Source organism: Nitratireductor kimnyeongensis, from assembly GCF_019891395.1.
In the GTDB taxonomy this organism is placed as follows: Bacteria; Pseudomonadota; Alphaproteobacteria; order Rhizobiales; family Rhizobiaceae; genus Nitratireductor; species Nitratireductor kimnyeongensis.
Window position 1 is genome coordinate 2,389,371 of record NZ_CP078143.1, and the last position, 115,343, is coordinate 2,504,713.

The 115,343-nt window shown below is 60.7% G+C and carries 94 protein-coding genes and 1 tRNA gene (1 of these 95 only partly in view); 52 read left to right on the plus strand and 43 right to left on the minus strand.

Annotated elements, in window-relative coordinates; translation table 11 throughout:
• Nucleotides 1-198: the 3' end of a large conductance mechanosensitive channel protein MscL gene (mscL, locus tag KW403_RS11360; RefSeq protein ID WP_223019595.1), read on the plus strand. 219 nt of this gene lie to the left of the window's left edge; only the last 198 of its 417 coding nucleotides appear in the window; its start codon lies off the left edge, out of view; the stop codon is at nt 196-198.
• Between the two features lie 100 nt (nt 199-298).
• Here mscL and hemA read toward each other — a convergent pair whose 3' ends face one another.
• The gene (gene hemA, locus KW403_RS11365; protein WP_223022534.1) at nt 299-1,576 is read right to left on the minus strand and encodes a 5-aminolevulinate synthase; all 1,278 of its coding nucleotides are present in this window, start codon (nt 1,574-1,576) and stop codon (nt 299-301) included.
• Between the two features lie 134 nt (nt 1,577-1,710).
• Nucleotides 1,711-2,211: a MarR family winged helix-turn-helix transcriptional regulator gene (locus tag KW403_RS11370; RefSeq protein WP_223019596.1), complete on the minus strand. Its 501-nt coding sequence runs from the start codon at nt 2,209-2,211 to the stop codon at nt 1,711-1,713.
• Nucleotides 2,212-2,301: 90 nt separating this feature from the next.
• Here KW403_RS11370 and KW403_RS11375 point away from each other — a divergent pair, with 90 nt between their 5' ends.
• The 4 genes from KW403_RS11375 (at nt 2,302) to KW403_RS11390 (ending at nt 8,263) form a co-directional block, all read left to right on the plus strand.
• A complete protein-coding gene (locus KW403_RS11375; protein ID WP_223019597.1) occupies nt 2,302-4,077 on the plus strand; it encodes an N-acetylglutaminylglutamine amidotransferase in 1,776 nt (591 codons plus the stop codon).
• A 3-nt stretch (nt 4,078-4,080) separates the two neighbouring features.
• Nucleotides 4,081-5,895 carry an N-acetylglutaminylglutamine synthetase gene (ngg, locus tag KW403_RS11380; protein ID WP_223019598.1) on the plus strand — a complete coding sequence of 605 codons (1,815 nt, stop codon included), beginning with the start codon at nt 4,081-4,083 and terminating at the stop codon, nt 5,893-5,895.
• Between the two features lie 96 nt (nt 5,896-5,991).
• Nucleotides 5,992-7,149 (plus strand): osmoprotectant NAGGN system M42 family peptidase, encoded by a 1,158-nt coding sequence (locus KW403_RS11385; protein WP_223019599.1) that lies wholly within the window; start codon nt 5,992-5,994, stop codon nt 7,147-7,149.
• Between the two features lie 325 nt (nt 7,150-7,474).
• The gene (locus KW403_RS11390) at nt 7,475-8,263 is read left to right on the plus strand and encodes an ABC transporter substrate-binding protein (protein WP_223019600.1); all 789 of its coding nucleotides are present in this window, start codon (nt 7,475-7,477) and stop codon (nt 8,261-8,263) included.
• 174 nt (nt 8,264-8,437) lie between these two features.
• Here the strand turns inward: KW403_RS11390 and KW403_RS11395 are convergent, their stop codons facing one another.
• The gene (locus KW403_RS11395) at nt 8,438-9,895 is read right to left on the minus strand and encodes an aminotransferase class V-fold PLP-dependent enzyme (RefSeq protein WP_223019601.1); all 1,458 of its coding nucleotides are present in this window, start codon (nt 9,893-9,895) and stop codon (nt 8,438-8,440) included.
• 107 nt (nt 9,896-10,002) lie between these two features.
• Here KW403_RS11395 and KW403_RS11400 point away from each other — a divergent pair, with 107 nt between their 5' ends.
• Together KW403_RS11400 and KW403_RS11405 are read left to right on the plus strand one after the other, a co-directional pair.
• The gene (locus tag KW403_RS11400; RefSeq protein WP_223019602.1) at nt 10,003-10,464 is read left to right on the plus strand and encodes an Lrp/AsnC family transcriptional regulator; all 462 of its coding nucleotides are present in this window, start codon (nt 10,003-10,005) and stop codon (nt 10,462-10,464) included.
• Nucleotides 10,465-10,480: 16 nt separating this feature from the next.
• Nucleotides 10,481-11,704: an MFS transporter gene (locus KW403_RS11405; RefSeq protein ID WP_223019603.1), complete on the plus strand. Its 1,224-nt coding sequence runs from the start codon at nt 10,481-10,483 to the stop codon at nt 11,702-11,704.
• Here the strand turns inward: KW403_RS11405 and KW403_RS11410 are convergent, their stop codons facing one another.
• The 8 genes from KW403_RS11410 to KW403_RS11445 all read right to left on the minus strand — a co-directional run bounded on the left by KW403_RS11410 (nt 11,705) and on the right by KW403_RS11445 (nt 20,242).
• Nucleotides 11,705-12,055 (minus strand): RidA family protein, encoded by a 351-nt coding sequence (locus tag KW403_RS11410; RefSeq protein ID WP_223019604.1) that lies wholly within the window; start codon nt 12,053-12,055, stop codon nt 11,705-11,707.
• An 11-nt stretch (nt 12,056-12,066) separates the two neighbouring features.
• Nucleotides 12,067-13,173, minus strand: a complete 1,107-nt coding sequence (locus tag KW403_RS11415; protein ID WP_223019605.1) for an NAD(P)/FAD-dependent oxidoreductase — start codon at nt 13,171-13,173, stop codon at nt 12,067-12,069.
• A gap of 269 nt (nt 13,174-13,442) precedes the next feature.
• Nucleotides 13,443-14,681 (minus strand): Gfo/Idh/MocA family protein, encoded by a 1,239-nt coding sequence (locus tag KW403_RS11420; RefSeq protein ID WP_223019606.1) that lies wholly within the window; start codon nt 14,679-14,681, stop codon nt 13,443-13,445.
• A 14-nt stretch (nt 14,682-14,695) separates the two neighbouring features.
• Nucleotides 14,696-15,715 carry a LacI family DNA-binding transcriptional regulator gene (locus tag KW403_RS11425; protein ID WP_223019607.1) on the minus strand — a complete coding sequence of 340 codons (1,020 nt, stop codon included), beginning with the start codon at nt 15,713-15,715 and terminating at the stop codon, nt 14,696-14,698.
• Nucleotides 15,712-16,668 (minus strand): ABC transporter permease, encoded by a 957-nt coding sequence (locus tag KW403_RS11430; protein ID WP_223019608.1) that lies wholly within the window; start codon nt 16,666-16,668, stop codon nt 15,712-15,714. Before KW403_RS11430 ends, KW403_RS11425 begins: the two co-directional genes overlap by 4 nt.
• Nucleotides 16,665-17,654: an ABC transporter permease gene (locus KW403_RS11435; RefSeq protein WP_223022535.1), complete on the minus strand. Its 990-nt coding sequence runs from the start codon at nt 17,652-17,654 to the stop codon at nt 16,665-16,667. Before KW403_RS11435 ends, KW403_RS11430 begins: the two co-directional genes overlap by 4 nt.
• 2 nt (nt 17,655-17,656) lie before the next feature.
• The gene (locus KW403_RS11440) at nt 17,657-19,159 is read right to left on the minus strand and encodes a sugar ABC transporter ATP-binding protein (protein WP_223019609.1); all 1,503 of its coding nucleotides are present in this window, start codon (nt 19,157-19,159) and stop codon (nt 17,657-17,659) included.
• A 60-nt stretch (nt 19,160-19,219) separates the two neighbouring features.
• A complete protein-coding gene (locus KW403_RS11445) occupies nt 19,220-20,242 on the minus strand; it encodes an ABC transporter substrate-binding protein (RefSeq protein ID WP_223019610.1) in 1,023 nt (340 codons plus the stop codon).
• Nucleotides 20,243-20,611: 369 nt separating this feature from the next.
• On the opposite strand from KW403_RS11445, the gene KW403_RS11450 reads away from it, so the two are divergent.
• Nucleotides 20,612-20,935 carry a hypothetical protein gene (locus tag KW403_RS11450; protein ID WP_246637757.1) on the plus strand — a complete coding sequence of 108 codons (324 nt, stop codon included), beginning with the start codon at nt 20,612-20,614 and terminating at the stop codon, nt 20,933-20,935.
• A gap of 54 nt (nt 20,936-20,989) precedes the next feature.
• On the opposite strand, the gene KW403_RS11455 is transcribed toward KW403_RS11450, so the two are convergent.
• Complete coding sequence (locus tag KW403_RS11455; protein WP_223019611.1) at nt 20,990-21,208, minus strand: hypothetical protein; 219 nt, start codon at nt 21,206-21,208, stop codon at nt 20,990-20,992.
• Between the two features lie 560 nt (nt 21,209-21,768).
• On the opposite strand from KW403_RS11455, the gene KW403_RS11460 reads away from it, so the two are divergent.
• From KW403_RS11460 to KW403_RS11470, 3 genes are read left to right on the plus strand one after another with little or no spacing between them, the layout of a single operon-like run.
• Nucleotides 21,769-22,248, plus strand: a complete 480-nt coding sequence (locus KW403_RS11460) for a (2Fe-2S)-binding protein (RefSeq protein ID WP_223019613.1) — start codon at nt 21,769-21,771, stop codon at nt 22,246-22,248.
• Nucleotides 22,249-22,259: 11 nt separating this feature from the next.
• Nucleotides 22,260-24,623, plus strand: a complete 2,364-nt coding sequence (locus KW403_RS11465; protein ID WP_223019614.1) for a xanthine dehydrogenase family protein molybdopterin-binding subunit — start codon at nt 22,260-22,262, stop codon at nt 24,621-24,623.
• A gap of 11 nt (nt 24,624-24,634) precedes the next feature.
• Nucleotides 24,635-25,423, plus strand: coding sequence for an FAD binding domain-containing protein (locus tag KW403_RS11470; RefSeq protein WP_223019615.1), 789 nt, complete (start codon nt 24,635-24,637; stop codon nt 25,421-25,423).
• A gap of 76 nt (nt 25,424-25,499) precedes the next feature.
• Here the strand turns inward: KW403_RS11470 and KW403_RS11475 are convergent, their stop codons facing one another.
• The 5 genes from KW403_RS11475 to KW403_RS11495 all read right to left on the minus strand — a co-directional run bounded on the left by KW403_RS11475 (nt 25,500) and on the right by KW403_RS11495 (nt 30,381).
• Nucleotides 25,500-26,690: a M20 metallopeptidase family protein gene (locus KW403_RS11475; protein ID WP_223019616.1), complete on the minus strand. Its 1,191-nt coding sequence runs from the start codon at nt 26,688-26,690 to the stop codon at nt 25,500-25,502.
• 83 nt (nt 26,691-26,773) lie between these two features.
• Nucleotides 26,774-27,724 (minus strand): TRAP transporter substrate-binding protein, encoded by a 951-nt coding sequence (locus tag KW403_RS11480; RefSeq protein ID WP_223019617.1) that lies wholly within the window; start codon nt 27,722-27,724, stop codon nt 26,774-26,776.
• Nucleotides 27,721-28,551: a creatininase family protein gene (locus KW403_RS11485; protein ID WP_223019618.1), complete on the minus strand. Its 831-nt coding sequence runs from the start codon at nt 28,549-28,551 to the stop codon at nt 27,721-27,723. Before KW403_RS11485 ends, KW403_RS11480 begins: the two co-directional genes overlap by 4 nt.
• A 30-nt stretch (nt 28,552-28,581) precedes the next feature.
• On the minus strand, nt 28,582-29,859 hold the full coding sequence (locus tag KW403_RS11490) for a TRAP transporter large permease (RefSeq protein ID WP_223019619.1): 1,278 nt from the start codon (nt 29,857-29,859) through the stop codon (nt 28,582-28,584).
• A 15-nt stretch (nt 29,860-29,874) separates the two neighbouring features.
• Nucleotides 29,875-30,381, minus strand: coding sequence for a TRAP transporter small permease (locus KW403_RS11495; protein WP_223019620.1), 507 nt, complete (start codon nt 30,379-30,381; stop codon nt 29,875-29,877).
• Nucleotides 30,382-30,488: 107 nt separating this feature from the next.
• Between KW403_RS11495 and KW403_RS11500 the strand changes: the two genes are divergently transcribed.
• Nucleotides 30,489-31,400: a LysR substrate-binding domain-containing protein gene (locus tag KW403_RS11500; RefSeq protein ID WP_223019621.1), complete on the plus strand. Its 912-nt coding sequence runs from the start codon at nt 30,489-30,491 to the stop codon at nt 31,398-31,400.
• Between the two features lie 15 nt (nt 31,401-31,415).
• Here KW403_RS11500 and KW403_RS11505 read toward each other — a convergent pair whose 3' ends face one another.
• Nucleotides 31,416-32,393 carry a GGDEF domain-containing protein gene (locus KW403_RS11505; RefSeq protein WP_246637758.1) on the minus strand — a complete coding sequence of 326 codons (978 nt, stop codon included), beginning with the start codon at nt 32,391-32,393 and terminating at the stop codon, nt 31,416-31,418.
• A gap of 466 nt (nt 32,394-32,859) precedes the next feature.
• Here KW403_RS11505 and KW403_RS11510 point away from each other — a divergent pair, with 466 nt between their 5' ends.
• Entirely contained in the window at nt 32,860-33,597 is a 738-nt protein-coding gene (locus KW403_RS11510; RefSeq protein ID WP_223019623.1) for a sulfite exporter TauE/SafE family protein, read from the plus strand.
• 352 nt (nt 33,598-33,949) lie between these two features.
• Nucleotides 33,950-34,159: a cold-shock protein gene (locus KW403_RS11515; RefSeq protein WP_223019624.1), complete on the plus strand. Its 210-nt coding sequence runs from the start codon at nt 33,950-33,952 to the stop codon at nt 34,157-34,159.
• Nucleotides 34,160-34,271: 112 nt separating this feature from the next.
• On the opposite strand, the gene KW403_RS11520 is transcribed toward KW403_RS11515, so the two are convergent.
• From KW403_RS11520 to KW403_RS11550, 7 genes are read right to left on the minus strand one after another with little or no spacing between them, the layout of a single operon-like run.
• Nucleotides 34,272-36,119 carry an ABC transporter ATP-binding protein gene (locus tag KW403_RS11520; RefSeq protein ID WP_223019625.1) on the minus strand — a complete coding sequence of 616 codons (1,848 nt, stop codon included), beginning with the start codon at nt 36,117-36,119 and terminating at the stop codon, nt 34,272-34,274.
• Nucleotides 36,120-36,129: 10 nt separating this feature from the next.
• Nucleotides 36,130-37,074, minus strand: coding sequence for an acetamidase/formamidase family protein (locus KW403_RS11525; RefSeq protein WP_223019626.1), 945 nt, complete (start codon nt 37,072-37,074; stop codon nt 36,130-36,132).
• A complete protein-coding gene (locus KW403_RS11530; RefSeq protein ID WP_223019627.1) occupies nt 37,064-38,692 on the minus strand; it encodes an ABC transporter substrate-binding protein in 1,629 nt (542 codons plus the stop codon). The genes KW403_RS11525 and KW403_RS11530 overlap by 11 nt, the downstream gene beginning before the upstream one ends.
• Nucleotides 38,693-38,738: 46 nt before the next feature.
• Nucleotides 38,739-39,659 carry an ABC transporter permease gene (locus tag KW403_RS11535; RefSeq protein ID WP_223019628.1) on the minus strand — a complete coding sequence of 307 codons (921 nt, stop codon included), beginning with the start codon at nt 39,657-39,659 and terminating at the stop codon, nt 38,739-38,741.
• Nucleotides 39,659-40,549, minus strand: a complete 891-nt coding sequence (locus KW403_RS11540) for an ABC transporter permease (protein ID WP_223019629.1) — start codon at nt 40,547-40,549, stop codon at nt 39,659-39,661. The genes KW403_RS11535 and KW403_RS11540 overlap by 1 nt, the downstream gene beginning before the upstream one ends.
• Complete coding sequence (locus KW403_RS11545) at nt 40,530-41,147, minus strand: ANTAR domain-containing response regulator (RefSeq protein WP_223019630.1); 618 nt, start codon at nt 41,145-41,147, stop codon at nt 40,530-40,532. Before KW403_RS11545 ends, KW403_RS11540 begins: the two co-directional genes overlap by 20 nt.
• On the minus strand, nt 41,144-42,304 hold the full coding sequence (locus tag KW403_RS11550; RefSeq protein WP_223019631.1) for a transporter substrate-binding domain-containing protein: 1,161 nt from the start codon (nt 42,302-42,304) through the stop codon (nt 41,144-41,146). The genes KW403_RS11545 and KW403_RS11550 overlap by 4 nt, the downstream gene beginning before the upstream one ends.
• A 366-nt stretch (nt 42,305-42,670) precedes the next feature.
• Here KW403_RS11550 and KW403_RS11555 point away from each other — a divergent pair, with 366 nt between their 5' ends.
• From KW403_RS11555 to KW403_RS11575, 5 genes are all read left to right on the plus strand, one after another.
• Nucleotides 42,671-44,509, plus strand: a complete 1,839-nt coding sequence (locus tag KW403_RS11555) for an ABC transporter ATP-binding protein (RefSeq protein ID WP_223019632.1) — start codon at nt 42,671-42,673, stop codon at nt 44,507-44,509.
• Between the two features lie 39 nt (nt 44,510-44,548).
• The gene (locus KW403_RS11560) at nt 44,549-46,078 is read left to right on the plus strand and encodes an ABC transporter substrate-binding protein (protein WP_223019633.1); all 1,530 of its coding nucleotides are present in this window, start codon (nt 44,549-44,551) and stop codon (nt 46,076-46,078) included.
• Nucleotides 46,079-46,170: 92 nt separating this feature from the next.
• Nucleotides 46,171-47,094, plus strand: a complete 924-nt coding sequence (locus KW403_RS11565) for an ABC transporter permease (protein ID WP_223019634.1) — start codon at nt 46,171-46,173, stop codon at nt 47,092-47,094.
• 14 nt (nt 47,095-47,108) lie between these two features.
• Nucleotides 47,109-47,957 carry an ABC transporter permease gene (locus KW403_RS11570; protein ID WP_065816482.1) on the plus strand — a complete coding sequence of 283 codons (849 nt, stop codon included), beginning with the start codon at nt 47,109-47,111 and terminating at the stop codon, nt 47,955-47,957.
• The gene (locus tag KW403_RS11575; RefSeq protein ID WP_223019635.1) at nt 47,954-49,699 is read left to right on the plus strand and encodes a M14 family metallopeptidase; all 1,746 of its coding nucleotides are present in this window, start codon (nt 47,954-47,956) and stop codon (nt 49,697-49,699) included. Before KW403_RS11570 ends, KW403_RS11575 begins: the two co-directional genes overlap by 4 nt.
• Nucleotides 49,700-49,801: 102 nt before the next feature.
• Here KW403_RS11575 and KW403_RS11580 read toward each other — a convergent pair whose 3' ends face one another.
• Both KW403_RS11580 and KW403_RS11585 read right to left on the minus strand, forming a co-directional pair.
• The gene (locus KW403_RS11580) at nt 49,802-50,221 is read right to left on the minus strand and encodes a DUF983 domain-containing protein (protein WP_223019636.1); all 420 of its coding nucleotides are present in this window, start codon (nt 50,219-50,221) and stop codon (nt 49,802-49,804) included.
• Nucleotides 50,222-50,369: 148 nt separating this feature from the next.
• Nucleotides 50,370-51,281 (minus strand): LysR family transcriptional regulator, encoded by a 912-nt coding sequence (locus KW403_RS11585; RefSeq protein ID WP_223019637.1) that lies wholly within the window; start codon nt 51,279-51,281, stop codon nt 50,370-50,372.
• Between the two features lie 259 nt (nt 51,282-51,540).
• Here KW403_RS11585 and KW403_RS11590 point away from each other — a divergent pair, with 259 nt between their 5' ends.
• From KW403_RS11590 to KW403_RS11630, 9 genes are all read left to right on the plus strand, one after another.
• The gene (locus KW403_RS11590; protein ID WP_223019638.1) at nt 51,541-52,746 is read left to right on the plus strand and encodes an ABC transporter substrate-binding protein; all 1,206 of its coding nucleotides are present in this window, start codon (nt 51,541-51,543) and stop codon (nt 52,744-52,746) included.
• Between the two features lie 11 nt (nt 52,747-52,757).
• Nucleotides 52,758-53,552 carry an ABC transporter ATP-binding protein gene (locus tag KW403_RS11595; RefSeq protein ID WP_223019640.1) on the plus strand — a complete coding sequence of 265 codons (795 nt, stop codon included), beginning with the start codon at nt 52,758-52,760 and terminating at the stop codon, nt 53,550-53,552.
• Nucleotides 53,542-54,261 carry an ABC transporter ATP-binding protein gene (locus KW403_RS11600; protein WP_223019641.1) on the plus strand — a complete coding sequence of 240 codons (720 nt, stop codon included), beginning with the start codon at nt 53,542-53,544 and terminating at the stop codon, nt 54,259-54,261. The genes KW403_RS11595 and KW403_RS11600 overlap by 11 nt, the downstream gene beginning before the upstream one ends.
• Nucleotides 54,262-54,265: 4 nt before the next feature.
• On the plus strand, nt 54,266-55,153 hold the full coding sequence (locus KW403_RS11605) for a branched-chain amino acid ABC transporter permease (RefSeq protein ID WP_223019642.1): 888 nt from the start codon (nt 54,266-54,268) through the stop codon (nt 55,151-55,153).
• A 1-nt stretch (nt 55,154) separates the two neighbouring features.
• Nucleotides 55,155-56,129, plus strand: a complete 975-nt coding sequence (locus KW403_RS11610; RefSeq protein ID WP_223019643.1) for a branched-chain amino acid ABC transporter permease — start codon at nt 55,155-55,157, stop codon at nt 56,127-56,129.
• 5 nt (nt 56,130-56,134) lie between these two features.
• A complete protein-coding gene (locus KW403_RS11615) occupies nt 56,135-57,733 on the plus strand; it encodes a GMC family oxidoreductase (protein ID WP_223019644.1) in 1,599 nt (532 codons plus the stop codon).
• A gap of 256 nt (nt 57,734-57,989) precedes the next feature.
• Nucleotides 57,990-58,607, plus strand: coding sequence for a TetR/AcrR family transcriptional regulator (locus KW403_RS11620; protein ID WP_343224035.1), 618 nt, complete (start codon nt 57,990-57,992; stop codon nt 58,605-58,607).
• Between the two features lie 92 nt (nt 58,608-58,699).
• Entirely contained in the window at nt 58,700-59,791 is a 1,092-nt protein-coding gene (locus tag KW403_RS11625) for an efflux RND transporter periplasmic adaptor subunit (RefSeq protein ID WP_223019645.1), read from the plus strand.
• Nucleotides 59,792-59,803: 12 nt separating this feature from the next.
• Nucleotides 59,804-62,947, plus strand: coding sequence for an efflux RND transporter permease subunit (locus KW403_RS11630; RefSeq protein WP_223019647.1), 3,144 nt, complete (start codon nt 59,804-59,806; stop codon nt 62,945-62,947).
• A gap of 73 nt (nt 62,948-63,020) precedes the next feature.
• On the opposite strand, the gene KW403_RS11635 is transcribed toward KW403_RS11630, so the two are convergent.
• Nucleotides 63,021-63,302 (minus strand): DUF2218 domain-containing protein, encoded by a 282-nt coding sequence (locus KW403_RS11635; RefSeq protein WP_223019648.1) that lies wholly within the window; start codon nt 63,300-63,302, stop codon nt 63,021-63,023.
• Between the two features lie 172 nt (nt 63,303-63,474).
• On the opposite strand from KW403_RS11635, the gene KW403_RS11640 reads away from it, so the two are divergent.
• The 4 genes from KW403_RS11640 to KW403_RS11655 are packed head-to-tail and all read left to right on the plus strand — an operon-like array spanning nt 63,475 to nt 67,132.
• Nucleotides 63,475-64,407, plus strand: coding sequence for a siderophore ABC transporter substrate-binding protein (locus KW403_RS11640; RefSeq protein WP_223019649.1), 933 nt, complete (start codon nt 63,475-63,477; stop codon nt 64,405-64,407).
• Nucleotides 64,408-64,432: 25 nt separating this feature from the next.
• Nucleotides 64,433-65,416, plus strand: a complete 984-nt coding sequence (locus KW403_RS11645) for an ABC transporter permease (RefSeq protein WP_246637759.1) — start codon at nt 64,433-64,435, stop codon at nt 65,414-65,416.
• Nucleotides 65,417-65,441: 25 nt separating this feature from the next.
• Nucleotides 65,442-66,377 (plus strand): iron chelate uptake ABC transporter family permease subunit, encoded by a 936-nt coding sequence (locus KW403_RS11650; protein ID WP_223019651.1) that lies wholly within the window; start codon nt 65,442-65,444, stop codon nt 66,375-66,377.
• Nucleotides 66,374-67,132 carry an iron ABC transporter ATP-binding protein gene (locus KW403_RS11655; protein WP_223019652.1) on the plus strand — a complete coding sequence of 253 codons (759 nt, stop codon included), beginning with the start codon at nt 66,374-66,376 and terminating at the stop codon, nt 67,130-67,132. Before KW403_RS11650 ends, KW403_RS11655 begins: the two co-directional genes overlap by 4 nt.
• Nucleotides 67,133-67,141: 9 nt before the next feature.
• Here the strand turns inward: KW403_RS11655 and KW403_RS11660 are convergent, their stop codons facing one another.
• Nucleotides 67,142-68,158 carry a LacI family DNA-binding transcriptional regulator gene (locus KW403_RS11660; protein ID WP_246637760.1) on the minus strand — a complete coding sequence of 339 codons (1,017 nt, stop codon included), beginning with the start codon at nt 68,156-68,158 and terminating at the stop codon, nt 67,142-67,144.
• Nucleotides 68,159-68,347: 189 nt separating this feature from the next.
• On the opposite strand from KW403_RS11660, the gene KW403_RS11665 reads away from it, so the two are divergent.
• The 4 genes from KW403_RS11665 (at nt 68,348) to KW403_RS11680 (ending at nt 73,566) form a co-directional block, all read left to right on the plus strand.
• Complete coding sequence (locus KW403_RS11665) at nt 68,348-69,376, plus strand: ABC transporter substrate-binding protein (RefSeq protein WP_223019654.1); 1,029 nt, start codon at nt 68,348-68,350, stop codon at nt 69,374-69,376.
• Nucleotides 69,377-69,449: 73 nt separating this feature from the next.
• Nucleotides 69,450-71,681 carry an ABC transporter permease gene (locus KW403_RS11670; RefSeq protein ID WP_223022538.1) on the plus strand — a complete coding sequence of 744 codons (2,232 nt, stop codon included), beginning with the start codon at nt 69,450-69,452 and terminating at the stop codon, nt 71,679-71,681.
• Nucleotides 71,678-72,742 carry an ABC transporter ATP-binding protein gene (locus KW403_RS11675; protein ID WP_223019655.1) on the plus strand — a complete coding sequence of 355 codons (1,065 nt, stop codon included), beginning with the start codon at nt 71,678-71,680 and terminating at the stop codon, nt 72,740-72,742. The genes KW403_RS11670 and KW403_RS11675 overlap by 4 nt, the downstream gene beginning before the upstream one ends.
• Nucleotides 72,739-73,566 (plus strand): inositol monophosphatase family protein, encoded by an 828-nt coding sequence (locus tag KW403_RS11680; RefSeq protein ID WP_223019656.1) that lies wholly within the window; start codon nt 72,739-72,741, stop codon nt 73,564-73,566. Before KW403_RS11675 ends, KW403_RS11680 begins: the two co-directional genes overlap by 4 nt.
• 5 nt (nt 73,567-73,571) lie before the next feature.
• Here the strand turns inward: KW403_RS11680 and KW403_RS11685 are convergent, their stop codons facing one another.
• From KW403_RS11685 to KW403_RS11695, 3 genes are read right to left on the minus strand one after another with little or no spacing between them, the layout of a single operon-like run.
• Entirely contained in the window at nt 73,572-74,888 is a 1,317-nt protein-coding gene (locus KW403_RS11685) for an aspartate aminotransferase family protein (RefSeq protein ID WP_223019657.1), read from the minus strand.
• Between the two features lie 24 nt (nt 74,889-74,912).
• On the minus strand, nt 74,913-76,226 hold the full coding sequence (locus KW403_RS11690) for a glutamine synthetase family protein (protein ID WP_246637761.1): 1,314 nt from the start codon (nt 76,224-76,226) through the stop codon (nt 74,913-74,915).
• Nucleotides 76,216-77,070 carry a MurR/RpiR family transcriptional regulator gene (locus KW403_RS11695; protein ID WP_223019659.1) on the minus strand — a complete coding sequence of 285 codons (855 nt, stop codon included), beginning with the start codon at nt 77,068-77,070 and terminating at the stop codon, nt 76,216-76,218. The genes KW403_RS11690 and KW403_RS11695 overlap by 11 nt, the downstream gene beginning before the upstream one ends.
• 116 nt (nt 77,071-77,186) lie before the next feature.
• Here KW403_RS11695 and KW403_RS11700 point away from each other — a divergent pair, with 116 nt between their 5' ends.
• From KW403_RS11700 to metH, 8 genes are all read left to right on the plus strand, one after another.
• Nucleotides 77,187-78,968, plus strand: coding sequence for a branched-chain amino acid ABC transporter ATP-binding protein/permease (locus tag KW403_RS11700; RefSeq protein ID WP_223019660.1), 1,782 nt, complete (start codon nt 77,187-77,189; stop codon nt 78,966-78,968).
• A 31-nt stretch (nt 78,969-78,999) separates the two neighbouring features.
• Entirely contained in the window at nt 79,000-80,154 is a 1,155-nt protein-coding gene (locus KW403_RS11705; RefSeq protein WP_223019661.1) for an ABC transporter substrate-binding protein, read from the plus strand.
• A 19-nt stretch (nt 80,155-80,173) separates the two neighbouring features.
• Nucleotides 80,174-80,881 (plus strand): ABC transporter ATP-binding protein, encoded by a 708-nt coding sequence (locus tag KW403_RS11710; protein ID WP_223022539.1) that lies wholly within the window; start codon nt 80,174-80,176, stop codon nt 80,879-80,881.
• The gene (locus KW403_RS11715) at nt 80,881-81,774 is read left to right on the plus strand and encodes a branched-chain amino acid ABC transporter permease (protein WP_223019662.1); all 894 of its coding nucleotides are present in this window, start codon (nt 80,881-80,883) and stop codon (nt 81,772-81,774) included. Before KW403_RS11710 ends, KW403_RS11715 begins: the two co-directional genes overlap by 1 nt.
• The gene (locus KW403_RS11720) at nt 81,771-82,553 is read left to right on the plus strand and encodes an N-formylglutamate amidohydrolase (protein WP_223019663.1); all 783 of its coding nucleotides are present in this window, start codon (nt 81,771-81,773) and stop codon (nt 82,551-82,553) included. Before KW403_RS11715 ends, KW403_RS11720 begins: the two co-directional genes overlap by 4 nt.
• A gap of 2 nt (nt 82,554-82,555) precedes the next feature.
• Nucleotides 82,556-83,191: a cysteine hydrolase family protein gene (locus KW403_RS11725; RefSeq protein ID WP_223019664.1), complete on the plus strand. Its 636-nt coding sequence runs from the start codon at nt 82,556-82,558 to the stop codon at nt 83,189-83,191.
• Between the two features lie 83 nt (nt 83,192-83,274).
• Nucleotides 83,275-86,319, plus strand: coding sequence for an aminotransferase class III-fold pyridoxal phosphate-dependent enzyme (locus tag KW403_RS11730; RefSeq protein ID WP_223019665.1), 3,045 nt, complete (start codon nt 83,275-83,277; stop codon nt 86,317-86,319).
• 134 nt (nt 86,320-86,453) lie between these two features.
• Nucleotides 86,454-90,236, plus strand: coding sequence for a methionine synthase (gene metH, locus KW403_RS11735; protein ID WP_223019666.1), 3,783 nt, complete (start codon nt 86,454-86,456; stop codon nt 90,234-90,236).
• Between the two features lie 392 nt (nt 90,237-90,628).
• Here metH and KW403_RS11740 read toward each other — a convergent pair whose 3' ends face one another.
• The gene (locus KW403_RS11740) at nt 90,629-91,594 is read right to left on the minus strand and encodes a helix-turn-helix domain-containing protein (RefSeq protein WP_223019667.1); all 966 of its coding nucleotides are present in this window, start codon (nt 91,592-91,594) and stop codon (nt 90,629-90,631) included.
• 301 nt (nt 91,595-91,895) lie between these two features.
• Here KW403_RS11740 and KW403_RS11745 point away from each other — a divergent pair, with 301 nt between their 5' ends.
• Nucleotides 91,896-93,725 carry a cation:proton antiporter gene (locus KW403_RS11745; RefSeq protein WP_223019668.1) on the plus strand — a complete coding sequence of 610 codons (1,830 nt, stop codon included), beginning with the start codon at nt 91,896-91,898 and terminating at the stop codon, nt 93,723-93,725.
• Between the two features lie 22 nt (nt 93,726-93,747).
• On the opposite strand, the gene KW403_RS11750 is transcribed toward KW403_RS11745, so the two are convergent.
• From KW403_RS11750 to KW403_RS11775, 6 genes are all read right to left on the minus strand, one after another.
• Nucleotides 93,748-94,089, minus strand: a complete 342-nt coding sequence (locus KW403_RS11750; protein ID WP_223022540.1) for a YbaN family protein — start codon at nt 94,087-94,089, stop codon at nt 93,748-93,750.
• Nucleotides 94,090-94,319: 230 nt separating this feature from the next.
• Nucleotides 94,320-94,395 (minus strand) — tRNA-Phe (locus KW403_RS11755).
• Between the two features lie 154 nt (nt 94,396-94,549).
• Complete coding sequence (locus KW403_RS11760; protein WP_223019669.1) at nt 94,550-95,395, minus strand: ABC transporter permease; 846 nt, start codon at nt 95,393-95,395, stop codon at nt 94,550-94,552.
• Nucleotides 95,385-96,155, minus strand: coding sequence for an ABC transporter ATP-binding protein (locus tag KW403_RS11765; protein ID WP_223019670.1), 771 nt, complete (start codon nt 96,153-96,155; stop codon nt 95,385-95,387). The genes KW403_RS11760 and KW403_RS11765 overlap by 11 nt, the downstream gene beginning before the upstream one ends.
• A 45-nt stretch (nt 96,156-96,200) precedes the next feature.
• Nucleotides 96,201-97,220: an ABC transporter substrate-binding protein gene (locus KW403_RS11770; RefSeq protein WP_223019671.1), complete on the minus strand. Its 1,020-nt coding sequence runs from the start codon at nt 97,218-97,220 to the stop codon at nt 96,201-96,203.
• Nucleotides 97,221-97,863: 643 nt separating this feature from the next.
• Complete coding sequence (locus KW403_RS11775) at nt 97,864-101,283, minus strand: indolepyruvate ferredoxin oxidoreductase family protein (RefSeq protein WP_223019672.1); 3,420 nt, start codon at nt 101,281-101,283, stop codon at nt 97,864-97,866.
• A 142-nt stretch (nt 101,284-101,425) separates the two neighbouring features.
• Here KW403_RS11775 and KW403_RS11780 point away from each other — a divergent pair, with 142 nt between their 5' ends.
• Both KW403_RS11780 and KW403_RS11785 read left to right on the plus strand, forming a co-directional pair.
• Nucleotides 101,426-101,905: an Lrp/AsnC family transcriptional regulator gene (locus KW403_RS11780; RefSeq protein ID WP_007006934.1), complete on the plus strand. Its 480-nt coding sequence runs from the start codon at nt 101,426-101,428 to the stop codon at nt 101,903-101,905.
• 52 nt (nt 101,906-101,957) lie between these two features.
• Nucleotides 101,958-103,277, plus strand: a complete 1,320-nt coding sequence (locus tag KW403_RS11785; RefSeq protein WP_223019673.1) for an NAD(P)H-dependent oxidoreductase — start codon at nt 101,958-101,960, stop codon at nt 103,275-103,277.
• A 153-nt stretch (nt 103,278-103,430) separates the two neighbouring features.
• On the opposite strand, the gene proC is transcribed toward KW403_RS11785, so the two are convergent.
• Nucleotides 103,431-104,237 carry a pyrroline-5-carboxylate reductase gene (proC, locus tag KW403_RS11790; RefSeq protein ID WP_223019674.1) on the minus strand — a complete coding sequence of 269 codons (807 nt, stop codon included), beginning with the start codon at nt 104,235-104,237 and terminating at the stop codon, nt 103,431-103,433.
• 290 nt (nt 104,238-104,527) lie between these two features.
• Between proC and cml the strand changes: the two genes are divergently transcribed.
• Nucleotides 104,528-105,718, plus strand: coding sequence for a CmlA/FloR family chloramphenicol efflux MFS transporter (cml, locus tag KW403_RS11795; protein WP_223019675.1), 1,191 nt, complete (start codon nt 104,528-104,530; stop codon nt 105,716-105,718).
• A gap of 48 nt (nt 105,719-105,766) precedes the next feature.
• On the opposite strand, the gene KW403_RS11800 is transcribed toward cml, so the two are convergent.
• A complete protein-coding gene (locus KW403_RS11800) occupies nt 105,767-107,026 on the minus strand; it encodes an Hsp70 family protein (protein ID WP_223019676.1) in 1,260 nt (419 codons plus the stop codon).
• 83 nt (nt 107,027-107,109) lie between these two features.
• Complete coding sequence (locus KW403_RS11805; protein WP_223019677.1) at nt 107,110-108,108, minus strand: glycosyltransferase family 2 protein; 999 nt, start codon at nt 108,106-108,108, stop codon at nt 107,110-107,112.
• 184 nt (nt 108,109-108,292) lie between these two features.
• On the opposite strand from KW403_RS11805, the gene KW403_RS11810 reads away from it, so the two are divergent.
• The 3 genes from KW403_RS11810 to KW403_RS11820 are packed head-to-tail and all read left to right on the plus strand — an operon-like array spanning nt 108,293 to nt 111,122.
• Entirely contained in the window at nt 108,293-109,468 is a 1,176-nt protein-coding gene (locus KW403_RS11810; RefSeq protein WP_223019678.1) for a glycosyltransferase family 4 protein, read from the plus strand.
• Nucleotides 109,465-110,247, plus strand: a complete 783-nt coding sequence (locus KW403_RS11815; protein WP_223019680.1) for a WecB/TagA/CpsF family glycosyltransferase — start codon at nt 109,465-109,467, stop codon at nt 110,245-110,247. Before KW403_RS11810 ends, KW403_RS11815 begins: the two co-directional genes overlap by 4 nt.
• A 2-nt stretch (nt 110,248-110,249) precedes the next feature.
• Nucleotides 110,250-111,122 carry a DUF6492 family protein gene (locus tag KW403_RS11820; RefSeq protein WP_223019681.1) on the plus strand — a complete coding sequence of 291 codons (873 nt, stop codon included), beginning with the start codon at nt 110,250-110,252 and terminating at the stop codon, nt 111,120-111,122.
• 6 nt (nt 111,123-111,128) lie between these two features.
• On the opposite strand, the gene KW403_RS11825 is transcribed toward KW403_RS11820, so the two are convergent.
• Complete coding sequence (locus KW403_RS11825; protein ID WP_246637762.1) at nt 111,129-112,379, minus strand: lipopolysaccharide biosynthesis protein; 1,251 nt, start codon at nt 112,377-112,379, stop codon at nt 111,129-111,131.
• Between the two features lie 489 nt (nt 112,380-112,868).
• Between KW403_RS11825 and KW403_RS11830 the strand changes: the two genes are divergently transcribed.
• A complete protein-coding gene (locus tag KW403_RS11830; protein ID WP_246637763.1) occupies nt 112,869-115,277 on the plus strand; it encodes a GNVR domain-containing protein in 2,409 nt (802 codons plus the stop codon).
• The last annotated feature ends 66 nt before the right edge of the window (nt 115,278-115,343 follow it).

A 115,343-nucleotide genomic window follows, 5' to 3' on the forward strand; every position in this document is an offset into this window, starting at 1 on the left:
CAGGGGGCTGTGTTTGCCTACGGTAATTTTCTCACCGTCCTCGTCAATTTCCTGATCCTGGCATGGATCATTTTCCTCATGGTGAAAGGCGTGAATTCACTGCGCCGGAAGGAAGCCGAAACGCCGGCAGAGCCCGAGGCGCCGCCAGCAGACGTTCAGCTTCTCACGGAAATCCGCGATCTTTTGTCGAAAAAATAGCGCTTTTTAGCGGTTTTCGTAAAAACCAACGAGAAAAAGCGAAAACGCCGTCGAACAGGAATTCGACGGCGTTCTCATTGATTTCATTGAGAAAATCAGGTCACCCACCCGACTTGGGTACGAGAAGCGAGACCACACGCTCGGATTTCGCCTGCTGAGGCTGATCGGCTTCTTTGAACGGAATGCCAAGCGTTTCCCAGGTTTCCAGCAGCGCATCACGCAGTGTCTCGATCAGCCCGTCATGGTGAAAAGGCGTCGGCGTGATGCGCAACCGCTCCGTGCCGCGCGGGACCGTTGGATAATTGATCGGCTGGATATAGATGCCGTGCCTTTCAAGCAAACGGTCAGAAGCCTGTTTGCACAGCTCGGGGTCGCCGACAAGCAACGGAACGATATGCGTCTGCGACGGCATCACCGGCAGGCCAGCGGCCAGTAGCTTGTCTTTGGTCTGTTGCGCCTGGCGCTTTTGAGCGTCTCGCTCCACTGACGAGGATTTGAGATGCCGGATCGACGCGGTCGCTGCCGCAGCGATGGCCGGAGGCAGGGCGGTTGTGAAAATGAAGCCGGAGGCATAGGAGCGCACTGCATCGATCACCGCGCTCGAGCCAGTGATATAGCCACCGATCACACCAAAACCCTTGGCAAGCGTCCCCTCAATGACATCGATACGGTGCGCCAGTCCGTCACGTTCCGTGATCCCACCACCGCGCGCGCCGTACATGCCGACGGCATGGACTTCATCGATGTAGGTCATGGCATTGTACTTGTCGGCCAGATCGGCAATCGCCTCGATGGGCGCGATATCACCGTCCATGGAATAGACGGATTCAAAAACGATCAGCTTGGCCCGGCTGTGGTCGGCCTCCTTCAAGAGGCTTTCGAGGTGGCCGACATCATTGTGGCGGAAGATTTTCTTTTCGGCGCCAGACCTGCGCACTCCCTCGATCATGGAGGCGTGATTCAGTTCGTCGGACAGAACCAGACAATTGGGCAGGAGACGGGCAATGGTAGAAATGGAAGCTTCATTGGAGATGAAACCGGATGTGAAAACGAGACCGGCTTCCTTTCCATGCAGATCCGCCAGCTCTGTCTCCAGTTCCACCAGCGGGTGGTTGGTGCCGGAGATGTTGCGCGTGCCGCCAGCGCCCGCACCCATCGAGCCTGCAGCCTCCTGCATGGCGGAGATCACGCGTTCATGCTGGCCCATGCCGAGATAGTCATTCGAACACCAGACGGTGATCTCGCGCGCTTGTTCGCCGGAACGCCAGATCGCGCGCGGAAACGCGCCGACAATCCGCTCAAGATCGGCGAAAACGCGATAGCGTCGTTCAGCGTGAAGTTGATCGATCGCTTCTGAGAAAAAACGCTGGTAATTCATAGAACCTTCCTGCTGTGCGGCGCGATCATAATCGCGCACCTTGCCCGCGTCCATTACGTGTTTCGGGCAAATTGACACGTCTGTGAGATGGGGCTTTGCGCTTGTGCAATATTGACCCGCGCACGACTTCTCACTCAGCGCCGCAAGGTATTTTCCTGTAGGTCGTCTTTCGGTGCCATTATGTCTGCAATGGTCGTCAGGGCTGAAATAAGCTGGCTGCGCCGCTCGGGAGCGAGAGCCGCAAATCGCCGTCCGAAGGCGTCGCCCATCGGCTCGGGCGCGCGCTTTAACAATACACGACCTTGCTCCGTCAGCCGGGTGTGGACCACGCGCCGGTCGTGGCGTGAACGATAACGCTCGACCAGCAGCCGCGTTTCGAGATTGTCGAGAACGGTGATCACGGTTGCCGCACTCAGATCGACATGGGCCGACAAGACGGTCGTTGTGACCTCCCCCAGCGCAGCGATCGCCTTTAGGATGATCAACTGCGGCGCCGTTAGACCAATCTGTTTGGCAAGTGCTCTGGAGTGTACATCGTTGGCCCGAACGATGCGGCGGATGCACTTTTCCACCCCTCGCAACTCCTCATCGCGGAACCCTTTGGTGACCTTGGCAGTTGTCGTCTCGGAAGTCATGCGGACGCCATTAATTTGACATCTAATAGTTATAACTATAACTAAAATACGCTCCGACGCAACGACAAACAAGGGATCAGATCGCTATCCATGTGCGGAATCTGCGGAGAACTGCGGCTTGATGGCCGCCCTGCCTCACCTGTCGCTCTTTCGAAAATGATGGACTGTCTTGCGCCGCGTGGGCCTGATGGTGCCGGTGCCGTCATTCATGGCAGCGCAGCGTTCGGGCATCGGCGGCTGAAAATTATCGATCTGTCGGAAAAGGCCCGGCAGCCCATGGAAGATGCGGAACTGGGGCTTACTATCGCCTTCAATGGCTGCATCTACAACTACCCGGAACTGCGCGCGGAACTGGAAGGCAGGGGTTATCGCTTCTTCTCCACCGGCGATACCGAGGTCATCCTCAAAGCCTGGCACGCTTGGGGCGAAGATTGCGTGAACCGCTTTCATGGTATGTTCGCCTTCGTTCTCAGGGAGCGCGAGACGGGTCGTGTGGTGATGGCGCGAGACCGTTTCGGCATTAAGCCGCTGTACCTCGCGGAAACGCCGGAACGTGTTCGCTTCGCGTCCTCGCTTCCGGCTCTGTTGGCAGCAGGGGAGGTGGACACTTCCATCGATCGCAATGCGCTGCATCACTACATGACATTTCACGCGGTCGTCCCCCCACCACGGACCATCCTCAATGGCGTGAAAAAGCTCCCGCCTGCCACCATTCGCATCATCGAAGCTGACGGCACGCAGCGGGATCGGGTTTACTGGGATCCGCCATTCGCGCGCGATCCGGGAATGGCTACGCTTTCACCTGACGAATGGCGGGACCGGACCCTGGAAGCCCTGCGCCTCGCCGTCAAGCGCCGCATGGTGGCCGATGTACCTGTGGGCGTTCTGCTTTCAGGGGGGGTGGATTCGAGCGTTATCGTCGGACTTCTCGCTGAAGCCGGACAAAAGGGCCTCATGACCTTTTCTGTCGGTTTCGAGGAGGCCAATGGCGAGAAGGGCGATGAATTCGTTTATTCCGATCTGATCGCCAAGGAATTCGGCACCGATCACCACAAGATTTTCGTACCGTCGGCCGATCTGATGGGCGCGCTACCGGGCACGTTTGCGGCTATGTCGGAACCGATGGTATCCTACGATAATGTTGGCTTCTATTTGTTGTCCAAGGAAGTCTCCAAACACATCAAAGTTGTGCAATCGGGGCAGGGTGCCGACGAGATTTTCGGCGGCTATCACTGGTATCCGCCATTGATGAGCTCCAACAATGTGGTCGATGATTACGCCAAGGTTTTCTTTGACCGTTCGCATGAAACTTTGAGCAGGCAGCTCTCGCCTGAGTGGATCGCGGACCGTGATGCAAGCCGCGAGCTGGTGGCGGCTCACCTCACGCGGGCCGAGGCAGACACACCGGTCGACGCTGCGCTGCGGCTCGACTCCACCGTCATGCTCGTCGATGATCCGGTCAAGCGGGTTGACAACATGACCATGGCCTGGGGACTTGAGGCGCGGGTGCCTTTCCTTGATCATGAACTGGTCGAGCTTGCTGCCCGCATCCCACCCGAAGAAAAGCTCAAACAGGGCGGGAAGGGTGTATTGAAAGAGGTGGCCAGGCAGATCGTGCCCAACGAGGTCATCGACCGGAAGAAAGGCTATTTCCCGGTGCCGCAACTCAAATATGTCGACGGGCCCTATCTCGACATGGTGCGGGATGCTCTATCGTCGCAGTCGGCCCGGGAGCGTGGTCTCTTCCGTCAGGATTATCTCGATACGCTATACGCCGCGCCGGCTGATCACATCACGCCGCTGCGCGGCTCTGAACTCTGGCAGGTAGGTCTGCTCGAACTTTGGCTGCAAACCCACGGGGTGTGACTGATGGCCAAGAAAGAGGATGTGGCTTTCCGTGCTTCCCGCGGGCGTAGTGACAAGGCACTCGGCTACCGTCTGAAACGTCTGCGCAGCGAAACCATGAAGCCGACCAGCGCGCCGGCCGATCAGTCCTCCGCTCAACAGGACAAGCATGTTTCTCTGGAACTGGGCTGGGGCAGGCTTCTCTTCGCACAGACCTTTGACACCAATGAAGAGCTTGCCGGTGCGCTGCGGGACGAGGGCCCTGCACGACGCGACATCGCCTTTTACATACGCGATCCGCACGTCCTCCTCTCGATGGCGCCTCAAGAGCTTTTCCTTGATCCGTCCCATACCTATAGGCTCGATCTCGCGACCTATCGGCCTAGCCGGCGGCAGCCGCGCGGTTTTTTCATTCGGCGACTGACCTCTGAGGCTGACGCGAACGCGGTCAACGCCATCTATCAAAGCCGCGGCATGGTCACCGTGCGCCCTGATTTCTTCTGGACCAACCGTGACAGCCGCGCCGTCACCTATTTTGTCGCCGAAGACGACCAGACCGGCGGCATTCTGGGAACGGTTACGGGTGTGGATCACCGCCGCGTGTTCCAGGATGCCGAGAATGGTTCCTCGCTTTGGTGCCTTGCGGTCGATCCACAATGCCGGCATGCCGGCGTGGGTGAGATGCTGGTGCGTCGGTTGGCGGAGCATTTCGCAGCGCGGGGCGCAAGCTTCATGGATCTGTCGGTCATGCATGACAATGACCAGGCCATCGCACTTTACGAAAAACTTGGCTTCCACCGTGTCCCGGTATTTGCGGTCAAGCGGAAGAATCCGATCAACGAGAGACTGTTCACGCATCCGCCTGCAGATTTCGATCGTCTCAATCCTTACGCGCGGCTGATAGTTGATGAGGCTCACCGCCGTGGCGTTGCAGTGGACGTGACGGATGCCGAGGGTGGCTTTTTCCGACTGTCGTTCGGTGGTCGGTCTATCCATTGCCGTGAAAGCCTGTCTGAGCTCACTTCGGCCGTCGCCATGTCGATCTGCGACGACAAGGCCGTCACTCGCCGCGTGGTGGTGCGCGCGGGGTTGACCGTGCCGGAGCAGATGGAAGCCGTGGATGACGACGCGGCACTCGAAGCATTCCTGAAGAAGCACGGGCGTGTTGTTGTGAAACCGGCTCGCGGTGAACAAGGCAAGGGCGTTGCCGTCGGTCTTGAAACATTCGATGAAATGCAGAACGCCATACGCATCGCCCGCGAGCTTTCCGACCGCGTTCTGATAGAAGCTTGTTTCGAGGGTGAGGATCTGCGTCTGGTGGTGATCGATTATCGACTCGTAGCGGCAGCGGTGCGCCGTGCGCCGCGCGTGGTGGGCGACGGTCATAAGTCCATCGAAGAACTGATTGAAAAACAGTCGCGCCGGCGCGCGGCGGCAACGGGCGGCGAAAGCCGGATTCCAATCGACGACGAGACGAGGCGTTGTGTGGCCGGTCTCGGGTTCGAGATGTCGAGCGTCTTGCCGGAAGGCCAGGAAGTGGTGGTTCGGAAAACGGCCAATCTCCACACTGGTGGTTCGATCCACGATGTGACGGAGAAGGTGCATCCGGATCTGGTTCGCGCGGCCTGCACCGCGGCGCGCGCCATTGACATTCCGGTGGTTGGCATCGACCTTATGGTCAGATCGCCGGGCCATCCCGACTATGTCTTCATCGAGGCCAATGAGCGGCCGGGCCTTGCGAACCACGAACCGCAGCCGACGGCAGAGCGCTTTGTCGATCTGCTTTTCCCGCGCTCCGGCGTTAAATCGGCGGAACGGGCACTGGCACCCAGAGGGTAGCGGGTTTCACACACGGTGCAGACCGGTGGGTCTGCTCGCATGATCGCTGCCGGGCTGATCCAAGGTCGGGCGCAATGGGCAATTCAAGGGGTATGCATGTCGCGACTGAAGATCGACGTTTCCTATCTGGTCGAGCAACTCAAGGCGCTTCTGGCGATCGACAGTCCCACGGGGTACACCGACACGATCGTCCGGCATGTGACGACGGAACTTGAACGTCTCGGGCTCGAACCCGAGTTGACGCGCAGAGGCGCCATTCGAGCCGTTGTGCCCGGTGGTCGCCGAGAAGGCGCGCGCGCCATCATCACCCATCTCGATACGTTGGGCGCGCAGGTCAAGTATCTCAAGGATAATGGCCGTTTCGAGCTCATTCCCATCGGCCATTGGTCAGCGCGTTTTGCCGAGGGCGGCCGGGCGACGCTTTACACCGAAAAGGGAACCTACAGGGGCACCATTCTGCCGCTCAAGGCATCCGGCCATACGTTCAATGACGATGTGGATACCATGCCGATCGGCTGGGACTATGTGGAATTGCGGGTGGATGCCATGTGCTGGGACCGTGCCGACGCGCATAATCTGGGCATTGATGTCGGAGATTTCGTCGCCATCGATCCGCAGCCGGAATTTTTGGAAAACGGCTTCATCGTTTCACGGCATCTCGATGACAAGGCCGGCGTTGCCATCGCACTCGCAGCATTGGAATCGCTTCTCAGCAACGAGGTGACGTTGCCAGTCGACACGCACTGGCTGTTCACCATCGCCGAGGAAGTGGGGGTGGGCGCGGCCTCGATTGTCACGCCTGAAATCGCTTCGATGGTGACAATCGACAACGGAACCACAGCGCCAGGGCAAAACTCCACGGAATTCGGCGTCACCATCGCCATGGCCGATCAGGCGGGCCCGTTCGACTATCACCTGACCAAGAAGCTCGTCGAACTTTGCCGTGAGGAAGACATTCGGTATCAGAAGGATGTGTTCCGCTACTACCGTTCCGATTCGGCTTCCGCCATCGAGGCCGGCCACGACGTGCGCACGGCGCTGATCGCTTTCGGTATCGATGCGTCTCACGGCTATGAGCGCATCCATGTCCATGCCCTGCGTTCGGTCGCGGAGCTAGCCACCGCCTATGTGGCAAGCCCGATGGAAATCGAACGCGACGTGGAGGAGGTCTCCGATATCGAGGGCTTCACTGAACAGCCGACCAACGAGGCGGAAATGGCGAGACGCGCCAACAATCTGCCAAAGCAGGACTAGAGCATTTTGCAGTCAAGTATAATCACCTGACCTCCGTACAAATGCGGAACAACTGATAGATAGAGCGAAGCAGCGTTTCCAAGAAACGGTGAACGGCTTCAGCAGCTTATCATTTGTGCCACGTGAGAACCTGAAAGAAGGCGGCATTTTCTGGTCGCCTGTTTCCGCATTGGTTTTAGTGCGGGGAGAACCTTGGTCTCGCAGGAACGCGATTTTTTGAGCTTCAAATATCCATTGATCTGCGGCAAGATAAGTGATCATGTGATCAAACAATATCCGAGCCTCGCAGGGAACAGGGGCCGGTGAGAATGGGAGAAGATCGATCATGAAGATCCGCGCATTTGCTCTGTCCATCGCGCTCGCAGCGGCCACACTCGTGCCGGCGGCGTTCGCAGAAACCATCACGGTCGGCGCGTATCCGGCCAACCCTCCATGGGAGTACAAGACCGAGACCGGAGACTTCGAAGGGTTTGAAGTGGACGTCGCCCGCGAAGTTGCGAAGCGGCTGGGTATGGAGATTGCGTTCCAGGATCTGGGTTTTCAGGCGCTGTTTGCAGCCACCAGTTCAGGACGGATAGACTTTGCCATATCGTCGATTTCCATCACCAATGAACGGCTGCAGAACCAGTCTTTCACCCAGCCCTATTACGACAGCGACGGCACCATTGTGGGTCGCGAGGATTCCAAGGTCGCGACGCTCGAGGAGCTTGACGGGAAGACGATCGGCGTCGTTGCTGCCACAACGGGTGAAGCTTGGGCCAAAGAGAATGCGGAGGAATATGGCATTGCTGATATCCGCTCCTATTCGGCGCAGCAGGATCTTCTGCTTGATGTTCGCGCGGGTCGCCTCGAAGGCGGAGCAGGTGAAATCGCTGGCTTTCAGTATGCGATGACGCAGGTTCCGGGCCTCAAGATTCTTGTGCGCATCCCGACCGGTGAACGCTTCGCGATGATGACCCGCAAGGATCATCCCCTTCTGGAAGAGGCAAACGAGGCAATCTCGGCCATGAAGGAGGACGGCACGATGGCAGCCATCCACAAGACCTGGTTCGGCGTTGATCCTGATGAAGGAACGAGCACGGTCAAGGCAATGTCTATTCCAAAACCGGAGTGAGCCCAGAAGCATCCGAAACATCGACGGCGTCCTTTGGAAGGACGCCGTTTTCATGAGGAGCACATGCGATTGAACAACTGCACATGTGTGGCTTCCGGCACCTCCGTCATTCGATTGGCATCCATCTAGTCATCCCCCCGGCCCCGGGGGCAGGCCGTTCGCGAGCGGTCAGGGTCAACCCGCCAGCGCGAGGCCCTTGTGGCGGAACCGCGCAGTGCTCGCGTCGAAATCATAGGCGCTTGCATGGCGTTCTGCCTCGCGCGCCAGCCGGTCGACCGTGTGGATCACAAAGTCAGCCTTCTCGTCCGTCATCAAGTAGCTAAGGTTCAGCCGAACCCAGCCCGGCTTCTCCATCTCCCGCCCGTCTCGAATGCTCTGCAGAAGCGCAGCCGAGAGTTCTTGATCGATTCCAAGCAGGTGATGCGCATAGGGGCCGGCGCAGGCACAGCCGCCGCGCGCCTGAATGCCGTGAAGATCGCTCAGCATCCGCGTGAAAAGCTGGTGGTGCAACGTCTCTCCTTCAGGACAAAGAATGCGGAACGAGAAGATTGGCAGCCGTGGGGCAGTCGGGTTTCCCAGAAGTTGGAGGCAGGGGTTTTGCGACCAGACGCCAAGCGCCCGCGTTCGCAGCTCCTCGTGCCGGCGATCGATGAAATCCTGGCCAAGTGCTTCCTTCACCAAAAGGACGAGAGCGGCGCGGATGTCGCCCACGACGTTGGGGGTGCCGGCCTCCTCGCGCGCTGAAAGCGAGCGGGAGTAATCATGCGCCCATGGTGACACGAAGGTCACCGAACCGCCGCCGGGCATAGTCGGCTGTGCGGTACGCGCAATGGCGTTGCGCAGGATCAGAAGGCCCGATGCGCCGGGCCCGCCGGGGAATTTGTGTGGGGAAAGCACCACGGCATCCTTGGCGCAATCGGTGCCGGGCTTCATGTCGATTTCGAGATAGGGCGCGCCGCCTGCATAATCCCAGATGGCGAGCGCATCATGGGCTTTGAGAAGCCGCGTCACCGAATCCGTATCAGTCATTATGCCGGTGACATTCGAGGCTGCTGAAAATGTGCCCACCTTCAATGCGGCATCGGCATTGGCTTCAAGCGCAGCCTTGAGGGCATCCATGTCCGGACCGCCACAGGCGGTCTCGGGAATGGCGATGATCGTTGCACCGCTCTCGCGCCAGGGCAGAATGTTGGAGTGATGCTCATAGGGACCGGTGAACACCACCGCTCCGCCGCCTGCGGCAACGGTCTCTGCAATCTGCAGAAGGCGCACGAGCCGGTTGATGCCGGATGTGGCGCCCGATCCGGAAAAGACTACGCTCGTCTCGTCATCCGCCCTGACGATGCGGTGTATCTCGGCACGCGCCGCCTCGCGCAGACGCGTCGAAAATGATCCACAAAAGGACGCTTCGGTGTGGCTGTTGGCGTAAAAGGGCAGCACTTCATCGCGGACGAAATCCTCCATCTGCGCAAGTGCGCGGCCGGAGGCCACATAATCCGCGTAGACAAGTGGTTTTGGCCCGCAAGGGCCGTCGACCACCGCGTTCTCGCCGATCAGACCAGATTGCAGATACTTGGCAATGTCCGTGCGTTTGAGGCTTTCCTTGAAGACGTTCAGAACATCACGTGCCATGGTTCGGTCCATCAGTTTCGTCAGAACGAAAGGATCGCACAGTGATCATCTATCATTTTCACATAAAATGATGGATAAATCGACAAAAAGGGGTCATATGATCGGTTATGGTCGAAAAAATAGATCAGTTTGACAGGCGCATACTGCGCGCGCTCCAGCGCGACGCATCTCTCTCGCAAAGGGACCTCGCGGAAAAGGTGGGCTTGTCTCAGAATGCATGTTGGCGGCGTCTAAAATCGCTCGAGGAGCGCGGCGTCATCCGTGGCCGCACGCTTCAGGTGGACCGCAACAAGTTGGGGCTGGGGCTGGTCGTTTTCGTTATGGTCAAGACACGCCATCATTCCACGGCATGGCTGCAGACTTTCCGCCAGCATGTTTCCAGCATTCCCGAAATCGTCGACTTCTTCCGCATCGGTGGCGATTATGATTACATGCTCCGCATTGTGACGACGGATATGGAAAGCTACGATTCCGTCTATCAGCGTCTGATTCAGAAAGTGGAACTCGAATCCGTCACATCCTATTTTGCCATGGAGGCCATCGAAGAGCGACGCCCCCTGCCCATATGACCCTTCAGGCCTGTTGATGAAAACACGTTCCATCTCGTTAGAGCGCATTGCGCTCTACGCGTCTCTCACATCTCTCACCGCGCTCAGCATCGATGCCGTCCTGCCAGCCCTGCGGATCATCGAGGTGGAGCTGCGTGTGGAGCCGCCTCTTTCCACACAGCACATCGTGTCGCTTTTCATCTTCGGCATGGTGTTCGGCGAGTTGTTTCTTGGCCCGATCTCCGATGCCATCGGCCGCAAGAAGGCTCTCGTTCTGGGGCTTGGTCTTTTTATGGCGGGCACATTGGTGGCGATGTTTGCGACGAGCGTCGGCGTGATCGTGGCCGGCCGGATCCTTCAGGGCATCGGCGTGGCAGGACCGAAGATCGCCACGCGCGCCCTCATCCGCGACCAGTTCGAAGGCGAGGCCATGGCCCGCATCGTGTCTTTCATGTTCGTGCTGTTCATTCTCGTACCGATGCTCGCTCCGGCTATGGGACAGTTAGTTCTAGCCATTGCGGGCTGGCGGGCCATATTTGTGGTCTATCTGGCCCTGTCGGTGCTTCTGTGCATTTGGCTGATCGCGCGACAGCCTGAAACGCTTCCGCCGCAGACTCGTATCCGCTTCCATCCGGTGACGCTTCTACAGAATGGCGCGCGCATCCTGCGCAGCCGGCGCGTGACTTTACTGATCATAGCGACCGGCCTCGTCTTCGGTGCGCATCTTCAATATCTAAGCACGGCGGCCGACATCTTTTTCGATGTCTATGGCGTTTCCACCCTGTTTCCCGCTTATTTTGCAGCTTTTGCCGCAGGCATCGGTCTCGCCTCCATCGTCAACGCCCAAATCGTGCGCCGGTTTGGCATGCAGTCGATGTCCGAGGGGGCATTGCTCGGCCTCGTCATTCTGGGGTTAAGCCTATTGTCCCTGTCACTTGTCTATCAGGGCCGACCGCCTTTTCTGGCCTTCATGGGGATGGGCTTTTTGGTATTCTTCTGCATAGGCATCCTGTTTGGCAATCTCAATGCCATGGCGATGCAGTCTCTGGGACAGTTGGCGGGACTCGGCGCTTCGCTTATTGCGTCCGGGTCGAGCCTCGTTGCTGTGGTCTTTGCGGTCAGCTTCGGCGCGTTCTATAATCAGACGACAATACCGCTCGCATCCGGCTTTCTGACCACTGGTCTGCTTGGCTTTGTTCTCGTCCGGCTCGCCTCGGGGGCGAGCCAGGAGCCGGTGGTACCGGTCAAGCACAGGGCGTGATCAGACGGCGGCCGCCACGACAATGATCTCGACCGTGTAATCGGGTGTGGCCAGCGCGGACTCGCCGCAGGCACGGGCTGGTGCATGTCCTGGCGCGACCCAGGCGTCCCAGACTTCGTTCATCTCGGCGAAATGCTTCATGTCGGCGAGCCAGATGGTCGCCTGCAGGATGCGGGTCTTGTCAGAACCGTTCTGCTCCAGTAGCGCATCGATCTTCTTGAGAATGTCTTTGGTTTGCGTGGTCACACTCTCACCCGGCGTTCCCACCTGACCGGCCAGATAGATCGTGCCATTGTGGATGACGGCCTGGCTCATGCGGGCGCCGGTGGCGACGCGTTTGATTTCGGACATGAATTTTCCTTTCAGGACTTGATCAGTCGGTTCGGTGCAAGGGCCTGCACCACGGTGTCGGGAAGGGTGGATGTCCGCCCCGCACAAAGATCGGCGGCCAAAGCCGAGAGCGCGGGCGAGGTCTGCACGCCATAGCCTCCCTGACCGGCGAGCCAAAAGAAACCTTCCGCATCCGGTGCGAAGCCGACGGCGGGCGTGCGGTCGGGGAAGAAGCTACGCAGCCCCGCCCAGCTCCGCTCGATGCGTGTGACAGGCACGGTCACGGCCTGCTCGAAACGATGCAGCCCTTCCGCGAGCACCATGTCGTCGGGCCAGGCATCGAAGGGCTCGGTCGGGTCTTCGTCTGCCGGCGAGACCATCAGCTTTCCCGCATCCGGTTTGCAATACCAGCCTTCGCCTGCACAGGCAAAAAGCGGCCAGCCTGTCACGTCATGCCCCTCCGGAGCAGGCAGGATCACGGCCGAGCGGCGCATGGGCGTCAACCCCAGCGGCTGCACGCTGGCAAGTTTTGCGATCTCATCGGCCCAGGCTCCGCCGGCGTTCACGACCACCGGCGCGGAGAAGGAGCCTTGGGGCGTCTGTAGCGTCCACGTCCCGTTGGTGCGCGAAATGGCGGTTACAGGCGCCTTGTTGACGATGCTCCCGCCGCGTTGTCGGAGCATTTTGGCAAAGCCCTGCAAAAGACGGTCGACATCGATGTCCTGTGCGCCCGGTTCGACCGCGGCTGCGGCGATGCTGTCACGCTTTAATATCGGAACACGGGCAACCGCTTGATCGGCGCTGAGACGTTCCATGCCGGTTGCACCTTCCAGAATCGCCTCTAGATCCTCCAGATGTTCCTCGAGCGCGACGTATAGAAGGCCACGCGGTGTGAGCAGACTGTTGTCGGAGATACCTTTCGGCTGCATGAAAAGGGGTTCGGACGCAGCGTTGAGTGCACGCAGGGTGGCATTGCCATAGTTCCGGATGAATATCGCGGCCGAACGGCCCGTCGAATGGTAGCCAATGGCATCCTCCGCCTCCAGAACGGTGATGCGGGCATCCGCAGCCATGCGCGCTCCCGCGCTGATGCCGGCGATCCCGCCGCCGATGATAATGATGTCGGATGTCTGACTCATCTTCCCCTCACGCGGTTCCATCGTCCGACGCGGCTCCCTGTTCTCATGCAGGGCAGACCGGTCGTTCGAGCACTCTCGTCTACGGTGACCCGATACCCGGCTCATGGATACGGGCGATCTGTGTTCGACCACAGATACCGATCGCGGGGGGAAAGCAATAGGCTCAACGCCTGGGTGGCGTTATGGCACCGACCGCCAGACAGGAGAAACTTTGGAGAGCGCGGCCGGCCGAAAGCGCGCGCTCCAGCCGGCAATGCTCGGATTTTGACCTATCGGCGTGCGACCACCGGGATATAGTTCTCCAGGTCGGTATTGGGGAAATGCACCGTGTTTCCGGTTTCCGAGGAGAGGTAGAGGCCCATCAGTATTTCCATGACCGCGACACCGTCGGCAAAGGTCTCAATAGGTTCTTCGCCCTTGCGGAAACACTCGACCATGTGCCGGTTTTCATCCGTGTAGCCATAAACGCCGGCTTCGTCTTCCAGCACCGGCATCAGGCCCTGCTCGGCGTTCTGCTTCTCAACCAGATCCTCGCCTTCTTCGCCGGTCACCTCACGCGACATGAAGATCTTGAGACCGGTTCCGAGCGAGTTGAACTCCATGGCATATTCCGGCCCAAGCAGTTCAAGCTGGATGCGCAGTCCCGCTCCGACATAAGCCCAAGAGGTGCTGGCCTCGATCATGAGCTGGTTGCCGTCCTCGTCTTCCAGCATAACGTTGCCGCGTGCGAAATCTTCCGAGGGTCGGTTTGCGTAATCTACTTCAGGTCCGAACCGCTTCTTGAGATCTTCCACATAGCGTGGCCTGGTCCATTTCAGATTAGCCACGTTGCCTTGCACGGCCTTAAGTTTCAACGAATCGCGCTTCTTGCCCGGCTCGGTCAGGAGATGGCGCGCCACTTCCACGCTGTGGCACATCATGTCGAGCAGCACGCCGCCGCCCTGCTTGTCTCCCTGCCAGAACCAGGGCTCATGCGGGCCGGAATGCTCTTCCGCCGCGCGCGCCAGATAAGGCCGGCCGGTGGTCGAGGCAGCACGCCGCCAGATGATCTCCTTGCCGCGCAGCACCGGTGTGGCGAAGACCTGATTCTCGAGATAACCATGGTTTAGCTTGGCGGCTTCGGCAAGTCTCAGCATTTCACGTGCGTCGGCCACCGTCCGTGCCAGCGGCTTCTCGCAGGCCACGGCAAAAACCTTGCTGCGGCCGGCCACCACCTCGTCATGAATAGTGCGCATCGTATCCACGCGCGTGTCATTGGGCGAGAGGATCCAGATTGCGTCCACATCGTCTGCCTGCACCATCGACACAAGGCTTTCGTGGCTCTTGCATTCGCCAAGCCCCAGTTCGGCCACCAGCTTGACGATGCGATCGCGGTTCTCTGCCTTGCGGCTGTAGACGGCGGTCACGTCCACATGGCGCACGGCCACCATAGAGCGCAGATGAAATTCGGCGATGAAGCCCGTGCCGACAAGGCCGATACGCAGGCGTTTTCTGGGCTGTACGGACATGATTGGTTCCCCTTTCAAGCTGATTTGGGTGGTGCGGTAGTGCCACGTACGCGCAGCGTTGCGGGCAGAACTACCGGTTTTGTGGACACATTCGCCCCGGAAAGTATCTTGAGAAGAATGCTCATCGCCTGCCGCCCGATGTCTATGCGCGGCTGGCTGACAGTGGTGAGTGGTGGATAGAACGCTTCGCTGAGATAAAGATCGTCGAACCCGACAACAGAAACGTCGCCGGGGACATCGCGCCCGGCTTCACGCAAGTGATGAATGGCGCCGAAAGCCATTTCGTCATTGGCGACAAAGATGGCCGTGGGCGGTTCGGGAAGCGCAAACAGGGCCTCGCAGGCGCGCGCGCCGCCATGCAAAAGATAATCACCGCGCTGTTCATAGCCCTCAGGGATGGCAAGACCCGCATTGCTCATGGCACGGCGGAAACCCTCTTGGCGGCGAAAGCTCATCACCTCCGGTACCGGGCCGGATATATGGGCAATGCGCCGATGGCCGAGCCCGATCAGGTGTTCCACCGCCTCGCAGGCCGCCGCGACATTGTCGATCTGTACATGGGGAAAGCTGGATCTCTCAATCGTTTCCAACGCCACCACAATGGGAGCGTTGGGAGGCAATCTGTTGCGCGGACCATCCTCTTCGGGCAATTTCCCCGTCATCAGGATCATGCCGTCAGCATGCCCATCCCGAAGCATGTCGAAATATTCGATCTCGCGTTCGGGGTCGTTTTCGGTGTTGCCCATCAGCACGGAATAGCCCGCTGCACGTGCAGTCGCTTCCACGCTCTTCAAGATGTCGAGGTAGAACGGGTTGCCCACATCGCGCACCACCATCAGCACCGCCATGGAGCGGGCGGTGCGCAGGCTGCGGGCGCTGGCATTGGGACGATAGTTCAGTGCATCTGCCGTCTTGCGCACACGTTCTCGGGTCTCATTCGTCACCAGATCGCTGCCGCTCAGGGCGCGTGACACCGTGGCGGCCGAAACGCCCAGCACTTCCGCGATGTCCTTGATCTTGGGACGGCCGTTCATGCGCGCAGCCCCCGCCCGCGGCCATAGAACAGCATGAGCACCAGAAGTGTGACGCCAAACACCATTTGCCGGCCAGATTCATCGATGTTGATCGTGGTCAGGATGCTTTGCAGCACAACCAGAAGAACCGCACCCGCCATCGTGCCTGTATAGCCGCCTCTGCCTCCGGAGAGCGGGGTGCCGCCGAAGACCACGGCGATGATCGATGGCAACATGTATTGCTCCCCGACATTGGCAAAGGAGGAGCCCGAATAGCCAAGCAGGCAAAGCCCGGCGATGGCGGCGAACACGCCCGAAAGCATGAAGAGCGCAATGCGGATGCGTCGTACCGGAACGCCCGCCATGAAGGCAGCCTGTTCGTTGGAGCCGATCGCATAGATGCGGTGGCCGAACACGGTGCGGTGTAAGATGAAGGCCATCAGCAGGCCAACCCCGATCCACAGCCAGATGATGCCGGGCAGACCAAGAAGAAAGGGTTTTGTCACGAATTCCGAAAGGGCAGGGGCCGCACGCCCCGAAGGGATGCCTTGCCGGATCACCACGAGCAAGCCTTGCAATACGCCCAACATGCCGAGCGTCATCACCAGCGGCGGAATGCGCAGCAGCGTGACACCGAGTCCATTGAACAGGCCGAAGAGCGCACCGGTAGCCACACAGGCAAGAATAGCGAGCGGGATGCCGCCATCCATGCCATTCATCACATTGCCGGCCACGATGGCCGATAGCGAAACCACGCCGCCGACCGAAAGGTCGATGCCTTCGCGCCCGCCCAGAATGACAAGGTTCTGCCCTGCCGCCACAATGCCGAGAAGGGCAGCGACGATAAGCAATCGCAGGATCTGCCCACCCGAGGCGAAGCCCGGCGAAAGCGTGTTGCCGAGGAAGAGGAGCGCTGCAATCAGCACCAGCGCGATGAGAAGCGGGTTCTTCGCGATTTCGATGGCCCGGTTCATGCGCGCCCCCTGCGGCTGACGAGCACGCCCACCATCAGTGCTGCGAGAATGGCAAGGCCCTGTACGAAATTCTGCCAGTGCGATGGCGTGCCGGCGAAGAAGACCAACGAGTTGATGAGCCCGATGATCAGCGCCGCGATAACGGAACCCGCAACCGTGCCGAAACCGCCCGAAAGGGCGCTTCCGCCCAGCACCACGGCCGCCACGCTGAAGAGCGTCATTTTCGCGCCGACGAGCGGGTCGCCGCTTGCCGTGTCACCGGTGATGCAGAAGGCGGCAAGCGCTGCAAACACGCCGCAAAGCACATAACCTCCAATGCGAATTGTGGTGACGGGAAGCCCGCTCTGGAACGCCGCCTGCTGCCCGTCGCCCACCGCCAGAAGCTGGGTTGCAAGCCGGGTGCGGGCAAACAGATAAAGCAGGAAGGCAAGCGCCACAGCCGCATAGAAGACGAACGGAATACCGAAAAATGTCCCGCCATAGGTGCGCCAGAAAACGGTGGGCGCAGGCATGCCTGCCACCGGGAGAATGACGAGCGCTAGCCCGGTGAAAAAGATGCTGGTGGCGAAGGTAGCGACGATGGCCTGCAGCCTGAGTGCAGCCACCACGAACCCGTTGACCAGCCCGCAGGCAAGCCCCACGAGAACGCCCACGCCAAGCGCGGCTAGCACCGAGAGCCCGCCACCGCCCCAATTTTGCATCAACACGATGATCGTCACATTGACCAGCGAGGCGATGGCGCCGACCGAGAGGTCGATTTCTGCCGCATAGACCACATAGGTCTGCGCCACGGCTAGAAGCATCAGCGCCATATAGGTGCGCACGAGGCCAGTCAGCGAGCGGAAGCTCAGGCTGTTGGGTTCAAAAATGCCGTTCAGAACCAGAAGCACGACGAGAATGAACAGGGCCGGGAGAAAGGGAAACCGCCCGAGCAGCGTTCGAAAGCCCTGATTTTCCTGTCTGGTGGAGGTGGAAACACTGGTCATCGTCATGCCGCCTCGTAGGCTGCGTGGTAGAGATTGTAGCGGGTGCGCTCTGCGCCGCTCAGCTCGCGGCTCACCGCACCGCCGTTGAAGACCAAAATCCGGTCGGCATTGTTCAGAAGCTCAGCGTCTTCGGATGAATAAAGCAGGATTGCGAGCCCTTCTTTGGCGAGCTTGCGGATCAGCGTGAAAAGGTCCGCCTTGGCCGAGAGGTCGATGCCCTTGGTCGGGTCGTCGAGAAGCAAAATATCCGGCTTGTCGATCAGCCAGCGGGCGATCACGATCTTCTGCTGGTTGCCGCCCGAGAGCGAGCCTATGGAGTGGGAGAGCCCTGCAAATTTGGTGTTCAGCGCCTTGAGCGCCGGCAACGCCTTTTCCGAAAGCCTGGTCGGTCTTGCCAGAACGAGTCCGTCTCGCAACGCATGGATGGGGGTGACATTCTCAAGGATGGGGCGTCCGCTGATAACGCCGTCGCGTCCCCGGTCGCCGGAAACATAGGCGATACCCTGTGCAATGGCTGCGCGCGGATTTTCTGTCCGAAGCGGCTGCCCGCTGAGTTCTATCTGCCCTGCAAGCGCCGGCGGCGCGCCGAAGAGAGCCTTGAGCAATGCCGATTGCCCCTGCCCATGCAGCCCGCCGAGCCCGAGAATTTCACCGCGCCGCACCGCAAAATTCACATCACGGAAGCCAACGCCTGTGAGGCTTTCCACCGTCAACGCGATCTCGTGGGAGGCCTCTTGCGATGGCGGTGCGGCCTGTGGTGCTGCCAGCGTTTCCTGCTTGCCCACCATCATGTGTATGACCGCTTCAGGACTTGTGTCTGCGATGGCTTCTGTGCCCACCGTTTCCCCATCGCGGATCACCGTCACCCGGTCCCCGATTGCAAAAATCTCATCCATGCGGTGCGAGATGAAAACGATGCTGCGCCCCTCTTCCTTGAGGTCGCGCAAAATCTCGAAGAAGCGATCCACCTGCGCCCGGTCGAGCGCGGAGGTGGGTTCGTCGAAGATCAGGATCGACGCTTCGGTCGCCAGCGCCTTCATGATCTCGACCAGTTGTCGCTGATCTGCCCGCAGGTCGCCGACAATAGCCGCTGTGTTGAGTTCGGCCCCTGCCACACTTTCAAACAGCGCGATGTAGCGGCTGGCTTTTTCAGCTAGTGCTTCACGGTCGACGAAAAATCCGTTCTTTCTCGGCAGGTCGGGCAGGCAAATGTTTTCAGCCACGCTGCGATGATCGGCGAGGCTCAGTTCCTGGTAGAAAATGCCGATGCCCAGCGCCTGCGCTGCACGCGGCCCGCTCACTGTCACCGCGCGCCCGTCCAGCAGTACCTCGCCCGCATCGGGCCGCACGCTGCCGGCAACGATCTTGCAAAGTGTGCTCTTGCCGGAACCATTGGCACCGATCAGCACATGGACTTCGCCAGTGTCGAGTTCGAGGTCGCCGCGGCGTAGCGCCAGCGTGGCGCCGTAAGCCTTGCTTACACCGCTGAGCTTCAGCTTGGTCATGACTTCTTTCCGAAGAGAGCGCCGCGCCAAGCAATGCCGGCGCGGCATTCAGGGTACGGGTTACTTGAACAGCGCTTCCGCATCCTCGATGGAAAGTGAGCTCGTGTAGGAATAGTAACCCGGCTTGCCTTCAACCGAGGCTGCCACTTCTTCCAGGTTTTCCGAGCTGATGAAGGGAATCGGCAGATACATGGCGTTGTTGTACTGCCCGGCCGTGGCCGGCTCCTTCAATTCCCGCCCCTGCAGCATGAGCACGGCAACGTTGAGCGCGCTTGCCATCACGCCGGGCGGGTTCACCGAGGCGCCGGAGTTGAGGTCGTTCTCGGTCCATATATCAATGAAGTCCTTGCGGATCTCGCCGGTCGCAGCGATGTCGCCAGCCTTGTCGGCATCCATGATTGAGCGCCATGCGCCGGCGGCCATGCCGTCCTGCACCCAAACGCCGTCTATATCGGGATAGGTGGCGAGCAGGTTCTGCATGGCCTGCTGGCCCTGCGCTTGATCCCAGTTGGCGTTCACTTCATTGACGATCTCGATGCCGTCATGCTCCCCGAACACTTCGCGGTAGCCAGCAACGCGCATCTCGTTTGCGGGGTGGCCGGCGACGCCGTTGATGGCGACCACCTTGCCTTTGCCTTCCAGCGTCTCGGCCAGCCATTTGGCGCTTTCCATGGCCCAACCTTTCTGGTCGAGACCCACATAGATGGCATCGGGCGAAGACACCTCCGCATCCGTGGCGATGACCAGAATGCCGGCTTCCTTGGCCTGTGCGAAGACCGGGTCAAAGGCTGTGGGGCTGTTGGGGTTAATGATGATCGCATCCACGCCCTGGCTAATGAAATTGCGCACATGGGCAATCTGGCCGGGCACGTCAACATTTGCGCTCTGGGCGACCACTTCGACATTCACGCCTTTGTCTTTCCAGGCCGCTGCTGCCTGTTCGGCTTCCTCAATCATCTGCGTGCGCCATTCGCTGCCCACCCAGCCGTTTGACAGGCCGATCTTGAAATCTTCAGCCATGGCCGAAAGGGCGGTGCCTGCAAGGGCAGCGGCGGCCACGGCGACAGTTGCCAGACGTTTCATGAATTCCTCCCTGATGACGTGCACCGGCGGCGCAGGGAGTTGTTGCCCGTTGCCGATCGTGCGGTTCCTTCCCGTTGACGTGTCCTTTACTGGTGACCTGTCACGTCAATGAAATCGATTGTATGACAAATGTAATCGATTTCAACAGGATTTTTTATCGCGCGGAAAGCATTGTTTTGCTTTGCAAAATGAAAGCCGGCCATGGTTGGGAGACGAGAGCTTTCTGGCGCGCCGGGTTTGTATCACCGTGAAGCAAACTGTGCGCTCGGCATTGTTGCTCGGCTTACTTTCAGTCGTCTAGTTTCCGCCTTCTCCCTGTGATTCTGTGCCAGCTGTGATTCTTTGACTTGCAATTCGAGTAGCGTAAACGTGTCTGAAAATGTGTCGCTGGAAGTGGTCCAGCTTGAGCTCCTGCTCAGCCTCTGCGATGTGATCGCTCAAGGGTTTGAGACGGCCCTTCTGTCGGTGCTGGATCAGGTTGACGGTCAAATTCTGTTCAATCGCCGGCTGGAAGGGGATCCGCAGTTTCAAAGGGTCGCTGCAGTCATGGTGGGACCGGATGCCGATGTGGCGCTTGTGTTTCTTGATCGATCGGGAACCACCATGCAGGTGGAAAATGTGGGCGAAAGCACGCGAACCATAGCGCGTGAAGCCGTCAAGGCGCGCTGCCGGGCGATCGGTGCGAGCGGTTGATCGAAAAACCACCTGGGAAAGCCGTTTAGGGGCTCCATCTGGGGGCCCTTGTGACTACCCGTGACGCGACGACTTGCCCTCCTGCTTACGATGCATCGTCGGAAACGGTATCACCGTGCAAGTGGATGTGCGTGCGGAATACTCGGCCTTGAGGGCAGCATCCATTAACAGTCCCACTGCTTCGCGCAATTGCTGAGTCGCCGGATCCGAGCCGGTAAGGGCGGCCTGGATTTTCTCCAGATGCTCGTGAACGGACGCGAAATCTGTCTGCATAACGTACCTTTTCTGTGCCCCGCAATGATCCGACCATGCGCAGAAATTCGTAACCGGCAAACAAACTATATCGAGCAGATTTTAACGACCGCGTCAGTCGTACCCGTCAGTTCAACTCGTGGAGCGCCTGAGCTCGTTCCGATGGAGACGCTGGTGCCGAAAGGTTCCTGATCTTCCATTCTTCTTGACCTATACCTGAATAGGCCTTGGCTTTCATAGAAAACACCGCTTAAATGATCGTCGAGAGTGAACAGGAAAATGCTTTCGGCCATGCTCATGGTCGCAGGCTGGCGCGGGAGGCGTCGCTTGGCGAAGACAATTCCTTTCATCCGTATGTTTGTTGCGCACCGTGTGCGCGTGTGGCGTTTGCTGCGCCGCACTCCATGTTCCGTTTTACTGTTTCCATCACTTTTTCTCGCATGGCTCCGGCGCTTGCCGCATCCACGCGCTGAGCCAATGTCCGGCAGTATCTTCAATACAGGTGAGATATCAGGACAGATCGTAACCTAGGACGCTGCTCCGCCTTCCGCGGAAATGAGCCCAAGGCAAGGGAGGAATATATGGGTGAAATCTCGATGACCGTGAACGGCAGGGCGGCAAACGCTTCTGTGCCGGACAATACGCTATTGGTGGATTTTCTACGTGAGCATCTTCGCCTGACCGGCACGCATGTGGGGTGTGACACCAGTCAGTGCGGGGCCTGCGTCGTTCATGTCAACGGACGAGCGGTCAAGAGCTGTACAATGCTCGCCGCTTCTGCCGAAGGGGCGGATGTCACGACCATCGAAGGGCTGGCCAATGGCGAGCTTCATCCCATGCAGGCGGCATTCAAAGAAAACCACGGTCTGCAGTGCGGCTTCTGTACGCCGGGCATGATCATGTCGGCCACAGATATGGTGGCCAGGTACCGGGCGGCGGGGAAGGAGCTCACCGAAGAGGCGATCCGCCACGAGCTGGAAGGCAATATCTGCCGCTGCACTGGTTATCACAACATTGTCCGGGCCATTCAGGATGGCGCGGCCAAGATGGCTTCAAGCTGAGGGAGGGCACCATGAGCGAACAAGGTATTGGCGCCCGTGTTCTCCGCAAGGAAGACAAGCGCTTCATCACCGGAAAGGGCCGGTACACCGACGACATCCGCAACGAACGGCAGACCTATGCCGCCTTCGTGCGCAGCCCGCACGCGCATGCAAGGGTCAAGTCCATCAGCAGCGCGGAAGCTGAGAAGATGGACGGCGTCGTCGCCGTTCTCAACGGAAAGCAACTTACCGATGACGGCATCGGAAACCTCATTTGCGGGTGGGCGGTCAATTCAAAGGACGATACACCCATGAACATGGGAGCATGGTCCGCACTCGCCACCGAAAAGGTGCGCTATGTAGGCGATGCGGTCGCTATCGTCGTGGCCGAAACGCAGGCCCAGGCACGCGCTGCTGCCGAAGCCGTGGAAGTTGACTATGAAGAACTCCCGGCCGTCGTGCATGCGGTCGATGCGCTGAAAGATGGTGCACCGCAGGTTCATGATAACGCACAAGGCAATCTGATCTTCGACTGGGGATTGGGCGGAGAGCAAGCGGTCGACAACGCACTGGAAGGCGCTGCCCATGTGACCGAGATAAAGATCGTCAACAACCGCTTGTCGCCAAACCCGATGGAGCCGCGCTCGGCGATCGCCACCTATGACGAGGCGGAAGATCACTACACGCTCTACACCACCAGCCAGAACCCGCATGTGGCAAGGCTGGTGCTCTCCGCCTTTTATCAGGTCGCGCCCGAACACAAATTGCGCGTCATCGCTCCCGATGTCGGCGGTGGCTTCGGCTCCAAGATCTACATCTACCCGGAGGAGATCGCGTGTCTCTGGGCGTCGATGAAGACCAGGCGCTCGGTCAAATGGACATCGAGCCGGTCGGAGGCCTTCCTCACGGATGCGCATGGTCGGGATCACGTCTCCACGGCGAAAATCGGCTTTGATGCACAAAACCGCATTGTCGGTCTCAAGGTCGACACCGTCGCCAATCTCGGCGCCTATATGTCGTTGTTCTCTTCGGCAGTGCCGACCTATCTCTATGCGACGCTTCTTTCGGGCCAGTACGACATCGCCAACATCTATTGCAATGTGCGCGCGGTCTACACCAACACGGCGCCGGTTGATGCCTATCGGGGTGCCGGTCGCCCGGAAGCCTGCTTCCTCATCGAGCGCATCATGGAAACGGCAGCACGCGAACTGGGTGTCGATCCGGCAGAGCTACGCCGCATCAATTTCATCCGCCAGTTCCCGCATGAAACGCCCGTCATCATGACCTATGATGCAGGCGACTTTGCCGGCAATCTCGATCAGGCACTGGAGGCGGCGGACTACAAGGGCTTCCCCGCCCGGCGCTCGGAAGCTGCCAAACGTGGAAAGCTGCGCGGCATCGGGCTCGCCTCCTATATCGAAGCCTGCGGCATCGCGCCCTCGGCGGCGGTCGGTTCGCTGGGTGCTGGCGTCGGCCTTTGGGAGAGTGCCGAGGTGCGGGTCAATCCCGTCGGCACGATCGAGGTTCTGACCGGCAGTCACAGCCATGGGCAGGGCCACGAAACCACCTTTGCCCAGGTGGTGGCGGAGCGGTTCGGCCTGCCGATCGACAACATCCAGATCGTGCATGGCGACACCGACAAGGTACAGTTTGGCATGGGCACCTATGGCTCGCGTTCCGGCCCGGTCGGCATGTCGGCCATCGTCAAGGCGCTCGACAAGGTGGAAGCCAAGGTCAGGAAAATCGCCGCCCATGTGCTCGAGGTTTCCGAGGACGATCTCGTCATCGAGAATGGCGAGGTGAAGGTGGCCGGAACCGATCGTGCAATGGCCTGGCATGAGGTAGGCCTTGCCGCTTACACCGCTCACAATCTGCCGGCCGGTATGGAGCCGGGGCTGAAGGAGGGCGCGTTCTACGATCCCGCAAACTTCACCTTCCCCGCCGGCACCTATGTCTGCGAAGTGGAGGTAGACCCCGAAACGGGCGAGACGAAAATCGTCCAGTTCGTCGCTTCCGATGATTTCGGCACCATCATCAACCCGATGATCGTGGAGGGGCAGGTGCATGGTGGCATTGCACAGGGTGTCGGCCAGGCGATGCTTGAAAACGTGGTCTATGACGAGGACGGCCAGCTCCTGTCGGCCAGCTACATGGATTACACCATGCCGCGTGCCGACAATGTGCCGAGCTTCGTCATTCACCACCATTCCACCAAGAGCCCGTCAAACCCGCTCGGCATGAAGGGCTGCGGCGAGGCGGGCGCCATAGGCACACCGCCGGCGGTCATCAACGCCATCACGGATGCAATCGGCAACAATGATCTCCAGATGCCGGCCACGCCGCCGCGCGTCTGGGCCGCGTTCCAGGCCGCTTCGACAAAGATCGCGGCAGAATAGGGAGGCCAGTTATGTATGATGTAACCTATCACCGTGCCGCAAGCGTCGACGATGCGGCGGCTAAATTCTCTGCCGCCTCCGACGGGCAGTTGCTCGCCGGCGGTCAGACCCTGCTTCCTACCATGAAGCACCGCCTGGCCGCCCCTTCGGACCTCATCGACCTGCGCGGCATCGCAGATCTCGTTGGCGTGAAGATATCGGGACGCAAGGTCACCATCGGTGCCATGACCACCCATGCGGCGGTCGCCGAAAATGCCGAACTCGCAAAAGTCTGCCCGGCCATCGTCAAGCTGGCTGGCGGCATTGGCGACCCGGCGGTCCGCCATCAGGGAACCATCGGCGGATCCATCGCCAACAACGATCCGGCGGCGGATTATCCGGCAGGTCTTCTGGCGATCGCCGCCACGATCCACACCAATCGGCGGGAGATTGCCGCGGGTGATTTCTTCACCGGGCTTTTCTCCACCGCGCTGGATGAGGGGGAGATCATCACCGCGGTCAGCTTTGAGGCTCCGGAAGCCTGCGGCTACGCAAAGTTCCCCAATCCAGCCTCGCGCTATGCCATGACCGGGGTCTTCGTGGCCAAAACCGGTAGCGGTGTGCGCGTTGCCGTCACAGGAGCCGGATCGGATGGCGTGTTCCGGCATGAGGGGTTGGAACAGGCCCTGTCGAAGGACTGGTCTGCCGCGGCGGTGGACGGGGTGGACATTTCGGCTGACGGGCTCATGTCCGACATCCATTGCGATGCCGCCTACCGCGCCAATCTGATCCGGGCGATGGCCAAACGCGCGATCGCCTGAAAAGGAAGCGAAAACAGCAAAGCCCGGGCGCCATCCGCCCGGGCTTTGTTATGGAAAAGGGATTGTTGAGCTCGGCTCAGCGCTTCATCAGGTCGATGGCCGCTGCCGCGATGGCCTTCACCGCCGTTGGAATACACGCCTCGTCCAGGTCGAAATCGCTACGATGGAGCATTGTTTTGCGGTCCTTGAGACGCGAGCCGATCCTCAGATGCGCGCTTGGTACACGGGTAGAAAACTCCGCGTAATCCTCACTGCCCATGGACCCTTGCGGCAGTTCGATCACCTTGTCGTCGCCGATCATGCTACGCGTGGTTTCGAGCACGGGGTGCAGGATGTCAGGATCGTTCACAACAGGCGGAACGCCGGTCAGGAACATCGGCTTGCAGGTCACCCGATGGGTCAGCGCAATGCCTGCGCAGACGCGTTCAATAGCAGCCTTCACCGCCTCGCGCACGGCCGGGTTCTGGCTGCGCGTTGTGCCTTCAAGTGTCACACTGTCGGGGATTTGGTTGCGCGCCGATCCGCCCTTGATAGAACCGATGGTCACCACCGCCGCTTCCAGCGGGGCGATCTCGCGGGCGACGATCGTCTGAAGCGAGGAAACGAGGTTGCCGGCAGCCACGATGGGATCGACCGCTAGGTGCGGGTGCGCCCCATGCCCTGATTGACCGGTGATGGTGATGTCGAACGGATCGGTGGAAGCAAAGGCCGTCTTGGGATGATAGCCAATCGTGCCGCCGTCGATCAGCGGCCAGTTGTGGTAGCCCAGCATGATGTCGGGTTCCACCCATTCGAACAATCCGTCCTCCAGCATGGCGCGCGCGCCGCCCAGCCCTTCTTCCGCCGGTTGAAACACCATCAGAGCCCGGCCCGGCAATGCATCCGCGAGGCGTGAGAGCACCTCGCTCACACCCAGTGCAATGGCTGTGTGCGCGTCGTGACCGCAAGCGTGCATCTTGCCCGGATTGCGTGATTTGTATTCAGGCGAAGCGGTTTCCTGGATCGGAAGCGCATCCATGTCGCCACGAATGCCGATCGTCTTGCCATTGCCTTGCCCGATCGTGGCTGCAACACCGGTTTTGCCGATACCAGAGCGATGATCGACACCCAGCCGCGTCAGCTCCCGCATAACCAGTGCTGAGGTCTCATATTCTTCGAAGCCTAGCTCCGGATTGGCATGGAGGTGCCGGCGGATTTCGATCAGGCGCGGCGTGATCTCGGCAGTGATCTCTTCAATGCGCGCACGCAGGTCTTGCTCTTCTCTCATGGCTGGGCTGCAGTCCTTGATAGGTAAAAAATGGCCGGCGCAGCCTGTCAGGACCACGCCGGCAGTTGTCGTCAGGGGATCGGCTATTCCTTGCCGATTTCGACGATCTGCTTGTAGACGTCTTCGCCCCACACACCCTTGCCAAGGTTGTCACGCACGGATTGCGTGGCTTCCATGAATGGCGCCTTGTCGGGGTGGGTGACCGTTACGCCGGCCGATTCCATCTCGGCGATGTACTTCTTGGTCTGGTCCGGCATCAGCTCGTTGACCTTTGCAGTCGAGGCATCGTTCGCCTGCCGAAGAAGTGCCTGCTCTTCCTCTGAAAGCCCCTGCCAGAACTGATCGCTGATGACCACATAAGCGGGCTTGTTGATGTAATCGACCATCGCCACGCCCTTCTGCACTTCGTAGAATTTCTGCGCATAGATCGTTTCGATCGGGTTTTCCTGCCCGTCAACGATGCCCGTCTGCAAGGCGGTGTAAACTTCTGCGAAGGCCATCGGAGTGGGGTTGGCGCCCAGGGCCCGCAGCGATTCCACGTAGTAGTCGCGTTCCGGCGCGCGCAGCTTTAGACCGTTGAGATCATCCATGGAGTTGATGACGACGTTGGCGCTGATTTGGCGCGGGCTGCGGGGCATGAAGCCGAGCATTCGCACCTGACGTTCAGCCGTCAGACGCTCGTTCCATTCCTTGCCGAAATCCGTATCGAGCACCTTCTTGTAGTTGTCGATGCCGTTCATGAGATAGGGCAGGGCGAGATATTCGATTTCCTTGAGGCCGGGGTCGCCACTTGCCAGCATTTGCGTCGAGCCGAGCGCCATCTGCGCGTAAACCTCACGCGGGGTGCCCAACTGGTCACCCGGGAAAATCGTCACCGTATGATCGGAGTTTTCCTCCACAACGCGTTTGAATTCCATCGCGCCTTCATACTGCGCTTCACCCGGCTGAGCCCAAAGCGCATAGCGGATTTCCTCCGCCTGTACGCTGGCTGTCGCCAGAAGAACGGCGCTGACTGCGAGTGCTTTCATCTTCATGCTGCAAACTCCCCTTTTGATTTCGCTTTTGTGGATGAAGAAACGGACCGCATGTGCTCGACGAAGTCGGAGCAAAACGTCACGAGGTGATCGACGAAACGGGCGCCCTTGTCGGCCGAAGACCGTGAGGCGTCACCTCCGGCAATCCCGTTGGAGCAGTGATCGTCCACATTAATCGGGAGACCAATCTCCGTACCTTGAAAGCGCACCGCGGCAAGTCCGGCGGTGGGCAGGTCGATCATCTTTCCGAACTGGGCATCGATTTTCACGGCATCCATGCGGGTGAGATCCGGGAAGAGGTGCAGATAGACCGAGGTAATCGGATCGCCCCCATGCGCAAACGCCTTCTTGCCGAATTCGCCATGGACCTCTTGCCAGAGTGGATCGGGAATGGAACGCCATAGATTGATACAGGGGACCAGTACATCATGCTCGCGGCGGACCGCGCGTATGACCTGATCGATCAGCGGTGCATTGCCACTGTGGCCGTTGACGATCACAAGCTTCGTGAGCCCATGGTCGAGAAAATTGTCGAGCATGTCGCGTAGCGTGGCGCGGAACGCATCGGCCGAAAGCGCAATTCCTCCCGGCACCGAGCGGAAATATTCCGCATAGCCAAAGGGCATGGTGGGTGCCGCAATGGCTCCACTTTTCTCTGCCACGCGGCTGGCGATTTCACGGGTCAGCATGAAGTCGCCCATCGGCACCATCGGCCCCTGGATTTCCTGCGAACCAAGGGGGATGAGGATCACCGGATCCTCACCCATCCGCTCCTGGAATTCCAGAAAGGTCATGTCCTCCAGGAGGTGCTTCTTCGTGGTACTCATTGATGCTTAGACTCCAAAGTCATTGAACGCTCAGTTTCCGAACACGAGGTTGGGAATGAAAAGGCTGATCTGCGGGAACAGAACCAGCAGCACCACCGCCGTGAAAAGGGGGATGTAGAATGGCAGCATCGCCTTCACCATCTGGCCGTGCGAGATCTTTGCGATGTCCTGTGCGATGAACATCAGCACACCCACAGGCGGTGTTGCGCCGCCGATGATCAGGCTGAACACCATCAACACGCCGAAATGCACCGGATCGATGCCGAATTGAAGGATCACCGGAACGAGGATCGGTGTTAGAACGATCTCGGCGGAGGAGGCGACCATGAGAAGCCCGACGCCGAGAAGCATGGCAACGATCACGAAGAGCGCGATCACCGGATTCTCCGAGATGGTGGAGATGCCATCGGCGATGGCCAGCGGCACCTGCTCACGCACCATGATCCACGAAAAGGCCGACGCCACCGCAATGATGGAAAGAATGCGTGCCGTTCCGAGCGCCGTGTTCTGGATCGCGCCCCAGATGTCGGCGGCCTTCACATTGCGGTAGAATAGGCTGAGAAGCAGGCCATAAAGCACCGCAACGGCTGCCGCCTCGGTGGGCGAGAATATGCCGAACAGTATGCCTGCCACGATGATGACCGGGAAGAGAATCGCCGGCCCGCCGCCCTTGATGGCGGCCGCAAGCTCCGGCAGTGTCGCGCGCTCATAGCGGGGGAATTCCCGTTTGCGCGCATAAAAATACGTGAACAGCATTTGTGTGCCGATGATCACAAAGCCCGGCAGAATGCCCGCCAGAAGCAGGCGACCGATCGAGACGTTGGCAAGCGTACCGTAGATCACGAGCGCGACGCTCGGCGGGATCATTGGCCCCACCATGGAGGAGGCTACGGTAACCGCGGCGGAGAACGGCGCGGGATAACCTTCCTTCTTCATGGCGGGGATCAGCACGGAGCCGAGCGCAGTCGTGTCGGCGGTGGGCGAACCTGACATTCCCGAAAAGATCAGGCTGGCAAAGATGTTTACCTGGGCAAGACCGCCATGGATGTGGCCGACAATTGCCTTCGCCATGGCAATGATACGGTCGGTCAGCTTGCAGGCATTCATCAGTTCCCCGGCGAGAAAGAAGAAAGGGATCGCCAGAATGAGGAAGGAATTGATAGAGGCCGTCATGCGCTGGGTCAGAAGCGCCAGATTGATGTCGGCAAAGAAGAAATACACCATGGAGGATATGCCGATGGAAAACACCAGCGGCAGCCCCATGAACAGGAGGACGAGGAGAAGTCCGATAATCGAGATGGTCAGCATTGTGGGGTCCGCGGATTACATGGGATCTTCATGGCCATAGGCCGGATCGGTCTGGCGGTGCATTGGTCGGACATAGACGATGCGTCCGATGATCGCTGCGATCATCAACGCGGCGCCGACAGTTGCAGCCAGTCGCACCACGCCCGCAGGAAGCGGCAGGGCGGAGAGGTCCTGCATGTTTTCAAGGATCACCAGCTTCACACTGGTCCACCCTAGAATTGCAAGAAAACCGATAGAGAGGGTCGCATTGATGTACCGCACGATCGTGCGCAACCGTTTGGGCAACATCAGATAAAACACATCGACATTGAGATGCCTGCCGTCCCAGCAAACTGCCGCCGCTCCGATGAAGGCAATCCAGACGATCAGAAGCTTCGCGAGTTCCTCGCTCCACACGAGTGGTGCATTGAAGAAATATCGCAGGAAAATCTGAAGCAGCGTCACGCCCACGACGATGGTGAGCAGGACGCCAACCGCAATCCTCAGCGGACGCACCAGGTCCATTGGTTTTTGGTCTTTCACGATGGTCCCCATTCTCTTTTTCAGTAACGGAAGCATGCGTAAATATTGGTTGTCCAATATATTTATCGACGCTATTTTTCTGTTCTAGGTATTAATCGGGCATTGCAATGCAGTCACTCGGCGCCATCGAGTTTCGCCATCTACGCTATTTCATGCGGGTCGCGCAGGAGCTGCATTTCGGCAGGGCCGCCGAAATGCTGGGTGTCTCGCAGGCGCCGCTGAGCCTGCAGATACGCCAGTTGGAAGAACGTCTTGGTGTCAGGCTGTTTGACCGCACCACCCGCAGCGTGACGCTCACACCGGCCGGTCGCGTTCTGTTTGAAAAGGCGCAGCAGGTTCTGGTCTCGTTGGAAGAGGGAATTCGAGAGACCCAGGCGGCGGGCGGACTTTCTTCCGGCCGTCTGCGTATCGCCGCTGTCTATGTGGGGCTCTATAATTTCATGTCGAAAGCGATGCGTGAGTTCAGCCGTCGCAACCCCTCGGTCCTCCTGGACATGCAGATCCATACCACGGAAGAGCAGCTTGCCCTCTTGAAGGATAGAAAGGTGGATGTGGCTTTCGTTCGCCCTCCGCGAACGGCCTCGGGCATTTCCTATCGGGAAATCTATCGCGAGGGCTTCGTCGCCGTGCTTCCGGCAGAATCGCCCCTTGCCACACGGAAGAGCCTGGAAGTCGAAGACCTGCGAGACGAAAACTTCATCACCTATTCTTCCATTGTCGGGGTCAGTTATCAGGACGTGGTCCTGCAGCACTGCCGCAAGGCGGGTTTCGTGCCGAAAGTCGTGCAGGAGGTCAGCCACACGATGACGGTCGTGGCCATGGCGTCTGCCGGCATTGGTGTTGGCATTGTCCCGGCCTGGGTTGTCATGACGCCGATGGAAAACGTGGTTTACCGCGAGCTTCCGAAACTTCCGAAAGCTGTATCGCTGGTTGTCGCCTGGCGCGAAGACAGCATGAATCCCTTCGTGCGCGATTTTGTGAAATGCACGCTCGCTGCCGTCGGCGAAACCGGCCGCTGAGGTCGAGCCATACCATCAGATGCCCGATGCAGGGCTGGAGGGAACAGCCCCTGGATCGTTGCAATATGAACCCTGCAGAGGGTCGGACATGATACGATCGCGGCCAGCTTGCTTGGCGCTATAAAGATGACGGTCCGCCCGCATCAGCAGGGTTGCGAGATCGTCGTCGGCATTCTTCAGCGCAATGCCGAAACTTGCCGAAAGCTGGATATTCTTTCGGGGGATCGAATGTATCTTCGATGACAGTGCTTGGCGCAATCGTTCGGCGAGATCGCGGGCGCCCGCGATGTCTGTATGCGGTAGAAGGAGCGCGAACTCCTCACCACCGATCCGGCCGACAATATCGCTCGAGCGCGCGCATTTCCGCAACATACCTCCGAATTCTCTGAGTGCTGCGTCTCCGCCGTGATGGCCGAGCGTGTCGTTGATCTGTTTGAAATGATCGAGATCGCAGACGATGAGAGAGAGCGGAGCTTTGCGCCGCGATTTCATATGGCGGCGTGCCTGCTCTTCAAAGCCTCGACGGTTCAGCACGCCGGTCAGCCCATCCAGGTCTCGATCCCGCCGCAACGCATTCATTACGTCCGTCAGGATAGTGGCGAGGACAGTTAAGGCAAGTGCAGCCCCCATGACAGACAGCGAAAGTTGCAGCGTTTGCCAGAACAATGAATCGCCCGGAGCCATGGCCAGCTTTGGCAAAGAGCTTTTTGCCGTCAGCAATGTTCGCGGAAAGAAATGCAAAGCAAAGGCAAGCAGGACCCAAAAGAGAACATGGTCGGCTCTGCCGGTCTTGCGGGTTGGCAAGATGCGCAGCGCCACGACGAGGAGAACTGCACCGTAGCTGAAGTTCTGCACATAGATCCGCGCCAACAGATTGGGCTGAACATATGCGAAATACCACAACGACGTCATGATCGCCGCGATGAGAGCTATTCCGGCGATGAACCCGAGCCTTTTGCCGGCGCGACGTAAAATGCCCACGCTCGCCAGCATCACGGCCAGCGTGTAGAGAAACCCGGAGAAGAGCGCATTCGGCCCGATTCCCGTAGGCCATTGCAGAACTTGGGAAAGCATGGCGAGACCGAACAGAGCGGACGCGCCGGCGAGAACGGCAGAATGCAGGTGACGCCTGTCCACCGACCAAACCCACATGAAACCAAACGCAAACAAGAGCAGAATGGTCGGACCGATCAAGCCGGTCATGCTGATCTCAGGGCTATTCTCCATTGGGGCATCCAGCATGCTAAGGAGCGCCGGGCCTGGGCGCGGCGCTCAAAGTCCTTCACGCTTTCCCTAATGTCAGATTCACAACAAAGGTTGAAGAGATGTCGGTGACGCACCCCAGTGTCGTTGCCGGAGACTGGATCACCTGCACCAATCGCTGATGCGCAGAGGCCATTGGCCCTTTGATTCCTTTGGGTTAGTGCGTCGCTGGCAAACACATGGAATCGGGAGCGGCATGGAAGATTATCTTATTCTGGCAGTTGCAGCTTTCTTCGCGGGCACGTTGAACACCGTGGCGGGTGGAGGAACCTTCCTGACCTTCCCGGCTCTCGTCTATGCAGGTATTCCAATTGTCTCTGCCAACGCCACCAGCGCTGTCGCCGTGTTCCCCGGCTATCTAGGGGGCGCGCTTGGTTTCCGATCCGAGATCGCTGCCTTCGACCGTCGCCGTCTCGTGCACATTGCCGCCCTCACGGCCCTTGGCGGGTTGGTCGGCTCGCTTCTCCTGCTTGTGTCCTCCAACAAGGCATTCTCGCTCGTTGTCCCATTCCTGCTGGCCATCGCCACGGTCACCTTCGCCTTCGGTACGAAGATTCAAAGCATCGCCCGCCGTTTTGGCAGCGGAACGGGGAAGGGCTGGTTCAGCACTCTTCTGATTTCGATCTACGGCGGCTATTTCAATGGCGGTCTGGGCATCGTCCTGTTGGCGCTCTTCTCGCTCTGGGGCATGCGCGATCTGAACACGATGAACGGCCTGAAAAGCGGCCTTTCTTTCATCCTCTCGGCCATTTCCGTGATCACCTTCGCGGTTGCCGGCATTGTTGCCTGGCCGCAGGCGCTGGTCATGATGGTTGCGTCCACGATCGGCGGATATGCAGGCGCTCCGTTGGCCCGCGCGCTCCCGGCTTCTGTGGTGCGGTTGGTGGTTATCGTGGTCGGAACGGTGATGAGCCTGATCTTCTTTTCAAGATAGTTTTAGGTGCTTGGGGGGCGGCGTTCGCGATTATGGCGTTAGCTTATGTGGCGCCGTCATTCGGGCGAGGGGATATGCTGGCAACTTGATTCAGTCATGATTTGCCGTTCGGCGAGCGCAATGAAGGGCCTTCCGGTTCCTGCCGCATAACCCGGGCTGCGCCGAAAGCTCTTTTGTTCAACCCAGCCTTGCTTTTGACTCAATCTGCCGCTAAATGATGCCTATCGAAATTGCTGTTGAACTTTGTTTTTGCGCTGTCAAGCGCCCCTACGATCTTCCCTCAAATTCGAACTCTCTGATGCACGGCAGTTGCCAGCATCAATTCCCTATGACGATTTGAAAGGAAAATCGTATGACTATTGGTACCGTAAAGTTCTTCAACGCCACCAAAGGTTTTGGCTTCATCGCGCCTGACAATGGCGACAATGATGTCTTCGTCCACATCTCTGCCGTTGAGCGTGCTGGCATGCAGAACATCGTGGAAGGCCAGAAGCTGAGCTTCGACATTGTTCAGGACCGTCGGTCCGGCAAAAGCGCTGCAGACAATCTGCAGGCTGCATAGTTTTCATTTCTGCGGCGTGACCACGGATGTACTGGCACGCTGTATTGAGATGATCAGGAAGGTCGGGTTAGCGCCCGGCCTTTTTTGCGTTTGCTCTTTGGTTCGGATTTCTTCAGCTCTGGTGAGCTGGGCCGGAAGCACCGTTTCCAGCATGGTCCTCCCACACCATGTGCCCGTCGCCAATGTCGCGCGCGATCTGCTGCTGCGGCACATGGTCGAGTTCATGCACAGGGCTTGGCAAATCCTCGGCCCTTTCCATGAAGGCGCGGCGCGGGCGTGAGGGATCGGCCACCGGTACCGCCGCCATCAGTTTTTTCGTGTAATCATGCTGCGGGTTCTCGAAAATCTGCGCCCGGCCGCCCATCTCCACGAAGCGCCCCATATACATCACCGCGACGCGGTGGCTGATCTGCTCCACCACGGCCATGTCGTGCGAGATGAAAAGATAGGACATACCCGTCTCGTTCTGGATGTCCTGCAACAGATCGAGCACCTGCGCCTGAATTGAAACGTCGAGTGCGGCTACCGATTCATCCGCCACGATCAGTTTTGGCGACAATGAAAGCGCGCGGGCGATGCAGATGCGCTGGCGCTGGCCGCCGGAGAATTCATGCGGATAGCGCCGCATTTGGTCGGTTGAAAGCCCGACGCGCTTAAAGAGATAGGCAACCCGGTCTTCCAGCTCGCTGCCGCTTGCAAGCCCGTGAATTTGCAGTGGCTCAGCCACCAGATCGCCCACCCGCATGCGCGGATCGAGCGAGGCATAGGGGTCCTGAAAGATCATCTGCACATCGCGCAGCACCGGCCGCATGGCGCGCGGTGCAAGCCCGCGCGTGGAACGCCCGCCGACGCGAATGTCGCCCTTCCACGGGATCAGGTTCAACAGCGCCTTGCCGGTGGTGGACTTTCCGCAGCCCGATTCCCCCACCAGCGAAAGCGTCTCGCCCGGCCTGATGTCGAAGGAAACACCTTCCACTGCGTGCACACGTTGCACCGGGCGCTGAAGGATGCCGCCCTTGATGTCGAAGCGCACGGTCAGGTCTTTCACGGAAACCAGAGGTTCGGGAACAAGTGGCGTATCCGGCCCGGTTCCGGGTCGCGCTGCCACGCGCTTCGGCTCCGTGGTGCCGGTCATCTCGCCCAGCCTTGGCACTGCAGAGAGCAGCTCTTGGGTATAAGGGTGACGCGGTTCTGAGAAAATCACGCTGGCAGGGCTGTGTTCCACCATACGCCCGTGCTGCATCACCAGCACATCGTCTGCCATCTCGGCCACCACGCCCATATCATGGGTGATCATGATGACAGAGATGCCGAGATCGGCCTGCAGCTTGCGGATCAGCGCCAGTATCTGTGCCTGCACGGTTACGTCGAGCGCTGTGGTGGGCTCGTCGGCAATCAGGATCTGCGGGCTTTGGGCCAGCGCCATGGCGATGACCACACGCTGGCGCATGCCGCCGGAAAGCTCATGCGGATATTGTTTCAAGCGCCGTGCCGGCTCGGGGATCTGCACCTGATCCAGCAGTTCCAGCGCGCGGGCGCGGATTGCACTGTCGGAAAGTCCCCCATGGGCGGAAATCGCACCGGAAAGCTGCTTGCCGATGGAAAGCACCGGGTTGAGCGAGGTCATCGGCTCCTGAAAGATCATGCCGATATGCTGCCCACGCACCTGCCGCATTTCGGTTTCCGGAAGGGCAAGAATGTCCCGCCCCGCCAGCATGGCGGTGCCGCCTGAAACCCGTGCCATGGGTTTTGGCAAAAGCTGCATGAGGGAAAGCGCGGTCATAGATTTGCCGGAACCGCTCTCGCCCGCAATGCACAGTGTCTTTCCGCTCTCCAGCGTGAAGGACAGATCGTCGACGACCGTGCGCGCGCCTGCTGGCGTGGCCACCTGCACGGTGAGCCCACTCACCTCCAGAAGGCCGGTAGCTGAAGTGATGTCTTTGGCACGCGCTTTGGTCATGGGGCCCTTCTCAAGAGAAAACGATGCGCGGGAAGTAGAACGAAATCACCCAGTTGGGCTGGTCGACGATCTCGCTGATGCGCAGGTCGCCGCATACCGAACACAGCATATAGGCGTCCTCGGGCGAGAGTCCGCGCGTGGCGCACAGAAGGTCGATCATGCCGGAAAGGGCGGCGCGCGCTCCTTCCATGAGGTCGGAACCGATGCCCGTCGTCACCTCATAGCCTTCCGCATCCAGATGCCGCGTCACCGGCCCCGGTGTGGTGAAACGCGGCATGGCAAGATTGGCATCCTTCACCACGTCGAGCTTTACCGCCACATTCATCTGGCTCTCAATGGCGGTGCCGCACACCTCGCCATCACCCTGGGCAGCATGCGTATCGCCGATGGAGAACAGCGCGCCCTCCACCTCGACCGGCAGATAAAGCGTGGTGCCCGCTGCCAGATCGCGAATGTCGAGATTGCCCCCCATGCGCCGCGGTGGCACCACGGAATGCAGCCCCGCTTCCGCCGGTGCCAGACCGATGGTTCCGGCGAAGGGTTTGAGCGGAACACGGCCATGTTCGCCGAAGGCAGCCGGCGCGAGGCTTGCCGTTTCATAGTTCCATAGCGTCAGCGCCGGGTCCTTGAACTGGTCCGCCAGAAGCCCGAAGCCGGGAATATTCGCCGTCCAGCCGAAGCCGGACGGTTTGAACGATAAGATTTCCACCTTCAACGCATCGCCGGGCTTGGCCCCATCCACATAGATGGGGCCATTGACCGGATTGACCTTGGAGAAATCCAGCGTGGTGATGTCATCCACGGTGCTGTCGGGTGAAAAATGGCCGGAGCCGGAATCCAGACATTCAAATTCCAGCGTTGAGCCCGGCGTCACCCTTTCTGCGGGCGGGATCGAATGATCCCACCCGAAATGGTGATGACGCCCGTGGATGGTGTAGTCGCAGTTACTGCACATCTTTGGCATAAACCTCGTCATAGTGGACGGGAATGTGCACCGGATCGACGAACAACTTGTCGTCGCCGCCGATGCGTTCGGAACGGATGGTGAAGCGCTCTTCGTTGAAGATCGGCGCCCATGGCGCGTCTTCCATCACTTTCAGATAGATATCGCGCCACATAACCTCGCGCTCGCCGGCTTTGGCCGGGTCGACCATGGCATCGGCGTCCTTGGCCATGGCATCGAGATCCTCGTTACAATACCAGGCCCAGTTCCAGCCGCCCGGCACCGCGCCGTCACAGCCGAGGATCGGACCGTAGAAGTTGGACGGATCGGGGAAGTCGGCAATCCATGCCATGCCGCCCGACCAGATCATCGGAGCCTGATCTTCCTCGCCGCCTGCCGCGATCACATTGGCCTGCGCCAGTGACTTGATCGAGGCGTTGATGCCGATGGCCTTCAGATCCTGCTGAATTGCCTGCGCGATGCGTGGCTGCGGGTCGGTGTTCATCACATAGAGCTCGGTCTCGAACCCGTCGGCAAGCCCGGCCTCGGCCAGAAGCGTCTTTGCCGCTTCCGGATCATAGGCATAGCCCTCGTAATCCTTGGCATAGCCCGGCATGGAGGGCGGCAGAGGTTGGTTGGCGGCAACAGCACGGCCATTGATGATACGCAGAATGCGGTCCTTGTTGATGGCCATGTTCACGGCCTTGCGCACTTCCGGTTTGTCGAAGGGCTCCATCTTCACATTCATGGTCACATAGCCGGTGTGTAGCTGGCCGCCCTGAATGATCAGATCCTTGAATTTGGGGTCGTTCTTCACCTCGATGAACTTCGCCGGCGGAATGCCGTCGCCCGGTACGTCCACTTCGCCATTTTGCAGGCGCAGAAGCGCAACCACCGGCTCCTGTCCGACCTCGAAGATGATCTGGTCGAGTTTCGGCACGCCAGGGTTCCAGTAATCCTCGAACCGCTCGAACACGAGGCGCTGGCCGAGCGTCCATTCGGAGAGCTTGAAAGCGCCGGAACCGACCGGATGCTTGCCGAAATCAGCTCCGTGTTTCTCCACCTCTTCCTTGGGCACCACATGGGCGAAGTTCAGCGCCAGCACATGCAGGAAGGTCGCGTCGGGGCGGGAGAGCTCGAACTTGATGGTGTGGTCGTCCACCACGGTGATGCCGGAGAGCCCATCCGCATCGCCGCTGGAGGCATCCTCAAAGCCCTTGATGGAACCGAAGAAGCCTGCGCCCGGGCTCTGGGTCTTCGGGTTCACCGTGCGCTCGATGGAGTACTTCACATCCCCGGCGGTCAGATCGCGGCCATTGTGGAATTTCACGCCGTCGCGCAGCTTGAAGGTGAAGACAGTGCCGTCGTCGGAAATCTCGTAGGATTCGGCGATCTCCGGGCGCAGTTCGGTCGTGCCCGGCACATAGTCCATCAGCCCGTCAAACAGCGATTTGATCATCGACCAGTTCTGCCAGTCATAGCCGATAGCCGGATCGAGCGTGGAGACATCATCCTTGTAGGTCACGGTCATGGAGCCGCCCTGCTTGATGTCTTCTGCAAGTGCAGGGGCAAGCATGGCGGAGGTGGAAAGGGCAGCGGCGGCAACGCCGGCCAGAAGCAGTTTTCTCATCTCAAGTGTTCCTTTCTCTGGTGCTGCACATTTTGTTGGTCTTGCATCAGCGCAGCTTGATGCGCGGGTCGATCAACGGGGTGATCAGATCGGCAAGAAGATTGCCGAGCACGATGGCGCAGGCTGAAACCAGTGTGACGCCCATGATGATGGGAATGTCGACGCGCTGGATCGCCTGCCAGGCGAGCTGGCCGATGCCCGGCCAGCCGAACACGCTTTCCACCACCACAATGCCCGACATGAAGAGCCCGATGTCGATGCCGATCATGGCGATGATGGGCAGGATGGCGTTGGGCAGCGCATGTTTGAAAAGCACCTTTGCGCGGGTCACACCGGTGGCGCGGGCGGTGCGGATATAATCCTGCCGGAGCACGTCGATCAGCGATGAGCGCATCATGCGCGAATACCAGCCGGCCCCCAGGAAGCCGAGCGTGATGGAGGGCAGGACAAGATGTGCGAAGGTGCCGTAGCCGCCGATCGGGAACCAGCCGAATTTCACTGCAAACACGTAGAGCAGCAGAATGCCGATCACGAATTGCGGGGCCGACACGCCCACGAAAGAGGCAATCATCAGCGTATCATCGGTGCGCGAGCCGCGTTTCAACGCGGCCACCACGCCCATGGTCAGGCCCAGCACGAGTTCGCAGAAGATTGCTCCCACCATCAGGAGAAGGCTCGCGGGCAGCCGCGAGGCGATGAGTTCGGAAACCTCTGTCTTTTGCAGATAGGAGCGGCCGAGATCGCCATTCAGAAGTCCGCCGAGATAGCGCAGATATTGCTCATAGAAGGGCAGGTTAAGCCCAAGCTGTTCGCGGATGTTCTCCACCGTCGCGGCCGTTGCACTGCGGCCGGCGATCTGGCGGGCCGGGTCAGCCGGCACGAGATAAAGCAGCACGAAGGTCACGAAGCTGATGCCCAGCAGGATCAGCGCGGTCTGGATCAGGCGGCGGGCGACATAGGCAAGCATCAGTGGCGCCCCTGCTGTGTCGGGTCGAGAATGTCGCGCAGCGCATCGCCCACAAGGTTGAAACCCAGTGCCAACGCCAGAATGGCAACACCCGGAATGAAGACGAGCCAGGGCGCGGAGGTGAAATAGGTCTGGTTCTCGAAGATGATGTTGCCCCAGGAGGGAATGGGCGGCTGAACGCCGATGCCAAGGAAGGAAAGCGTTGCTTCAAGGAGAACTGTGGTGGCGATGCCGAGCGTCGCCCAGACGATGATGGTTGACAGAAGATGCGGCAGGATATGGCGGAACAGGATGCGGCCCGCACCTGCGCCCATGGCGCGCTCTGCCACAACGAAATCACGTTCGGCGATGGAGCGCGTCTCGGTATAGGTCACGCGGGCGATCTGCACCCAGTTCACCATCGCGATCACCATGGCCACGATCCACAGGCTGGGGCTGAAGATCGCTGCCAGAACAATGGCCAGAAGCAGCGCCGGAAAAGCCATCATCAGATCTGTGAATCGCATCAGCACCGTGTCGACCCAGCCGCGGAAGTATCCAGCGGAAATGCCAACCGCCGAGCCGATCACCACGGCGATGCCATTGGCCACAACGCCGATGATCAGGGATGTCTGCGCACCATAAATCAGGCGGCTGAAGAGATCGCGCCCAACGAGATCGGTGCCGAACCAGAACTGCGCATTGGGTGGCAGCGGAGCACCCTCGATGGTCAGCCCCTCGAAGAACTGCTCATAGGGATTGTAAGGCGCAAGCCACGGAGCGAAGACTGCGGCTAGCACCACCACCGCGATGATGATCAAGCCTGTCAACGCCAGCGGCCGCCGCAAAAGGCGCACCATCACCGAAGGCGTCTGCGTCCCGGTGTTTTTTTCAGCGACCGTTTGTGACATTCGTCCGTCCGTTTGTGTCCAGGCTTGCAATGATGCCGGCGGCAGCCTTCTCGATGGAGCGACGCTCACCCATGGCGGTCTTGCGAAGATGGTTGTAGGCGGTTTCGGCATCACAATTGTGCTTCAGCATCAAGATGGCGGTCGCCTCTGCCACAACCTGTCTCTTGGCAAGTTGATCCTTCAGTCGGGCGATCTCTTCCGTCTGGGCCGTGCGCCGCAGAAAAGCCTGACTTGCCACGACAAGTGCACTGTAGAGCCCGGCGCTGCCGATCGGCTTCAGAAGCTGAGCATCCGCCCCTTGCCCGATCGTCCAGGCAATGCGGCCTGGAGCTTCGGAGCCGATCAGCGCTATGATGGGCATCGGCGCAAGCCCTGGCGCCCAGGGAAATTGCTCGTCATGGCCCATATCGGCATCGATCAGGAGCACGTTAAAGTCCCGCATCGCCTCCTGATCTTCAAGCGTCGGCCAGGCCTGTTCAGCGGCGATGCCGATGCGTGCGCATTGCGCGGTCAGCGCATCCACGTTCTGGTGCGGCCGATGCAGGATCAGCGCCCGCCAGCCGACGAAATTGGGTGTATGGGCAAGGGCCGGGCTCATCGCACCACCCTCAGCTGCCGCGCATCGGCGGCGGTGCTGGCATAGAGCCGGTCAAGCGGCGTTGCCGTCAGGAACGGGTCCGGCGCGATAGCACTCGGGCAATGGTGCACGATCTCGAAATCGCCATCGGCACGGGTGCGGCCGATATGAGCGTGGAGACTGACGTGATTGGTCGCAGGGTCGACGCGCAGCGAGCCAAGCGGAGTTGCCGTCCCGTGATCGCGCACGGCTTCCAGAACGCTCTGCGCATCGTCGCTTCCGGTGCGGCGGATTGCATCGGCAATCATCACCACGGCGGCATAGGCCTGTACAAAAAATGCGTCCGCCACCTGCGTGGGGTTCTCGGCTTTCATCCGGGCGGCAAAGCGGTCATTCCCTTCGCTTGCCAGCGCCCGGAAATAGCTCGATACGGTGTATTGTCCCTCGGCGATGGTGCCGAGCCGCGTGGTCTCGTTCTCACATAGATTGCAGCTTACCACCGGGCAGTTTTCCGGCAGGAAAGCCGGATCTTCCTTCCCGAGCGTCTGATAGGCGGCGAGGAAAGCGTATGAGGAATTGCCGATCAGATTGTTTAGGATGAAATCCGGACGCTTTTCGCGGATTTCATCAATCAGATGCCCAATGTCATGATCGCCGATAGGCACGTAGCGTTCGCCCAGAACGCTACCGCCGGAGCGGGTCAGCACATCGCGCGCAATGCGATTGGTTTCCCACCCCCAGATATAGTTCGCGCCCGCCAGGAAACCCCGCGCGCCAAAGCGTGGCACGATATAATCGAGCAACGGCACGAGCTGCTGGTTGGCGCAGGCGGCGATATAGACGAGGTTTTCCGAGACCTCGAAGCCCTCATAGACACATGGATACCATAGAAGGGCGTCGAGTTTTTCGACGACCGGGATCACCTCCTTGCGGCTCCATGAGGTGGTGCAGCCGACAATGTGCTGTGCGCCCGTCTGGCGGATCAGGTCGCGGCAGAGTTCCGCATAGCGGTCGGCATTGCCCTTCGGGTCGGCGTGGTGGGCTTCAAGCCGGAAGGGGTAGCTCTCATCGGCGTTGATGTCGGTCACTGCCGCCAGCGCACCAAAATAGCCCTGTTCCGCCGGGCGGCTATAGCCGCCGGATCGCGAAAACAGAACGCCGATCGAATAAGTGTTCACACTCGTTCCCCAAAACGCAAAGGGCCCCGGCGGGAACAACAATATTCCCGGCGAGGCCCAGATGCCAAAATCTTATTATGGCTTAAGCCTAGCTGGCGAAACGAAACTGTCAAGCCATGTGAGCAGGATGATTTTATCGCTCGTTTCACGCGCGCGAAAATAGGGATCAGGCGAGGGCAGAACCAATTTCACTCGTCTTCAATGATAATTTATTGACAAAATGTTTGGAAATGTTTTCTTTTGCCGGCAGGGCCGCTCACGAATGCGCGGAAACCATGCGTCTCCCAACAGTCTGGTCTAAAGACTAGGGCCAGCCGCAGCCGGGTTCAATGGGTTTTTGGGCCTGTCCTTCAGATTGGAGTTTCTATGCCGCAGCTCGGACAGGACACATTACTGGACATTCGTTCGCTGGCCGTCGCCTTCGGCTCGAACCGCGTCGTCGATGATCTGAGTTTTAAGGTTGCTCCCGGTCGCACGCTGGCCATTGTGGGCGAATCCGGGTCCGGAAAATCGGTCACCTCGCTCTCCATCATGCGGCTGATCGACCACATGAACGGCACCATCGCCAGTGGCGAGATCCTGTTCGATGGCGGCAACGGCCCGGTGGATCTGGCCAAAGCGTCGGTCGACACAATGCGCCGGGTTCGTGGCAAGGACATCGCCATGATCTTTCAGGAGCCGATGACCTCGCTCAACCCGGTCTTCACCATTGGCGACCAGATTGCCGAAGTGCTGATGCTGCACGAAGGCGTCTCGAAGAAAGAGGCGCTGCGTCAGGCCGGTGATTTGCTCGAAATGGTGCGTCTGCCGGATGCCCGCGCGCTTCTGTCGCGTTATCCGCACCAGCTTTCCGGCGGTATGCGCCAGCGCGTGATGATCGCCATGGCGCTTGCCTGCAAGCCCAAACTCCTGATCGCGGACGAGCCCACCACCGCGCTCGACGTTACCATTCAGGCGCAGATCCTGTCCATCGTCCGCGACCTGCAGGAAAAGCTCGGCATGGCCGTCATCTTCATCACGCACGACATGGGCGTGGTGGCCGAAGTGGCTGATGATGTGGTGGTCATGTGGCGCGGCCAGAAGGTTGAGGAAGGCCCGGTCGAACAGGTTTTCGCTAGCCCAAAGCATGCCTATACGCAGACCCTTCTGTCCGCCGTCCCCACGCTCGGTTCCATGACAGGTCAAAAATATCCCAAGCGCCTGCCAGTCGCCATCATGGATGGTGAAACGCCGCGTCTTGTAGGCGAGGAGCATCTTCAAGACACCGCGCGCTACGATCAGTCCCCGATCCTCACGCTGAAGAACCTGGAAACCCGTTTCGACATCAAGAAGGGCTTCTTCGGCGGCGTCACCCATCGCGTTCACGCGGTGGAAAAGGTCAGCCTCGACATCTGGCCGGGCGAGACCCTGTCGCTGGTCGGCGAATCCGGCTCCGGCAAATCCACCATCGGCCGCACCATCCAGCAGCTTCAGGAAGCGACCGGCGGCGAAATCTTCTTCGAGGGCAAGGCCATTTCCGCCATGTCGTCGGCCGAGCGTCACAGCCTGCGCCAGAAGGTGCAGTATGTCTTCCAGGACCCGTTCGCCTCGCTTGATCCGCGCCGCACGGTCGGCTTCTCCATCGCAGAGCCCATTGTCACGCATGGCCTGATCGAAGGCGCTGCCGCCCGGCAGAAGCGTGTGGACGAACTGCTTGAGCGCGTCGGCCTCAAGGCCGAGCATGCCCGCCGCTACCCGCATGAATTCTCCGGCGGCCAGCGCCAGCGCATCTGCATCGCCCGCGCACTTGCCTCGCGGCCCAAGCTCATCATCGCCGATGAGGCGCTGTCGGCGCTCGACGTGTCGGTGCAGGCGCAGATCATCAATCTCTTGATGGAGCTGCAGGCTGACGAGGGCCTGTCCTACCTTTTCATCAGCCACGACATGGCCGTGGTCGAGAAGGTCAGCCACCGCGTCGCCGTGCTCTATCTGGGGCAGATCGTGGAGGCGGGCTCCCGCGAAGCCGTCTTCGAGCGCGCCACGCATCCCTACACGAAAAAACTGCTCTCGGCCGTTCCCATCGCCGACCCGACAAAGCGGCCCGACCGGCCCATGCTCGAAGGCGAAATTCCAAGCCCGGTTCGCCGGGTGGGCGACGAGCCGGAAATCAAACCTCTGGTGGAGATTGCGCCCGATCATCTGGTCGCACGCGACGCCACGGGCTGATCACTGGAACACAAACGCAAAAGAAACGGAGGACTTTCCATGACATTCGGCAAAACACGCGGCGCATTGCTGGCCGCCGTGCTGGCGGCGCTGCCGTTCGGCGCGATGCCGGCGCAGGCCGCAGGCACGCTCACCATTTCTTCTCCGCAGGATCCGGGAAGCTGGGACCCCATCGACACCTTCCTGGTGAACTGGTCGTCCGTCGCCACCAACATCTATGATGGTCTGGTCTATCGCGGTCCCGACACGAAGATCGTGCCCGCACTGGCCACCGAGTGGGACGTGCTCGACGAGGGCAAGCGCATCCGCTTCACGCTGCGCGAAGGCGTCAAGTTCCACAATGGCGAGGATTTCAACGCCGAGGCCGTGAAATTCACCTTCGACCGCCTGCTTGGCGAAGAAGGCAAGAAGGGTCCGCAGCGGTCCAATTATGCCGTTATCGAAAAGGTCGAGATCGTTGACGATTTCACGGTGGATCTGGTTCTGGCTCAGCCCGATCCGGTGCTGATCACCAAGCTCGCAGGCTATGGCGCGATGATCGTGCCGCCGAAATATGTGACCGAGAACGAGGAAGATTTCGTCAACGCAAATCCCGTTGGCACCGGCCCGTTCAAGATGACCTCCTACGAGCCGAAGGTCGGCGTGAAGCTTGAAGCCTTCGCCGATCACTGGGGCGGTGCACCGAAGCTCGACGCCGTCGAGTATCGCTTCATCTCGGAGCCGGCCACCGCCGTTGCCGAGCTGCAGGCCGGTCGTGTCGACATCGTCATTCCGCCGACCATCCCGATCTCCATGGTTCCCACCATCGAGGCGGATGAGAAGCTCGAAATCCGCTCCGTCACCAGCCCGACGGTCTATGCCCTGCGCTTCAACACCGGCAACGGCATCACCGCCGATGAGCGCGTGCGCAAGGCGATGATCATGGCTGTCGACCGCAAGGCCATCATCGACGCCGTTCTCGGCGGACAGGCCAAGCAGATCGCATCCTTCCAGTCGGAACTGTCCTTCGGTTACGACCCGGAGATGGAGCCGCTGCCCTTCGATCAGGCAAAGGCCAAGGAGCTTTTGAAGGAAGCGGGCGTTGCTGCCGGCGCACCGGTCCAGATCGACATTCGCGGTAATGACGCCACCTTCGGTGAAGTCACCCAGGCGGTCGCCAGCTACCTGCAGATGGTCGGCCTCAACGCCACCATCAAGCCGTATGAGACCAATGTCCTGCTCAACGACATTATCCCGCAGGGCAAGACCGGCGAAATGTTCCAACAGAGCTGGGGCGGCTGGACGCTCGACTACGACAACACCGCTTACCTGATGTACCACACGGGCGAGCGCTGGAACCCGTATGACAGCGACAAGGAGCTCGATGCGCTTCTGGAATCGCAGCGCCCGATGATCGACGTCGACGCGCGCGAGAAAGTGCTGCAGGAAATCGCAGCCTACGCAGCCGATCGCGCGCTCGAAATGCCGCTCTACAACCTCAATGCGCTCTATGGCGTCAACAAGCGGGTGAAGAACTTCATCGCGCCGCCGGACAGCCGCATGCGCCTCAACGAGGTTGAAGTCGAATAGTCCTCCCAGGACATGAATGTCGGGGGCGGCTCGTGCCGCCCCCGAGCCCGTGAACTTTGCGCGAGCGCGCAAAACCTATCCCGGAGGCTCTGGTGGCCAGTTTTCTTCTTAAACGCATCCTGCAGGCGGTGTTCGTCGTTTTCGTCGTCACCCTCACGGTGTCGTTCGCCATCCGGCTGACCGGTGATCCGGCACTCATGCTCTCCCAGGGTGCAGGCAGCGTCACGGAAGAGGATCTGGCGAATATCCGTCAGGCGCTCGGCCTCAACGAGCCCTTCATCTCCCAGTACTGGGATTTCATCAAAGGCCTTTTCGTCGGCGATTTCGGCCGCAGCTTCCTTGGTGGAACCTCGGTGTCCCTGCTTATCTCCAAGGCTTTGCCTGCCACGCTGGCGCTGGCCTTCTCGTCCATGCTGGTCTCCATCGCGATTTCCATTCCGCTTGGCATTCACGCTGCAGTCAACAAGGGCAAGACCGCCGATCAGGTGATACGAATCCTGTCACTGGTCGGTTTGTCTTTCCCGAATTTCTGGCTCGCCATCATGCTGGTTCTGGTGTTCTCGATCATGCTGCAATGGCTGCCGCCATCAGGCATGAGCGGGTTTGCCAGCTTCATCATGCCGGCGGTCACCATGGGCGTCATTCTCACCGCCACCAATGTGCGGCTGGTGCGCACGGCCATGCTCGAGACGCTGCGCTCGCAATATATTCAGGTCGCCCGTGCAAAAGGCCTGAGCGAAACCAAGGTGCTCTACAAGCATGCGCTCAGAAACTGCGCCATTCCACTGATCACCTATTTCGGCCTCCAGTTCGGTGGCCTTCTGGGAGGCATCGTTGTCATCGAGCGGGTGTTCAATTGGCCTGGCCTCGGCACGCTCGCCTTCGATGCTGTCTCCGGTCGTGACTATCCGGTCCTTCAAGCCGTCATCACCGTGCTTTCGCTGCTTATCATCGGTGTCAACCTGCTGGTCGATATCGCCTATGGGTTGGTCGATCCGCGCATCCGCAACCGATAGGAAAGGACGCAATCATGGCACAGGCTGTTTCGCGTTTGCGTCACTTCAAGAACATCGAGTTCATTCTCGGCATTCTGCTTGCCGGAACGATGACGCTTCTGGTTCTGCTATCACCACTGCTCTTTCCCGATGGCGGCGAGCAGATCAATCTGACCGCGCGCCTGACAAAACCCTTCACCGACTGGGCCCATATTCTGGGCACCGACCCGCTCGGCCGCGATGTGCTGGCGCGTGTGATCACCGGCGGAAAGATCTCGCTTCTGGTCGGCTTCACCTCCGTTGCCGGCGCCGTGGTGGTCGGTGTCGTCATGGGGCTGATCTCGGGCTATTATCGCGGCTTCTGGGACATGCTCGTCATGCGCTTTGCCGACGTGCAGCTGGCGCTTCCCTTCATTCTGCTCGCCATCACCTTCATCGCCATAGTGGGCGGCGGCATCACCAACACGATCATCCTGCTCATTGTCTCGCAATGGGTTCAGTATGCCCGCCTTGTGCGCGGCTCCGTCCTGTCGCTCAATGACCGCGAGTTCATTCATGCCGCCAAGGCCATCGGCGTGCCGGATTTCAAGATCCTTTTCCAACACCTCCTGCCCAACCTTGCCGGACCGGTCATCGTCTTGATGACACTCAACGTCGCCACCAACATTCTTCTGGAAAGCTCGCTTACCTTCCTCGGCCTCGGCGTGGATCCGACGATCCCGAGCTGGGGCGGAATGCTGGCCGATGGGCGCACCTATCTGCAGAACGCATGGTGGGTCAGCGTCTTTCCGGGGCTTGCAATCCTCTTCACCGTGCTCGGCCTGAACCTTCTTGGCGACTGGCTGCGCGATCTCCTCGATCCAACAGGACGCACAGAAACATGACCGCGATCTTCGAAAAGACCTTTGACCGCACGCTCGACCGTCTGCTCGCCGACTACGCCAGTGAGGCATGGCGTGGCGCGGAGCTGGAGGCCTGGCTTTTCGAGGATGAGGCGGCGCGGCGCGGCGCCGAAAAACGCTTCACGGCAGCGGGCGTGACCGCGCGGCTGCACAGCGCCTACAAGCCGCTGGTTCATTTCTTTCTGGAAGACGCGCCCGCCTCGCGGCGCATCGCCGTCACCTATCCGGTAAGCTCTGCCGCTGCCGAACAGCGCTTCCTGCTGGAGGCTTATCCGCTTGCCGGCATGGTGGGTGAAGCCGAGATCGCTTTCACCGCGGCTCCGGTCGATGGCCCGCACGAATATGGCGTCGAGATCACGGCGGCGGACGGCTCCGTTTCGCGCCATGCGGTCTTCGCACCCAACCGGCTTGCCGACGATCACATTGGCAAAAGGCTTCTTTCGCCCTGCGGCTGGCTGCGCGTGCGTCACCCGGATGGCCGCGTTGTTGACGAAGCGCTCGCAACCGATTTCGAGCGCCTGTTTCATGAAACGATGGCCGCCATCGATGCCCATCCATGGGGTGAAGACGAGCCATTTTTCGACGCGCTTCACGTCCGTGTTTCCATGCCCGGCGCAGACACACGCCTCCCGGTTGGCGAGGAAGCGATCAGCTTGCACGAAGCGCTGCACGAGGACTTCTATTTCTCGCTGCTTGAACTCTTCCAGAAGAAGTCGGGCCGCAAGCTCGGTTCGCGCGGGCTCCAGCCCGGCCAGATCATCCCGGTTATTGCCGCGGGCGAAGGTGCAACCACCGTCAAGGTCGAAACCCGGCGGCTCACCACCGAACCCGCCCTTTGGCCGGCGCAGCCGTTGCATGAAGCAGTCGGGCCGTTCTCCGTCTCCATGATTGCCGAGACGCTTGAAGAGATCGGCGGCGAGACGTTCGAGGTGGCCTCGCGCTCCGGCCGCGCTGTCCCGGCGCGCCATGTGCGCGGAACCGATCATCCGATCCTGTTGAGCGGTGGGCAGCACCCCAACGAGATTTCCGGTGTCGCAGGCGCGCTGCGTGGTGCTTCGCTTCTTTCTGAGCGCGAGGGCGCGCATTTCACGGTGTCGCCGCTGGAAAATCCGGACGGTTATGCCCTTCATTATGCTCTGTGCCAGAGCCAGCCGCACCATATGCACCACGCCGCCCGTTACACCGCGCTCGGCGACGATCTGGAATACCGTGAAGCCGAACCCCTTTATGAGAAAGGCATTCGCCGCGAAGCGTATTCACGTACGAAGGCCGTGCTCCACGTCAATCTGCACGGCTATCCCTCGCATGAATGGACGCGACCGCTGACTGGTTACATTCCGCGCGGTTTTGAGATGTGGACCGTACCGAAGGGCTTTTTCCTGGTCGCGCGTCACAAGCCGGGCTGGGCCGAGCGCATGCGCCATCTCATTGAAAAGGTAACGGTCGAACTGGCGCAGATTCCGGACCTGGTCGCCTTCAATGCGGCGCAGATCAGGCTTTATGAAATCCACGCCGGAGCGCTTCAGTTCGAGGTATTGAACGGCTTTCCGATCACCATCACGGAAGTGGATCGTCACGACGCGCCGATGACGCTCGTCACCGAGTATCCGGACGAGACGGTCTATGGCGATGCCTTCCGGCTCGCCCATGAAGCGCAGACCCGGACGGTGATTGCCGCCTATGACGCGCTTCAGGAGATGATGGCGGAGAGCCTGACGGTCTAGAGCATCGGACCGAAGAGTGGAATCCGGTTTTCGGATTATTCAGATGCTCCAACTATAGACTACCTAGATCGTCCTTTGTGCGTCCGGATGGACGATGACGATCTAGGCCTGATCGGCTTTCTTAGCCGCCGCCTCGCTGTGCCAGGCGTGGTCGATGGAGCCTTCCTCGGCCTTGTGAAAATATTGTGAGCAGACGAGCCAGCCCTTGAGCGGGCGCAAAAGCGCCATGCAGCTCAGGATCGTCAGCGGCACGGTCGTGAAAACGTGGACCCAAAGCGGCAGTTCGAATGCCATCTGGAACCAGACCCCGAAGGCGAGCGCGGGAACAGCGGCGATGGTCATCGCAAAGAAGGCCGGACCGTCGGCCGGGTCGGCGAAGGAGTAGTCGAGCCCGCAAACTTCGCAGCTTTTCGCCAGCTGGAGATAGCCTTTGAAGATGTGACCCTTCTGGCATTGCGGGCAGCGGCCAAGGGCCCCGGTCAGCATCGGATTGTCGGTGGGATTGTACTCGGCGTTCTTCATCGCGGCCTCTCCAATTCGGGGCGCAGTCTCATCGAATGAAGACCGCATGGCCATGTGACAATTCAGCTTGCGACAAAATTGCCGAAAAGTCCCAGAAATTCCGGAATTTCGGGTAAAACGCTTTCGTTTTCCGGAAAACCACGTGGTTTTACGTCAAAAGATTCTGGCCGTGAAAATCGTCCTTCGCGGCCTCCGCTTCGGTCTTGATGAAGTCCGTCAGCATCCGGATGCGCGGCGTGTGCGCGACGTCCTGATGGGCGATGCACCAGTAATAGCGTTCGAGATGAATTTCCTTCGGAATGACCGGCACAAGGTCGGGGTAATGCCGCGCCATGAAGTTAGGCATCACGCACAGCCCCAGCCCTTTTCGCGTGGCGGCAAGCTGCGCGTGAATGCTGGAGCTCTGATAGAAGGCGCGGACGCCCGGCAATATCTCCCGATGGTAATCGAGGCCCGGCGTGAAGATCATGTCTTCAATGTAGCCGATGATCCGATGGGAGGCCAAATCGGATCTGCGGCGCACCGGCGGGTGCTTTTCCAGATAGTCGCGCGTGCCATACAGAAACAGGCGGTACATGCTGATCTTCTCGTAGTGGTGGGAACCCGCCCTGTTTGTCGAAAGCGTCACCGACATGTCCGCCTCGCGGCGTGACAATGAGACGATCTGCTGGATGATGAGAAGCTCGATCGACAGAGAGGGCATGGAACTGGCGAGGTCGGGCAGGCGATCTGCAAGAAAGAAATTGCCGAACCCTTCCAGCGTGCTGATACGCACGACGCCGCTGACCGAGGTCGCGTCGCCGGCAAGCTCGCTCTGAACCTGCGAGGCTTCGCGCTCGATCACCTCGGCCCGCTCCACCATCTTTTCACCCGCCGCCGTCAGCAGGTAGCCGCGCGGATTGCGCTCGAAGAGCCTTGTCCCCAGCGCCTGCTCCAGCCTGTCGATGCGGCGCGAAACCGTGGCGTGATTGGTTCTCAGCTTGCGCGCAGCCGCCGAAAGCTGGCCCGTCCTTGCGACAGCGAGGAAGTATTGGAGGTCGTCCCAGGAAAATGGCCGCATCAGTCTGTACGTTTTTGCACCGCGTTTGTGCAAAAATAGAGAGTTGTGTGCGGAAAGGTCAATGCTATGACTATAGGCATGGTCGTGCATGAGGGAAGGGAGGCCCGGTTCGCACCGGCTTCACCATCCAAATTGATCATGCCGATTTTCCAGCAAGGTGGCGTGCGGAGGAGCACAGGCGCGCCTTGCGGATCTGGATAGCCGCTGCCATGCGTTTCGTGCTGGCCGGGGTTCACCGTTTTGGGAGGAAAGATCGATTATGAAAATTCTTGCGCTTGCATCCATGGCCCTCATGACGGCCACCGCCATCCCGGCTATGGCCCAGGTTTCCGATGAAAAGGTGAAGATCGGCATCCTGAACGACCAGTCGGGCGTCTATGCCGATTTTGGCGGAAAGTGGTCCTATGAAGCCGCGCTGATGGCGGTCGAGGATTTCGGCGGTACAGTCCTCGACAAGCCCATCGAGGTCATCACCGCCGATCATCAGAACAAGCCCGACATCGCCTCTAACATCGCCCGTCAGTGGTATGACACGGAAGAGGTGGATGCGATCATGGAGCTGACCACCTCTTCGGTGGCGTTGGCCGTGCAGGGTATCTCGAAAGAGAAGAAGAAGATCAACATGGTCACCGGCGCGGCGACCACGGAACTGACCGGTGCGCAGTGCTCTCCATACGGTTTCCACTGGGCCTATGACACGCATGCGCTGGCCGTTGGCACAGGTGGCGCACTGGTGGAGCAGGGCGGCGATACCTGGTTCTTCCTGACAGCGGACTATGCGTTCGGCTATTCGCTGGAAGAGCAGACCGGCAATTTCGCTAAATCCAAGGGCGGCGAAATCCTCGGCGCCGTGCGCCATCCGCTCTCCACCACGGACTTCTCCTCGTTCCTGCTCCAGGCTCAGGCCTCGGGTGCAAAGGTGATCGGTCTGGCCAATGCCGGCCTCGACACCGCAAATGCGATCAAGCAGGCGGCCGAATTCGGCATCGTGGCTGGCGGCCAGCGGCTCGCAGCGCTTCTGTTCACGCTGGCCGAGGTTCATGGTCTTGGTCTTGAGGCCGCGCAGGGGCTGACACTGACAGAGGGCTTTTACTGGGATCGCGACGATGAATCGCGTGAATTCGCCCGTCGCTATTTTGAGCGCACCGACCGCATGCCGAACATGATCCAGGCCGGCACCTATTCCGCCGTGATGCAGTATCTGAAGGCTGTTCAGGAAGCAGGAACGGATGAGACCGAAGCTGTGGCCAAGCTGCTGCATGAGATGAAGGTCAACGACCTTTTCGCCCGTGACGCGACGGTTGGCGCCAATGGACGCCTTCTGAACGACATGTATCTGATGGAAGTCAAGGCACCGGCAGACAGCAAGGAACCCTGGGACTATTACAACGTGCTTGCCACCATCCCGGGTGAGGAAGCCTATATCAAACCGTCCGAAAGCGGCTGCTCCCTGGCCAGCCAGTGACGGGGGCGGTCATGACAAAAGCGCCGGTTTCCGGCGCCGCCAATGATGCAGAGCCGCGGGTGGTGCTTGCCGCCCGCGGTCTGCGGCGCGATTTTGCCGGGTTTGTTGCTGTCAAGGACGTCGACCTCGACGTGCGGCACGCGAAGATTCACGCGTTGATCGGCCCGAACGGCGCCGGAAAGACGACGGTTTTCAATCTCCTGACCAAGTTTCTGGCACCCAGTGCCGGTCGCATCGAACTCATGGGGCGCGACATCACCAACACGCCGCCGGCCAAGGTGGCGCGGATGGGGCTGGTGCGGTCGTTCCAGATATCGGCGATCTTTCCGCATCTGAGCGTGCTCGACAATGTGCGCGTCGCGCTGCAGCGTCCAGGCGGGCTCGGCTATCAGTTCTGGCGCTCGCTCGGCAGCCTAGACCTGCTGACGCCGCGTGCGGAGCAATTGCTGGAAACGGTCGGACTTCAGGACGAACGCAACAGAATGGCCGGCGATCTCTCCTATGGTCGCAAGCGCGTTCTGGAAATGGCCACCACGCTGGCGCTCGATCCCAAGGTTCTGCTGCTTGATGAGCCGATGGCCGGAATGGGCCACGAGGATGTGGAGACGGTTGCCGACATCATTCGCGATGTGGCGAAGGATCGGGCCGTGTTGATGGTGGAACACAATCTCAAAGTTGTCGCCGATCTCTGTGACTGGATCACGGTGCTCCAACGTGGCGAGATTATTGCCGCCGGCGATTATGCCACCGTGAGCCAGGATGAACAGGTGAAGGTGGCCTATATGGGGACGGCCCATGACGAATGAGCAGGGCAGAAAGCCGCTTCTATCCGTCCGCGATCTGCATGCCTGGTACGGCGAAAGCCATGCGCTGCACGGCGTGAATATCGATGTGGCGGAGGGCGAAACGGTCACGCTGCTTGGCCGCAACGGTGTCGGCAAGACGACGACGCTGCGCGCGATCATGGGCATTATCCGCAAGCGCAAGGGCACGATCGACTTTGCCGGACGGGATTTGATGAACACGCCGCTGCATCGCACGGCGCATGCGGGGCTCGGCTTCGTGCCTGAGGAGCGCGGCATCTTTGCCACGCTCTCGGTGGACGAGAACCTGGTTCTGCCGCCCGTTGTCTCCGATGGCGGCATGAGCATCGATGAAATCTTCGAGCTGTTCCCCAATCTGAAGGAGCGCCGCAACAGCCAGGGCACGAAGCTTTCCGGCGGCGAACAACAGATGCTAGCCATTGCCCGGATGCTGCGCACCGGTGTGAAGTTGCTTCTGCTTGACGAACCCACCGAAGGGCTTGCGCCCGTGATCGTGGAGCGCATCGGCGAGGTTCTGGCAACGCTCAAGGCGCGCGGCATGACGATCCTGCTCGTTGAGCAGAATTTCCGTTTTGCCAGCCGCGTTGCCGACCGTTTCTACCTGATGGAACACGGCCAGATAACGGCGAGCTTCCCGGCATCCGAGCTGGATCAGCGCATGGAGGAATTGCACGAGGTGATTGGAGTTTGATGACATGACCATGATCTTCGGAATCCCGATCCAGGCCTTTCTCGGCCAATTGCTGGTCGGTCTCATCAATGGCTCGTTCTACGCGATGCTGAGCCTCGGGCTCGCCATCATCTTCGGCCTCTTGCGGGTGATCAATTTTGCCCATGGCGCGCAATACATGCTGGGCGCCTTCATCGGCTACCTGCTTCTGGCGCATCTGGGCATCGGCTATTGGCCGGCGCTGATCCTCGTGCCTCTGCTGGTGGGGCTGAGCGGCATGGCGATCGAGAAGGTTGCGCTGTCGCGGCTCTACAATGTGGATCCGCTTTATGGTCTGCTGTTCACCTTCGGGCTGGCGCTGGTTCTCGAAGGGGCGTTCCGCTATCTCTATGGCGTTTCGGGGCAATCCTACACACCGCCGCCGCAGCTTTCCGGCGGCACCAATCTGGGCTTCATGTTCCTGCCGAACTATCGCGGCTGGGTGGTGGTGGCGTCGCTCATCATCTGCATCGGCACATGGCTCCTGATCGAGAAGACAAAGCTTGGCGCCTATCTGCGTGCGGCAACGGAAAACCCGACGCTGGTGCAGGCCTTCGGCGTGAACGTTCCGCTGCTTTTGACCTTGACCTATGGCATCGGATCCGCCCTTGCCGGCCTTGCCGGCATCATGGCCGCGCCCGTCTATCAGGTGAGCCCGCTGATGGGGTCGAACCTTATCATCGTCGTGTTTGCCGTTGTGGTGGTGGGCGGCATGGGGTCGATCCTCGGCGCCATCGTCACCGGCTACATGCTCGGCCTGGCCGAAGGGCTGACCAAGGTGTTTTACCCGGAAGCCTCCAACATCGTGATCTTCGTGATCATGGCGATCGTGCTTCTGGTGCGGCCGGCCGGCCTGTTCGGGAAGGATGCGTGATATGGCGGACATGACAACAACCGGCATCGGCCGGCAGACCCGCGCCCGAACCGAATGGCTTCTCGTGGGATTGGGTATTGCTGCGCTGGTCGCAGCACCCTTCTTTCTCTATCCCGTCTTCCTGATGAAGATGCTGTGCTTCGCGCTCTTCGCGGCGGCGTTCAACCTTTTGCTCGGCTATACCGGTCTGCTCTCTTTCGGCCATGCGGCCTTTTTCGGCGGGGCGGCCTATTTCACTGCCCATGCGGTGAAGGAATGGGGCTGGACGCCGGAATTCGGGGTTCTTCTGGGGGTGTTCGGTGCGGCGGTGCTGGGGCTGATCATCGGCTTTTTCGCCATCCGTCGGCAGGGCATCTATTTTGCCATGATCACGCTGGCGCTGTCGCAGATGTTCTATTTCTTCTGCGTGCAGGCACCCTTCACCATGGGTGAGGACGGCATTCAGGGCGTGCCGCGCGGCCATCTCTTCGGCTTCATCGATTTGAGCGTGCCGCTCAACATGTATTTCTTCGTGCTGGGCGGCTTTCTGATCGGCGTCTTCGCCGTCTGGCGCATTGTCCATTCGCCCTTCGGGATGATCCTGAAATCGATCCGCGAGAACGAAAACCGCGCGACCTCGCTCGGCTACAGCGTTGCCCGCTACAAGCTCGCCGCTTTCGTGATGTCGGCGACCTTGGCGGGGCTGGCAGGCGCGATGAAGGCGCTGGTGTTCCAGTTCGCAACGCTAACGGACGTGACCTGGCAGATGTCGGGCGAGGTGATCCTGATGACGCTTCTGGGCGGGATCGGCACCATGCTCGGGCCGATTGTCGGTGCCGGTCTGGTGGTGACGCTTCAAAACTATCTTGCCACGTCGGAATTTCCGGTGACGGTGATCACCGGCGCGATCTTCATGATCTGCGTGCTCCTGTTCCGTCGCGGCATTGTCGGTGAAATCCTCGCGCGGTTCTCGCGCGGGGAGGGCGAGGCCCGCTGAACGCCATGACGGACACGTTTGACTATATCGTCGTCGGCGCGGGGACGGCGGGATGCCTTCTGGCCAACCGCCTGTCTGCCGACCCGACGGTTTCGGTTCTGCTTCTGGAGGCAGGTGGCAAGGACAATTACGCCTGGGTGCATATCCCGGTCGGCTACCTCTACTGCATTTCCAACCCGCGTACGGACTGGTGTTTCACGACAGAGGACGAGCCGGGACTGGGCGGGCGCTCCCTCGCCTATCCGCGAGGAAAGGTTCTTGGCGGCTGCTCCTCCATCAATGGCATGATCTATATGCGCGGGCAGGCGCGCGATTACGACCGCTGGCGGCAGATGGGCTGCACGGGCTGGGCCTGGGATGATGTTCTGCCCTTCTTCAAGAAGCCGGAAGACTATTACCGGGGTGCTGACGACATGCATGGCGTCGGCGGCGAATGGCGCGTGGAAGAGGCGCGTGTGCGCTGGGACATTCTGGATGCGTTTCAGGATGCGGCCGAAGCGCTCGGCATCCCGAAGGTCGACGATTTCAACCGGGGAGACAATGAGGGCTCTTCCTATTTCCGCGTGAACCAGCGCGGCGGGATACGCTGGAATGCTTCCAAAGCCTTTCTGAAGCCGGTGCGGCACCGGCACAATCTGCGGGTTGAGACGGGCGCGCATGTGCGCAGGCTTGTGGTAGAGGATGGGCGTGTCACGGGCGTCGCCTATGAGCAGAACGGGGAGGTGCGTGAGGCGCATTGCCGGGCTGAGGTGGTTTTGTCGGCGGGCGCAATCGGCTCACCGCACATTCTCGAGCTTTCGGGCATCGGGCGTGGGGACGTGTTGCAGACGGCGGGTGTTCCCGTTGTCTTCGAGCAGAATTCTGTGGGTGAAAACCTGCAGGACCATCTGCAATTACGCTGCGCCTACAAGGTTTCGGGCATTCGCACGCTCAACGAGCAGGCAAGCCGGCTGATGGGCAAGGCGGCGATTGCGCTGGAATATCTTCTGAAACGGTCAGGGCCCATGTCCATGGCGCCAAGCCAGCTTGGCCTTTTCACCCGCTCCGATGAAACGCGCGAAACGGCCAATCTGCAATATCACGTGCAGCCGCTCACGCTCGACAAGTTCGGTGATCCGGTCCATCCGTTCCCGGCCTTTACGGCAAGCGTGTGCAATCTGCGGCCAGACAGTCGAGGCTCGGTGCATCTCACTTCAGGGGACTTTCGCACGCAGCCGGCCATCCGACCCAATTACCTGTCGACCGAGAGTGACCGCCAGGTCGCGGCAGACGCGATCCGGCTTACGCGCCGCATCGTCGCGCAGCCGGCCCTGCAGCGTTATCGGCCCGAAGAGTTCAAGCCGGGGCCTGATTACAATAGCGAGGAAGAACTGGTGGAGGCCGCGGGTCAGATCGGCACCACGATCTTCCATCCCGTTGGCACCTGCCGGATGGGCTCGGATGAAGAGGCGGTGGTGGATCCACGGCTTCGAATGCGCGGTGTGGCGGGGTTGCGGATTGCCGATGCATCGGTGATGCCTGCCATTGTTTCGGGCAACACCAATTCGCCGACCTTGATGATCGCGGAAAAGGCGGCCTCGATGATCCTTGAGGATGCGCGATAGGCGCGAAGGGGCAGGCGAGGCATTGACCCAACGTTTGAACTGCAATGGCCGATCCGTCGGCGATGCTTGCCGGACACTGAGGTTTGCTCCGGCTCATCCGGCGCGTTCTGACATCTGATACCCTCTTCCTTCTCACCGGCCCACGCACAGGGGCATGGTCGATGCGCGCGTTTCGGCCATGTCTCCGGTCATGCAACAAGGGGATATCGCTTGACTCGTTGAATAGTGACGATTATTGAAAATCATCAGAGGTTACATGATGACGTTAATTGCTCGCCAGCGCACTGATCCCGAAGAAACCCGCTGCCGCATTCTGGAAGTGGCGGAGAACTTTTTCCGCAGCATCGGGTATCAGAAGACGTCCGTCGCGGACATCGCGTCGGAGCTGGGAATGAGTCCGGCCAATATCTACCGGTTTTTCCCATCCAAGGGCGCGATCAACGAGTGTATATGCGGGCGGATCGTCAAGGAAGTCGCCGAAATCGCGTTCGCGATCGCGCGGTCCAGCGATCCTGCTCCGGAGAAGCTGACGCGCCTTCTGACCGCCATTCACGAGCACAACAAGGCCACGTTGATCAAGGAAAAGCGGGCGCATGAGATGGTTGCGGTGGCGATGCAGGAGAACTGGTCGACCATAAAGGCGCATCTGGAGCAGATGACCACGATCATCGAGGGCGTGATCCGGGAGGGTGTTGCGGCAGGCGATTTCGATGTCGATGACCCGGCAGAGGCCGCCCGCAGCGTCAAAGCCGCGTTCGTGCCGTTTCTGCATCCGCTCATGATCGAGCATTGCCTTCGCTTCCACGACGATACCGAAGAACGGCTGCGCGAGCAGTTGCGCTTTATCCTGAGAGGACTGGGCAAACGCAGCTAGGCGTCGCGAAGAGGATATCGTTGTTTTCGCGTGCCTTATAAGTGATAAATATTGAGAATCATCAGTCATTAATCATTACAAGGTAGCGCGCGATGCCGCTTACGACGATGAAACGGGTTGTTCTTCTGAGCGCGATGGCGCTTGCGCTGTCAGCCTGCCAGGAAGAGGACGTGGCCGAGCGTCCCGACCCCGTCGTGCGGGTTGCGACAGTGCGGCTTTCTCCGCTGGCCGAAACACGCAGCTACACGGGCACCATCGTGCCTCGCACGGAAGTGGCCGAGGCTTTTCGTGTTGGCGGCAAGGTGGCCGAGCGGCGTGTGGATGTGGGCGACCGCGTGAACGCCGGAGACGTTCTTGCGCGGCTCGACCCGGTGGATCTCAATCTGCAGCTGGAGCAACAGCGGGCAGCCCTCACGGCCGCGCGCGCAGGCCTTACAAAGGCTGAGACCGATCTCGAACGGGCGCGCAAACTCTTCAAACGCGGGCATGTCACCCAGGCAGCACTCGATGCACAGGCTTTGGCTGTCGACGAAACGCGTTCGCGCTTCGAACAGGCCGCGCGCGCAGTTGCACTTGCCGAAAACCAGATGGGTTATGCGGAATTGACGGCATCCGCCGACGGCGTGGTGAGTGCCGTTGGGGTGGAGGCAGGCCAGGTGGTTTCGCCCGGTCAGATGGTGGTGAGCGTGGCGCGGCTGGATGAAAAGGAAGTCGAGGTCTCGATCCCTGAAAGCCGGCTTTCTGACCTGGAAGGATCGAGCGCCGAAGTATCGCTCTGGGCCGGCAGCGGGGTTTATGCCGCGAAGGTGCGGGAGATCGCGCCGGAGGCCAACGGTACCAGCCGGACCTATCCGGTGCGCTTTTCCGTGCCGGAGGCGGACGAGAGCGTCCGGCTTGGCATGACGGCCACTGTTTCACTCACCAAAGGAGATCCGTCACCGGTCGCTCGCATACCGATGACGGCGGTTCTTGACGATGGCCGGGGCCCGGTCGTGTTCGTAGTCGATCCCCCCTCGAACGAACTCAAACGCCGGCCGGTCATCGTCGAGGCTTATCAGTCGCGCAATGCGATCATTGCCGAGGGCCTCGCGGATGGCGAGAAGATTGTCACGCTCGGCGTTCAGAAACTGCAGGAGGGCGAGCGCGTGAGGCTCGCCGAAATCCAGTCCGCCAGCGCCGACTGACCGGGGGCCATCATGCAGCGCTTCAACCTTTCGCAGTGGGCCGTCACTCACCAGACGCTCGTCCTGTTCCTGATCATCGTTCTCTCTTTGGGCGGGGCCTATTCCTATGCGCGGCTTGGCCGTGCAGAGGATCCGAGCTTTACGATCAAGGTCATGGTGGTGAACGCCATCTGGCCGGGCGCGACGGCCGAAGAGGTGCAGCGGCAGGTCGCCGACCCGATCGAGAAAACGCTGCAGGAAGTGCCGTATTTCGACAAGGTGCGCACCTATTCCAAACCCGGCTCCACCTTCATGCAGGTGCAGCTTGAGGATACGACGCCGCCGGGCGAGGTGGAAGAGCTTTGGTACCAGATCCGCAAGCGCGTCGGTGACATTCGCGCCTCCCTGCCGGAGGGCGTGATCGGTCCATTCTTCAACGACGAATTCGGCGATGTGGACAGCGCGCTCTACATGCTGAGCGGCGAAGGCGCGACAATGCGCGACCTCAAGGATGCGGCCGAAGACATCCGCCAGCGGCTTCTGCGGGTGCCGGATGTAGAGAAGGTTCGGTTCTACGGCGATCAGGATGAGCGCATCTTTGTCGAGTTTTCCCATTCCAAGCTTGCCACGCTGGGCATCGACCCGCAGGTCATCTTCAACTCCATCGCGGCACAGAACGCGGTGACGCCTTCGGGCGAGATCGAGACGGCGTCCGACCGGGTGTTCCTGCGGGTGGAAGGCGCACTGAAGGGCGTGGAGGCCGTGGCCTCGGTGCCTGTGGCAGTGAACGGGACGGTCTTCCGCCTCGGCGACATAGCAGATGTGCGGCGCGGCTATGAAGACCCGCCGAGCTTTACCGCGCGGCATCAGGGAGAGCAGGCGCTCGCCATCGGTGTGGTCATGGCCGAGGGCGCGAACATTCTCACACTGGGCGAAAATCTCGATCAGGCAATGAACGGGATCAGGGCCGATCTTCCGGTCGGTCTGGAACTGGACATGATCGCCAACCAGCCGGAAGTGGTGCAGGATTCGGTCGGCGAGTTCATCAAGGTGTTTCTGGAAGCGCTGGCCGTGGTGCTGGCGGTGAGTTTCCTTTCGCTCGGCTGGCGCACGGGCATCGTTGTCGCGCTGGCGGTACCGCTGGTGCTCGCCATTGTCATGATCGTGCTCGACATTCTGGGCATGAGCCTCGAGCGCATCACGCTCGGCGCGCTCATCATCGCGCTCGGGCTCATGGTGGATGATGCAATCATCGCCGTCGAGATGATGGTGGTGAAGATGGAGCAGGGCTATGACCGGCTTAAGGCTGCAACCTTTGCCTGGACCTCGACGGCCTTTCCCATGCTGACGGGAACGCTGGTGACGGCGGCGGGCTTTCTACCGGTCGGCTTTGCCCAGTCGACGGCGGGCGAATATGCCGGCGGCATCTTCTGGGTGGTCGGTATTGCGCTGGTGGCCTCGTGGTTCGTGGCGGTGATCTTCACGCCCTATATCGGCGTCAAGCTTTTGCCCGACTTTCACAAACACGGCGCTGCCGTGGCCGAGGGCGGACAACACCACGACATCTACGACACGCGGCTCTACAACGGGCTTCGCCGGATCGTTGAATGGTGCGTCTCCTGGCGCTGGGTGGTCATCGCGGCCGTGGTCGGGCTCTTTGCGGTCTCCATCTATGCTTTCGGCTTCGTGCAGCAGCAATTCTTCCCGACCTCGCCCCGCCCCGAACTGATGGTTGAAATCCGTCTGCCGGAGGGGGCACCGATCAAGGCCACCGAAGCGTCTGCCCTTGTCATGGAAGCGGTGGTTGCCGCTGACGATGAGGTCCTGACCTATTCCACCTATACAGGTGCTGGTGCGCCGCGCTGGTTCCTCGCATCCAACCCGGAATTGCCGAAGCCGAATTACGCGATCATCGTGATGTACACGGAAGATGCAGCGGCTCGCGACCGGGTCAAGGAACGGCTGCAGACCTATATCGACGAGGGCGGCCTGCCTGAAGCGCGCGTGCGGGTCACGGAGCTCGTGTTCGGACCGCCCGTGGGCTTTCCCGTCCAGTTCCGTGTCATTGGCCCGGACCCGCTGGAGGTGCGCCGCATCGCTTATGAGGTGCGTGATGTGATGGCGCAAAACCCCAATGCGCTTGATCCGAACCTCGACTGGAACGAACAGGCAAAATCCATCCGGCTTGAGGTCGATCAGGACCGCGCGCGGGCGCTCGGCCTGACACCGCAGGATGTTGGCCGCACGCTGCAGACCCTGCTTTCGGGCCTGACGGTGACCTCAGTTCGCGATGGCATAGAGCAGGTGGATGTGGTGGCGCGCGCGGTGGAGAGCGAAAGGCTCGACATCGCGCATCTGGGCGACCTGACGATCGCGACGCGCGGCGGTGCGCCGGTGCCGCTCTCGCAGGTGGCCAAGGTGGTCTATGGGCATGAAGAGCCGATCCTGTGGCGGCAGAACCGGGACATGCTGATCACGGTGCGGGCCGATGTCCCCGCGGGCGTACAGCCACCGGATGTTTCCTCGCAGATCTGGCCGACACTTCAGCCGCTGATGGAAAACCTGCCGGTGGGCTATCGCATCGAAATGGGCGGTTCCATTGAGGAGAGCGCAAAGGCCAATGCAGCCCTGTTCGATGTGTTCCCGGTCATGGTGCTCGCCATGCTCACGATCTTGATGATCCAGCTGCAGAGCTTTTCGCGGCTGGCGCTCGTCTTTGCCACCGCGCCGCTCGGTCTCATCGGTGCTGCTTTCGGGCTTTTGATCTTCAACCAGCCCTTCGGCTTCGTGGCCCTGCTCGGGTTGATCGCGCTTGCCGGCATGATTATGCGCAACACGGTGATCCTGGTGGATCAGATCAAGGCCGACCTTGAAGACGGATTGCCCGAATGGACGGCGATCATCGAGGCGACGGTGCGCCGCACACGGCCCGTGGTTCTGACCGCACTTGCCGCCATTCTGGCCATGGTGCCGCTTTCAAGCAATGTGTTCTGGGGGCCGATGGCCTTCGCCATTATGGGCGGCCTCACCGCAGCGACGGTGCTGACCATTCTGTTCGTGCCTGCACTCTATGCCGCGTTCTACCGGGTTCGGCGCCCGGGCGAGGAGCAGCGGTCCGACGCTGGCGATTCGCTTCAGAACAATGAAAAACTCGCGCTGCCTCAGGCAGCCGAGTAATGAAAGGCGGCGGAATTCAATGCTCGCGTTCCGCCGCCTTTCAAACCTTCCAACCTGACATGCGACCGACGTTTCACGCCTGCCAGGAAATCTCCGGCTTCTCGCGCCAGGCAAAGCGCGTCAGGTGATCGTCGATCACGTTTTGGGCGCGGGCGAGTTCTTCGTCGGTCTTGGCGGTGCACTCAATGGTGAGCGCTGCTTCATCGGCACTCATGGTGCAGTCGCCGAACGGGAAGCCCACCTTGCCGCGCGATGTGTCGAAATCCACGCTCACCTTGTGCGCGAAGTGTTTGCAAAGCTGCTGCAGATATTTCGAGGCGTTCTCGGTGGTCACAACGGCCTTGGATTGCATCATGGGGATTCTCCAGTTTCATTCTGTCCGGGGGCTGCGACATTGCAGTCCAACAGATAAGTTGATTGCCCTAATCATATTTGCTAACGGAATTCCTGGCAAGCGGCTGCCGGGCGGCGCAGGCACGAGCGGGCAGGCTTTTCCCTAATATTTCCCGGACATTTGGAGCATGTCGATGATCTTGAAATTACAGTCTTTCGCAGGGCGCGTTCTGGCGTCTGCCATTGTTTTCGCGGCCTGTTTGCCAGGCTATGCGAATGCGCAGGAGATCACTGTCAAACATGCTCAGGGCGAGACCGTTCTTGCGGATACGCCGAAAACCGTGCTGACGTTCGACCTTGCCTCACTGGACACGCTGGATGCGCTGGGCGTCGAGGTCGCCGGTGTGCCCAATGCCCTTATTCCCGACTACCTGTCCGAATATCAGGGTGATGGCTATGTGAAGGTGGGAAGTCTGTTTGAACCCGACTTCGAGGCCGTGAATGCAGCCAAGCCCGATCTGATCATCGTCGCGACACGCTCTTCACCGCAATATGAAGCGCTTTCCAAGATCGCACCCACCATCGACCTGACCACCGATCCTGACAATTTTCTCCAGGGAGCACTGGAGAATGCCCGCAAGCTGGGGGCGATCTTCAACAAGGAAGATAAGGCAGCCGAACTGATCGAAGAGCTCGACAGTTCCGTAAAGGCGCTGCGCGAGACTGCGAAGGATGCCGGCAAAGGCCTCATCGTGATGACCAATGGCGGAAAGGTTTCGGCCTATGGACCGGGATCCCGCTTCGGCTGGCTGCATGACGATCTTGGCGTGGTGCCGGCCGTCGACAATGTCGAGGCAGCAACACATGGCGAGGCGGTTTCGTTCGAGTTCATTCTCAAGACCAATCCTGACTGGCTGTTTGTGGTTGACCGCGATTCTGCGGTGGGCAGTGACGGGCAGTCCGCCAAACAGACCCTCGACAATGAACTCGTTGCCGCGACCACAGCCGCGAAGGAAGGCAATATCTATTATGCCGACGCGGTTCGCTGGTATCTCGTTGGCGGCGGCATGACTGCCCTCCAGGCGGAAGTCGATGCGATTAGCAAGGCGCTGAACGCAGCCGACTGACAGGACCATGCAAGCCGTCGCCAGCATGTCCGTTCGAATTCGCCCCGCCGCAGGCCTTTTGCTGGCGGTGGGGTCTGTGCTCGTTCTGGCAACCATCAGCCTGTTCATCGGGGTGGCCGACATGCCACTCGGCGATCTGATCTCCGGCGATGGCAGCGCGCAGGCGATACAGCTGCTTCTGATCAGCCGGATCCCTCGCACATTGGCGCTGGTGCTCTCGGGCATGTCGATGGGCGTTGCAGCCCTCATCATGCAGATGCTGTTTCGCAATCGTTTCGTAGAGCCGACAACCACTGGCACGGTTGAGGCTGCCAGTCTTGGTCTGCTGGTGGTGGCACTGCTCGCACCGGGTCTGCCGATTTTCTACAAAATGGTCGTGGCCTCGGGCTTCGCGCTCGCTGCAACGTTCCTGTTTCTGCGCCTCGTCTCGAAGGTTCCATCCAGTTCCAGCCTGATTGTGCCGCTGCTGGGGCTGATGTTCGGCGGGGTCATCAGTGCGGTCACGACCTTTTTTGCCTATCGCTATGATCTGCTTCAGTCGCTGGCGACCTGGACGAATGGAGATTTTTCCGGCGTGTTGCGCGGGCGGTATGAATTGCTTTTCATTGCCGGCGGGCTTGCTCTCCTTTCCTATCTGGCGGCAGACCGGTTCACCGTGGCGGGGCTGGGCGAAAGCTTCACGCGCAATCTCGGTCTCAACTATCGCCGCATACTTGCCCTGGGCCTGGTGATCGTCTCGATGGTCTCGGCAGCGGCGGTGGTGACGGCGGGGACGGTGCCGTTTCTGGGGCTTATTGTCGCCAACATTGTGAGCCTGACCGTTGGCGACAATCTGCGCCGTGCCTTGCCATGGGTTGCGGTGTCGGGAGCGGGATTTCTGCTGGCGTGCGACATTCTCGGGCGGGTGGTGCGTTTCCCGTACGAAATTCCGGTCGGCACGGTGGCCGGTGTTTTCGGGTCGGGAATCTTTCTTTATCTATTGCTTCGTCGGCGGGCGCGTTTTGGCTGAACACCCCTCATCGCAAAGACCGCGCATGGCACTGGCCGTGCTCGCACTGGCCACCATCGCGGCAATGGTCGCCTTCATGACCTTGGGCGCCAAGGGCAATTGGGACTTCGTGCTGCCGTTTCGTGGGGGCAAGCTTCTCGGCCTCGTTCTGGTCGCCATTGCCGTGGCGACAGCAACCGTGCTGTTCCAGACCATCACGCAAAACAGGATCCTGACCCCGGCGGTGATGGGGTTCGATTCCCTCTTTATAGCGCTACAGACAGCCCTCGTTTTCTTTCTTGGCACGCGGGATCTGGCAAATGTCGATATCCGCCTGCGCTTCTTCTTTGAAACGGTGCTGATGGTGGGCATGTCGATGGCGCTCTTTCACTGGCTGTTTCTTTCGCGACGGCGCAGCTTGCATCTGGTGGTGCTGGCGGGTCTCGTGTTTGGTGTGTTCTTCCGCAGCCTCTCGTACATGATGCAGCGCATACTTGATCCCAACGAGTTCACGGCGCTGCAGGATATGCTGTTCGCCAGTTTCAACTCGATCGACACGCAATTGCTGGTGGTTTCGTCGATAATCGTTCTGGCAGCGGGCTGGTTGAGCCACCGGCTTCTGGCCAGGCTTGATGTCCTGATGCTGGGACGCGATGCGGCGATCAATCTGGGCATCGATTATCAGCGCGTGGTGATGATGCTGTTTGCCGTGATTGCGGTGCTGGTTTCCGTTTCGACCGCGCTGGTGGGACCGGTTACCTTTTTCGGGCTGCTGGTGGCGAGCCTTGCCTATCAGGCAGTCGGTACGGACCGGCACAAATACACGTTGCCCGCGGCAGCACTGATCGCCATCATCGCGCTGGTTGGCGGACAGACCGTGATGGAGCGCGTGTTCGGTTTCGATACGGCGCTGAGCATCATTATCGAGTTTACCGGCGGCATTGCCTTCATGCTGCTGCTCTACCGGAATTTGAACCGATGATCGAAATCCACAACCTCACCAAGCGCTATGATGAGGCGACGGTCGTTGACAATGTTAGCCTGTCGCTGCCCGAAAGCGGCATCACCGCGATGGTCGGCCCGAACGGAGCCGGAAAATCGACGCTTCTTTCCATGATGGCGCGGCTGATCGCGCCGACATCGGGCCAGATTCTGGTCGATGGGCTCGATGTGCAGGCAACGCCGGGCGCGGTGCTTGCCAAGCGGTTGGCGATCCTGAAGCAGGACAATCATGTCGGCATGCGTCTGACGGTGAGCGAACTTGTCGCCTTCGGGCGGTTTCCGCATTCGGCTGGCCGCCCGACCGTCGAGGACGAACGGCACATCAACGAGGCGATTTCCTATCTGGGGCTCGACGACCTGCGAGCCCGGTTTCTGGATGAGCTTTCGGGCGGTCAGCGCCAGCGCGCCTTCGTGGCCATGGTTCTGGCTCAGGATACGAAATATGTGTTGCTCGACGAGCCGCTCAACAGCCTCGACATGAAACATGCGGCGGCGATGATGAAGCTCTTGCGGCGTACCGCAGACGAGCTTGGAAAATCCATCACCGTGGTGATCCACGACATCAATTTCGCCTCCATCTATGCCGACCATGTGGTGGCGATGCGGGATGGGCGGGTGATGCTTCAGGGTGGGGCGGACGATCTGATGCAGGAGACCGTTCTGCAGGACATCTACGACACGGTGGTGAAGGTGCGCGACGTGGACGGGCACCGGTTGGGCCTGCATTATCTCTAGGAACGGGCGCTATTTTCCATTTCCGCCACGAACCGATTGGCGCCACGACATCGGCGCTGTCAGGTGGATGACGCGCACTTCTCCGTCTCCTTCCTCTTCGGCCAGCCAGTCCACGGCGGAAGAGGCGATTTCCTCTATCGGTTGCCGGAAGGTGGTGAGCTGATAGCTGTCCCAACTGGCCTGCGGAATGTCGTCAAAGCCGATCACGGAGAGATTGTCCGGTATCGAAAGGGAAAAGCGGTGACGCGCGGCGTCCATCACGCCGCAGGCAATCAGGTCCGTTGTGCAGAAGATGGCGTCCGGCCTTTCCGGCAGCACGAGCAGGCGTTCGCCCAGTGCCAGACCGCTCTCATATCCGGTGGGACCGAAACGCTCGCAGGTGACGGACAGTCCGCTGCGGTGTGCTTCTGCGAGAAACCCCTCTTCCCGCGCGACGAGGCTGGGTGTACCGGCATTGGATGTGGCCACTGCCAGCGTTCGGCAGCCGGCCCTGAGAAACGAGGTGAGTGCCAGGCGGGCCGCTTCGGCGTCGTTGAGACGTATCTGGATGGAGCCTGAATGGGCGTCGTCGCGGTTGATGAGGACGAGGCGAAGCCCGTTGCGATGGCACAGGTCGCTGATGGATTTGTCGGGCATGCCGGACAGAACGATCGCTGCCTCCGCGCGATAGCGGATCGCCGTTTGAAGGGCCATGTCCACGCTTCTGTCCGAACGGTCGGTGTTGATGAGGATCGCAACCCGCCCGACGGCCTGAAGGCGTTCCGTCAAGGCGCGAAGCAGTTCGGAGCGGTAGGGCGTGGCCAGATCCGCCCCCACCACGGCGACGATGCCGGTCTTCCGGCTGATGAGACCTCTGGCCAGCTGGTTGACCTGATATCCGAGTGCCTCGGCGGCAGCGATGACCTTGCTGCGCGTCTCCTCTGAAACGCTGGCGCCGGGCGTGAAGGTGCGCGAAACGGCGGCGCGGGAAACTCCTGCTCGGGCTGCAACATCCTTGGCGCTGACGGAGGCCTTTCGAACCGGCACGTTTGCTCCTGCGTGTGTGGAGTGTGATCTGATCATATGCGGATTGCACAGCTGCTCAATCAGAACGTTAGTATCAAATTGCGTCGTGATATGAAATTTTTATATCATCGGCATTGACAGCTCATCCCAGTCGGACGAACATTGCACACGTGTGCAAAACAAATTCGACAAGCACCAAGGGAGGGATTCATGAGGAGAAACTATCTGGCTACGGCTGCGTTGGCCGCAGGTTCCGTTCTGGCGTCGCAGGCCGTTGCGAATGCGGACGAGTTGAACCTGATCTGCTCGGCCGACGTGGTGATCTGCGAACTGCTCGTCGAGAAATTCGAGGCCGAGCACGATATTGATGTTTCCATGGTGCGGCTGTCTTCCGGCGAAGCCTATGCGAAGGTTCGCGCCGAAGCGCGCAATCCGAAGACGGATATCTGGTGGGGAGGCACCGGCGATCCGCATCTTCAGGCGGCGGCCGACGGGCTGACCATGGCCTACAAGTCGCCGATGCTGGACGAGCTTCTGCCCTGGGCGGTGAAACAGGCCGAAAGCGCCGAATTCAAGACGGTCGGCGTTTATTCCGGCGCGCTTGGCTGGGGCTACAACAAGGAATTTCTCGCAGACAAGGGCATCGAACCGCCGAAATGCTGGGCGGATCTGCTGAACCCGGCGCTGAAAGGCGAAATCCAGGTGGCGAATCCGAACTCGTCGGGCACCGCCTACACGGCGCTTGCCACCCTGGTGCAGCTCATGGGCGAGGAGGAGGCGTTCGCATTCCTCAAGAAGATGAACGACAATGTCTCGCAATACACCAAGTCAGGCTCTGCCCCGGTGAAGGCGGCGGCCCGCGGCGAAACCGGTATCGGCATCGTCTTCATGCATGATGCGGTCGCACAGGCGGTCGAGGGATTTCCCATCGGCGTGGTCGCGCCCTGCGAAGGGACGGGTTACGAGATCGGTTCGATGTCGATCGTCAACCGTGCACGCAACGAGGACGCTGCCAAGACATGGTATGACTGGGTTTTGAAGGCAGATGTGCAGTCGCTCCTGAAGGATGCCAAGTCGTTCCAGATCCCGTCGAACGCCTCTGCGGAAGTTCCGGAAGAATCGCCGAGTCTCGATGAGGTCAAGCTGATCGATTACGACTTCGTGACCTATGGCAGCACGGACAAGCGAAAAGCGCTGCTTGAGCGTTGGGATCGTGAGATTGGTGCCATTGCCAACTGATCCTGCGCTCACAAGCCTCGGGTTTCATCGGGGGTGAAGCCCGAGGCGTCTCTTTCGGACAGGACTGCACATGATGACGCGCGAAAACCGTCGGCTCGACGTGATGTTCGGGCTTGGCCTTGCCGCCATTTGTCTTTTGCCATGGTATCGGGTTGAGGGTGGATTCTTCTCCCTGCAATGGATCGGGGAGATGGCAGGCGAACCGGACCTCAATCCCGGCCTGTTGCAACTCTTTCTGGGCCGTTCCTGGCTTCTGATCGCCTTCATCCTTTTTGCAGCGGCGATTGCCACACGGGTTTCCATGCCTGCCGGAAAGGTGCGCGGAGCGCGCCTCGCGCTGATCGGTGCAGTCGGTGTGGGCTTCATGATTCTGCAGGGGCTCGCCATCACGCTGTGGGGCTGGGCGTGGAGCCTGAACGAAACGCTGTTCGGCCCCCTCGATCCGGGGCAGCCGGCCTTTGGCGCGGGCGCACTCATTCTCTCTCTGGGCTTTCTGGCCCTGATCGCCTATGGGTTTGCCGAACGCGGCGCGATGAAGGGAGATGCCTTCACGCTTGGCTCCATCATCCTGCTGATCGCGCTTGTCGGCGTGTTCGTTTTCTACCCCATCATATCGATGTTTGCCGGGTCTTTTCAGGATTTCGACGGTTCCTTCAATCCCGACGGTTTCATACGCAACATTCAGGATCCGGCGATCTGGAGCCTCGACTGCGTTATCGGTGGGGCGCGTTGCGGCGTGGCTTGGCGCACGCTTTTTCTGGCAGTGATGACGGCGAGCGCCTCAACGCTGCTTGGCCTCGCCTTCGCGTTGGTGGCAACCCGGACGCGTTTTCCGGCTAAGAAGGGCCTCAGGCTTCTCACCATTCTGCCCATCATCACCCCGCCCTTCGTCATTGGTCTGGCGCTGACCATGATGCTCGGCCGCTCCGGGCTCGTAACCGGATGGATCGAGGCGCTGACGGGGATCGAGCTTGGCCGCTGGCTCTATGGTCTCACCGGCATCTGGATCGCGCAGGTGCTTTCCTTCACCCCCATCTCATTCCTGGTTCTCATAGGCGTCGTGGAAGGCGTGAGCCCTTCCATGGAAGAAGCCTCGCAGACCTTGCGGGCAGGGCGCTGGCGCACCTTCCGCAAGGTCTCCCTACCACTTATGGCGCCGGGGCTCGCCAACGCCTTCCTGATCGGCTTCATCGAGAGCATGGCGGATTTCGGCAATCCGTTGGTGCTGGGTGGAAGCCACGGGGTTCTTTCGACCGAGATATTCTTTGCCGTCGTCGGCGCGCAGACCGATCCGTCGCGCGCGGCGGTGCTCGCGATCATTCTTCTGACGTTCACGCTTTCCGCCTTCCTCTTGCAGCGCGTCTGGCTCGCCGGCCGCAATTTCGCAACGGTGACGGGCAAGGGAGATTCAGGCAAACACGCCGCCTTGCCGGGACCGCTCGCAGCCCTGCTTTATGCGATCGTGGTGCCGTGGATCATCTTCACGCTGGCGGTCTATGGCATGATCATCTTTGGCGGGTTCGTCACCACCTGGGGTCTCGATCACACCCTGACGCTGGAACACTATGCACGCGGCTTTTCGGTCGAATGGCGCGAAGGCGCGCTGGCATGGACCGGCGTTGCCTGGGACAGTTTCTGGACCACAATGGAAATCGCGCTCATCGCAGCGCCGCTGACGGCGGCGGTAGGGCTTTTGACGGCCTATCTCATCGTGCGACAGAATTTCTTTGGCCGGAACGCCTTCGAGTTCGCGCTGATGATGAGTTTCGCCATCCCCGGAACGGTTATCGGGATCAGCTACATCATGGCCTTCAACCTGCCGCCCATCGAAATGACAGGCACGGCGTTGATCCTGATCGCCTGCTTCGTGTTCCGCAACATGCCGGTGGGCGTGCGCGGCGGCGTGGCGGCGATGAGCCAGCTCGACAAGAGCCTGGACGAGGCCTCGATCACGCTGGGGGCAGGGAGCCCGCGCACGATCCGCCGGGTGATCCTGCCGCTTTTACGCCCTGCGATCATGGCGGCACTGGTCTATTCCTTCGTGCGGGCCATCACCTCGATCAGCGCCGTCATCTTTCTGGTGAGCGCGAAGTACAACATGGCGACCGCCTATATCGTAGGGCTGGTGGAGAACGGCGAATACGGCATCGCCATCGCTTACTCTTCGGTTCTCATCCTTGTCATGATCACCGTGATAGGCGGGTTCCAGCTTCTTGTCGGCGAGCGCCGGTTGAGACGGGAGAACGCAGTCAGTCGCCCTGCTGCGGAGAAACGCGCCCAATCCAGTCTGGAGGCAAAGGCATGAGCAGTTCGCAATGTGGGTCTGTCCGCTTTCGCAATGTTCGCAAAAAATTCGGTTCGTTCACGGCCATTCATGACCTCAATCTGGAGATAGAACCGGGCACGCTGGTGACGCTTCTGGGGCCTTCGGGTTGCGGCAAGACAACCACGTTGCGCATGTTGGCTGGCCTGGAGACCCCAAGTGCGGGCGCTATCGAGATCGGCGGGCAAGATGTCACGCGCCTGCCGGCCAATGAGCGCGATGTCGCCATGGTGTTTCAGTCCTATGCGCTGTTCCCGCATATGAGCGTGCTCGACAATGTGGCTTACGGGCTTGAGGCAGGCGGGCAGTCCAGGGCCGAGGCGCGGGAGAACGCGCATGCGGGCCTCGCGCTGGTCGGCCTCGAAGGGTTTGGCGCGCGCCTGCCGGCGGAGCTTTCCGGCGGACAGCAGCAGCGCGTCGCCGTTGCCCGCGCGCTGGTGCTCGAACCACAGGTGCTTCTGCTCGACGAGCCCTTGTCCAATCTCGACGCGAGGCTGCGCCGGCGAGTGCGCACCGAAATTCGCGAGTTGCAGCAGCGGCTCGGTTTCACTGCCGTCTATGTGACGCATGATCAGGAGGAGGCGCTGGCCGTTTCCGACCGTATCGTGGTCATGGAAAGCGGACTTGTTGCACAGGAAGGCCCGCCACGCGAACTCTATGAGGAACCGGCCTCCGAGTTCATCGCCGACTTCATGGGCGAGGCCAATGTGCTTGCCTGCGAGGTACTGGACATTGCGGATGGCCGCGCGACTGTGCAGGTGGGCGGCTTGCAGCACACACTGCCGACACGCAAGGCGGCGCGTCCCGGCCCGGCAAAACTGGCCGTGCGCGCGAACGCCATCCGCCTTGAAACGGGCGGGGATGCCAGTCTGCCGGGCCGGATCCAGAGCTCGGCCTATCTTGGCGACCATGTGGAATATGAGGTGGAACTCGCATCCGGAACGATATTTGTCGTGGACAACGCGACGACCGACCCGCTGCCGCCGGCCACCGATGTTTCCATCGGCTTCCGCGATCGCGGCATAGCATTGATTACCGCATGACAACGACCATTCAGGAGAACCGCGTGTCCCTTTCCGATACCGACCTTGCCGACCGGCTTGGTTTTGCCGAAACGATGGCAAAGGCTGCGGGGGCTGCCGCCCTCGACTATTTCACACGGCGTGATGAGCTGGTCATCGAGACCAAGCGCAACCCGCAGGATCTGGTCTCCGAGGCTGACAAGAAGGTCGAAGAGCTGATACGCGCCGAGATCGCGAATCGCTTCGGCGCCGATGGCGTGCTTGGCGAGGAATACGGGCTGACCGAAGGCACAAGCGGTCTCACCTGGGTGATCGATCCGATCGATGGCACCAGCGCCTTTCTGAACGGCATGCCGAGCTGGTGTGTTTCCGTGGGTGCCGCGATTGATGGCGAGCCGGTGCTCGGTGTCATCGTCGCGCCCTGCTTCGACGAGTGCTACAGCGCCCGCCGTGGCGGCGGGGCAACGCTAAACGGAAAGCCGATCCGTGTCGCAGACCAGCTCAATCTTCGCAACGGCGTGGTGGGGCTGGGCTCCAATGATCGCGTCGAGCCGGCTGCTGCCGCGCGCATTGTGGAAAACCTTTTCGAGATCGGCGGAACGTTCATCCGCAACGGTTCGGGGGCGCTGATGCTTGCCTATGTGGCGGCGGGGCGGCTGGTCGGTTATGCGGAACCGAGCATGAACGCCTGGGATTGCATGGCCGGCTATTGCCTTGTCAGCGAGGCCGGCGGCACGGTTCTGCCTTTCCCGCGCGATGGCTTCCACGCACCGGCGCGTGTGCTCGCGGCCACCGGCGGCAGCTATGCCGAACTGGAGCAGATCTCGGCTATCGCCCAGTCCTGACGCACTTACCAGCCGGCAAAGCGCTCCAGCAATTGCGGATCTACCTTGCCGGCTTCCACATCGCTCAAAGCCTGATCAAGAATGGCGATCCCGCGAAGGGCTTCCTCCTCGCTCAGGTTGAGTGGTGGGGTGAATTCCAGCACGTTGGAATTGAGGCCCACATAGTAGATGACGAGCCCGAGCTGAAAGGCGCGGTAGACGGTGAGCGCCGTCTGCTCGATGGCGGGCGTGCGGGCTTCGCGGTCGCTTACAAGCTCCACGCCGATGGCAAGCCCGTGGCCGCGCACATGGCCGATGACGGGGTGTTTTTCCTGCAGCGCGCGCAGGGCGGAAAGCATCGTGTCGCCGACCTTTGCGGCATTGGCGACCAGATTTTCGCGCTCGATGGTTTCCAGCACGGCAAGGCCCGCCGACGCGCAGACCGGATTGCCATGCAGGGTCTGGAAGGAAAAGGTCGAGGCGTGGTTCATGATGGCTTCCGGACCGACGACCGCCGAGATGGGCAGGCCGCCGCCGAGCCCCTTGCCGAACACGACGATATCGGGCTCGATGCCGCTGTGCTCGAAGGCGTGGAGGCGTCCGGTACGCGCAAGCCCCACCTTCACCTCGTCGCAGACAAGCAGAATGCCATGCTTGCGGCAGAGCCTCTCGATTTCCCTGAAATAGCCCGGCGGTGGCACGAGCATTCCCCCGTCGGACTGGATCGGTTCGATGAAGAAAGCTGCCACGTCCTGCGGTGAGACGGAGGTGGCGAAAAGCTCTTCGATATGGGCGAGCGCCGCCTTCGATGCGGCTTCCGGGCTGCCTGAGGCATAGGAATCCGGATAGGGGACGAGGCTGAGCCCGGAAGCCTTGTCGATACCGCCCTGTGCGGGGTGGCCGGAAATAGCCACCGACCCGACCGTGCCGCCGTGATAGGCGCCCTTGAAGGAGATGATGCGCGGGCGACCGGTTGCCGCGACCACGGCGCGGGCAACAGTTTCGTTTGCGTCGGAGCCCGAATGGCCGAACCAGACACGACCTGCGGCGCGCTCCGGCACCAGTGAAAGCAGCTTTTCGGCAAGGAGTACGCTGGGCTCGTTGGCGGTGGAGAGGTAGCTGGCTCCGGCCTGGTCGGTCAGCGCGCGGTTGACGGCCTCGGCAAGTGCAGGGTGCCCGTGACCGAGGCTGGCCGCTCCCCAGGAGGCGGCGAAATCGAGAAGGTCGTGCCCATCATCCCCGCGCAGCATCGATCCTCTGCCGCCCGTCACTGCCTGCGGGAAAAAGCGCAGATGAGCGAGTGTGGAGACACTGCGGCTTTCGCGTTCGTAGAGACCGGTCATGTTGTTATCCCCCGGCGCGGTTGATCAGTAGACGGCTTCGTAGCGCGCGCAGCGTTCCGCCTCGCTGAGATCGGCGGTCTGGGCAAGCTCGCCGCGCTTGTGTTTCAGGTAGACGTCGAGCGCTTCCGCGCCAATCCACTCGGCCACGCGCGGGTTCTCTTCGAGGCGATCCAGCGCTTCACCGAGCGACTGGGGCAGACGTACCAAGCCGCGCTCGGCGAGCTTTGCTGCCGGCAATTCGGAGAGGTCTTCTTCCGTCACCTGCGGAGCGGCAAGCCCCTCCTCGATGCCCTGCGCGCCTGCATGGGCCAGAGCTGCCAGAACCAGATAGGGGGAGGCCGTTGCATCGGCTGCGCGATACTCGAAATTATACTGTTTTGCGGCACTTTCAGCACTGGCGCTCGTCACCGGGCAGATGCGCACGGCGGCCTCTCGGTCGTGATAGCCCAGATTGTTGTAGGCAGCGCTCCAGCGATGTGGGGTGAGGCGTGTGTACGAGATGGCCGAAGGTGCAGTCAGCGAGACAATGCTGTCCATATACTTCAGGATGCCGGCGATGAACGAGCCGGTCTTCTGCGCCATGCCCCATGGTGCGTCCGGGTCGTAGGTGGCGGGTGCGCCATTTTCATCCACGAAGCTCATATGGACATGGACACCATTGCCGACGCCGGCGGGATCGCGGATGGGCACGAAGGTGACGGGCTCGCCCATGCGCTCGCCGACAAGCTTTGTGACGGCACGCACCTTGACGGCGGTGTCGGCAGCAGTGACGCCGAGATCGGGCCCGTTGGTGACCTCGAACTGGTCGGCGCCGTATTCCTTCAGGAAAGTGTCCGGCTTGACGCCGGCCACTTCCAGCGCGGCCATGACCGTTTCACCGAAGGCCCGGTGCTTGCCGAAGCTGGCAAGGCCGAAGGCCTCACCCGGCCCCTGCGCGGGATTGCGGGACTGAAACTCGTGCTCGAAGGCGGCGACAAGACGCAGGCCGGAGACACCTTCGAGCCGCTTCAGCGCGGTTTTCAGAATGGAGCGTGTGCAGCAGCTCCACGGATCGCCGTCGAGATGGAGGATGTCGCCGAGCACGAAGCGCTCGACGGGGCCGCCATCTTCGAGATCGAGCGTGACGGCGGTGTCGGCATCCGGCACGAGGATCAGATCGCCAAAGGAGCCGAACGGGCTCTCGGCAATCGTGTCGAAACAGGTGATCTGCACATTGGTGGGCGTCCAGCCGACACCCTGGCGGAAGCGCTTTTCCATTTCCTTCAACGGAAAGGCCTTGCCGCGCGTCACGCCGGAAAAGTCCGAGGTGGCGGCAAACATCAAGGGATTACTGATCATCGTCGCGTGCTCCATGATCGAAGCGGAGCGAGTCCCAGGCTTCGATGCGTTTGCGGGTTTTGTCCCAATTGGTTTCGGCAATGCGGGTCAGCATCGCCTCCATCAGCACCATGGCGCCGGAATAGCTGTCCCAGACGGTGCCGCTTTCGATGGGGGTGGCGAAGACCTCGTTGGCGTGGTTGGCGGCCGGCGACATCCACTTGTCGGTCAGAACAACGATCTGGACACCGCTCTGCGCCTTGGCGCGGCGGGCAAGCTCGGCCAGATTGCGCTGATAGCGGCGGTAGTCCACCATGAACAGCACGTCCTTCGAGCGCATGCGCAGCATGTATTCGGGCCAGATTTCCGGGTCCGCCGGCAGGTGGAAGACTCCGCTGCGCACCTGGCGCAGATGGCGCGAGACATAAAGCGCGATGGCATCGCTGATGCGCCCGCCGATCAGATAGACGTTGCGCTTCTCATCGCCCAGGAGATCACAGACACGCTCGAACTGGGCGCTGGTGATCGCGGAAGCCGAGGCCGAAATGAGGTTCACGGCGCGAGACACGAAATCTTCGAGATAGTCCCCCTGAATGGGACGATCTCCCACATGAAGGTCGAGCGGCGAACGGTTCGCCTGGCGTATCTCGTCGATCAAATGGCGCTGGAAATCCTGATAGCCCTGAAAACCCAGCTTGGTGACGAAGCGGGAGATGGAGGGGGGCGAGGTTCCGGTCTTCGCGGCGAGATCCTGGATCGTGTCCAGGCCTGCATAGGGGTAATCGAGCAACAGCGCCGTGCACAGCTTCCGCTCGGTCGCCGTGAGTTCGCTCGACAGGTTCTCCAGCCTTTGTCTGACTTGCATCGCAATCCCCTCCCAACGAAACAGACGATTTTGAAAATCATAAGTCAATATGAAAATTTTTGGTTGACTATGAAAAAATAATATCAAAGCTAGAGAGGGGAGCAAAAGGGGAATACATGTTCACGTCGTCGCGCCAGCATTTCATTGCCGCCGCTCTCGCCATTATCGTTCTAGCGGTGGCGGGCGTTGTCGTCGCCGGTCTTTTCGGCGCTGCTGCCGAACGTGTGCTGACGGTTTTTTTCATCTCGCTGATCGCCGTGACGGGCATCGGCGTCTATAGCGGCAACAGCGGTATCCTGAGCTTCGGCCATGTGGCCTTCATGGGCATCGGCGCTTATGTTTCCGGACTTCTGACCTTACCGGCGGGCTTGAAGATGGCGACGCTGCGCGGGCTGCCGGACTGGCTTGCAGCCACCGAGCTCTCGCTCATCCCCGCAATCATTGTCGCTGTTCTGGTAACGGCGGTGATTGCGCTGCTGATCGGCATTGCCATCGGCAGGCTGGAAGGGTCGGCGGCGTCCATCGCGACGCTGGGGCTTCTGGTGATCGTGCATGGCGTGATCATCGGCTGGCGCGATGTGACGCGCGGCGCACAGTCCTTCTTCGGCGTGCCACGTGACACGACGCTGATCATCGCCGCGGTGGCCTGTGTGATCGCGCTGATCGCGGCGCGCTGGTATCGCGATTCGCTTTCGGGCCTGCGTCTGCGGGCGGGTCGCGAGAATGCGATTGCGGCAAAGGCCGTTGGCATCAATGTGCAGCGTGAGCGCCTTGTCTCATGGGTTCTGAGTGCTGCCATCATGGCGCTTTCGGGTGCTCTGATCGCGCATTTTCTGGGCGCGTTCAGCCCCAAGAAATTCTATTTCCACGACACGTTCCTGCTTCTGGCGATGCTGATCGTCGGCGGCATGACCACGGTGACGGGCGCCATCTCCGGCACGATCCTTATCACTGTGATCACGGAAATCCTGCGCCGCTTCGAAAGCGGAATGAATATTGGCGGGTTCGAGCTGCCGGCCGTGTTTGGCACCACTCAGATCGGCATTGGGCTTCTCATTCTTTTTGCCATGTTCCGCATGTCGGAAGGCGTGATGGGGCTGAAGGAATGGGAGGAGCGCGTCTTCCCGTTCAAGCCGAAGCGGGGCCGGGCCGAGGCGCTCGGCAAACGCACGAGCGATGACCGGCTGAAGGTCGAGCATGTGTCGATGCAGTTTGGCGGTCTGCGTGCGGTGGACGATGTAAGCATCGCGGTCAATCCGGGCGAGATTCTGGGCCTCATCGGCCCTAACGGCTCCGGCAAGACGACGCTTCTGAACATGATCTCCGGCGTGCTGAAGCCGACCCAGGGTGACGTGGTTCTGGGCTCACAATCGCTCACCGGCGTGGCGTCGGAAAAGATCGCCGATGCCGGTATTGCCCGCACCTTTCAGAACATCCGACTGTTTCCAACACTGACGGTTTATCAGAACGTTCTGGCAGCGGCCCTGTCCACCCATGGCGGAAAGAATGCGGAGGAACGTGCGGGTGCAGCACTCGCGCGCCTCGGCATCGAGGAACGCGCCGGTGAGGATGCGGGCACGCTGTCCTATGGCGAACAGCGCCGGGTGGAGATTGCGCGTGCGCTCGCCTGCGAACCGACGCTGCTTCTGCTCGATGAACCGGCGGCCGGCATGAACCGCGAAGAGACCGACGATCTGATCGAACGGCTGAAAGTGCTCTCGGCCGATCTGGGGCTCGGCGTCGTGCTGGTCGACCACGATCTGAAGCTGATCAACGAACTGTGCGACCGCATTGTCGTGCTGAACGAAGGAAAGCTCATTGCGGATGGCGCCCCGGCTGCCATTCGGGAGAACCCTGCGGTCATCGAGGCATATCTCGGGCCGGGCAAGGCCGCCTGACAAACGAATAAACAAGAAAGAGGGAACTGACATGAACAAATTGCTCATATCCACGCTTCTCGCCAGTGCGATGGCGTTTCCGGCTGCGGCAGAAACGCTGCGCGTCGGCGTTGCAACGGCACAGACCGGCGCACTCGCACCCTTCGACACGCCCGTGATCGACGGCATTCACATTGCCGTGGACGAGATCAACCAGGCTGGCGGCATCGACGGCAAGATCAAGATCGAGCTTTTGGAAAAGGATGTGCGCTCCGACGCAGCACAGACCTCCATCGCCACCCAGGAACTGGTGGATGAGGGCGTTTCCGTGATCGTGCTGCCCTGCGATGCCGATCCGGCGCTTGCCGCCATCGGCGTGGTGACCGAAGCGCAGATCCCCGCCATTTCCACCTGCGCCTCCTCGCCGACGCTTCCGCAGATCGGCGGCGACTACATGTTCGCCAACTTCCCCGGCGACAATGTGCAGGCCACCGTTTCGGCCAAATGGGCCTATGATGAGGGCCACCGCAGCGCTTACATCATCTACTCGCCCGACACGCAGTACACGACGATGCCGCTCTACTTCGCCGAAGTGTTCGAGAAGCTTGGCGGCAAGATGCTGGGCGAGGACACTCACACGATCGGCCAGCAGGATTTCTCCGCCATTGCCACGCGCATTGCGGCACTCGACCCGCAGCCCGACGTCATCATGACCTCGACCTATGAGCCGGATTTCCCGTCCATGCTGAAAGCGCTGCGTGCAGCGGGTGTGGAAAGCCAGATGATCGGCTCTGACGGTATCGACAGCCCGACCACCTTCTCGCTGGGTGCAGTTGCTGAGGGTCTCGTCTTCACCACTGCGGGACATCCGACCGAGGGCAGCCCGCTCGAAGCCTTCAACAAGAAATTCGAAGAGGTGAACGGCAAGGCACCGGAAACCGTGTTCAACGCCGTTGGCTACGACCTCATCAAGGTTATCGAGGCAGCGGTGATCGCGGCGGATGGTTCCACCGACGCACAGACGTTGCGCGACGCCATCGCCAATCTGGAGAACGTGCAGGGCGCGACGAGCATGATCACCTACAAGGGCACGGACGGCATGCCGCTGCGCGAGGTGAGCCTGATCCGGGTGAAGGATGGCGGCCGCGAACTGATCGGTCAGCCGACGCCGGACGCCGCGCTCATCCCCGAACCTCGCGTTCAGTGAGGTAGGACACGTGTCTGCGTTGTTGTCAGTCCAGTCGCTTCAGGTGCAATACGGTGCCGTGCATGCGGTGCGCGGTATCGACCTGGACGTGCGCGAAGGCGAAATCATCGCGCTTCTGGGCGCCAATGGTGCGGGCAAGTCCTCGACGCTCAATGCGTTGGTCGGCCTGGCGCCGGCCAGCGCAGGCAGGATCACCTTCAAGGGGCAGGACGTGACCGGCAGCGCGCCGGAACGTTTCGCCTCCCTTGGCATGACGTTGTCGCCCGAGGGGCGGCGCGTCTTCGGCACGCTCAGCGTGCAGGAAAACCTGCTCATGGGCGCTTATTCCATGCGGGACAAGGCCGAGGTGAAAACGGCCTTTGATCGGGTGTTCGATCTGTTTCCGATCCTGCGGGAGCGCCGTGAGCAGTTTGCTGGGACGCTTTCGGGCGGCCAGCAGCAGATGCTGGCCGTTGGCCGCGCGTTGATGAGCAATCCGCGTCTTCTCCTGCTCGACGAGCCGTCGCTGGGGCTCGCGCCGAAGATCGTCGAGCAGGTTTTCGAGCTGATCACCGTGTTGCGCAAGCAGGGGGTGACGCTGATGGTCGTCGAACAGAATGTATCGATGGCGCTCGAAATCGCGGATCGCGGATACGTGATGGCCAGCGGCCGCATCGCAGCTTCCGGTACGGCGGCCGAACTGCGCAACTCCGACACGCTGCAAGCTGCCTATCTGGGGGCCGATTAATGGATCTGTTTCTACAGCAAACCGTCAATGCCTTCGCGTTGGGCGGCACCTATGCGCTGCTTGCGCTGGGCCTTGCCATGGTCTTTTCCACCATGGGGCTGATCAACTTCGCCCATGGCGAGCTGATGACGATTGCCGGCTACATTCTGATGGCCTGTGGCCTTGCCGGCGTTCCGTTCGCATTCTCCATTCTTTTGGCCATTGCTGCTGCGGTTCTGGCGGCAATTGTGATGGAGCGCATTGCCTTCAGGCCGGTCAGAAACGCTTCCGGCGCGACAATGCTGGTGACGAGTTTCGCGGTCTCGATGATTCTGCAGGTTCTTTTTCAGAACTTCATTTCCGCGCGTTCGCAGGCCGTGTTCGTTCCCGAAATTCTATCGGAGAGCGTGCGCTTTGGCGGGCTGGTGATCGGCGTCAACAAGATTGCGGCCATTGTTACCACCATCGTCATGCTGATCCTCCTTGACCGGTTCATGAAGCATCACCGCATCGGCATCGCCATGCGGGCGGCGGCGGAGGACTTCTCGGTCGCACGCCTGATGGGCATCCGCGCCAACACGGTGATTGCCGGCGCATTCGCGCTGTCGGGTTTCCTTGCTGGCGTTGCCGCTGTGCTCTGGGTGAGCCAGCGTGCTTCTGTCGATCCACTTATGGGCTTCACGCCTGTTCTGAAAGCCTTCATCGCGGCCATCCTTGGCGGTCTCGGATCGTTGCGCGGCGCCGTGGCTGGCGGCTTTCTTCTGGGGTTCATCGAAATCTATCTGGCCGCCTACCTGCCTGCCGGCATGCAGGAATTCCGCGATCCCATCGCCCTTTGCCTGGTCGTTCTCGTGCTGATCTTCCGCCCGAACGGCCTGATCCCGTCGCCAGCCCTCAAGGCGGAGAAAGTATGAGCCTTCACACATCTGTCGGAGAGAGCGAGCGCCTCTTGTCGCCGCTCGACCCGGATCCGGTCACGATCATCAATGGGGAAAGCACCTTTCCGGTGCTTCTCGTCTGCGAGCATGCGGGGCAGATCGTTCCCCAGGCACTGGGCGATCTGAGTCTGAATGCCGAAGCGCTCGATGCGCATATCGGCTGGGATATCGGTGCTGCCGGTGTTACCCGGCTTCTCGCCGACAGGCTGGGGGCACCTGCCGTGCTGCAGAGCTACAGCAGGCTGGTGATCGATTGCAACCGCCCGCCGGAAGCACCTGATTCCATGCCTGAGATGAGCGATGGTGTGCCGGTTCCCGGCAACCGGGGCCTGACGCCGGATCAGCGCGCGGCGCGCAAGCGCGAGATTTTCGATCCCTTCGATGCCGCGGTGAAGAAACTGCGCGGCCTGCCCCATTGCCAGGCAATTTTATCGATCCACAGCTTCAATCCGCAGCTTAGCGATGGTGTTAAGCGTCCTTGGGAGATCAGTTTCCTTTATCGCAAGGACACAGCGACCTCCGAACGGCTGCGACAGCTCGTGCTGGAGAATGCGCCGAACCTGACCATCGGTATGAACGAGCCCTACCAGATCGACGATGAGTCGGACTGGTTTGTGCCGCGTCACGGGGAAGAAAGCGGCCTGCCGCACAGCCTCATTGAAATTCGCAACGATCTCATTTCAGATGCCGCCGGGCAGGCAGAATGGGCAAAGCTCATGACCGCCGTCGTGCATCGCTTCGCAACGGAGTTATAGACATGGAACTCACGCGCAACGTTCCCATCGAGCCGGCAAAGGCCGCGATCCTCTATGTGGATGTGCAAAATTTCAGCGCCAAGAAGAAGGGCGCGGAGTTTGCCGATCTCGACGAAAAGACATTGAATGAGAAATATGGCTGGTATTTCGGCCGGCTTGAGGGCGAAGTCATCCCGCGCATGCAGAAGCTGCAGGCGGCCTGCCGCAAGGCCGGCGTGGAGGTGATGTACACCACCATCGAAAGCCTGACGCTGGACGGGCGCGACCGCAGCCTCGATTACAAGATCACGGGCTTCAATGTGCCCAAGGGCTCCTGGGACGGAAAGGTGATCGACGAGATCGCGCCGGGCGAAGACGAGATCGTGCTGCCGAAGTCTTCCTCCTCCGTCTTCGTCTCGACCCATATCGACTACATTCTGCGCAATCTCGGCGTGAAGCAGCTCATCATTTGCGGGCTGATCACGGATCAATGCGTGGAGAGCGCCATTCGCGATGCCTGCGATCTGGGCTATCTGGTGACGCAGGTGACGGATGCCTGCCTGACCTACAGCCAGGAGCGGCACGACAATTCGCTGCGCACCATCAAGGGCTATTGCCGGCAGGTGACCACGGACGAGCTGATCGCGGAACTCTCCTAGTTCGGTTGTTCTCAACGACCCTGAAAGTGGTCTCGATCGCTGCATGAATGACAGGCCGGAAACGGCACGCGGGAGGGTTCAGCATGACCGCAATTCTCGACACGGTTCCGCGCTTTTCTGAAGAAGAGGCGGCAGGGCTCCTCAATGATGTCTATGGCATCGAGGGCACGCTTTCGGCTCTGGCGAGCGAGCGGGACCAGAATTTCAAGGTGAAGACGCCGGAGGGTGCGTTCATCTTCAAGATCGTCAATGCGGCGGAGCCGGTCGAGGAGAGCGATTTCCAGACAGCGCTTCTAAAGCACATTCAATCCGCTGCGCCTGACCTCCCGCTACCGAAGCTGCTTCCGACGCTGAAGGGTGACGCACTGGGGGCTGTCGACGGCGCGAACGGTGCGACGCACAGGCTGCGGCTTGTGAGCTGGATCGAGGGCACGCCACTTGCCGAAGTGCCGCGCAGCGAGGCGGCCATGGAGAGCCTCGGCGCGCTGCTTGGCCGGTTCAACAACGCGCTTTCCGGCTTCATGCACCCCGGCGCGGTGCGGGCGCTCGACTGGGATCTGCGCCTTGCAGGCAACAGCCGCGCGCGGCTTGAGCATATCCGCGATGCGGATGACCGCGCGCTTGCTGAGCGTTTCATCACGCGCTTCGAGACGATGGTGCTGCCACGGCTCTCGCGCCTGCGCGGTGGGGTGATCCACAATGACGCCAATGACTGGAATGTACTGGTCGATCCGGACGACCACACGGCAATCTGCGGCCTGATCGATTTCGGCGATGCACTTTACAGCGCGCTGATCTGCGAGGTGGCGATTGCCGGCGCCTATGGTGCGCTCGACTGCGACGATCCGCTGGGCGCCATCGGCGCGCTGGCGGCGGGTTTCCATGCGCAATATCCGTTGCTGGAAGACGAAATCGACCTCCTGTTCGATCTCGTTGCCATGCGGCTTGTGACTTCGGTGACGATCTCGGCGAGCCGCCAGTCGGAAGTGGCCGACAATCCCTATCTTGCTGTCAGCGAGAAGCCGGCCTGGGATCTTCTGCGCCGGCTGGGGGCGATGGACCCGCGCTTTGCGACGGCCATCCTCCGAAATGCCTGCGGCTTTGAGGCCATGCCGGGTGCGCGAGCGGTGAAAACCTGGTTGACGAAAAACCGCCGCCGTTTTGCGCCGGTGCTTTCCCGGCTGGCTGCGAGCTATCCGACCGCCCATGTGCCGCTTGGCGACCGGAACGATCCAATCGCCATTGCTTCAGCCGAGGAGCGGCCAGACGAGGCGCAGGCGCTCTGGGAAGAGGCGGTGGGCGATGCGAGACGCATTCTGGGCATCGGCCCGTGGGGCGAAGATCGCGGGGTCTATACGAGCGAGATTTTCGAGTCCCGACTGATCTCCGGCACCCGCCGCACGCGCCATCTGGGGCTCGACCTCTTCCTGCCGGCTGGCACCGCCCTTTATGTGCCGCTTGAGGCAACCGTGCGCGAGGTGAGCATAGAGCCGGCGCGGCTCGGCTATGGTGCGGTGATGGTGCTGGAGCACAGGCCGGAGGACGGCCCGGCCTTCCTGTCTCTGTGGGGGCACCTTGCCCATGAGGTTGTGGACCGGCTGAAGGTGGGCGACCGGGTCGAGGCCGGTGCGTTTCTGGCGCATATGGGCGGGCCGAAGGAAAATGGCGGCTGGATGCCGCATTTGCATTTGCAGATTTCCTGCGACACGACGATGAGCGCCGACGACATTCTGGGCGTTGGCGAGACGCGCTATCTGGAAACATGGGGCGAGCTCTTCCCCGATGCGAGCGATTTCGCCGGGCTCGTGGCGGTCGATGAAGGGCGGCTCTCCAAGGCCGAGATCGTGGAGAAGCGGCAGTCGCTGCTCCTTCCGAACCTGTCGATTTCCTATGAGGAGCCGATCAAGTTCGTGAAGGGCGAGGGCGTGTGGCTCATTGATGACCGTGGCCGCGCCTATCTCGATTGCTTCAATAATGTTTGCCATCTCGGGCACTGCCATCCGGCGGTGGTGGAGGCGCTGGCACGGCAGGCGGCGACGCTCAACACCAACACGCGCTATCTGCACGACAACATTGTCGCCTATGCGGAGCGGCTGACGGCGACCATGCCGGAGGAACTCTCCATAGCGGCTTTCGTGAATTCGGGCTCTGAGGCAAACAGCCTGGCGCTGCGCATGATGCGGGCGCATACGGGCCGGGAGAACGCCATCGTTCTCGACTGGTCCTATCATGGCACGACGCAGGAGCTGATCGATCTCAGCCCCTACAAGTTTCGCCGCAAGGGCGGGCAGGGGCCGAAGCCGCATGTGCACGTGGCCGAACTGCCCTATGCCTATCGCGCGCCGGCCGACTGGCCGCAGGAGGAACTGGCGCAGCGGTTTGCCGCAAGCGTGGCCGAGCAGATCGATACCATGGCTGCCAAGGGCGAGGCACCGGGCTTCTTCCTCGCCGAATCCATCCCGAGCGTGGCCGGGCAAGTGTTCATGCCGGAGGGATATCTCGACGAGGTTTACGGCATGGTGCGCGCGGCGGGTGGCATCTGCATCGCCGACGAGGTGCAGGTGGGTTTTGGCCGCGTAGGCAGCCATTGGTGGGCATTCGAGACACAGGGCGTGGTGCCCGACATCGCCACGGTGGGCAAGCCCATCGGCAATGGCCACCCTATGGGCGCGCTGGTGGTGCGGCGCGAGATCGCCGAAAGCTTCCACAACGGGATGGAGTATTTCAACACGTTTGGCGGCAACCCCGTCTCCTGCGCGGTGGGGCTCGCGGTGATCGACACGATCGAGCGGGACGGCCTGAGGCAGAACGCGGCCGACATCGGTGACTATCTCAAGACAGGCTTCATCGAGCTGCAGCATCGCTATCCGCTGATCGGCGATGTGCGCGGCATGGGCCTCTTCCTCGGCATTGAACTTGTCGAAGACCGCGAGACGAAGCTGCCAGCCACAGCAGCTGCGCGCGCGATCTGCAACGAGGCACGGGCGCGCGGTGTGCTGATGGGCACGGAAGGCCCTTATGACAATGTGTTGAAGATGCGCCCCTCGATGATCTTCAACAAAGCCAATGCCGACCATCTGCTGGGCGTTCTGGAAGAGAGTTTCGAGGCGGTGGCGCGGGCGAGCTGACATCGTTCAGGGACGGGTAAATCGCTGCGTGTACGCAAGGCTGATCCGTGATATGGTTGGGGCTTGCATGTTGACATAAAGATATCTTTATGTGATGCAGACCCCTCTAGCATCAAGGATGAAAAGCGTCGCGTATGTCGTCAATCGATGAACTGTTTGGCCCCGTTGGCGAAAAGCCGGATGGATCGGAAATCTTCGCCGCGCTGCGCAAGGCCGCGCGTGAGCGTATTCTCATTCTTGACGGCGCGATGGGCACGCAGATCCAGGGGCTCGGCTTCGACGAGGATCATTTTCGCGGTGACCGGTTCATCGGCTGCGCCTGCCATCAGCAGGGCAACAACGACCTTCTCAACCTGTCGCAGCCCAAGGCCATCGAGGAAGAACATTTCCGCTATGCGATGGCGGGTGCGGATATTCTCGAGACGAACACATTCTCTTCCACGACCATCGCCCAGGCCGATTACGGCATGGAGGAGATGGTCTATGAGCTGAACCGCGACGGGGCGCGGCTTGCGCGCCGGGCGGCCAAGCGCGCCGAAGAGAAGGATGGCGTGCGCCGCTTCGTGGCAGGCGCTCTCGGGCCGACCAACCGCACCGCCTCCATTTCACCGGATGTGAACAATCCCGGCTACCGCGCCGTGACCTTCGACGATCTGCGGATGGCCTATGGCGAGCAGTTGCAGGGGCTACTCGATGGCGGTGCGGACATCGTGCTGATCGAAACCATTTTCGACACGCTCAACGCCAAGGCGGCGATCTTTGCCTGCGAGGAAATCTTCGCCGAGCGGGGTGTGCGCCTGCCGGTGATGATCTCCGGCACGATCACCGATCTTTCAGGCCGCACGCTTTCCGGCCAGACGCCGACGGCCTTCTGGCATTCGGTGCGTCATGCAAAGCCGATCACGATCGGTCTGAACTGCGCACTGGGCGCTGCGGCCATGCGCCCGCATCTGGCGGAGCTTTCCGGCGTGGCCGACACGCTGATCTGCGCCTATCCGAATGCCGGTCTTCCGAACGCCTTCGGCCAGTATGACGAAAGCCCGGAGATGATGGCCGAGCAGGTCGCGGAATTCGCGCGCGAAGGGCTGGTCAATGTGGTTGGCGGCTGCTGCGGCTCGACGCCCGAGCACATTGCCGCGATCCGCGACGCGGTGGCGAACCATCCGCCGCGCGAAATCCCCGAGCGCCCGCCGCTGATGCGCCTTTCGGGGCTGGAGCCCTTCACGCTGACCGACGACATTCCCTTCGTCAATGTGGGCGAGCGCACCAATGTCACCGGCTCTGCCAAATTCCGCAAGCTCATCACTGCCGGCGACTTTGCCACCGCGCTGGACGTGGCGCGCAACCAGGTGGAGGGCGGCGCGCAGATCATCGACGTTAACATGGATGAGGGCCTGATCGATTCCAAAAAGGCGATGATCGAGTTTCTCAACCTCGTGGCGGCGGAGCCCGACATTGCGCGTGTGCCGGTGATGATCGATTCCTCCAAATGGGAGGTGATCGAAGCGGGCCTGAAATGCGTTCAGGGCAAGGCCGTGGTCAACTCCATCTCGCTCAAGGAAGGCGAGGAGGCGTTTCTCGAACAAGCCGGACTGTGCCGCATGTATGGCGCGGCGATGGTCGTCATGGCGTTCGATGAAACCGGTCAGGCCGACACCAAGGCGCGCAAGGTGGAGATATGCACCCGCGCCTACAAGCTTCTGACGGAAAAGGCCGGTGTTGCACCGGAAGACATCATCTTCGATCCCAATGTGTTCGCGGTGGCGACCGGCATTGAAGAGCACGACAATTACGGCGTCGACTTCATCGAGGCAACGCGCGAGATCACTCAGAGCCTGCCGCACGTCCATATCTCGGGTGGCGTGTCGAACCTCTCCTTCTCGTTCCGTGGCAATGAGCCCGTGCGCGAGGCGATGCATGCCGTTTTCCTCTACCACGCCATTCAGGCGGGTATGGATATGGGCATCGTCAATGCCGGCCAGCTGGCCGTGTACGACACGATCGATCCCGAGCTGCGCGAGGCTTGTGAGGATGTCGTGCTCAACCGCGTGCCGAAGGCCGGTGGTACGGCGACGGAGCGCATGCTGGAGATCGCCGAGCGTTACCGCGGCACTGGCGGACGCGAAGCCAAGGAAAAAGACCTCTCCTGGCGAGAACTACCGGTCGAAAAGCGTCTGGAGCACGCGCTGGTCAACGGCATAACCGAATATATCGATGCGGATACCGAAGAGGCGCGGCAGAAAGCGGAGCGCCCGCTCCATGTGATCGAAGGCCCGCTCATGGCCGGGATGAATGTCGTCGGCGACCTTTTCGGCGCGGGCAAGATGTTCCTGCCGCAGGTGGTGAAGTCGGCCCGCGTGATGAAACAGGCTGTTGCGCTACTCCTTCCATACATGGAGGAGGAGAAACGGGCCAATGGCGGGGGCGAGCGCGAGAGCGCCGGCAGGATCCTGATGGCGACGGTGAAGGGCGACGTTCATGACATCGGCAAGAATATTGTCGGCGTCGTGCTTGCCTGCAACAATTACGAGATCATCGATCTGGGCGTGATGGTGCCGGCGGCGAAGATTCTTGAGACCGCCCGCGAAAAGAAGGTCGATATCATCGGTCTGTCGGGCCTCATCACCCCTTCGCTGGACGAGATGGTGCATGTGGCGGCAGAGATGGAGCGCGAAGGGTTCGACATTCCGCTTCTGATCGGTGGCGCGACGACCAGCCGTGTGCACACGGCGGTGAAGATCCACCCGAGTTATGATCGCGGCCAGGCGGTTCACGTCAATGATGCGAGCCGTGCGGTGGGTGTGGTCTCGAACCTCTTATCTGCCGAAACGCGGGATGGTTACATCACCAATCTGCGCGAGGAATATCGCAAGGTCACGGAAGCGCATGAGCGCTCAGAACGCGACAAGCAGCGCTTGCCGATCGCCAAGGCGCGCGCCAATCCGCACAGGATAGACTGGGCGGCGTACACGCCGCCAAAACCAAGCTTCACCGGCACGAAGGTTTTCGAAAACTGGGATCTGGAAGAGCTTGCGCGCTATATCGACTGGACGCCTTTCTTCCAGACATGGGAGATGAAGGGGCGGTACCCGAAAATTCTCGAAGACGAGAAGCAGGGCGAGGCCGCGCGGCAACTCTTTGCCGATGCGCAGGCCATGCTGAAGAAGATCATCGACGAGAAATGGTTCGTGCCGCGCGCCGTGGTCGGGTTCTGGCCGGCCAATGCGGTTGGGGACGATGTGCGCCTCTTCACCGACGAGACGCGGAAAGAGGGACTTGGCTCCTTCTTCACGCTGCGTCAGCAGCTTACCAAGCGCGGTGACAAGCCGAATGTCGCCCTGTCGGATTTCGTTGCGCCGGTGGACAGCGGAAAACCGGACTGGATCGGTGGTTTCGTGGTAACGGCAGGCATCGAGGAAGTGGCGATTGCCGAGCGTTTCGAGCGGGCAAATGACGACTACAATTCGATCCTCGTGAAGGCGCTGGCCGACCGGTTTGCGGAAGCATTCGCCGAGCGCATGCATGAGAAGGTACGCAGGGAATTCTGGGGTTATGCGGGAGATGAGGATTTCACACCCGAAGAGCTGATCGCCGAACCCTATGCAGGGATCCGCCCGGCGCCGGGCTATCCTGCCCAGCCGGATCACACAGAGAAGATGACGCTGTTCAAGCTTCTGGATGCGGAGAAGACTGCGGGCGTAAAGCTCACCGAAAGCATGGCCATGTGGCCGGGCTCTTCCGTTTCAGGTCTCTATTATTCGCATCCGGAAAGCTATTATTTCGGCGTCGCCAAGGTCGAGCGTGACCAGGTGGAAGACTATGCGGCGCGCAAGGGCATGGATGTGGCGGAGGTGGAACGCTGGCTCGGGCCGGTGCTGAACTATCTTCCATCTTCCTATTCGGAAGCTGCCGAGTAATCGCGGCTTGTCCAAAGGTGCGGCGCGAACCCGCTCGCGCGATCGGTGAACCGCGTGCTCGCCCGGGCATCGTCCCGGAGGTCTCGTTTGCTCCTGAAAGAAAAGGAGCAGGCGGGGGCTATTAGCTGGCGGCTGAGCCTCCCGCCTGCCGGGGCAGCCCCTTCCGGAAAAAAGAGAAGAGGCAAGGCGCAGCGTCTGGTTCAACAGATTTGCCCAGACGCATTCGAGTGATCTGAGTTCGGCGCGGCCACTGTTTTGGAACCATCCCGAACTCAAACCGCATTTTTATGCATTACGTAGAAAGTAGTGTGATGTCGTACTGCAAGGCAGTGGGTATGAACCGACCGCAGTCTCAACCTGTCTCAAATCTGAAACAGGTTGGGGGCAAAATCTCAATTGCCGCGGTCTATTCCCAGCCGTGCCATCTTCCGGTGCATGGTTGCCCGGGAAATACCCAGCTGACGTGCAGCTTCTGAAACATTGCCGCCGGTGCTGAGAAGTGTGCGCTGCAAAGCACTCCGCTCGGCGTCTGCCAACGCAGGCACATCAGAGCCATCGGAGGCATCATAGAGGCTGCTCGCGGAGATCGGTTTGGAAATCGGGCCCGGCGGCAGATCGAGCAAGGCCCGCGCCGCTCGTGTTGCACCGACAACCAGATCATGACGATCAACCGCGATAAGGGCTGTCGGGTCTGCCACGGGCAATAGCATGATCCGTGCCCCCGGATAGGTCTGCCGAAACGCTTCTGCTTCGATGCGGCGTGCCGCATCGCCGACGACCGTCGCGATGAGATTGATGGCCCCCTCGGTTAGATCGGCGCGGCACGAAGAGACATCGATCGCCCCCGCGAGTTGCCCTTCGTGGTCGTAGACGGGCGCCGTGGTGCAGGAGAGGACCGTGTTGCGCGAATGGAAATGCTGGTCGAGGTGAATTGTCAGCGCCCGGCGTTCCACCAGGCATGTGCCGATGCCGTTGGTGCCTTCAATATGCTCGCTCCAGACATTGCCGGCCCAAAGTCCCCATCGCCGAAATGTGTCGTCATCGCCTGCGGCATTGCGATGTTCAACGGGAATGCCCTGCTTGTTGGCCAGAAGCACGCAATAGCCGGAGCTGCCCACGGCGAGAAAGAGCTGGTTCAACGAGGTTTGCGCAGAGCGGATCAACGGTTCGCATCGGGCACGGGCCGCGGCGAGCTCGAAGTCCGAAATACGTTCCGGCCCGCGTTTCTGAGCCGGATCAAGTCGGTGCAGGCGACAAGAGCGCTGCCAGGATGCGACCAGCGCGGATTTTGCTGCATGGTCTGACTCCACCGCTGCCAGCACGCGGTCCGCATGAAAAATCAGACCTCGTCCACTCATGGTTCCCTCCCCATGACCCGCAGGCGCGCTCCACGCTAGTCTCAACTGCCGGGCCTGTTGCTGATCATGGCTGAAGTTTCGTTGCTGGAACCGATCTGTCAATACGACCTTTAGAAAGAATGGGTAAGCGAATTAGTGGAAGTGGCGGAAACACGGGCGGGCTCCGCGCCGACCCATGTTTTTGTCCACACACCCGAATGTTTTCCTCACGGGCATTTGATCTGTTGGATGCGGGGACAGGACCGACTATTCTGCCTAAGGCGTTCCAGTTTCCTGCCTTTCTCGGACAAACGGATTTCTTATGCATGATATCGGACTGAAAATCGCGCTGATCGGCGTGATGGGCATGGGCGCGCAATGGCTCGCCTGGCGGCTGCGCTTGCCCGCTATTGTGCTTTTGCTACTCGCAGGCGTTCTCGCTGGCCCGGCCACTGGGTTCGTTAATCCGGCGGAGGATTTCGGCACGATCTATCGGCCGCTGGTCTCGCTCGCCGTCGCAATCATTCTGTTCGAAGGCGGGCTCACGCTGAACTTCAAGGAGATCAGCGAAACCTCCACGGCGGTGCGGCGCATCATCATTTTCGGTGGGCCCCTTGTTTGGGTGATGACCGCGTTTTCGGCTCACTACATCGGCGGACTGTCCTGGCCGACAGCGGTCGTGCTCGGCGCCGTCCTCGTGGTGACCGGGCCGACCGTCATAACGCCTCTTCTGCGCCAGGCGCAGCTTGCTGCGCGGCCGGCGTCGCTGCTCAAGTGGGAGGCGATTGTCAACGATCCGATTGGCGCCCTCTTTGCGGTTGTTGCTTTTGAGGTCATTCTGGTTCTGATCGGGCAGCATCAGGGTGGCAGCCTTGCCTATGTGGTGGTGGCCGCCTTCGTTGTCGCGGTTGCAGGGGGGTATGTGGCGGCGCGTGCCATTCACTGGGCGTTCGTGCACGGCGTTGTTCCTGAGTTCCTGAAAGCGCCGATCCTGCTTGCCACAGTGCTGTTGGCCTATGCGCTGACGAACCTGGTTCTTGAGGAGGCCGGCCTCCTGACAGTCACAGTCATGGGCATCGTGCTTGCAAACACGCGCATTGCGAGCCTTGCGGAAATGCGGCGTTTCAAGGAGACCATCACGGTCTTTCTCGTCTCGGGCATATTTATCCTTCTGACTGCATCGCTCACAATTGATGATTTCAAAAGCCTCGATTGGCGCGCGGCCATGTTTGTGGCGTCGCTCCTCTTTGTCGTGCGACCTCTGGCAATCATGACCGCCACGGCGGGGTCCGGCGCGACGCTTGCCGAACGAACACTTTCAAGCTGGATTGCGCCGCGCGGCGTGGTGGCTGTCGCCGTGTCCGGCCTGTTTGGCGGGGCTCTGGCAGATGCCGGCATTGCCGATGCGAACCGCATGGTGGCCTTTACCTTCGCCGTGGTGGTTACCACGATTGTGCTGCATGGCTTCACACTTGGCCCCCTGGCTTCGCTGCTGAAACTGAAGAGCGCAGAGAAGCCCGGTCTGCTCATCGCGGGAGGACCAAGATGGGCCATCGACCTGGCGCGGAAACTGCGGGGGATGGATGTGCCGGTCATGATTGCCGACCCGAACTGGAACCACATTGCGGAGGCACGCCTATCCGAGGTGCCGGTGTTCTACGGGGATATCTTGTCGGAAGAGGCGCATCACAGCATTGATCCCAAACGGTTTTCAACCCTGATCGCTGTAACCGACAACGATGCCTACAACTCACTCGTCTGCACGGATTTCGCGCCGGAACTTGGCCGGTCACACGTCTACCAGCTTGGGCGTGGGGCGGATCAGTCCAAACGCATGTCGCTCAATTTCACCCTCGGCGGTCGGCCGCTGACAGAGGAGGGCGTGGATTTCCGTACCCTGCGCGAGCGGCACTGGCAGGGATGGACCTTCCAGGCCACGAAGCTGACGGACGAATTCGACTATGACGCCTATCTGGATAGTCGCGCGGAAGAGGCGATCGTGCTTCTGTGGGTGAAGCCCTCTGGAAAGCTTGTTTTTGCTGCCGGGGCCAGTGGGGCGCCCTCGATCGACGATCGTGTGATCAGCTTCACGCCGGCGAAGGACCGCAGGGCGGGCGCCGAGAGCGAGGCGACATCCGTCGAAAAGGGATGATCGGGGGCGTGTCTGGCACGTGTCAGGCTTCTGGTCTTGACGCGATCCAGACGGCCACCGCGGCCATGGCTGCTGCGAGTGTCAGCGCGATTGTCATGCTTGGCTTGTAGAAAAAAATGCACAGGCCAAGGCCCAGGGCCATGCCGACTGCCGCAAGTATTTTCGCGCGGCGTGGGACAACGCCACGGTCGCGCCAATCACGCAGAACGGGCCCGAACCGGGGATGTTGAAGCAATCTGCGTTCGAGTGTCGGTGAAGAGCGCGCAAAAAACCAAGCGGCGAGGATGAGGAAGATTGTGGTCGGCATGATTGGCAAGAACGCGCCAATGAATGCCAGTCCCAGCATCATGAACCCCAGCGCCATCAGTGTGATGCGCTTTGCATTCCGGAATGCCGGCGCGATCTTCAAGGTTTAGGCTCCATCAAACATCATCGTGGCCGCCGCCGCCGCTCGGTCAGTGCGAATCTGCCGCCGTGCATGTGCATGCCCGGACGGTATTCATTGAAGCACGCGCACCGCAAGAGCACGACGCTTTGAAAGGTCGTTGTCGCGCAAACCTGAAGCAGTGATCGAAAAATTGCACCGTAGAAAAATGGTGCCCAGAGGCGGATTCGAACCACCGACACGCGGATTTTCAGTCCGCTGCTCTACCAACTGAGCTATCTGGGCAATCCCTGCTTCACGATGCCCTCGCAGAGGTTTCTGCTGGTCATGGCGGGGTTGGTTCTCCACCGGAAGCGCGTGGGTTATAGCACGAGATTTTCCGCTGACAAGCGTCCATCGGTCGATTTGCAGGGACTTTTTTCAAAACCCGCGCGAAGCGTCAGGTTCGCCATGAAAGAAGTCGCTTTTCAAGCTTGCCGATCAGCCAGGCAATGATGAGGCCAATGACCGAGAGAAGCGCCACACCGGCAATGAGCTGGTCGAGCGCAAACAGCGCCCCAGCCATCAGGATGTAGGCCCCGACGCCAAATTCCGCGCCAATCATCTCTGCCGCTACAAGCAGTACAATGGCAATGGAAGCCGATATGCGGAAGCCCGACAGGATGGCGGGCATCGCGCCGGGCACGATGATCTTGCGCACGATGGAAAGCCACGACATGCCGAAGGACTGGCCCATGCGGATGAGATTGCGATCCACATTGTCGACCCCGCCATAGGTGGCGATCACGGTGGGGAAGAAGGTTCCGAACAGTATGGTCGCCACCTTCGAGCCCTCGCCAATGCCGAACCAGATGATGAAGAGCGGCAGGAGCGCAATCTTCGGAATCGGAAAAAGCGCGGAGACCAGCGGAAGAAGCCCGGCACGGGCAAGGGAGAAAAGGCCGATGAACAGACCGACGGCAATGCCAAGCAGGCTGCCCAGCGACCAGCCGACGATCAGGCGATAAAGGCTCGCGCCCAAATGCTTCCACAACATGCCGGTCTGGAAGAGATCAACCAGCGCACCGAATGCCTCGGAAGGGGCCGGCAGTGCGATTGCGCTGATGAAGCCGGACCGCGAGCCCAACTCCCAGATCGCAAGAATGGCGATGAAGAGAATCGGCGCCACGGGACCGAGCGAGCGGTGGACGAAACCGCCTCCCCGGAAGGGAACGGGGCGCTGACCATCCGTTTCGGATGCGACGGAGCCAGTGGCGGGCGCTTCGCGCGCGGCATCATGCGACATCGGAAATCTCCCGATCGGCTTCGCGTGCTTCCTCGCGCATGATGTCCCAGACGCGGCGCTGAAGGGTTTCGAGCTCTGGCAGTCGGTCGGCACGTTCTGCGAGCGGCATGTCGATCTCGACCACGTCGCGGATGCGGCCGGGGCGGCGGGACAGCACAATGATGCGACTGCCGAGGCGCACGGCCTCGTTGAGGTTGTGCGTGACGTAGCAGGCGGAAAACCGTTCGCGGGTCCATAACGCCACGAGATCGTCCATCAGGAGTTCGCGGGTCTGGCTGTCCAGCGCCGAAAGCGGCTCGTCCATCAGCATGATGGCCGGCTTGACGGCGAGCGCGCGGGCAATGGCCACGCGCTGCTTCATGCCTCCGGAAAGCTGGCGCGGCAGCGCCTTTGCGAAATCGGACAGATTGGTGCGGGCAAGCACATCGGCTATGATGGCCTTGCGCTCGGCAGCGGCGATGCCGTGATCTTCCAGCACAAGACTGACATTGCCTTCCACGCTGCGCCAGGGAAGAAGGGCGAAATCCTGAAAAATGTAGGTCAGCGGATTGAGCGAGCCTTCCGGTGCCGGGCCGGACAGAAGCGCTTGTCCTTGATCCGGCTTTTCCAGCCCACCGGCGATGCGCAGAAGCGTGGACTTGCCGCAACCCGAGGGGCCGACGATGCAGACGATTTCTCCATCATCCACGGTGAGCGAAATGTCGTCGAGGACGGTCCTACCGCCATAGTGATGGGTAATGTTTCTGAGAAGAAGCTGCATCGGCTCAAAGAATACCGCCCCGGGCGGGCCGGGGCGGTTTCGCTGTTAGCGGGTTTCCACGAAGCTGGTGTCAACCAGCCTTTCCATTGTCACGCCTTCGGGCACAAGGCCTTCCGACTTGAACCATTCAAGCTGATCCTCGACGCTGGCGACGCTCAGCGCTGCCCCTTCGTTGATGCGCATGGCGCCGGCGCGAATGCGCGGGTCGGCCTTTTCCAGCGGTTGGTCGGAATAGACATATTTGTGGATCATCGCCACAATCGCTGCAGTGTCTTCTTCACTCATGGACTTGTCGACAAGCGCGGCGTTGTAATCACTGATGCCTTCGGAAAGACCGGCGAGGAAGCGTTCGACCAGATCCTTCTTTTCAGTCGCGTTCTTCGTCGAGGTGAAGACCGTCGTGACCTGATAATTGTCGATATAGTCGGAGACCTTGCCGATTTCGACGACTTCCGGACCGTTGGTGAGTGCGCCGGCGATGTTCGGCACGATGGACCATGCATCTATCTGGCCGCTCTTGAGCGAGGCGATGACGGCCGGCACTTTCTGCAATGGTTTCACCTGGATCTCCGCGCGGTCGAATCCTTCCTTGTCGGCGATCTTGTGCGCCATGTAATGGAAGGAGGAACCGGTGGTGGTGATGCCGTAGGTGCGGCCTTTCAGGTCGGCGGGCGTCTTCACGCCGGCGTCGTATGCGGCCTTGGAGGCGAGGATCTTCTGGCCCTCGACATCCGGCGTTTCCTGCAGGGCGCCGCCGATGATCTTGACCACGCCCTTGTCGGCAAGGCTGATCAGGCCACCGGAAATGGCCGTCATGCCGAAATCGACGTCACCCGATGCGATGGCGACCGCCATGGGTTGCGCGGCCTGGAACGAGACGAACTCGACCTCGAGATCCTGCGCTTCGAAATAGCCTTTCGCCTCGGCAATGATGCTGGGCGAATGGGATGTGAGCGACAGAATGCCGACATTGATCTTGTCGGCGGCCTGCGACGGTAGTGCAAATCCGACCACGGCGGCGGAAAGGGCGAGTGCGCCAAGCGCACGGCGGGTGATGACAGTCATGAGGACCTCTCGGAATATCTTCGACCAATGCTATTTGCACAGTCGGCGGACCGGAGCAAGCAAATGGGACGACAAGAAGGTCGAAAGATTTCATGAAACTGTTTTATATCAGAGCCTTACGGGAGGTTTGCGCGGAGAGGCGAAACCCGGCGCAAAGCGCATTTCATGAGTATTTGCAGGACACCCCGGTTGCCATGGAAAGCATCCGTCGTCTCCCTCGGCTTCTCATGGCTAGACGATAGGATCCATGCCGTTGCGGTGGACATTGGTACAGGCGTGGAAAACGACGCGCATTCTTTGAGAGGCTGGGCTTTGTCTTCGGCGTTCTGGCACGGATCCTCGGGGCAAGCCATAGGATGACGAAAGGGTCGTGGGGAGGGGGTGGGTTTTCTTCCTTCTGAGCTTGCCGAAAGGCAGGCAGGGAAAGATGAAGGAACGTGAATTGGGAAGCGCGCGTCCTCTCTCTCGTCATCCTATGGCTTGACCATAGGAACCATGCCGTTGCGGTGGCGTCTGCACCGGCGTGGAAAACGACGCGCATTCTTTGAGAGGCTGGGCTTTGTCTTCGGCATTCTGGCATGGATCCTCGGGTCGGGCCCGAGGATGACGAAGGAGCGGGGTGGGGAGCGATCTTCAGGCGTGCCTAAAGACGCGCATCCATCTCGGCACGGATGCGCTTGGCGGCTTCCTCCTTAACCGGACCGTAGCCTCGGATCTGCATCGGAAATGCAAGGATCTCGGCCAGTTCTGACACGTTGCCGGCGTCGAGATGCGCAAGCGCCTTTTCCACATGCGCTTCGTACCAATCGATCAATTCGCGCTCCATGCGTCGTTCGGCGGTGTAGCCGAAAGGATCGAAGATGGTGCCGCGCAGGCGCTTCATGCGGGCGAGCATGCGGAACGGCAGGCGCACCCAGGGGCCGAACTCACGCTTGAGCGGACGGCCGCGTGCATCCCTGCCGGAAGCAAGGAAGGGTGGGGCGAGATGGTGCACGATGCGATAATCACCTTCGAACTCGTCGGCAATGCGGGCGGAGAAACCCGTTTCCGTGTGCAGTCGCGCGACCTCGTATTCGTCCTTGTAAGCCATGAGCTTGAAGAGAGCGCGGGCAACGGCCCGGCTGGCGGCATCGCTGCCCAGCGGGGCCTCGGCATTGCGCACACGATCCACGAGACGGCGGTAACGCGCGGCATAGGCGGCATTCTGGTAGTCGGTCAGGAAGGCCTCGCGGCGGGTGACGATCTCGTCAAGCGTTCCGTCGTTCCGCGGCTTCGGATCGAGCAGGCCCTTCAGAGCGTCGGGCTTTTCTGCCGCCAGCCGGCCGATGAGAAAGGCCCGTTGGTTTTTCTCGATGGCGACGCCGTTGAGCACGATGGCCTGGGTGAGTGCGTTGAGCGAAACGGGCACGAGGCCCTTCTGCCAGGCGAAGCCGAGCATCATGACATTGGCAAACACCGTGTCGCCCATGAGCTTTTCGGAAAGACGGTTGGCGTCCATGGCGGCGAGCGCATCGCTGCCCGTCACGCCTTCGATGGCGGCAAGCCGCTGGTCGACGTGGAGGCTCGCATCGCGTTTGCGCACGATGTCGCCGGTGGGCATCTCGGCAAGGTTCACCACCGCGCGCATGCCGGGACGGTAGCTGGCCGACGCCTTGGGCGAGGACGACACGACGATGTCACAGCCGATCAGCGCATCCGCCGCATTCCGGTCGATGCGCACCTGATGGATATCGTCGGGAGAAGATGCCAGCCGGACATAGGAGAGCACCGGCCCGAACTTTTGCGCGAAGCCGGTGAAATCAAGAACGCTGGAGCCGCGTCCCTCCAGATGCGCGGCCATGGTGATGAGCGCGCCGACGGTGACCACGCCGGTTCCGCCCACGCCGGTGATCATAAGATCGAACGGGCGGTCGAGCGCCGGCAGGTCGGGATCGGGGAGATCGCCGGCAAGCCGTGTCAGGTCGATCTCCATGCCTGAGCGCTTCTTTCGGGTTGCGCCCTCGATGGTGACAAAGCTCGGGCAGAAGCCGTTCATGCAGGAAAAGTCCTTGTTGCAGGACGACTGGTTGATCTTGCGTTTGGTGCCGAACTCGGTTTCGAGCGGCTCGACGGAGAGGCAGTTGGACTCCACCGAACAGTCGCCGCAGCCCTCGCAGACGAGGTCGTTGATGACGACGAATTTCTTCGGGTCTTCCATAAGGCCGCGCTTGCGGCGGCGGCGCTTTTCGGTTGCGCAGGTCTGTTCGTAGATGAGGGCCGAGACGCCCTTCACCTCGCGCAGCTCACGCTGGACGGCATCCAGCTCGCGGCGATGATGGATGGTGGTGCCCGCGGGCAGCTCGCCGGGCTGGAATTTTTCCGGTGTGTCGGAAACAAGCGCGATGCGCTCGACGCCCTCGGCACGGGATGAATGGGCGATGGCCTGAACGCTGACGGGACCGTCCACCGGCTGGCCGCCGGTCATGGCCACGGCGTCGTTGTAGAGGATCTTGAAGGTGATGTTGGCTTTTGCGGCAATCGCCTGCCGCACGCCCATGGAGCCGGAGTGATACCAGGTGCCTTCCCCGAGATTCTGGAAGACGTGATTCTTGCCGGTAAAGAGCGAGGAGGCCGCCCAGTTAACGCCCTCGCCGCCCATCTGGATCAGCGAGGTGGTTTCGCGGTCCATCCAGCTTGCCATGAAATGACAACCGATGCCCGCCAGCGCCTGCGAGCCTTCAGGCACTTTGGTGGAGGTGTTGTGCGGGCAGCCGGAGCAGAAATAGGGCGTGCGGGTCGCGCCTTCCACCTGTAGGGCGATGGGCGGTGTGGCGAGGATTTCTTCAGCGCGAGCCACGAAACCGTTTCCGGGGAAAATGCCTTCGAGCCGCCGGGCGACGATGGGCAGAAGCAGGCGTGGCGAAAGCTCGCCGGTCCACGGCACGAGGCGTTCGCCATCCTCGTCGCGCTTGCCCACCATGGCGTGCGGCTTGTGGCCGGGCCAGTCGTAGAAATACTCCTTGAACTGGCTTTCGACGATGCCGCGCTTTTCCTCGATGACGAGGACTTCCTGCTTGTCTTTCACGAAGTCGAGTGCTGCGCGGCGGGCGAGCGGCCACACCATGCCGACCTTGTAGATGTCGATGCCGAGCTGCCGGCATTCGGCCTCGCCGATGCCCAGAAGGCGCAGCGCCTCCATCAGGTCGAGATGGGCCTTGCCGGTGGTGACGATGCCGAAACGGGCATCCTTCACATCATAGATGTGGCGGTCGATGGGATTGGCTTCGGCAAACGCCAGAACGGCGTGCTTTTTCGCCTCCATGCGCTCCTCGATCTGCGGGCCGGGAAGGTCCGGCCAGCGATAGTGGAGCCCGCTGGGAGGCGGGGTGAAATCGGGTGTGGCAAACACGCGGGGGGCGGGGATTTCGATGGAGGCCGCCGATTCCACCGTTTCCGAGATGGCCTTGAATCCGACCCACATGCCCGAGAAACGCGAAAGCGCGTAGCCATATTCTGCGAAGGCCAGATATTCCGACACGCTGGCCGGATTGAGCGTGGGCATGAACCACGCCATGAAGGCGACATCGGACTGGTGCGGCATGGAGGAGGAGACACAACCATGATCGTCACCGGCAACCACCAGCACGCCGCCATGGGGCGAGGAACCATAGGCGTTGCCGTGCTTCAGCGCATCGCCCGAGCGGTCGACGCCGGGGCCCTTGCCATACCAGAGGCCGAAAACGCCTTCGACCTCGCGCTTCGGGTTGGTCTCGACCTGCTGGCTGCCGAGCACGGCGGTGGCGGCGAGATCCTCGTTGACGGCGGGGAGGAATTCGACGCTGGCGGCGTCGAGCCGGTCCTTCGCCTTCCAGAGCTCAAGGTCGAGCGCGCCCAGCGGCGATCCGCGATAGCCGGAGATGAAACCTGCCGTGTTGAGGCCGCTCGCGCGGTCGCGGCGCGCCTGATCGAGCACGGCGCGCACGAGCGCCTGCGTGCCGGTCATGAAGACGCGGCCCTTTTCCTGGGTGTAGCGGTCCTCGAGCTGATAGTGCGCGAGTTCGCCGGCCTTGGGTTGGACGGTCATGCAATTCCTCCGGTGCAGACTGGAAGAATTCTAAACCGGAGAGCGTGGAAATTTGTGCCAGATTTGGCGATTGGAATTTGGTTTCTGGAAGGATTGACCGATATATATCGGTGTATCGGAGAATTTTTCAGGATTTGGACCTATGCCCGAAAAGCTGAATGAACAGGACAGGAAGCTTCTGGACGCGCTTCAGGCCAATTGCCGGCTCTCGAACCAGGAGCTGGCGGAGCGGGCCGGCATGTCGGCTTCGGCCTGCTGGCGGCGGGTGAAGGCGCTGGAGGAAGCGGGGCTGATCACGCAATATGCGGCTCTGCTGGATGTGGAGAAGGCGGGGCTGGGGTTTCAGGCCATCGTGCATGTGTCGCTGACGCGGCATGACCACCGGCATGTGGATACGTTCATCGCCGAGACGCGGCGCCGGCCCGAAGTGCTCGACTGCTACTCCACGACGGGTGAGGCGGATTATCATCTGCGCGTCGTGTGCCGGGACCTGGCGGCCTATAACCGGTTTCTGGAGGACTTTCTGTTTCGCCTGCCGGGCATCGCCAATGTCCGCACCAACCTCGTTCTGAAAGATATCAAGAAGAACAGTCCTGTCCCGGTGCAGCTTAAGGCCAATTGACAAGCGGCGTTCGGTCACTTCCCTTTCGGGCACCAAACGAGGAGAAGTTCGAATGACGAATGTGGCGCTTACCGGCCTTGCACGCGATCTTGAGCAGAGGGCGGAAGAGGGGCGGCCGGTGCGCATCGGCTTGATCGGCTGCGGCGAGATGGGCACGGACATCGTCACGCAGGTGGCGCGCATGAAGGGCATCGAGGTGGCGGCCATTGCCGACACACGGCCCGAACGCGCGGCAAAGGCCATCGAGATTGCCGGGCGTGATGTCGGGAGCGCGGTGGAGGCGGCAACGGCAGGCGCGATCAGTGATGCGATCCGGTCCGGGAAAACGGCGCTCTGCGGCGATTCCCTGATGGTGGCGCAGAACGATCTGGTGGACGTGGTGATCGACGCCACGGGCAAGCCGGCGGTGGGCGCGGAGATCGGCCTTTCGGCGATGGAGGCAGGCAAGCATCTCGTCATGATGAATGTCGAGGCGGATGTGACCATCGGCGCTTATCTGAAGCGCGAGGCGGCGCGGCTGGGCGTGACCTATTCGCTGGGGGCGGGCGATGAGCCGTCTTCCTGCATGGAGCTGATCGAGTTCGTCTCCGCCATGGGGCACGACATTGTTGCCGCCGGCAAGGGCAAGAACAACCCGCTCAATGTGGATGCGGTGCCGGACGATTACGCCGAGGAAGCGGAACAGCGCAACATGAATGTGCGCATGCTGGTCGAGTTCGTCGACGGCTCCAAGACGATGGTGGAAATGGCGGCCATCGCCAACGCCACGGGCCTCGTTCCGGACAGGCCGGGCATGCATGGCCCGGCGGCAAGCCGCGAGGAGCTTTCAAGCGTTCTTTGCCCGATTGCCGATGGCGGTGTGCTCTCGAAAAAGGGCTGCGTCGATTTCACGGTTGGCAAGGGGGTTGCGCCCGGCGTGTTCGTGGTGGCGGAGATGGAGCATCCGCGCCTGCGCGAGCGCATGAACGATCTGAAGCTGGGCGCGGGGCCGTATTACACCTTCTTCCGGCCCTATCACCTGACCTCGCTGGAAGTGCCGCTCACCTGCGCGCGCGCGGTGCTCTATGGCAAAGCCGACATGGTGCCGCTCGACAGGCCGGTTGCGGAAGTCTGTGCAGTCGCCAAGAAGGATCTCGCGCCGGGCGACCGGCTCGACGCGATTGGCGAATACAGCTATCGCGCCTGGATCATGACAGCGGATGAAGCGCGTGCGGCAAAGGCCGTGCCCTGCGGGCTCCTTGAGGGTGGCACGATGACCGCGCCGGTGAAGAAGGGCGCACTTCTCACCCAAGAAAATGTTGCGCCCGACGCGGCTTCGCGGCTGGTAGCACTGAGAGCGCGGCAGGACGCGATGGTGTTTGGCGAGGGTTGATGATGGCGTGGGGCGTTCGCCCCTCATCCTCACCTTCTCCCCGTTCACGGGGAGAAGGTGGCCTTGAAGCTGGCACCTGCCCTTCCGATTGGCTTCCTTCTACCCGCCTGCGGGGAGAAGGTGCCGGCAGGCGGATGAGGGGCCTGCGCGCCTCTATTTCCCCAATTCGATGGAGCGCTTCTTGGCGGCATCGACGGCGTCGCTCACAAGATCAAGCAACCGGTTGTCCTCCATGAAAACCGAGAGCGCGGCGGCGGTGGTGCCGTTGGGGCTCGTCACCTGTTCGCGCAGCCTGCCCGGCTCATCGTCGCTTTCTTTTGCCAGACAAGCCGCGCCATAAACGGTCTGCATGGCAAGAAGCTTTGCGGTTTCTGCAGGCAGGCCGGCCTTTTCGCCTGCCGCCGTCAGGCATTCGATGAAGTGGAAAATGTAGGCCGGACCGGAGCCGGAAACGGCGGTCACGGCGTCCATCAGCTCTTCATTGTCGATGATGGTGACCGCGCCGCTGGTGGCCAGCAATTCCTCGGCGAAGGCTCTTGCCTCGCCGGTCACATTGCGGTTGGAGAAGAGCACCATCATGCCCTTGCCGATGGCGGCGGGAGTGTTGGGCATGCAGCGCATGATGGCGGCATGGCGGCCGAGAATTTCCTCGAACGTGGCCGTGCCTGTGCCGGCAAGAACGCTGACGAAGGTGGCTTTGTCGGCAAAGCGGGCATAGGCTGGGGCGACATCGCGGATGACCTGCGGCTTGACGGCGAACACGATCATGTCGGCACCTGCGTCAAGCTCGTCAACGCTTTCGGCAACGGTTACACCCAGGGCCGCAGCGCGTGCGCGCAGGCCCTCGTTAGGCTCTATGACGGTGGCGTCCTTCGAGGCCAGCTTGCCTGCGGCGATCCAGCCCTTCAGCATAGCATAACCCATATTGCCGCAGCCGACGAGGATGACCGATTTGCCCATGAAACTTCTCCCTTGATGATCGCAAAGGAATGCCGCGTGCGGGCTTGGAATGCAACGACTGAGAGGTCTGCGCAGGGAAATTCCCGTTTGCGGGCCGAGGGAGGGTTTGCTAAAGCGCGTTATCGAACTCGATCAACCACCGGACACGGGGCCGAAGCATGAGCGCCAAGAAAGCACGCAAATAAGCCGCAGCGACTTTTCTGTTGTTGCGGCTGCCTGTCCGGGTTCCCCTGAAATCATCATGAACTGCAGGCGCCGCCAAATGCCTTCCATTTGACGGATGCTTTGTCATGCCAAATCGAAATCCGCGGCTGTGGAGTTACAGCCTGCCGGTGGCGCTCGCGCTGCTGGCACCTTTCAATATTCTTGCCTCGCTCGGCATGGATATCTACCTGCCAGTCGTTCCGGCAATGCCGGCAATTCTCGGCACCACACCGGCCACGATCCAGCTGACCCTCACGCTTTATATGATCATGCTTGGCGTGGGCCAGGTTGTGTTCGGTCCCCTGTCGGATCGCTGGGGCCGAAGGCCGGTCCTTTTGGGTGGAGCTCTCCTTTTTGCGGGCACGTCACTTGCGCTTGCGGCGACATCGACAGCGGGTCTGTTTCTGGCGCTTCGGGTTGCACAGGCCGCAGGTGCTTCAGCGATGCTTGTGGCGCTCTTCGCGACCGTTCGGGACGTCTATGCCGGACGACCTGAAAGTGCCGTGGTCTACAGCCTTCTGAACGCGATGCTCGCCTGCGTACCGGCGTTCGGCCCGATTGTCGGTGCGCTGATCGCCGAAAACCTCGGTTGGCGCGCGATCTTCATGGGGCTTGCTGCACCCGCAGTTGTGATGCTTGTGTGGTCGCTCGCCGGATGGCATGAAACACGGCCGCGCGATGAGGGGATGCGCGGGGTCTCGTTCGCCCCAATGCTTCGCAACTTGCCGTTCTGGGCCTATACGCTCGCTTTCGGAACGGCGATGGGCACATTCTTCGTGTTCTTCTCCACTGCTCCGCGCGTATTGATCGAGAAGGCAGGCTATTCCGAGTTCGGCTTCAGTCTCGCCTTTGCGACCGTCGCTTTCATAATGATGGCAACGGCACGCTTCGCCGCGCGTTTCGTGGAACGCTGGGGTATCGCCGGCAGTGTCATGCGCGGCATGGCCACGATGATTCTGGGTGCGTTTCTGCTCCTTGCAGGCGCGTTGTTCCTGCCGCCATCGTTCCTGTCATTCATCCTGCCCATGTGGCTCATGGCGGTTGGGATCGTCTTCACCACGTCGGTCACTGCCAACGGTGCTCTGGAGGATTTTGGCGATATGGCAGGAACGGCAGTGGCTCTCCACTTCTGCATTCAAAGCCTGATCGTCGGCCTCGTCGGCACAGCTTTCGTCGTTGCGTTTGATGGCGCCACCGCCATGCCGCTGATTGCCTATGTAACCGTCATGGCTGTGGTTACGCTTCTTGCGCTGATGCGGTTGCGAAGGTGGAGCTGAACCGGAAAAAATATGCGGGCCGGTCCACCGGCCCGCATGCCAATCAGTTCAGGTGCCGAACCGGCGGCCTGCGTCCAACGCGAGACCGCGTCCGACGGAGCCGAACATGTCGCCTTCGACGACGGACGCCGCAGGCAGCATGCGCAGGACAGTCTCGCGCAGGAGCGGGATGGCCGAGGAGCCGCCAGTGAGGAAGAGAGCGGTGATCTGATCGGGCGCGATGCCAGCATGGACAAGCGTTTCCGAAACGGCATTTTCCACGCGGCCTACGGTGGCGAAGATGGCGTCATTCAGCTGGTCGCGGGTGACCGGCAGGTCGAGACTCTCGTCTATAAGCTGAAGCTTGATGGCGCTTTCGGTTTGATCGGTGAGGGCAATCTTTGCCCGTTCCACCGCGCCGACCGCCGCATGGCCCTGCCGGTTGGCGACCACGTCGATCATCCGCTCGACAAGCTCGGGCCGGGCAGCTTCGTAGCGGATCTGCTTCAGATCCGTCATGGCGCGGTTCGTGTAGAGCATGTGGATGCGCTGCCAGGTGGCCAGATCGTTGAAATAGCCCGCCGGCAGATAGCGTTTGCCGTCTTTTGTCTGCGTACGATAGCCGAATTCCGGCATCAGGCGGGCGAGGCTCAATAACCGGTCGAAATCCGTACCGCCGATATGAACGCCATGGTTTGCGAGAATGTCGTCCTTGCGGTCTGCACGTTTGGCGCGCTCTGAGGAGACGCGGACGATGGAAAAGTCGGACGTGCCACCGCCGATATCGACGATCAGCGCCAGTTCCTCGCCCGTGACCTGCTGCTCATAGTCGAGGGCCGCGGCGATCGGCTCGAACTGAAACTCGATATGGGCGAAGCCGCGGCGCTGCGCGGCCTTTTCCAGTTCGTCCTGCGCGCGGCGGTCGGCTTCCGGATTGTCATCGACAAACTGCACCGGGCGTCCAAGCACGATGTTGTCGACCGGTCCGCCGAGATGGTTTTCCAGATTGTCTTTCAAGAAATGCAGAAACGAGCCGATAATGTCGGAAAAGGCGATGGAATGCGCCTTTATGCGCGTTTTCTCATGAATGAGGGATGAGCCCAGAACGCTTTTGAGGGCCCGGAGGAGGCGGCCCTCCACATTCTCCGTATAGCGGCTTACGGCACCGCGCCCGAAATACGTGCGGTCATCCTCGAAGCTGAAGAACACGGCGCTCGGCATGGTGACCTCACCCGCTTCGAGCGCGATCAGGCGGGGCTGCCCATCCTCCATGAAGCCTACTGTGGAATTCGACGTGCCGAAGTCGATGCCGCCGCTGAGCGCTCGCATGGGACTGTCCTTGCCGGAGTGTGGATCGATTGAGGGAGGGGAGCGATACACAATCGGCGGCGGGAAGTCGACTGCCTGCGGGGCTAATTCTTCTCCGGCTCGCGATATTGCTCGTTGGCATAGCCGAATTCGGCCATGACGCGGCCCAACCCGACATAGATGGGATACATGGCGGTCGAGATGGAGCCAGTCGCAGCGAGGCGAACCACGCCGCGGAGCGGCGAGGCGGCGAGCAGCGCCAGGCTCTTTGCAAAGACGCGAAGCCTTCCGAAGCCCTGATCTCGCCGCTTCTTCTTCTCGACAAGGGTGGAGATGACGCCGTTGCGCAATGCGCGGGCGCGGATCCAGTCCCGCTCGACGCGGCGCGCGGGTACGATCTCCTGCGTTTCGGCCTCGGCCGACCAGGCGAGGCGGAAGCCCTTCTGGCTGGCGCGGCTCAGAAAATCCGAATCGCCACCGCCCATGAAGTTGAAGCGCAGGTCGAGGAATGGGCGCGGCATCGCTTCCAGAACGGGTCGTGACAGAAGGAGATTGCCCGATGAGAAAAGCGCCGGAACAGGGCCCGTCCGATCATAGGGCGGGGCGAAGACCGGATGGCTGGCCCAGCGTTCATGCGCGGGCTTTGCGAAGACGGGCACCTGGGGCCCACCAACGATGTCGGCCTCGAAGCGTTCGGCGGTGGAGCACAGATTTTCCAGCCAGTGCGGAGAGGCCAGTTCATCGTCGTCAATGACGGCGAGATACCGGAAGTTCGGGAACTCGATCAGCGCCGTTTCCCAGCCCGCATTGTAGGCACAGCAATTGCCTCTTTCATGCGCGATGATCACGATTCCGTTGAAGGTGCCGTCGTCGAAAAGCGGAGCGGCGGCATGGGCGCCGGCACGCTCTTCGGCCTCATTCTCCATGACAATCACGGCAAATGGGCGCTCCGTTGCCTGAGAGGCGAGCGAATGGAGTGTGTTCAGTAGCTGGTCCGGGCGCTTGAAGGTGGGAACGGTGACGACACACGCTATGGATTGCGCGTCGAGCGAGGGCGTACGCGTTACGATCGAAACCGCTCTGCCTGTTTTGTTCTGCGTCACAATCCCGCCACGCGCTGCTGATTCGTGCTCTATAAGCGGTGGAGGCAATTAAGGCGGCGTTAAATACGGCGGGTTTTTTGCGGTGGGGAATTGTTGATTTTCCAGCGAAAATCCATCGGCAACGCCATTCCTTAATCAAGAGTTCATCGCTCTTTGGAAAAAACGTCATGAACAGGAATAGTGCATGCATCTGGTCTTTGCGACATCCATCGTTTCCGACGGAACACCCAAAAGCGGATATGAGATCGCCAACGCGGCCATTCTCGATGCACTTGCGCGCGCTGGCTGCCGGATCTCGGTGATGGGGTTTGCCTGGAAGGGACGTGCGGGACAGACCACATCCGAAGAGACATTGGTGCTTGGAGAACTGGACCCGCGCACGGAAGCAGCCAGTGGATCGACCAAGCTCGGCTGGCTCGCCAAAGCGATGACGAGAGGCATGACATTTTCCTCCGCCAAGATGCTGCTCGCCTCACCCGCAGACGTCCGTAAAGCATTGGGCAAGCTTGGACCGGTCGACGGGGTGATTTTCAATTCCGTCCAGTTTGCCGGAGCGTTTCGCCAGGTCTTTGCCGATTTGCCGTCCATTTATGTGGCGCACAATGTGGAGTATCTCTCCGCACAGCAAAGCGCGGCCGCCGCGCGGGGCTTCATTGAAGGTTTCATGTTTCGGCGTGAGGCACGCCTTCTCAGAACGTTGGAAGCGGAACTGTGCGCACAGGCGCGTTTCGTCTACACATTGACTGAGGAAGATCGCCAACTGCTGGGCGTGGCCGACGAGAATCGCTCGGCAGTGCTGCCGCTGGTGGCCCATGAGCCGGCGACTTTTTCCGCAGGTCCACGCCAGACGAGCTATGACGCTGCCTTGATCGGTACCTGGAGCTGGGCGCCGAACCGGATCGGCCTTGACTGGTTTCTGGAAGAAGTGATGCCGCATCTTCCCGAAGGTTTTCGCGTTGCCGTCGCCGGCGACGCGCCGGCAGAACTCGCGCAAAGATACCAGCGGGTGTCGTTTGTCGGGCGTGTCCCTGATGCGGTAGAATTCGTGCGCAGCGGCAAGGTGGTGCCCCTGATCAGCCGCGCCGGCACGGGGGTGCAGCTCAAGACCATCGAAACGTTCGAGCTCGGCCTGCCAAGCGTGGCGACGAAGAGCGCGCTGCGGGGCATCTCATATAAACCGCAAAACTGCATTGTGGCCGATGATCCCCGCGCCTTTGCGGCAGCTTTGTTGCGCGCGGCCGAGGACCCGACCGATCTCGACGGGCGGAGATTCCACGAAGCCCAGCGAAAGGCGCTGGACACGGCCATTCTTGATGGACTTGATGAGGCTGGCTTCAACCGGCGGGATGCAGCCGCATGAATGTGGCGACATCGAAAAATGAGCAGGCGACGCTTCCGACCCGGGATATACTGGGTACGGCGGTGACGGTTATCGGTCGTGAACGCGCGATGACATTGCTGTCGGAGAGCATCGCGACGCGTCTGTTTACACCTGTCACGTTTCTCAATGCACACAATGCGAACGTGGCCATTGCGGATACGGGTTTCCGTGAGTTTCTGGAAAGGTTTGTCGTGCTGGCTGATGGCGTCGGTGTCGATCTGGCCTCGAGAATTCTCTATGGTGAGCCATTCCCCGACAATCTGAACGGCACTGATTTCGTTCCCGCATTTCTCCGCGCCCAAAAGCACAAGCTAACGGTAGCCCTGCTGGGTGCGCGGCGTGACAATGCTCTCGCGGCTGTCGGGAAACTGGCGGAAGAGGCACCGCAGCACGACTTCATCTTTCTGAATGATGGCTATTTCGACGCACAACAGGAAGAAGGCATTCTTGCTGAACTCAAAGAGATGCGCCCGGACGTTCTGCTCGTCGCCATGGGGGTGCCTCGCCAGGAGATTTGGATCGCCGATCATCTGGGACCCGAGCATTGTACGGTGCCGATCGCCGTGGGGGCTCTGTTCGATTTCTTAAGTGGCGCGGTTCCGCGCGCGCCGCTCTGGATGCGAAAATTGAGACTGGAATGGCTCTTTCGCCTCGGGCTGGAGCCGCGCCGTCTCTGGCGCCGCTATATCGTGGGGAACCCGGCCTTTCTTCTCAGGGTTTTCCGGCAAAAGTTCCGCGTCAAGCGGGGCGGAGCATAGCCATGGCCGCAGGGCGCAGCGTGGCCATCGTGACGCCAAGCTATGCGGGTGACTTCGACCGTTGCCGGCTTCTTTGCGAATCGATGGATCGCTTTGTTTCCGGTTTTGATCGGCACTATCTTCTAGTTGCGGGTCACGATGTCGAGCGTTTTCGGGCTCTCGAATCGGATCGCCGGGTGGTGGTGGATGAGCGCGATCTTCTCCCCGCCTGGCTTCATGCGGTGCGCGACCCCACCGTGTTCTTCAAGCGTCATATTTGGCTGAGCACACGGCTGGCGCCCCTGCGCGGCTGGCATGTGCAGCAATTGCGAAGAATTGCCTTTGCCGAAAAGGCGGAGCAAGAGGTTCTGGTCTATTGCGATTCCGATGTCGTGTTTCTGAAACCTTTCGATTGCGGCGCGTTCTGGCAGGGTGAAAAGGTGCGTCTTTACCGCCGCGAAGGCGGAATGAGCACATTGGTCGATCTCGGACATCGCCAATGGTCGACCAATGCGGGACAAACGCTCGGCCTGCCAGCAGGGCAAAACACCGAGCACGACTACATCACGACACTGATTTCGTGGCGGCGTGACAGCGTGGTCGGCATGCTGCGCCATATCGAGACCCTGCATGGCAAGCCTTGGATCCGTGCGGTGGCCGCAGACAGGCGCTTTTCCGAGTGCATACTCTATGGACGTTATGTGGACGAGGTGCTTGCAGGCAGCGGGCATTTTCACGACGACCGCGCGCTTTGTCATGTGCTCTGGTTCGGGCGTGAACTCGACACTGGTGGCCTGGAAAAACTGATTGCCGAAATGGAGCCCTACCAGGTGGCGATCGGTATTCAGTCTTTCATCGAGACCGATCTCGAACCACTGCGTCGGATGATCCGCTGAAGCGGATCAGACGCGCTTGGCAGGCAGGGCGAGCGCGCGATAGGTCAGCATCATCGACAACAGATAGAGCACCGCGAAAACGGCATTCAGCGACACGATGATGTCGCCGGTCTCGGAGAACGATTTCAGCACGAGGGAGAGCAGGGCAGCTTTGACAGCGGCAAGCACTCCGAGATTGATCGCACGCAGGAAGGTCTGACCGCGGGCGAAGAGAAGATCGGCCTGATATTCGGTCAGGTTCCGCAGGCCGGGAACCGCGAGCGCCAGAATGACGAGAGGAGCGGCCTCCGCCACATTGCTGCCGAGCAGGGTAGGGTAGAAGGCGAGGATCGTCGCCATCGCCGCGAGAGCAAGAACCGATACCGCGAAAACCCCACCCTCTATCCCCAAACGCAGCTTCCAGCTCCTGAGCATTTCCGGGGACCGCATCATGCGTTGCACGAGCAGCATGGAGAAAGAGCGGATGGGGATTGCGGTGAGATCGACCAACCGCATGATGATCGCGTAGATGCCTGCCAGTGTGGGATTGCCGAGGGCCAAAACGAGCAGCTTGTCGAGTTCCATCTGAAGATAGAAAAGCACTTCAGCTCCGGCGACGTAGAGCGCGTCGGGAAGTCGGCGTAGATAGAGCGATGTTTGCAGCCGCAAGCGTTGCCGGGGGCAATAGAACAACAAGGCGAAGACGAGCGATGCGCCATTGGCAACCAGGTAGAACACGGTCCAGCTCAACAGGTCCTGGGTTGCATGAAATGTGAAGAGAAAGGCTGCAAGCGCTCGAATGGCGATGCTGACGATGAGGATCGTTGCGGCGCGGCCGAAGCGATTGAGGCCATTGTTGACGACGATCACGGTCTCCGTGAGACGCCACGCGACAGCCTCGGAGACGATTACCAGGGCGAAGGGAAGCACCCGCACATCGCCCGCGAAGAACACGAGATACAGAACGGCGCTGGCGAGCGCGATCAGCGGTAGCGAGGCAAGCGCCAGAACAAGGAAACCTGCGGCATAGGTCCCCAGAAGCCGAGGCTTGACCGTGGCAATGCGATACAGTGTGGCGGTGAAGCCGAGTGCAAGGATCCGCCCCACCATCACGCCGGCAGCGGACGCTGTGGCGAACAGCCCGAAATCGGCAATCGTCAGGCTGTTTGCCAGAATGACGAAATAGGCAAGAGAAAAGACCAGCCGCCCGGCCGACCCGCTGATCGCCGCAAGATAATCGCGCAGCACCTGCCGCTGGCTGGATATGAAATCACGCACTGAAATGAGAAGACCCCGGATCGCCTGGTTTGGATATGCGCTTTGCAGCAACACTATCCGACAAAACTTAATGCGCTGTTCCGCGAATTCCCACGCCGGCAAAAAACCTGTTTCGAAATGCTTACCGTTAACCCTTTGTTACCCGTGCCTCTTTAGCTTGAGTTAACATAATCGCGGGCTTATGCGCCCGCTTCCCGTTGATGAGCGAGAGCTGCGCGTACAATGTTCGACGCCGATAATCCAAGCAAGAAAAGGCATCGGAGCGGCGGACAAGTGCGTTCTCTGCTGTCAATACAGACGCCTGAGGAGGAGTCCGCGGAACCGTCCCGCCCACCACAGGGTTCGGCGCGCAAGGATCGCGGCGGTGGATCGCTGCTCTCGCGTGCACAAGAGGCGCGCGATGCTCAGGATACCCGGCGGGAAAGAGCGTCTTCGGCGGACGCCTATCTTCGGCGGGCTGAAGCCAACAGAGACACGAGGGGCCCTGAAATGGCGATGCGCGCTGAAGCGCGGCGCCAGCCTGGCGCATGGTCTGAAGCGACACAGGACCGCAAGCCGCCCCTGCGCGAACGTCTGATCGGCCGGCTTTTCCCTTTGCCCGAGGTGGGGTCCTCCGCGCAAAAACAGCAGCGGGCTGAGAGCGCACGCCGCCCGGAGGGAAGAGGGACAGCACGAAACGAGAATGCCAGGGCTCAAGAGCCTGATAGACCGAAGGAGTATGGTCGGTCGGTGTCCAGATCGCAACGACGGGCATCCGATGACCAGACATGGCGACCGCTGATTGATCCCGTTCAGGTGATCGGCGGTATCCTGCGCGCCAAATGGCTCATTCTTCTGACGACGATCCTCGGCGCGGTGATTGGTGTGATGATCGCCCTTTCAACGCCGAAAATGTATTACGCGGCCACGCAGCTTCTATTCGATCCGCGCGATCTGCAGATCGTCGAGCGTGATCTGACACGAGGCGGACTGCCCTCCGACGCCACTCTGGCGCTTATCGAAAACCAGGTCGCGATCATCACCTCCGGCAACGTTTTGTCCAGGGTGGTGGATGAGCTCGATCTCGCCGATGACCCGGAATTTAATGGCTCGGGCAGCGGCAGCATACTGAGCTTGTTGTTGAGTCCGCGCGCGTTGATCTCTGTGCTGATCAACGGCAATGATGACGATGGCGGCTCGGCTCGGCATACAATTGCAGTCGAGAATCTCTTCGAGGCGCTGGATGTCGGGCGGAACGCGAAAACATTTATCATCACCATCGGTGCGACCAGCAGAGATGCCGAAAAGTCGGCTTTGATCGCGACAACCACGCGGGATGTTTTCCTTTCTACCTACGGCGAATTGCAGTCGGCCACGGCAGGCCGCGCCAACCGCGAAATCACCGATCAGCTCCAGTCACTGCGTGACGAAGTCGAACAGGCCGAGCGGGCTGTCGCCGAATTCAAGGCCAAGAACGACATCGTGGATGCCCAGGGGCGCCTGATCACGGACGAAGAGATCCTGCGCCTCAACGAACAGCTTTCGGTCGCGCGGGCGCGTACCTCCGAGCTGAACGCGCGTGCTGCTGCAGCACGTTCGCTGGATGTGGAGACGGTGCTGGGCGGCGCTCTGCCGGAGCAGGTGGCCTCACCGGTGATGACGGAATTGCTCGCACAATATGCAAGCCTGAAGCAGCAGGCTGGACGGCTGGCGGTTCGGTTCGGCCCGCGCCATCCGGACCGGCAGGCTGTGGACGCGGAACTGGTCGGCGCGCGTGATGAGATTGCACGCGAGTTGCGCCGTGTGGTGGCCTCTAATCAGGTGGAGCTGCAGCGCGCGGTCCAACTCGAACAGGATCTTTCGGGGCAGCTTGCCCGGCTCAAGGTGCAGAAGGGGAACCTGGAATCGGAACGTGTGACACTGCGCGAACTGGAACGCGAGGCGAACGCCAAGCGATCAGTTTACGAAGCCTTGCTTTTGAGGGCACGTGAAACCGGGCAGCAAGAGCGCCTCAACACGGCGAATGTCAGCGTGATTTCTCAGGCCGTGCCACCACTCGACCCGACCGGTCCGTCGCGTTCGTCGATTGCGATGGCAGGTATGATTTTGGGTTTCATGTTCGGCGTGGGCCTTGGCGCGACGGGCGGAGCAATTCGCAGCCTGCGTGAAAATATGGCCGAGCGGCAGGCTGGTGACCATGGCGGTGGGAATGGCCATTGGGATCCCGATGATAGGGATCCCGACGATGGGAATGTTAGGGATTGGGATCCCGAGCCGGATCCCACATCGCCTGGAGGGGGTGCGCGCCGGCGCGACAATGAAGAGCGCGGTCATCGATACGCGGCCCAGAGGGAACCTTCTGCGGATCGGGGTCCGCGACCGAACGAACGCTATGCATCTGCGCACCCGCGTGATGATCGGGCGAATGCGGAGGCGTTTGCCGATGCGTTCGATGCCGATGAAAGCGCGGAACTCGTCGAGCGGGTTGACGAGCAACCCCGGACACGCGCCCGACCCGCAGCCCAGCCTCAATTCATGCGTCATGCTGCTCCCCGGCAAGCGCCTGCGCCAAATCTGCAAACCGTCGCCGCGCCGGCTTACCAACCGACATGGCCGGCAGCTCAGATGGCGATGCATCCGGGCATGATGGTTCCCGGGCCGATGCAGATGATGGCGCCGATGCCGCAGGTCGTGGGAATGCCGATGATGCAGCCCTATCCGATGTGGCAGCAGGCTCCCATGCCGTTTCAGCCTGATTTCGCGGTCATGCCGCAGCATGCGCCGGAGCGCGTCGACGACGAAGACGATGACCAGGATGAAGGCAGCGAGCGCTTCGATGAGATCCATGATCGCCTCAAGGCGGTGCGCCGCGAGGTGGATGCGCTGACCGCGCGTCGGTCCAACCGGCCGCGCTACTGACCCGAAAACACTCTCTTTCCCAATTCCGTCAGCAAACGACGCGCTGGCGGGATTGCGGATTGGGGA

Coding starts and splice junctions, on each gene's coding strand:
- hemA (WP_223022534.1), bottom strand. CDS start 1,576: ATGAATTACCAGCGTTTTTTCTCAGAAGCGATCGATCAACTTCACGCT.
- KW403_RS11370 (WP_223019596.1), bottom strand. CDS start 2,211: ATGACTTCCGAGACGACAACTGCCAAGGTCACCAAAGGGTTCCGCGAT.
- KW403_RS11375 (WP_223019597.1), top strand. CDS start 2,302: ATGTGCGGAATCTGCGGAGAACTGCGGCTTGATGGCCGCCCTGCCTCA.
- ngg (WP_223019598.1), top strand. CDS start 4,081: ATGGCCAAGAAAGAGGATGTGGCTTTCCGTGCTTCCCGCGGGCGTAGT.
- KW403_RS11385 (WP_223019599.1), top strand. CDS start 5,992: ATGTCGCGACTGAAGATCGACGTTTCCTATCTGGTCGAGCAACTCAAG.
- KW403_RS11390 (WP_223019600.1), top strand. CDS start 7,475: ATGAAGATCCGCGCATTTGCTCTGTCCATCGCGCTCGCAGCGGCCACA.
- KW403_RS11395 (WP_223019601.1), bottom strand. CDS start 9,895: ATGGCACGTGATGTTCTGAACGTCTTCAAGGAAAGCCTCAAACGCACG.
- KW403_RS11400 (WP_223019602.1), top strand. CDS start 10,003: ATGGTCGAAAAAATAGATCAGTTTGACAGGCGCATACTGCGCGCGCTC.
- KW403_RS11405 (WP_223019603.1), top strand. CDS start 10,481: ATGAAAACACGTTCCATCTCGTTAGAGCGCATTGCGCTCTACGCGTCT.
- KW403_RS11410 (WP_223019604.1), bottom strand. CDS start 12,055: ATGTCCGAAATCAAACGCGTCGCCACCGGCGCCCGCATGAGCCAGGCC.
- KW403_RS11415 (WP_223019605.1), bottom strand. CDS start 13,173: ATGAGTCAGACATCCGACATCATTATCATCGGCGGCGGGATCGCCGGC.
- KW403_RS11420 (WP_223019606.1), bottom strand. CDS start 14,681: ATGTCCGTACAGCCCAGAAAACGCCTGCGTATCGGCCTTGTCGGCACG.
- KW403_RS11425 (WP_223019607.1), bottom strand. CDS start 15,715: ATGAACGGCCGTCCCAAGATCAAGGACATCGCGGAAGTGCTGGGCGTT.
- KW403_RS11430 (WP_223019608.1), bottom strand. CDS start 16,668: ATGAACCGGGCCATCGAAATCGCGAAGAACCCGCTTCTCATCGCGCTG.
- KW403_RS11435 (WP_223022535.1), bottom strand. CDS start 17,654: ATGACCAGTGTTTCCACCTCCACCAGACAGGAAAATCAGGGCTTTCGA.
- KW403_RS11440 (WP_223019609.1), bottom strand. CDS start 19,159: ATGACCAAGCTGAAGCTCAGCGGTGTAAGCAAGGCTTACGGCGCCACG.
- KW403_RS11445 (WP_223019610.1), bottom strand. CDS start 20,242: ATGAAACGTCTGGCAACTGTCGCCGTGGCCGCCGCTGCCCTTGCAGGC.
- KW403_RS11455 (WP_223019611.1), bottom strand. CDS start 21,208: ATGCAGACAGATTTCGCGTCCGTTCACGAGCATCTGGAGAAAATCCAG.
- KW403_RS11460 (WP_223019613.1), top strand. CDS start 21,769: ATGGGTGAAATCTCGATGACCGTGAACGGCAGGGCGGCAAACGCTTCT.
- KW403_RS11465 (WP_223019614.1), top strand. CDS start 22,260: ATGAGCGAACAAGGTATTGGCGCCCGTGTTCTCCGCAAGGAAGACAAG.
- KW403_RS11470 (WP_223019615.1), top strand. CDS start 24,635: ATGTATGATGTAACCTATCACCGTGCCGCAAGCGTCGACGATGCGGCG.
- KW403_RS11475 (WP_223019616.1), bottom strand. CDS start 26,690: ATGAGAGAAGAGCAAGACCTGCGTGCGCGCATTGAAGAGATCACTGCC.
- KW403_RS11480 (WP_223019617.1), bottom strand. CDS start 27,724: ATGAAGATGAAAGCACTCGCAGTCAGCGCCGTTCTTCTGGCGACAGCC.
- KW403_RS11485 (WP_223019618.1), bottom strand. CDS start 28,551: ATGAGTACCACGAAGAAGCACCTCCTGGAGGACATGACCTTTCTGGAA.
- KW403_RS11490 (WP_223019619.1), bottom strand. CDS start 29,859: ATGCTGACCATCTCGATTATCGGACTTCTCCTCGTCCTCCTGTTCATG.
- KW403_RS11500 (WP_223019621.1), top strand. CDS start 30,489: ATGCAGTCACTCGGCGCCATCGAGTTTCGCCATCTACGCTATTTCATG.
- KW403_RS11505 (WP_246637758.1), bottom strand. CDS start 32,393: ATGCTGGCGAGCGTGGGCATTTTACGTCGCGCCGGCAAAAGGCTCGGG.
- KW403_RS11510 (WP_223019623.1), top strand. CDS start 32,860: ATGGAAGATTATCTTATTCTGGCAGTTGCAGCTTTCTTCGCGGGCACG.
- KW403_RS11515 (WP_223019624.1), top strand. CDS start 33,950: ATGACTATTGGTACCGTAAAGTTCTTCAACGCCACCAAAGGTTTTGGC.
- KW403_RS11520 (WP_223019625.1), bottom strand. CDS start 36,119: ATGACCAAAGCGCGTGCCAAAGACATCACTTCAGCTACCGGCCTTCTG.
- KW403_RS11525 (WP_223019626.1), bottom strand. CDS start 37,074: ATGTGCAGTAACTGCGACTACACCATCCACGGGCGTCATCACCATTTC.
- KW403_RS11530 (WP_223019627.1), bottom strand. CDS start 38,692: ATGAGAAAACTGCTTCTGGCCGGCGTTGCCGCCGCTGCCCTTTCCACC.
- KW403_RS11535 (WP_223019628.1), bottom strand. CDS start 39,659: ATGCTTGCCTATGTCGCCCGCCGCCTGATCCAGACCGCGCTGATCCTG.
- KW403_RS11540 (WP_223019629.1), bottom strand. CDS start 40,549: ATGTCACAAACGGTCGCTGAAAAAAACACCGGGACGCAGACGCCTTCG.
- KW403_RS11545 (WP_223019630.1), bottom strand. CDS start 41,147: ATGAGCCCGGCCCTTGCCCATACACCCAATTTCGTCGGCTGGCGGGCG.
- KW403_RS11555 (WP_223019632.1), top strand. CDS start 42,671: ATGCCGCAGCTCGGACAGGACACATTACTGGACATTCGTTCGCTGGCC.
- KW403_RS11560 (WP_223019633.1), top strand. CDS start 44,549: ATGACATTCGGCAAAACACGCGGCGCATTGCTGGCCGCCGTGCTGGCG.
- KW403_RS11570 (WP_065816482.1), top strand. CDS start 47,109: ATGGCACAGGCTGTTTCGCGTTTGCGTCACTTCAAGAACATCGAGTTC.
- KW403_RS11575 (WP_223019635.1), top strand. CDS start 47,954: ATGACCGCGATCTTCGAAAAGACCTTTGACCGCACGCTCGACCGTCTG.
- KW403_RS11580 (WP_223019636.1), bottom strand. CDS start 50,221: ATGAAGAACGCCGAGTACAATCCCACCGACAATCCGATGCTGACCGGG.
- KW403_RS11585 (WP_223019637.1), bottom strand. CDS start 51,281: ATGCGGCCATTTTCCTGGGACGACCTCCAATACTTCCTCGCTGTCGCA.
- KW403_RS11590 (WP_223019638.1), top strand. CDS start 51,541: ATGAAAATTCTTGCGCTTGCATCCATGGCCCTCATGACGGCCACCGCC.
- KW403_RS11595 (WP_223019640.1), top strand. CDS start 52,758: ATGACAAAAGCGCCGGTTTCCGGCGCCGCCAATGATGCAGAGCCGCGG.
- KW403_RS11600 (WP_223019641.1), top strand. CDS start 53,542: ATGACGAATGAGCAGGGCAGAAAGCCGCTTCTATCCGTCCGCGATCTG.
- KW403_RS11605 (WP_223019642.1), top strand. CDS start 54,266: ATGACCATGATCTTCGGAATCCCGATCCAGGCCTTTCTCGGCCAATTG.
- KW403_RS11610 (WP_223019643.1), top strand. CDS start 55,155: ATGGCGGACATGACAACAACCGGCATCGGCCGGCAGACCCGCGCCCGA.
- KW403_RS11615 (WP_223019644.1), top strand. CDS start 56,135: ATGACGGACACGTTTGACTATATCGTCGTCGGCGCGGGGACGGCGGGA.
- KW403_RS11620 (WP_343224035.1), top strand. CDS start 57,990: ATGATGACGTTAATTGCTCGCCAGCGCACTGATCCCGAAGAAACCCGC.
- KW403_RS11625 (WP_223019645.1), top strand. CDS start 58,700: ATGCCGCTTACGACGATGAAACGGGTTGTTCTTCTGAGCGCGATGGCG.
- KW403_RS11630 (WP_223019647.1), top strand. CDS start 59,804: ATGCAGCGCTTCAACCTTTCGCAGTGGGCCGTCACTCACCAGACGCTC.
- KW403_RS11635 (WP_223019648.1), bottom strand. CDS start 63,302: ATGATGCAATCCAAGGCCGTTGTGACCACCGAGAACGCCTCGAAATAT.
- KW403_RS11640 (WP_223019649.1), top strand. CDS start 63,475: ATGATCTTGAAATTACAGTCTTTCGCAGGGCGCGTTCTGGCGTCTGCC.
- KW403_RS11645 (WP_246637759.1), top strand. CDS start 64,433: ATGTCCGTTCGAATTCGCCCCGCCGCAGGCCTTTTGCTGGCGGTGGGG.
- KW403_RS11650 (WP_223019651.1), top strand. CDS start 65,442: ATGGCACTGGCCGTGCTCGCACTGGCCACCATCGCGGCAATGGTCGCC.
- KW403_RS11655 (WP_223019652.1), top strand. CDS start 66,374: ATGATCGAAATCCACAACCTCACCAAGCGCTATGATGAGGCGACGGTC.
- KW403_RS11665 (WP_223019654.1), top strand. CDS start 68,348: ATGAGGAGAAACTATCTGGCTACGGCTGCGTTGGCCGCAGGTTCCGTT.
- KW403_RS11670 (WP_223022538.1), top strand. CDS start 69,450: ATGACGCGCGAAAACCGTCGGCTCGACGTGATGTTCGGGCTTGGCCTT.
- KW403_RS11675 (WP_223019655.1), top strand. CDS start 71,678: ATGAGCAGTTCGCAATGTGGGTCTGTCCGCTTTCGCAATGTTCGCAAA.
- KW403_RS11680 (WP_223019656.1), top strand. CDS start 72,739: ATGACAACGACCATTCAGGAGAACCGCGTGTCCCTTTCCGATACCGAC.
- KW403_RS11685 (WP_223019657.1), bottom strand. CDS start 74,888: ATGACCGGTCTCTACGAACGCGAAAGCCGCAGTGTCTCCACACTCGCT.
- KW403_RS11690 (WP_246637761.1), bottom strand. CDS start 76,226: ATGATCAGTAATCCCTTGATGTTTGCCGCCACCTCGGACTTTTCCGGC.
- KW403_RS11695 (WP_223019659.1), bottom strand. CDS start 77,070: ATGCAAGTCAGACAAAGGCTGGAGAACCTGTCGAGCGAACTCACGGCG.
- KW403_RS11700 (WP_223019660.1), top strand. CDS start 77,187: ATGTTCACGTCGTCGCGCCAGCATTTCATTGCCGCCGCTCTCGCCATT.
- KW403_RS11705 (WP_223019661.1), top strand. CDS start 79,000: ATGAACAAATTGCTCATATCCACGCTTCTCGCCAGTGCGATGGCGTTT.
- KW403_RS11715 (WP_223019662.1), top strand. CDS start 80,881: ATGGATCTGTTTCTACAGCAAACCGTCAATGCCTTCGCGTTGGGCGGC.
- KW403_RS11720 (WP_223019663.1), top strand. CDS start 81,771: ATGAGCCTTCACACATCTGTCGGAGAGAGCGAGCGCCTCTTGTCGCCG.
- KW403_RS11725 (WP_223019664.1), top strand. CDS start 82,556: ATGGAACTCACGCGCAACGTTCCCATCGAGCCGGCAAAGGCCGCGATC.
- KW403_RS11730 (WP_223019665.1), top strand. CDS start 83,275: ATGACCGCAATTCTCGACACGGTTCCGCGCTTTTCTGAAGAAGAGGCG.
- metH (WP_223019666.1), top strand. CDS start 86,454: ATGTCGTCAATCGATGAACTGTTTGGCCCCGTTGGCGAAAAGCCGGAT.
- KW403_RS11740 (WP_223019667.1), bottom strand. CDS start 91,594: ATGAGTGGACGAGGTCTGATTTTTCATGCGGACCGCGTGCTGGCAGCG.
- KW403_RS11745 (WP_223019668.1), top strand. CDS start 91,896: ATGCATGATATCGGACTGAAAATCGCGCTGATCGGCGTGATGGGCATG.
- KW403_RS11750 (WP_223022540.1), bottom strand. CDS start 94,089: ATGGCGCTGGGGTTCATGATGCTGGGACTGGCATTCATTGGCGCGTTC.
- KW403_RS11760 (WP_223019669.1), bottom strand. CDS start 95,395: ATGTCGCATGATGCCGCGCGCGAAGCGCCCGCCACTGGCTCCGTCGCA.
- KW403_RS11765 (WP_223019670.1), bottom strand. CDS start 96,155: ATGCAGCTTCTTCTCAGAAACATTACCCATCACTATGGCGGTAGGACC.
- KW403_RS11770 (WP_223019671.1), bottom strand. CDS start 97,220: ATGACTGTCATCACCCGCCGTGCGCTTGGCGCACTCGCCCTTTCCGCC.
- KW403_RS11775 (WP_223019672.1), bottom strand. CDS start 101,283: ATGACCGTCCAACCCAAGGCCGGCGAACTCGCGCACTATCAGCTCGAG.
- KW403_RS11780 (WP_007006934.1), top strand. CDS start 101,426: ATGCCCGAAAAGCTGAATGAACAGGACAGGAAGCTTCTGGACGCGCTT.
- KW403_RS11785 (WP_223019673.1), top strand. CDS start 101,958: ATGACGAATGTGGCGCTTACCGGCCTTGCACGCGATCTTGAGCAGAGG.
- proC (WP_223019674.1), bottom strand. CDS start 104,237: ATGGGCAAATCGGTCATCCTCGTCGGCTGCGGCAATATGGGTTATGCT.
- cml (WP_223019675.1), top strand. CDS start 104,528: ATGCCAAATCGAAATCCGCGGCTGTGGAGTTACAGCCTGCCGGTGGCG.
- KW403_RS11800 (WP_223019676.1), bottom strand. CDS start 107,026: ATGCGAGCGCTCAGCGGCGGCATCGACTTCGGCACGTCGAATTCCACA.
- KW403_RS11810 (WP_223019678.1), top strand. CDS start 108,293: ATGCATCTGGTCTTTGCGACATCCATCGTTTCCGACGGAACACCCAAA.
- KW403_RS11815 (WP_223019680.1), top strand. CDS start 109,465: ATGAATGTGGCGACATCGAAAAATGAGCAGGCGACGCTTCCGACCCGG.
- KW403_RS11820 (WP_223019681.1), top strand. CDS start 110,250: ATGGCCGCAGGGCGCAGCGTGGCCATCGTGACGCCAAGCTATGCGGGT.
- KW403_RS11830 (WP_246637763.1), top strand. CDS start 112,869: ATGGCGATGCGCGCTGAAGCGCGGCGCCAGCCTGGCGCATGGTCTGAA.